Raw genomic sequence first — 111219 nt, 5'->3', positions numbered from 1 at the left:
GGGGCAACGCAATGCCGGGCCGGTCACCGGCCTGCCTTTGCCGCGCTTCGTCAGTCTGAAGGCGAGCGAGGTGAACGCGCGCGTCGGCCCCGGCGGCGATTATCAGATCGCGTGGGTGTTTCGCCGCGCGGGATTGCCGGTCGAGGTGATCGGCGAGTTCGAGAATTGGCGGCAAGTGCGCGATTCGGAAGGCGGCACGGGCTGGGTCAATGCGGCGCTGACGAGCGCGCGGCGCACGGCGGTTGTCGCGCCGTGGGTGAAGGATCGCATGCTGTTTCGGCTGACTTCGTCGCGCGGCGGCGGCACACTCGTCGCGCAGATCGAGCCGGGCGCAATCGTCGATATCGCGCAATGCGATGGCGAGGATTGCGAGGTCTATGCGAGCAGGCAGAAGGGATATTTGCCGCAGAAGAGCCTTTGGGGTGTATATCCTGGCGAGAAGGTGAAGTAGCGGCGCCTGCGCGCGGGCAATGATGAGGTGCGTCCTGACGTCGGCGCACCGTTTGAGGGGAAGGTAATGGTCTACGAAATTTGCGAAATTCTGGTGAAAGAGGGCGAAGAAGCGGCGTTCGAGGCGGCGGTGAGGGAAGCCGCGCCGTTCTTCCAGCGCTCGAAGGGCTGCCTTGGCCTTGAGCTTCAGCGCACGATCGAAGCCCCGTCGAAATATCGCCTCGTCATCCGGTGGGAGACGCTCGACGACCACATCGTGCATTTCCGCAGCTCGGAGAATTTTCAGGAGTGGCGCAAACTCGCGGGGCCGTTCTTCGCCCAGCCGCCCCATGTCGAGCATACGAATGTGGCGCTGACCGCGTTCTGACGAACGGCCACCTTGAGCCTGTCGCGGCCCGCTCGCTGTTGGCCGCGACAGAACGTGTTTTTCCCGGGAATGGTCGAAAACGAGCGCGTCAAAAATTGTCTTCCGTGTGGAAAGTTCGCGTCTTCCATCGTTGCATCGCGCGAAGTGTGATGCTATGAACCCCGAACCGAGCGGTGATCCGGGCTTCCGTTGCAAAAGCGACGGTATGTTGTGTGAGGAACGGCGCGGTAATTCTCCCGGAGGGGTGCCCGAGTGGCTAAAGGGGACGGACTGTAAATCCGTTGGCTAAGCCTACGTTGGTTCGAATCCAACCCCCTCCACCATCTCACGCTCACGGCAATTCCTACAAAATCCTCGGTGGTCCAGGCGGCGGGCGCCTATAAGGGTTTCTGTCTCGGTGTAACGCTCAGTTTCGGGCGATCGTTGATGGGCTGGCCCCGGCAAGGCGGCCTCGCAGCCGCATTCGGCCAGGGCGATCGTCCCGGAGCGTCTGAAGCACGACAGCGCACTCGCTTGGATCGAGGATCGGGGATTTCGTGATTTCCAGAAACCCGAAAAGAAATCTCGAAGCGGAGCGGGGTTTTGGGACGACGCTTTTTCTTCACGCCGACCCGCTACATTTCGCTCGAAAGCGCTCTAAAGTGACTGGAAATCGATAACCGAGCGGCGATGCGTTCCTTTACGCCCGACGCTCCCGGCGAAGGATAGATCGTGGCTGAAACGTCCCCTCCTGCTGCTTCCGCACCCGAGTTCGATGAGCGCCGCACCGGCGTCACGGCCGAGACAGCCGAAACCGCTTCGGCAATCGAAACGATCAAGGCTTCACTCGACACGGCGGCCCAAGCCCCTGAACCTGTCATCCTCACCGAGGTGACCGGTCATATCGGGACCATCACGCTCAACAACACAGCCAAGCGCAACGCGCTGAGTTCAGCGCTGCTCGATGCGATCACCTCCGCGCTCGACAGCTTCAAGGCGCAGGCGGTGCGGGTGGTGATCGTGCGCGGGCACAGAGGGATCAAGGTCTGGTCCGCCGGCCATGATATCAAGGAGTTGCGGCGCGGGCATCAGGATCCGCTCGGCTATGCCGATCCGCTGGAGCAGGCGCTGCGCGCGATACGCTCGTATCCGGGCGCCGTCATCGCCATGGTGCAGGGTTCGGTCTGGGGCGGCGCGTTCGACCTCGTCCTGTCCTGCGACATGATCGTCGCGGACGAAACGTCCACCTTCGCCATCACGCCGGTCAATCTCGGCCTGCCCTACAACACCACCGGCCTGTTGCACTGCCTCAACCGGCTCCCGGTGAATTTCATCAAGGAAATGTTCTTCACCGCCAGCCCGGTAAAGGCGGAAGCCGCCGCGCGCTGGGGCATCATCAACCACCTTGTGCCGTCAGCGGAGATCGAAGCCTTCACGCTGGAACTGTCGGAGCACATTGCCACGAAGGCGCCGCTCGCCATCGCCGTGGTGAAAGAACAGCTTCGGGTGCTGACCGACTTCCAGCCGGTGGCGGCGCAGGTTTTCGAGCGCATCCAGAACATGCGACGCGAGGTTTACGAGAGCGCCGACTACGAGGAGGGCATCGATGCCTTCCTCGAAAAACGAAAGCCGAATTTCCAGGGCAGGTGATCGGGGCGGCAATCGCCCTATGCCTTCGGCAGAGCCTCGATGATCACGAAAGCCTGCGCAAGCGGGTAGTCGTCGGTGATGGTCAGGTGAATGCGCGCCTCGTGGCCGTCGGGCAGCAGCGCCGCAAGCCGCCTGCCCGCCCCGCCCGTGAGCCGCATTGTGGGGGCGCCGGTCGGAAGGTTCGTTACGCCCATGTCGCGCCAGAAGACGCCTTCCGACAGGCCCGTGCCAAGCGCCTTCGCGCACGCCTCTTTCGCCGCGAAACGTTTGGCGTAGGACGCCGCCCGCGCTGCCCGTGCATCGGATTTCGCGCGCTCCGTCTCCGTGAAGACGCGATCGAGAAAGCGCTCGCCATAGCGCGCGATGGTCTTTTCGACGCGGCGGATGTCGGTGAGGTCGCTGCCGATGCCGATGATCATGGCGAGCGCGTCGCTATTGCTGCTGCTGTTGCTGCTGGGCCAGAGCGCGCCCGCCGGGCCGCTTGTCGACGCCCGTCGCGATGGCGGCCCGCATGCGGCGGATCGCTTCCGGGAGGCCGATGAACACCGCTTCGCCGATGATCACGTGGCCGATGTTCAGTTCGCGGATCTCGGGGAAGGCGGCGAGATGTGTCGCGGTCTCAAAGTCAAGGCCATGCCCCGCATGGACTTCGAGGCCGACGGAGGCTGCAAGCGTGGCGGCCCTGGCCAGCCGGTCGAGTTCGGCACGCGCGGTCGCCTCTTCGCGCGCGATCCAGGCCTCGCAATACTGGCCGGTGTGCAGTTCGACCACCGGCGCACCCAGGCGGGCGGCGGCCTCGATCTGGCGCGGCTCCGGATCGATGAAAAGCGACACGCGGATGCCGCCTTGGACGAGGCGTTCCACGACCGGGAGCAGGTGCTCTTCGCCGCCCGCGACGTCGAGACCGCCTTCGGTCGTCAACTCCTGACGCCGCTCGGGAACGATGCAGCATGCATGCGGCTTCGTCTTGAGCGCGATGCCGGTCATCTCCTCGGTTGCGGCCATCTCAAGGTTAAGCGGCGCGGCGATTTCGGCCTTGATGCGGCGGATATCCTCGTCGCGGATATGACGCCGATCCTCGCGCAGATGCGCCGTGATGCCATCCGCGCCCGCCGTCACGGCAAGACGCGCCGCTTCGATGGGATCGGGACGCGCGCCGCCACGGGCGTTCCTGAGTGTCGCGACATGATCGATGTTGAGGCCGAGGCGAACGGGAGAGCTTACGGACATGATCTCACTTACCGAAGGGAAGCAGCCGTCTTTGCCGGAGCGGAGCGCTGCGCGCTCTTCTGCAATTCGAGCAGACGGCGGATGAACACGTAGACGGCCGCCGAAACGGCGCCGCCGAGGAGCAGCGCGCCGAGCGCCATCGGCTTCAGCACCGGCCAGAGCCCTTGAACGGCTGTGGCGATACCGTCAGGCGAGCCGTTTGTCAGGCTTTCGCCGAGCGCCTGCGCGCCGGTCTGAAAGTGGCTGAGGTCGGCGTTCGCCGGGTTGCCGAGGAAGACGCTGCCGAGCGTGAAGGTCGAAACCCAGATCAGCGGATAGGTGATCGGATTGCCGGCGAACGTGCCCACTTGCGAGGCGAAGATATTACCGCGCAGCACGATTGCCAGGAGCGCCGCCAGCAGCATCTGGAAGCCGAAGAACGGCGTGAAGATCGCGAACACGCCCGCCGCGCAGCCGAGCGCGATGCTGTGCGGCGTCGATTTGATGCGGGCGAGGCGATAGAACATGTATCGCATGGAACGGTCGAAGCTACGCGTCGGCCAGAGCGCGTTGCGCACCCGTCTGCCGATCGAAAGCGGTTCCTTGCGTTTGAAAAGCATCAATCCCAGCCTGGAAAGCCAAACGCCTTCGCGAATGCCAACCTCTTCCGCCTCTGGCAGAATCGGTATCGCCGGTTAAACCTTCAAGCCCCGGCTGCCCGGCTTTACAGCAGCTATACCTTTGACTGAGGCAGGGATTTGATCGGGCGGGAAGATGGGAATGTCAAGCCGAATGAGCGGGACGAAGGGCACCGGAAGCTTCGCGCGTCCGCCCGAGCGGTCGACGAGCGACGCGGCCGCGACGACCGTGCCCCCCGCCGCTTCCGCAGCTTCGATGCATTCGCGAGAGGACAGCCCGGTCGTGACGACATCCTCCACCATGATGCAGCGCTGCCCCTTCTCGATGCGGAAGCCGCGCCTGAGGGCAAACGCTCCTTCCACACGCTCGAAGAAGATCGCGGGCAGGCCGAGCTGGCGGCCCATCTCGTAGCCGACGACGACGCCCCCCATCGCCGGCGACACGACAAGATCGATGCCATCGGCGAGGCCCGCAGCGCGGATTTTCTCGGCGAGCGCCGCGCAGAGCCGCTCGGCGCGCTTCGCGTCCATCAGCACGCGCGCGCATTGGAGATAGGCGGTTGAGTGGTTGCCCGACGACAGGATGAAGTGGCCTTCGAGCAGCGCGCCAGCGTCGCGGAATTCTGTGAGCACGGCATCGTCTGTGAGCATGGAGAAATCTTTCGAGAGGTCTGAAAGGAGATGTCGGGTCAGTCGATCACGCGGCTCGCAGAGCTGACCACAGGCAGGTTTTTGACGCCGTTGACGATATCCGTCAGGTGCTTGAGGTCAAGAACCTCGATGTCGATGAGCATCTCCGTATAGTCTCGCGCGCGGGTGACCATTTGCAGCTTGTCGATATTGGCGCGCGCCGCGCCGATCACGCTCGCGATGCGGGCGAGGCTTCCCGGCTCGTTGAGGGCCGTCACCTGCATGCGGGCGGGGTAAAGCTCTGTCGTGCCTTCCCGGATGTCCCATGTGACGTCGATCCAGCGGTCGAGCTGGTCCTCGAAGGCGCGCAGCTTCGCCGAGTGGATGGGGTAGATCGTGATGCCCTTGCCGGGATCGAGAATGCCGACGATACGCTCGCCCGGCACTGCGCCGCCCTCCGCCAGCTTCACGATGGGCGAACCGTCCGCGTTTTGCAGCGGGACACCCTTGCTTCGCAACTCCCGGTCCGAGCCGGTGAGAAGCCCGGCCCAGCGAAACTTGAAACCGGCCACGCGGCCGAGATTAAACCAACCCGCCTCGTCGCGCGTGATCGTGCGGCGCTTCGGGGGCACATCGCTGCGAAAATTCGGGTCGAGTGCGCCGAGCACCTCGTCCGCCGCGATCTCGCCCTGACCGATGGCCGTCAGCAGATCTTCCGCCGTCTTCAACGCAAAGCGCGGCAGGATGGGCGACAATTCGGTGTCCGGCGCCTTGTCGGCACGCTCCAGCGCGGCTTTCATGATGTCGCGGCCGAGGGCGAGATACTGCTTTCGCACGGCCTCCCGCGTGGCGCGGCGGATGGCGGAGCGCGCCTTGCCGGTCATGACGGCATTTTCCCATGCGGCGGGCGGTGTCTGCGCCTCCGAAAGGATGATCTCCACCTCGTCGCCGTTCTTCAACTCGGTCAAAAGCGGCATATGCCGGCCGTTGATCTTCACGCCGACGCAATGATTGCCGATATGCGTGTGAACCGCATAGGCGAAGTCGATGCCATTTGCCCCGCGGGGCAAGGCGATGAGGCGGCCCTTCGGTGTGAAGCAGAATACCTGATCGAGGAAGAGTTCGAGCTTCGTATGCTCCAGGAATTCTTCCGGGTTGTCGCCTTCGAGGAGGTTGTCGACGAGCTTGCGGAGCCACTGATAGGCCATGCTCTCGCTTGGCTGCGGGCCTTGCGCAGCCTGCTCGTCGCCGTGCAGCTTCGCCAGCGCGGCGAGCTTGTAGCCCGAATGCGCGGCAACGCCATATTCCGCGATCTGATGCATCTCGGCGGTGCGGATTTGCAGTTCCACGCGCTGGTGACGCGGCCCGACGATGGTGGTGTGGATCGATTTGTAATCGTTATGCTTCGGCGTCGAGATGTAATCCTTGAAGCGGCCCGGCACGACGCGCCAGGTGCGATGCACGACGCCGAGCGCCGTATAACAATCCTGCACCTCCGGCACGATGACGCGGAAGCCGTACACATCGGACAGTTGCTCAAGCCCGATCTGCTTGTTCTGCATCTTGAGCCAGATCGAATAAGGCTTCTTCTCGCGGCTGGTAACGTCCGCCTTGATGGCCTGCGCTTCGAGCTTGGTCCTGAGTTCGCTCGCGATTTCCTCGGTCAGCCCGCGATTTTGCTCGCGCAGCACGTTGAGGCGGGACATCAGCGTTTCGTAAGCCGCCGGATGCAGCCAGCGGAAGGACAGTTCCTCCAGCTCGTCGCGGATTTCCTGGATGCCCATGCGGCCGGCGAGCGGCGCATAGATATCCATCGTCTCCTGGGCGATGAGGCGGCGCTTCTCGGGCTTCATGTGCTCGAGCGTGCGCATGTTGTGCAGCCGGTCCGCGAGCTTGACGAGCAGCACGCGCACGTCGCTCGAAATGGCGATCAGGAGCTTGCGGAAATTTTCGGCCTGCTGCGTCTTCTTGGAGACGAGGTTCAGCTTTTCGATCTTGGTGAGACCGTCCACGAGCGCGGCGATGTTCGGACCGAAAAGCTTCTCGATCTCGTCCTTTGTGGCCTGCGTGTCTTCAATCGTGTCGTGAAGAAGGGCGGTCGCAATCGTCTCGTCGTCGAGCTTGAGCCCGGTCAGGATAGCGGCAACCGCCAGAGGATGGGAAAAATACGGATCGCCCGAAGCGCGCTTCTGCTGGCCGTGCGCCTGCATGGCATAGACATAGGCGCGATTAAGGAGAGCCTCATTCGCCTTGGGATTGTAGCTCAGCACCTTTTCCACGAGATCGTACTGCCGCATGATTGCGGGCGGTTGCGATCTCGTTCGAGTTTCAAGCTGCACGGCCTCGACTGTCTGTTGTTCTTTATTTACGCCACGAGAATAAGTGAAATTCCGAACTTAACCAAGCGTGACGCAGCGCCGTGAACAGCGAATTTACCCCTTCGAGCGCCCGCCGCTCGCGGCCTCGGCCGGAATGCTGCGCGCGAGCCCCTGGAGAAGCTCTTCCTCGGTGATGCGGTCGATCTGCTGATCGGCGAACTGATCGTCCGGGCCGAGCACGTTGACCTGCCGCGAACTCGGCAGCGACGGCGCAGCCTCGGCTTCCGGCTCGTCGACCTCGACATGGGATTGCAGCGAGTGGATCAGGTCTTCCTTGAGATCTTCCGGCGAAACGGTCTGATCGGCGATTTCGCGAAGCGCCACCACCGGATTCTTGTCGTTGTCGCGATCGATCGTGATAGGCGCGCCGGCCGACACCGCCCTTGCCCTGTGCGCAGCGAGAAGCACAAGTTCGAAGCGATTCGATACCTTATCAACGCAATCTTCTACGGTGACGCGTGCCATGAACACCTCAAATGTTGGAAGGTCGCTAAAATAGGACCGCCGCCCAGCATTTGCAAGCTCAAGTTGGCACGAGTGGCTTGCCGGAAGCTTTCCCTTGCCCCGGCCGGAACACGCGCATACCCGCATGCCTTTTCCTGACAAGAGAGATGAAGCGCCACTCAATGCGGAAGACATGTCATGACTGTCAGCATAACTCACGTCTACGATACCTACGAAAGCGCCGGTTGCGCCATAAAAGAGCTTGAGGCGGCCGATTTTCACCGCGATGAAATCAGCATCATCGGCACCAATCCGAAGGCTGATGAGGCTTTCCACGCAATAGAGGAGAACGAGGAGGGAGATGCCGCCGCCACAGGTGCAACGCTTGGTGGCGTTGCAGGCGCAGGGGCAGGCATGCTCGCTTCACTGGGCCTTGTGGCCATACCGGGCATCGGCCCGCTCGTTGCGGCGGGCGTCCTGGCAACGACGCTGGCAGGCGCGGCGACGGGCGCGGTAGCGGGCGGTCTTCTCGGCGGGCTGGTCGCCTACGGCATTTCGGAAGACGAAGCCGAAGTTTACGCCGAATCGCTGAAACGCGGCGGCACGCTTGTCTCACTCCGCGTCCATGAGGACAAGGCCGACGAAGCGGAACGCATCATGCGGCGCCATCACCCGGTCGACATTAAAGCGCGCGCCGACGAGTACCGGAATGACGGCGATCGCGATAGGGCCGCCGCCTTTCCTCAAAAGGAGAGCGGCACGGGCAGACAACAGCCGCGCGCGATGTAATCCGAGGGGGATGCGCTTCCTGCATCCCCTTGTCATTCACAGGGGTGTCAATGCCCGCGCGACAACTCCTCGCGAATGATCGCCGTCACACAGGTTGCCACGATGCCCGGGAGATCCGAGCGAAGCGCGACGATCTCGCTTCTCAGCGCCGACACTTCTTTCCGGATGTCGCCGAGTTCCGCCTTGACCTCGAGGAGCGCGTTTTCATTATCCGTCACCTTGCGCAGGATGTGGCGGGACACGGCTTTTTCGCCCTTCGCGTCTTCTTCGAGAAGCGTCAGGCGCCGGTTCAGCGTCGCAATATCGGACTCGTCGATCATCGTGCCTCGCGCTTCTGTTCGCGCCATCATACGAAGTGGAAAACTGTTTCGCAATTCGAGACCGCCCGTTAACCTTTTTTGGACCGCGCACATCTTGTCTCTCGGACGCGGTTCTTCTAAGCCTTTTCCCATGAGCGCTGAATCGCTTCCGCATGCGGATCACAAAGACGTCGAAGAACTTGCGCGGGGCGTTCGCTCCGGCAATCGCGTGTCCGTCGCGCGCGCCATCACCCTGATCGAGAGCCGAAAACCCGCGCACCGCGTGAAGGCGCGGCTTTTGCTGACGACACTGAACGATGCGGCAGGGCGCGCGCTCCGCGTGGGCATAACCGGCGTGCCCGGCGCGGGCAAGTCGACCATGATCGACGCGCTGGGAACGCTGCTTGTGCGGAAGGGGCACCGCGTGGCCGTGCTCGCGGTCGATCCGTCCTCGACGCGGTCGGGCGGCGCGATCCTCGGCGACAAGACCCGCATGGCATCGCTCGCCGCAGAAGAGAACGCATTCATTCGCCCCTCCCCATCCTCGGGAACGCTCGGCGGCGTGGCGCGTACAACGCGCGAAACGATCCTTCTTTGCGAGGCGGCAGGCTTCGACGTGATCCTTGTCGAGACGGTCGGCGTCGGGCAGTCGGAGGTCACCGTCGCCGGCATGGTTGATTTCTTCCTTCTGCTGATGATCGCGGGCGGCGGCGACGAATTGCAGGGCATCAAGAAAGGCGTGATGGAGCTCGCCGACATGATCGCGATTACCAAGGCCGATAGCGGTAACGAGTACGCCGCGCGCCGCGCCGCCGGAGATTATCGCGCCGCCCTCCACATCCTCACCCCCGCAAGCGCAACGTGGAAACCGCCCGTCATTACGATCTCCTCGCGCGATGGCATCGGCCTCGACGATTTGTGGACGAATGTGCTCACCCATCGCGCAACCCTCGAAGCGACGGGGGAATTCACGTCCAAGCGCCGCGATCAGGACGTGCGCTGGATGCACGCGATGATCGAGGAGCAGATCCGGCAGGCATTTCTTGCGAACGAAGCGGCTACCGCGAAAATCGCCGCGCTCGAAAGCGAGGTACGCAGCGGCGTCAAACCGCCGTCCGTCGCCGCCGACGAGGTTACCGCCCTGATTTTCGGGCGCGGTTGAGCCAATGAAACGCGCGTATCCCATCCGCGTGCTCGTGACCGGCTTCGGCCCTTTTCCCGGCGTGCCGCATAACGCGTCGGAAACGCTCGTGCGCCTCCTTGCGACGCAAGCCCCATTCCGCGCAAACGGGATCGAGGTTTCAACCGCGGTTCTTCCCGTGACCTGGGAGAGCGCTCATAAGGCCGCAAGCAGCGCCGTCGCCGCTTTCGCGCCCGATGCTGTGCTTCATTTTGGCGTTTCGAGGCGCGCCACGGCCTTCGAGATCGAGTCCCGCGCAGTGAACATGTGCGGCCAGCGACCGGATGCCCATGGCCGGATCGCGCCGCCGATGCCGCTCGTGCGGGCGGGCAAGCCACTCCTCGCGCCGACGCTCGCTCCGCTTCACCTCATACGCGCCTTGCGCCGGGCGAACGTTCCAGCGGAACTGTCGCGAAACGCCGGCCGTTATCTTTGCAACGCACTTTACTACCGAAGCCTTGCGCGCGAGGGCGATGGCGGGCCGCTGGCCGCGTTCATTCATATGCCGGTTCTGGGTGATCCTTCGCTGCGCTCCCGCATAACGATGACGCAAGCCGTGGATGCCGCCCGAATTCTCGTTCAGGCCGCCGCCGAAGCCGTGCTAAGCGCGAAGAGGCAAACGGCACGCCAAGGCAGGAGACGATACCGCGATGGATCGCAGACATTTCATAGGCTTGGGCGGAGCGGCGGCCCTGTTCGGTGCGAGCGCGGCTGAAGCGGCTGTCGCCGTCGCGGAGCGGTCCGGCAGGGCGCTCTCCGATTTCGGCGTCATCGCGAACGGTGAAGCGGATCAGACGTCCGCGCTGCAAAAGGCCATCGACGCCCTTGCCGAAGCGGGGCAGCCGATCCTCGTGCCGGCGGGACGTTATCGTGTGTCGGGCGTCCAGCTCCCGGCCAGGGCAACGCTCATCGGAACGTCGGGCCTAAGCGTGATCGTCGCACCACCCGGCCGCCCGGCATTCGAGTGCGTCGGCAAAGAGAGCGTGACCCTGCGCGGTCTGTCCTTCATCAATCAGGGCCTCGTCGCGCGCGAATGCCGCAATCTGACCGTGGCAGAGTGCGAAGTTCTTTCGAGCGACGGCGACGGCCTCTATTGCGGGGGCTCGGGCCTGCTCGTCACCGGCAATCGCGCGTCCTCCTGTGCGAAAGCCGCCATCTGGGTCGAAGGTGACGGCCTCGTCACGAACAACCTTGTCAGCGGTCGCGGGCGCTTCGGCCTTCGCATCGGCAACGCGTGGCGGCTCGGCACGGTGAGCGTGATCGCCAACTCCATCGACGGGACTTCGGTCGGCATCGGCGTTTCAAGCGCCGAGCAGGGCTACGCCATGATCACAATGAACCTGATCGCCGGTGCAAGGGAAGGCGGCATACGCGCGCTCGATGGGGAGACGATGATCGGCAAGGATCTGACGCGCGGCGGCTCTGAAGCCTTTCGCAACCTCGCCATCGCCGCGAATGTGTCGATGTGACCGTTGACGTCCGGCGCGCCGCGCCGTCAGCGACGCCGATCGAGGCAGGCTGATCCGGGCCGCAAAATTCGCGGGCGATCCCTAAAGAATGCAGATGCCGCGCATCGTGGGGCTGACGCAAAATTCAACCTGCAAACGAGGAAAGCGAGCGGCATCTTTTCCCGATATAATACTTGCCGGGGAATGTATACACTGCGCCGCTTGTTTGACACTTTCCGTACCTTCAAAGAATAATTTGGCGAAACCGCAAACCGGCCGAGCCATACGATGTTTTTCTCAAGACCGAGCCAGCCCGATTTTGTCGGCGAACCGGTGAGTGCGCCCCGACGAAGCACGGAGGGTGCGCCTTTTCTGACGCTCGATGGCGTAACGCTTCAATACAAGACGCGCGACCGCATCGTGACCGCCACCTATCGCGTGGATTTCAACGTCTTCAAATCGGACCGTTACATCCTGCTCGGCCCTTCGGGTTGCGGAAAATCGACGCTGCTGAAGGCAGTGGGCGGTTTCATCCGGCCTACCGAAGGCGAAATTCTTCTCAACGGTCAGAAGATCCGGAAACCGGGCCCCGACCGGATGATGGTGTTTCAGGAGTTCGATCAGCTCGCGCCGTGGAAAACGGTCCGCGAGAACATCCTTTTTCCGTTGCGCGCCACGGGCAAGTTCTCCCGCGCCGAAGCCGAAGACCGCGCCGCGTACTACATCGAGAAGGTCAAGCTCGACAAGTTTGCAAATGCCTATCCGCATACGCTCTCGGGCGGTATGAAACAGCGCGTGGCCATCGCGCGGGGAATGGCGATGGAGCCGGACATTCTGCTGATGGACGAGCCGTTTGCGGCCCTCGACGCCCTGACCCGCGACCGGATGCAGGACGAGTTGCTGCGGCTCTGGAACGACACGCGGGTCACACTCCTGTTTGTCACGCACTCCATCAGCGAGGCCGTCAAGCTCGGCAACCGCATTCTGCTCCTGTCCGCGCTGCCGGGACAGGTCAAGGCGGAGATCGGCTCGCGTGGCGACGGCGTTTCCGACGCGGGGCTCGAAACGATGATCCACGATATTCTCTTCTCGGACGGTGACGGCGCGGCCGCACACGCACCCGCGCATGTCTGAGCCCGTGACCGGCGCCGTGGAGCGCCCCGACGTCTTCTTCGAGACAAAGGCGACGTCCGCCATCGGCCCGACCGAAAAGCGAATTTCGTTTGCCGCGCGGCTGTGGATGAGCGGCGTCTTCCGGAAGAGCGTCATCCTCGTTCTGCTCGCCACGGCATGGGAGCTGTACGCGCGCCAGCTCAACAACGACCTGCTTTTCCCGACCTTTTTCCAGACCGTTACGGCCTTCGCCGACTGCATCGAGGACGGCACGTTGCCCGCGCGCGTCTGGTCATCGCTCAAGGTGCTGCTGACGGGCTACAGCCTCGGCATTCTGATCGCCGCGGCCATCACCGTTCTCGCTCTCGTTACGCGCGTCGGCGACGACCTGCTCGAAACGCTCACCGCGATGTTCAATCCGCTGCCCGCCATCGCGCTCTTGCCGCTGGCGCTGATCTGGTTCGGGTTGGGCACGCAGAGCATCGTTTTCGTTCTCGTCCATTCGGTACTCTGGCCTGTCGCGCTGAATGCGAATTCGGGCTTCAAGTCCGTATCGCCGACGCTGCGCATGGTCGGACGGAACTACGGCCTCGGCCTGTTCGCGACAGTGCGCCAGATCCTCATTCCTGCGGCGCTGCCAAGCCTCATCACGGGCCTCAAGGTGGGCTGGGCCTTCGCATGGCGCACGCTGATCGCGGCGGAACTCGTGTTCGGCGTCAGTTCGGGAAGCGGCGGTCTCGGCTGGTTCATCTTCGAGAACAAGAACCAGCTCGAAATCGCGAACGTCTTCGCCGGGCTTTTCACGGTGATCCTGATCGGGCTTGCGGTGGAAGGGCTGATCTTCCGCACGCTTGAGGAAAGGACCGTGCGGCGTTGGGGCATGCAGTCTTGAATCCGTGTCGGTCGCGACGCGAGCCGCCGCTTGTTCGGCGCAGCGCTTGCCTTGTGGGACGGCGTGAAAATTTGCGCGAGCCGTCGCTCGCGATAGAGGGGAAAAGATCATGAAGAACCTGTTCCGAAGTTTGGCGGCTGCCGTCGCCGGGTTCCTGTTTCTAGCAACGGCGACGCCACAGGCGAACGCCGAAACCGGCACCGTCCGCATCGCGAAGCAGTTCGGCATTTCCTATCTGCCGCTGGTGCTTCTCGAAGAGCAGAAACTTATCGAAAAGCACGCGAAGGAACTCGGCCTCGATGTGTCGGTCGAGTGGCTGCGCTTCACCGGCGGCTCGGGCATGAACGAGGCGATCCTGTCCGGCAACCTCGATTTCGCATCGGGCGGAGTGGGGCCTCTCCTGACGATCTGGGGCAAGACGCAGAACAATTTCAAGGTGAAGGGCGTCACGTCCTTCAACGCGATGCCGATCATTCTCAACACCAACAACCCGAACGTTAAGACCATCAAGGACTTCACGGAAAAGGACAAGATCGCGCTGCCCGCCGTGAAATCCTCGATTCAGGCGGTGACGTTGCAGATTGCCGCCGAGAAGGCGTTCGGCAAGGGTCAGGCGAACAAGCTCGACTCGATCACGATCTCGCTCGGCCACCCGGACGGTCAGGCGGCGCTTCTGAGCGGAAAATCGGAGGTTACGGGGCACTTCACCGCCGCACCGTTCGCCTATGACGAGCTTGCCGATCCACGCGTCCACAAGGTGCTCGACAGCTACGAAGTGCTCGGCGGCCCGCACACCTACAATTCGGTCTGGGCGACGTCGAAGTTCCACGACGAAAACCCCAAGGTGATCAAGGCGTTTCTCGCCGCGCTTGAGGAGGCCATTTCGTTCATCAAGGCCGAGCCTCTGAAGGCCGCCGAGATCTGGGTCAAGGCCGAAAAATCGAAGCTGACGCCGGAGCAGGCGGCAGAGCTGATTACGAAGCCCGAAAACGAATGGACGCTGACGCCCAAGAAGATCGTCGATTATGCGGACTTCATGTATTCGACGGGCGCGATCTCGGCGAAGCCCGCCAGCTGGAAGGACGTCTTCTTCGACGACATCCATCACCTGCCCGGGAGCTGAGACCGCTGCGCGCTCGGATAGAGCGAGGCGAGGCAGACTGACGGTAACCGAAAATTGCGACTGTCGTGCGCCCCGCCGGCGCATAAGCTTGGCGGGGCGTCTTCATTGCATCGGCGATATCGTATACAAGCGTGAGAAATGACTAAGGAAAATCAGATATGAGCGAACCCGCGAAACGGGATGGGGGCAGCATTCCGCATGTCCTCGCCCACAATCCGGCGGATAACGTGGCCGTTGCGGTGATCGAGGGGCTGAGCGCAGGCACGACCGCGTTCGGCGTGATCACCGAGACCGACGCGCCCTTTCAGGTGCTGGTGAAACAGGACATCCCGATCGGCCACAAGGTCGCGCTCAGGGATCTGAAAGCGGGCGAAACGGCCATCAAATACGGTCAGGACGTGGGCCGCATCGTGAAGGACGTCGCCAAGGGCGAACACGTCCACATCCACAATCTCAAGACCAAGCGCTGGTAAGGACGCCACGATGAGCATAGTGCAAGGCAAGCAAAGCCCGTTCGTCGGCGGCGCCCCGGATCAGTTCTTCACACCGGCGCTTTCCGGGAAACGGGCCTCGCAGGACTACGCGAAGGCCACCTTCACGGGCTGGCGGCGCGAAAACGGCCGCGTCGGCGTTCGTAATCACGTCGTCATCCTGCCGCTCGACGACCTTTCCAATGCGGCTTCCGAAGCCGTTGCGGCGCAGGTCAAGGGCACGCTGGCGCTGCCCCACGCCTATGGCCGCCTCCAGTTCGGCGAAGACCTCGAACTCTTCTTCCGCACGCTGATCGGCACAGGCTCCAATCCGAACGTCGCCGCCGTCGTCGTGATCGGCATCGAGGACCAGTGGACGAACCGCGTCGTCGAAGGCATCGCGAAAACGGGCAAGCCCGTCGTCGGCTTCGGCATCGAGGGCCACGGCGACATAGCGACCGTCGCGAAGGCGAGCTACGCGGCGAAGAAGTTCGTGCAGTGGGCGACCGAGCTGCCGCGCGAGGAAGCCCCGATTTCCGAGCTTTGGGTTTCGACGAAGTGCGGCGAGTCCGACACGACGACGGGCCTTTCCTCCTGCCCCGCAGTGGGCAACATGTATGACAAGCTGATCCCGCTCGGCATCTATGGCGTCTTCGGCGAAACGACCGAAATCACCGGCGCGGAGCATCTGGCCCGCGAGCGCGCCGCGACGCCCGAGATCGGCGAGAAGTGGTATGCCATGTGGAAGGCGTATCAGGAAGACGTGATCGAAGCGCACAAGACGAACGACCTTTCCGACAGCCAGCCCACCAAGGGCAACATCGCGGGCGGCCTCACGACCATCGAAGAGAAGGCGCTCGGCAACCTCGAAAAGATCGGCCACAATTCCAAGTTCCTCGACGCGCTTGAGCCCGCCGAGGCTCCCGCGAAAGGCCCCGGCCTCTACTTCATGGACTCATCCTCGGCAGCGGCCGAGTGCGTGACGCTGATGGCGGCTGCGGGCTACGTGGTCCACACCTTTCCGACGGGTCAGGGCAACGTCATCGGCAACCCGATCCTGCCGGTCATCAAGATCAGCGGCAATCCGCGCACGATCCGCACCATGGGCGAGCATATCGACGTGGACGTGTCGGGCGTTCTGCGGCGCGAGATCACCATCAGTCAGGCGGGCGACTCGCTCATCGACATGATCGTGCGCACGGCGAACGGGCGGCTCACGGCGGCGGAAGCACTCGGCCACCGCGAGTTCGTCATCACCAAGCTTTATCGCAGCGCCTGACGCGCGATAGGCCGAACCTCGGCCGGGCGCACGCATGCGAAAGCAGCGAGCGCGCCCGGAGGATCGGGAGAACCCATGAAAGTTGTGGTGACGGAGTTCATGGACGAGGACATGCTGCGCGCCGGGTTGCCCGGCGTGGAGGTCGTCTACGATCCCGAACTGGTCGACAAGCGCGACGCGCTCTTCGCCGAGGTTGCCGACGCGGACGCGCTCATCGTGCGCAACCGCACACAGGTGAAGGGCGCGCTCCTCGATGCGGCGGCGCGGCTCAAATGTATTGGCCGTCTCGGTGTCGGCCTCGACAACATCGACACCGCCGCATGCAAGGCGCGCGGCATCGCCGTTTATCCGGCAAGCGGCGCGAACGACATTTCCGTGGCGGAATATGTGATCGCGGCGGCGCTGCTGCTCATGCGCGGCGCGTTCGGAGCGAGCGCGGAACTGGCGAAAGGCGGCTGGCCGCGTCAGGCGCTGATGAACGGCGGCGAGGTTTACGGCAAGCGTCTCGGCCTTGTCGGCTTCGGCGCGATTGCGCGGCACGTGGCGCGACGTGCGGCGGCTCTCGGCATGACTGTCGCGGCTCACGATCCTTTCGTCGCCAATGACGATGCGGCATGGACGCAGGATTTCGGCCGCGTGGAGCCGCTGGGCCTCGACGCGCTGCTCGCCGCGTCGGACATCCTATCGCTTCACGTGCCGCTGACGGATGCCACGCGCGGCCTCATCGACGAGCGCGCGCTTGGCCGCATGAAGCCCGGCGCGATCCTCATCAACACGGCGCGCGGCGGCGTGGCGGACGAGCGCGCGCTGGCCCGCGCCCTTCGCGAAGGACGGCTTGGCGGCGCGGCGCTCGACGTGTTCGACGCGGAGCCGTTTCCGCAAGGCTACGCAGAGCGCTTCGAGGGCTTGCCAAACCTTGTTCTAACGCCGCATATCGCGGGGCTTACGGCGGAGGCAAACCGGCGCGTGTCGGAATTGACCGTCGCCAATGTCCGCCGCCATCTTGCCGAAGCCTGACGCATTCGGAGCCGATAATGCCGATCTTGACCATCGACGAGGCGGAAGAGCTGACCGCCCAGGCCCTGCAACGCTCGGGCGCGAATGCATCCAATGCCGCCAGCACCGCGCGCGCGCTCGTTGCCGCGGAGGCGGATGGCCTCAAGGGGCACGGGCTGGTGCGCGTGCCGACCTACGCGGCGCAGTTGAAGTCGGGAAAAGTGAAGGGCGACGCGGTGCCTTCCGCAACGCTCACGCGCCCTGCGGCGCTTCTCATCGACGCCGGTTACGGCTTCGCCTATCCCGCGCTGGAATTCGCCGTCGAGCGGCTCGTGCCGCTCGCCCGCACGCACGGCATCGCGCTGGCAGGCGTTACGCATTCGCATCATTGCGGCGCGGCGGGGCTTCCCGTCGAAGCCCTCGCCCGAAACGGTATCGTCTCGCTGCTGTTTGCCAACGCCCCCGCCGCGATGGCGCCCTGGGGCGGGCGAACCCCGCTTTTCGGCACAAACCCGCTCGCCTTTGGCTGTCCGCTGCCGGCCGGCGATCCCATCGTCGTCGACATGTCGCTGTCGAAGGTGGCGCGCGGCAACATCATCGCGGCCAAGCGCAAGGGCGAGGCGATCCCGCCGGACTGGGCCATGGATGCCGAAGGCCGCCCGACGACAGACCCGGCAGCCGCGCTGGCTGGCACCATGGCCCCGCTCGGCGACGCAAAGGGCGTGGCGCTCGCGCTCATGGTGGAGCTTCTGGCCGCTGGGTTGACCGGTTCGCGCTTCGCTTCGGAAGCGACGTCCTTCCTCGATGACATCGGCGAACCGCCTGCGACCGGCCAACTCCTGATCGCCATCGACCCGCTCGTCTTCTCCGACAACGCCCTTGAGCGTTTCGCAGTGCTCGCTCGCATGATCGAAGCGCAGGAAGGCGCGCGCCTGCCGGGAGCGCGGCGATATCGGATCCGCGCGGCCTCGCGCCGGGATGGGCTCGACGTCGCAGAACCGCTCGTTGCGGAAATCGCAGCGCTTGGGGCATAGGTCCGGCGCCGCATCCGGACCGTTCATGACCGTCAGCAGCGGCAGAGGGGCTGACGTCGACATTACAGACCTCACATCAGGCAGATCCGGCTCTCCAGATCCCCAGGCGCAAGCGTCGCCTTTGCAGCGCGATTTTTATTGTGCCGTGATCGATGGCGCATGCGTCCGCATTCTCACCGCTGACGTCTTCCATTTCCGAGGAACGCGGTGCCCCGCCAACGCGGCAGCAGGCTCGGTGTGCGGCGAGCCGTGCGGTTTGTGCGCCGATAATGCAGGCATCGGCACCATTCGTAGGTCGACTTTTCTATTATTCGCGCGATAAACCAAGAAATGTTAAATCGAAACTCATGAAAAATTGACGACGCCGATAAACTTGAGCACTCCTTCAACGAAAATCGGAATAGCACGCAAAACAACGCTCAGCTCGAATTCGCAATACAGCCATAATTTCGCCTTCTGATGCTTTGGCTCTCTCTCTAAGATGGTGATTTAATGGTTGCGTGGCTTATTAAATCAAATTCGTGGCCGATGTCTCTACGGCTCATGATTACGGGAGCGATCATCACATCGGCAGCGTTGATACAGTTGCCCGTGGCTGTCGAAGTGCCTGGCGAACCCTTCCTCCTATGCTACATCGCATCTGCCTGCTGCGCGTTAGCTTTCGGCCGCGTCAACGGCTTCCTTGCCATCGCTATCAGCTCGGCCTTGTCTTTTCTTTTCTTCGAGCCTTATCGTTCTTTACGGATTCAGTACGCTGGCGATCTCATCGCAATCGAAGCGTACGCCGTTATCGGCGCGATCAGCGTTTCGGCGCTCGCAAGGATGGTGGCGTCGATCATCGCCGAGCAGGAGACTGCCTCCCTCGCAAAACAACACGAGGAGCACAGCCGACTGATGCTGAACGAGATGACCCATCGTGTTGCCAACAATTTTCAGGCTGCTGCGTCGCTCATCCGATTGAGAGCCTCTGACGTGCGAGACTCAGGAGCAAGAACCGCGCTCGATGAAACGGTGGAACAAATCCTTATTTTTGCGCGGCTTCACCGGCAGCTTTGCAACAACGTCGATGGTGCCATCACCCTTGATAGCACCCGCTTTTTAAGAGAAATCTTTGAGGCTATCAAAAATAGCCAGGGAATGAGAAGTGACATACGGCTCGAACAGCAGGTTCAAAACGTTGATCTCACGGTCGCGGAAGCCTTGCCGCTTGGCCTCATTGTGAATGAGCTTGTTACCAATTCGATGAAATATGCCTTTCCGAATTCGCGCCCCGGCTCGATCACCCTGACACTCACGGTCTCGGGATCAGATTGTCAGCTTTGCGTTTCTGACGACGGGGTCGGTTTGCGGAATGGAGATTTTGGTTCCGGAAGGGGATTGGTTTTGGTGCGAGAACTGACCAATCAACTCAGGGGCGAATTCGAAATTCGCTCGTCGAGTAAAGGGACCGAAGCGAAAATCAAATTCCAGGCAATTAGGCGGTCCAAGTTGCAGACACTGGCCGCGTGACCGGGATCCCGCCGTGGTCCGTGAACCGGATGTCGGCCCTCGACGCCGGCGGGCTTTGCCGCTTTGTCATGCGAAGTGCGAAATGAGCATGGGCTTGTCAAAGCGCGAAGCCGATTTGCTGCCCTGATGCTGTCGGACAGTCCAACTCAAGCGGGTCAATGCACAGCCGCCGAGGTCTCTGCGCCCGACGCCGCAAGCGCATCGCGCTTGATCCGCTGCACCATCGATGCGAGGCCGTTCGAGCGTTGCGGCGTCAGATGATCGTTCAGCCCGAGCGATTTGAAAACGGCCTTCTCGTCGGTCGAGAGAATTTCGCGAGCGGTCCGTCCCGAGAACAGCGCCAGCACCACCGCAATCAACCCCTTGACCAGATGCGCGTCGCTATCGCCCCGCAGTTCGATCACGGTGTCTGGACCGGAGCCTGTCGCCTTGCTGACAACCCACACCTGGCTCGCGCAGCCGCGCACTTTCGTGACGTCGTTGCGCTCGGCGTCTTCGAGCGGGGCAAGCGCGCGGCCAAGCTCGATCAGATAGCGGTAACGGTCCTCCCAATCGTCGAGGAAACCGAAATTCTCGACGAGTTCGTCGATGTTCGCTGAGCCGGTCATGAGTGTGTCCTGTCCGGGCGCGTAACGCCCAAAAATGCGATTGTGCTCCCTGATGCAAATATCTTGCCGCCGGCGCGATTTCGCAAGACGACCTCAATAGGGTTTGATGAGGCGTTCGAGGTAATCGAGTTCGAGGATCGGCCGCGACGGCTCCCCGAGACGCTTGCGCAGCTCGTCCATGATGGCTCGGGCGCGCTGGCCGCTCGACTCGTCGGGGATTTTCACGTCATCGCCCGTATTGTCGAGAGGGCCGTCCTGCTTGCGGCCCAGCGGATCGCGATTGGCCTGATTGCCTTTCCCCGTCCCCCCGGCGGAGCGCATCATCTGCTCCGCGAGCGCGCGCGTCCCCTGCCTCAGGCTTTCCACCGCGCGGCCTTCCTCTTCTCCGGCATCGCCGAACTGCTTCTGGCGGAGCGAATCGATGGCGTCGCCCATTGCGTCTTCAGCCTCGCGGAGCTTCTGCTGCACCGGGTCCTTTCCATCCGCATTCATGTCGGAAAGAAGCTCCTGCAACTGCTTCTGCAGGTCTTCCTGTCGCCGATCGAGTTCCGCCGAGGCGCGCCCCTGTTTCTGCCCGCGCGGTCCTTGTCCCTGCCGGGGCTCGGCGCTCTTGTCTTCGTCCGCGCTCTCGTCCTGCTTCTGCTGCTCGCGGAATGTGTCGTCGAGGAGCTGCTGCTGTTTCCGCAGAAGGTCGGTCATCTGGTCGAGCTTCTGAAGACTTTCAGCGTCCTCTTCCTGGTTCTGGCCGCTGCCCTGAGCGGTTTGCAGCGATTCGAGGATGTCGCGGAGCTGGTTCAGCATTTGCGCGGCGGCATCGGCGGACCCCGATTTCGCGAGGTTCTCGATCTTGTCGAGCATCTGCGCGAGGTCTTGCGGCGAGATCGTCTTTGCGTTGGAGGATGCGGCCGCGCGGTCGGCGTTCTTGTTCTGCTGCTGCCTGAGCGCCTGCAGGTAGCTGTTCAGCGCCTGACGAAGCTCGGCCATCAGCTTCTGGATTTCCTCGCGCGATGCGCCCCGTTCGATGGCGTCCTTCAGGCGCTCCTGCGCGGCGCGAAGCTCGCGCTCGGCGGCTGACAGGTTGCCGTCCTCGATGCGAATGGCGACATCCCAAAGTTGTTCGACCACATCCTCGATATCGGAGATGTCCGGCTCGTTCCTCAGACGCCAGAACGCCGAGCGCAGGCCGAGATAGACCGGTGCAGCCGCGCCTTCGTCCTGCGCGGCTGCGGCCAGCGCGTCGAGATTGTCCGCGACGCGCGCCGTGTCAGCCGGGTTCTGCACGAGCGAACGGCGCTGATCGATAGCGCCGCGCGCGAGCGTCTTCGTGAATTTGCGCTCGGGAAGGATCATGCCGCGCGGCGCGCTCAGCCCTTCATGACCTGCTTCATCCTTCGCGGCGAGCGTGATCACCACCGGCAGGCCCGCCCAGGGATGGGATGTGAGATCCTTGTAGGTCTTCGCCTCCGCGGCCTTCACGGGCGCGTGCGGAAGTGAGAGGGGGAACACGGGCGGCTTGCCGATCTGCGGAAGAGCTGGCGGCGGCGTCGCTTCGGCGGCCTCGTTATCCTTGCCGCCGGAGGACGGAATGATGACGCGTTCCACACGCGCTTCCGCGCTCGCGACGCCGTAATCGTCATCGACCTTGTATTTCAGCAGCATCACGGCGCGCGGCGATACCTCGATCGGCCCATGAAATGCGATCCTCGGCGGGCTGTCCGGCACGACGCTCAAGCGCCAGGATCGCTCCGAGCCGAGCGTCCAGCCGACGGACAGCGTTACATCGTCGTCGATGGTGCTCGTATATTCGGCATAGGTGTCGGTCGACTGCGCGGTCGGCAACACCGGTTGCCTGCCGCCGGACGACGCCAGCGCAACGCTATACCCCTTCGCGCCAGCCCCGTTGATCTTCAAGGTCAGCGTCGAGCCTTGCGGCACGGGCACAGCCTCGGTGGTGGGCACGCTCGCCGAAAGCACGAACGGCTCCTTGCGCGTATAGGCGGGAGGGGAAATCCAGGCGTCGATGCGAAGGCCGTCGCCCAGAAGCGGAAGATCGGGAACCGCGAAAGCCGCGCGGACACGGTTTGGCAAGTCGGCTTGTGTCGATGCGAGCGCGGCCACGAGCAGGAGCAGCAGAAGCGCGCGAAGGGCGAAGGGGTCGTAACGGTCGACGCGCGGCCGCGCTTCGCCGGTCTTGAGCTTCGCAAGCGAGCGGGCCGCACGCGCGCGGTGCGCTTCCCAAAGGGCGCGCATTTCCGGTGAGGCATCCTGCGAAAGCGTATCCTGAAAGGCCGTCAGCGGGCGATGATCGAGGGCCGAGGCGCGTTCGATGCGGTCGAGCGCATCCTGACGCGACGGAGGCCGCCAGAAAACGAGCGGCACCAGCGAAAAGACAAACCCCGCACCGAAGCCCCACAAGAGCCCGAGATGCGCGGCGGGCGGAAGCATCTGCCACACCTCGAACGCCGAGAGCAGCACGAAAACGCCAGCTACCGCGAGCGGCAGCCAGACGCGCGGCCACAGCTTTTCGACCAGCATCGCGCGGCGGGCGGCGCGCACCTTCCGCCTGATGAGGCGGTCCTCGTGAGACGGCGGCGTGACCTCGGCCTCGTTTGCGGACTTGCTACTCTGCGTCGTCATTCCAACACGTTACCACAGGAAAGAGAGCGACCGTAAGGCGAGTGCTCTGGCGCATGCATCCGGTCATTCTGGTGCGACCAGCGGGTGTTGATCAAATGCAAAATTCACCGCATCAGGCCAAGCGGACCATGAGGCGGCGGTCGGCGGCAGCCAGGGTTCAAACCGGTTGCCGAAGCTTGATCGCGGCGGCGAGCGTCCCTTCGTCGAGATAGTCCAGTTCGCCGCCCACGGGCACGCCCCGCGCGAGGCGCGTCACCCTCAACGGCAAACCTTCCAGTTCTGCCGCGATATAGTGTGCCGTCGACTGCCCTTCCACCGTGGCGTTGAGCGCGAGGATGATTTCCGTAACGCCGGGTTGCCTCGCGCGCTCCATCAGCTTCGCGAGAAAGAGGTCGTCCGGCCCGCGCCCGTCGAGGGGCGACAGCGTCCCGCCGAGCACGTGATAACGCGAGCGAACGATGCCCGCCCGTTCCAGCGCCCAGAGATCGCCCACCTCCTCCACGACGCAGATGGTGGTGGCGTCGCGGCCCGCGTCCGCGCAGATGGCGCAGGGCTGCTGCGTATCTATGTTGCCGCATTCCTTGCAGATCGCGATCTTGTCGGCGGCGATGCCGAGCGCGCGGGCGAGCGGCAGGAGAAGCTGCTCGCGCTTCTTGATGAGGTGCAACGCCGCGCGGCGCGCCGAGCGCGGACCGAGCCCCGGCAGCTTCGTGAGCAGCGCGATCAGCTCTTCGATTTCGGCGCCGGAGGACTTTTTTTGCGGTGGCAGCATGGGGATCAGATAACGAAGCGGCGCGCGATCCGCAACCGCGCCGCGTCTACTTCTCTGTGAGCTTCAGTTCGATGCGGCGGTTGCGGCGCAGGTCGGCCTCGGTATACCCGCTCGTAAGCGGCTGATATTCCCCGAAGCCCGCCGCGACGAGCCGGTTCGGCGGCACGCCCTTCGACACGAGATATTTCACGACCGAGATGGCGCGCTGCGAGGAAAGCTCCCAGTTCGAGCGGAACGCCGCCGTCGCGATGGGGCGCGCGTCGGTGTGGCCGTCGATCCTGAGAACCCAGCTGATATCGCGCGGGATCTTGGTTTCGAGGTCTTTCAGAGCGGTGGCGAGCTTGTCGAGTTCGGCGTAGCCCAGCGGCGACAGGTCGGCAGACCCGCTATCGAAGAAGATTTCGGACTGGAACACGAAGCGGTCGCCCACGACCTGGATATCGTCCCGGTCGCCGAGCGACTTCTTCAGCTCGCCGAAGAAGGTCGAACGATATTGCGAAAGCTCCTGCACACGCTTGGCCAGCGCCACGTTGAGCCGCTGGCCGAGATCGGCGATCTGCGCCTGAGCCTGCTTGTCGCGCTTGTCGGAATCCCCGAGCGAATTTTCAAGCGCGGCGAGCTGTTTCCTCAGCGCGAGGATCTGCTGGTTCAGAAGTTCCACCTGCGCGAGCGCCTGCGCGGTGATACTTTTCTGCTCGTCGAGCTGCGTCGTGATCGCCGCGACACGGGCGTCGCCGCTTTTGGCCGAATCGACGGAAAGGAGGCTCGTCAGCCTCTTGTTTTCGGCGCTGGTCGCGGCAAGCGTTTCGCGAAGCCCGCTCGATTCCTCCATCGCAGTCTTCTTCTGCGAGCGTTCGAGCGAGAGAAGGTCGGCCATCTGCGCGATCTGACGCTGAAGCTTGGCGAGCGCCGTGTCCTTGCCGCTCGCGTCCTGCGCCGCGAAATATTGCGCGACCATGAACAGGACCATGAGAAAGGTCACGACCAGAAGCAGGGTCGACAACGCATCGACAAAGCCGGGCCAGTAGTCGACGGCGTGCGGGCGGCGGCGCTTGGAAAGGGCCATCGGCTGATCCTCCGGCTGCTACCGGTCCACGGGGTCGCGGCGGGCGCGCGCGGCGATCTCGCGAAGCGCACCCGCGAGGCGGTTCTGTTCCTTCAGCACGGCGGCAAGCTCGCCCTGATTATGCGATTGCTCATCCACCCATTCGCGCAGCACCTTCTGCTCAGCGCGCATCTGCTGAACGAGCTTGTCGATACCTTCCGAAAGCTTGGCAAGATGCTCGCTGTTCGCGCCACCTCCGCGAATGAAACCGTGCTCGATCTTTTCAGCGAGGTCGGAAATGCTGCGCTGCATGTCGAGGAGCGCAAACCGCAGCTGCGCCTGCGAGCCGGGCGCGTCGGCCGGGCCTTCGGAACGAAGTTCGGTGATGGTCGAGAGCCACTCTTCAAGTTCGTTGTAGAAGCGCGCCTGCGCCTGTCCGGCCTGAAGATCGAGGAAGCCGAGGATCAGCGAGCCGGCGAGGCCGAACAGCGAGGCTGAAAACGCCGTGCCCATGCCGCGCAACGGCGCTTCGAGGCCGGTTTTCAGTTCCTGAAAGACTTCCGCCGTTTCCTTGCCTTCGGTATTCAGCGCGGAAATGGTCTGCCCGACCGATCCCGTGGTTTCGAGCAGGCCCCAGAACGTGCCGAGAAGGCCGAGGAAAATGAGGAGGCCGACGAGATAGCGCGTGGTTTCGCGGCTTTCGTCGAGCCGGGAGGCGATGGAGTCGAGGATCGAGCGCATCGCGACGGGCGAGATCGTTCCCTGCCCCTGCCGTCGCTGCAACAGCGTCGCCATCGGCGCGAGCATGGCGGGCGAGCGATCCGTCGCCACGGGATCGGAGAGCCGGAAATTATTGACCCAGCGCACTTCGGGAAAGAGGCGGAAGACCTGCTGGAATGTGTAGAGGATGCCGAAGATCAGCACGCCCACGATCAACGTGTTCAACGGGCGGTTGTGGTCGAAATTCTCGATGATCTGCTTATGAATTATGAACCCGATCAGCCCGGCGAGGATCAGGAAGAGAAGCATGCGGCCGACGAACCGTCCGGGGCCGGATAACGTCTTGTAGTAGGGCGATTTACTCATGATCAGCGTGTCCCGCGGTCGCGTCGATCCGTGCAAAACTCAAGCTTTGGAGAGGCCTATACACCATTTGCAGAAATCGCGGAATACAACTTCACCCTGAAAAAGGCAACCTTGCTAAGCTTTAATGGCGATGCGTTTCAAAAGTGCTGCATGGATCGACTCGTTGCCGCAGACGACGGTGCCGCTTTTCAGCATGTTGCGGCCGCCATCGGCGTCCGAGACGAACCCGCCCGCCTCGCGCACGATCACGATGCCCGCCGCCATGTCCCAGGGCTGGATGTTGCGCTCCCAGTAGCCGTCGAACCGCCCTTGCGCCACCCATGCGAGATCGACCGACGCCGCGCCCGTGCGGCGTATCCCGGCGGCATCCACCATGACATTGTAAATCTCGTGCAGATTCTGCTCCTGCCCCGGCTTGCCGCGATGGGCGATCCCCGTGGCGATTACCGCCGCATCGAGGTTGTCGCGCGCGGCCACGCGCAGACGGCGCGAGTCGTTATAGAATGCGCCCTTGCCCTTCTCGGCGGTGTAGAGATCGCCCGTCGCCGGGTTGTAGATCAGGCCCGCCACGAGTTCGCCCTCGCGTTCGAGCGCGACGGAAATCGAGAACAGCGGGATGCCGTGGAGGAAATTGGTCGTGCCGTCGAGAGGATCGATGATCCAGGTGTGAGACTTGTCCGGGCCCTCGACGAGGCCGCGCTCTTCCATGAGGAAGCAGTAGCCGTGGCGGGCTTTCGACAATTCTTCGTAGAGGATCGTTTCGGCGCGGTGGTCGGCGGCGGAGACGAAATTCGCCGGACCTTTCACGCTGACCTGAAGATGTTCGACCTCTCCGAAATCGCGCGCGAGGCTACGTCCCGCTTTCCGGGCGGCATTGATCATGATCGTCATCAGCGCTGATGCGGGCATGGCGGGCACTCCACGAGGTCGGCGGCGGACTTGCCACCCGAAAATTCTGAAACCTGTGCGTTCGCGGAAGCATGGCACTTCCGCGTTGCGTGTTCGCGACAATGCCGGAGCCCGGCCCGAGGCCGCCCCGGCATTGTCCTTGATCTGCCCGAAGGCGCTTGTCGGCTTAGTCTACTCCGCCCGGCGGATATAGGCGATCTCGTTCGTATCGACGACCACCTTTTCGCCCGACGCGATGAAGGGCGGGACCATGATGCGCACGCCGTTTTCAAGCACTGCGGGCTTGTAGGAGGAGGCCGCCGTCTGGCCCTTCACAACGGGGTCGGCTTCCACGATGGTCAGCGTCACCTGATCGGGCAGTTCGATGCCGATGGCGCGGCCTTCGTGCATTTCCACGATGACCTTCATGCCGTCCTGAAGGAACGCCGAGCGCTCGCCCACGAAATCCTTCGCCAGCTCGATCTGCTCATAGGATTCTGTATCCATGAAAACGAGCATGTCTTCCTGAACATACAGGAACTGGAAGTCCTTCTGTTCGAGGCGAACCTTTTCCACCGTCTCTGACGAGCGGAAGCGCTCGTTGAGCTTTGAACCGTTGATGAGGTTCTTGAGCTCGACCTGATTGTAGGCCGGACCCTTGCCGGGTTTCACAGCCTGGGTCTTCACCGCAACCCAAAGGCTGTTGTTGTGCTCGATGACGTTGCCGGGACGGATTTCGTTGCCGTTGATTTTCATGGAAGCGCTCGCGCGTGAGAATTCGTTGCGCAACGTGTGGCGGATGCGCCGGGGTTGTGTCAAGGGCAAGAGGACGAAACACCGCAGACGGCGGTCGTTGCGCCGTCGGGCAGCCGGGCCGCAAGGCTCGCCTGCGTGAATAGTTTCGGCACGCGCGCGCGGGTTTCCTGCAGGGATCGCTGCCATCCATCGGACGATCAGGCAGCCTGATGCGCATGGCGCGTTCAACGGCTCGGTGGCGGCCAACCCCTACTTACGCTTTTTTCTGACGCCGCCGGCCAGCGGAACGCTCGCGCTGCGCTGGACCGAGGACACGGGAACCACCGCCGAGAAAAGCGTCGCGATTCTCGTTTCGTAGCGGCGATCCGGCGGGCATCTATCCTTCCGGCGCATCCGCTTCCCGGCTCGCCGCCGCCTTCGTGAAATACTCGGGCGAGCGCATCTCGATAAGACGCGACGCCGTGCGCTCGAAAAGCTCCGAGCCGTCGCCCGCCTTGTAGAGATCGTCGGGCTGCGCATCCGCGGAAGCGACGAAGCCCGTGCGCGCGTCGTAGAGCGAGTCGATGAACGTGATGAAACGGCGCGCGGCGTTGCGGTCGGCAGGGGTCAGAACCGGGATTCCATCCACGAAGATCGTATGATAGTGGCGGACGAGCGCCAGATAGTCGGCGGCGGCAGTCGGCTGTTCGAACAGCTCCGCGAAGGTGAACCGCGCCGCGCCGAGGCATGCGCGGGGCACGTGAAGTTCGCGGCCAAGCACAGGGATGACTTCCGGCGCGCAGGGTTCGCCGAAGGTGAGCTTCTTCCAAAGCTCATCCATCGCGGCCTTGGCGGAGGCATCGGCGGGCGAGAAATAGAGCGCACCGTGGGTGAGGTGCTGCAGGCGGTAATCCTGCGCGGACTCGAGTTGCAGCACTTCCAGCGTGTTTTCGATCAGATGGATGAACGGCACGAACTGGTCGCGGTTGCGCCCGTTCTTGTAAAGCTGCGTCGGGTGCGCATTCGAGGTGAAGACGACAACCGTTCCGGCATCGAACAGCGTGGCGAACAGGCGACTTACGATGGTGGCGTCGGCGATGTCGGTCACGAACAGCTCGTCGAGGCACAGAAGCCGCGCCTCCGCCGCGATCGACTTCGCCACGGACACGATAGGGTCGTCTTTCGCCTCGCGTCGCGCCACGGTCAGCGCGGCGTGGACATCGGCCATAAATTCATGGAAATGCGCCCGGCGCTTCTTCTCGACCGGCGCCTCTTGAAAGAACAGATCCATGAGCATCGTCTTGCCGCGACCGACCGCGCCGTAGACGTAGAGGCCTTTCGGCACCTCGCCCCGCTTGCGCGTGAAGAAGGAGAAGAAGTCCGTCTTCGCTGGCGCAACATAAAGCGCGAGCCGGTTTGTTAGGATTTGCAGTTTTTCGACGGCGAGCGCCTGCGCGGGGTCAGGCGAGATCTTGCCGTCGGCCAGAAGGCGACGGTAACGTTCCAGGAGACCGGCTGTCATTATTGGCTAACGGACTTTCTTGAGCGCGAGTTCGATGGACGACAGGGTAGGGCTGGGCGAAACCAGTTCGATATCGAAATCTTCGCGCTGCCTCGACCTGATCTTGGTTGCTCCGCTTCGGAGCGCGGCGGAATATTCGCGGTCGAGCGCCGGATCGCGATCCCTGATCGTGATCGTGAAATCGGGCACTTTCACCTTGCGTTTCGACGTGTTGTAAATGGCTCCGCTGACGAGAAGGGTAGGCTTGCCGTCCGTAATCGTCCATTTGTAAGTGACGGTATCGAACGTGAGCGGCTGCACCGTGACGGGCATCCCCAAGGCGCTGTAGAGCGGCGCAAGGCCCGGCGCCGAGTAGGCGACGATATCGCGAAAAGCCAGCAAGCCGACCACAAGCCCGGCAGCCACGGTCAAAAAGAGGCCCCACCCCGCCGCAACGGCAAGGCTGCCGACGCCGCGGCGTGGCACGCCTGACGACTCCTGCGTCGCCTCGATTTCGCGAGCAAGGCGGGGATCGAAACCGGCCTCTTCGGCATCATCGGCCAGAGGCGAGGAATCCTCGGCCGGAACGACCGGCGCGCGTACCTGCGGGCGCTTCCAGATGGCCGCGAGATCGCCCTGAAGATCGTCTTCGATACGCCCTTCCTGACGTGGTCCCGCCGCGGCGCGGAGATGGCTTTCCAACTCGTCGGCAAGTTCCTTGTCTTCGGAAGCATCCGAATATTGCGACTGCATCGCTTTTCGCAGCGCGGCGTCGGGATCGCCCGGCGTCGCGGCTTGCTCCAGGCTCGGGTGCCAACGCGGGTCGACGGCGGAATCGGAGCGACCGGCATCCGTCGAAGCGCCGATATTCTCCTCTGCGTTTTCGTCTTCGGGAGCGCGCCACAGCGTGCGATCATACTTGCCGTCTCGCTGCTCACCGGAAGCGTGGCTTGCGGGCGCGTCCTCATCGTGACGGCTTTCAGCCTCGCCCCGAAAAAGCGCGCGCGCTCCGGCCGGGGGGATGTCGCGCCCCGTCTCACTGACAGGCGCGGTCATGGGCGAGGCGAAGCTATGGCCAGGAAGGGACGGGCGACCGTCACCGAGGCTCGAAAACACCCCACGAACCGCTTCGCGCGCCTCTTCCAGCGTGCGTAGATCGGGGCCAGCATCAGGAGCGGCTGCCTCCGCGCCTTGCTGCTGACGAGGAAACGGGATCGTTTCGGCGATCTGGGGCGAAGCTGCGGCCTCTTCGCCCGCTGCGGAGGCTTCGGTTTCCTTTTGCTTGCGGCGACGGCGGAAGCTGCCGAACCAGCTCACCTTTCCGTCTTCGCGCGGGGCGGACTGTTCGCTGCTGGCCTCGCCACCGGCAAACGGCTCCGCAACGGGCTCTTCAATGGAAAGCTCCCGTGCAATCTGCTCGTCTTTCGGCGAGGCTGCGGCGCCGACATTCGTCTCCGCTCCGGCGGCAGGGGCGGTTTCGGCGTGAAAATCGGCGTCCTCGCGGCGCCATTCTTCGCTGAACGAGGCGAAACGCGATCCGGGCGCATTCTCGTCGGCATGCACAGGCTCATCAGCGACATGACTCGCCGCGGATGCGACGTCAAGGGCATCCGTCCCCGCGTCGTCGCTCTCGGCCTTCGGAGTTGCGTCGGCACCCCATTGCCGCCGGAGTTCCGCGGCAAGGTCGCGCTTCTTACGTTCAACCTCGGACACGGCGGACTCTTCCTCGAAGGCGTGCTGCCGCGTTGCGGCTTCGATCTCCTGCGGCTGACTGTCCTGAGGCTCCTCAGCAACGTCGGGCAGTGCACGCCAGACCGTGCCGCATTTGGCACAACGGACGGAGCGGCCTTCCGGCGGCAGCGTGGCCTTGATTTCATAGCGCGTCGTGCATGCCGGGCATTCGATGATCATCGGATCAACTCTGTTCTTCGTTTTCCGCTACCGCCGTCTCGGCTTTGTCGAAATCCATTGCTAGATCGCCTCGGGCTTATCATAAATCGCCTCGGGAGCGAACAGCAGGGTTGAGGTTGTGAATACCGGTCATGCTCTTATTCGATTCGAGAATGTCGGTCTCCGTTACGGGGCTGGCCAGGAAGTCCTGCGCGACGTAAATTTTCACCTGCATCCCGGCTCGTTTCACTTCCTCACCGGAGCGTCCGGCGCGGGAAAGACGACGCTTCTGCGCATGCTGTTCATGTCGCTCAGGCCAACGCGCGGCCTCGTCTATCTTTTCGGACGAAATATCGCCAAGAATACGACGAGTCAGCGCGCGGATCTCAGGCGGCGCATCGGCATCGTCTTTCAGGACTTCCGCCTGCTGGACCATCTGACCACGTGGGAGAATGTGGCGCTCCCGCTTCGCGTGATGGGCCGCAAGCAGAGCGACTATCAGGACGATGTGACAGAGCTTTTGCGCTGGGTGGGCCTCGGCGACCGCATGCATGCCTTTCCGGCGGTTTTATCGGGCGGTGAGAAGCAGCGCGCGGCCATCGCGCGGGCGGTGATCGCGAAGCCTGAACTTCTCCTCGCCGACGAGCCGACCGGCAACGTCGACCCTCAGATGGCGCGCCGCCTGCTTCGCCTGTTCATCGAGTTGAACCGGCTCGGCACGTCGATCATCATCGCGACCCACGATTATCAGCTCATGTCGCAGTTCCCGGCGGCGCGCATGCAGCTTGAGAACGGCCGGTTGGAAATGCACGAGTAGCGATGTGGCCATGAGTACGTCGAATCATGAGTACCGTTGAACCCGCGTCCGCGCTTCCGGTGCCGTACAAGGCCCGCAAGCAGGCTCAGCCCAAATATGCCCGGCCGAACGCCCCCATCGTGCCGCCGGGATCGGTCACGGGGCGCTCGCTCGCGCTGGTGATCGCGATCATGGGCTTCCTCGCCTCGATCACGGCTTGCGGCGTCTACGTGGTCTTCAATGCCGCCAATGTGTGGACGAACCGCATCTCGGCCGAAATCACCGTTCAGATCCAGCCGCGCGCCGACACTTCGGGAGACGCCCGAACCGCCGAAATCGTCCAGTTCCTGAAGGACCAGAACGGCATCGCTCGCGTCACGCCGTTCTCCCAGGAACAGTCCTTGAAGCTCGTCGAGCCATGGATCGGCCGTTCCGAGGTGCTGAAGAGCTTCGCGATCCCGAAGCTCATCGCGGTGCAGATCGACACGTCGAGCCCGCCGGACATAGCCACGCTGAAGACTGTGCTCGAATCGAAGTTTCCGGGAGCGCTTCTCGACGACCATGGGCTTTGGCGCAATGAGATACGCCGCCTGACGAGGCTCCTCGAAATCGGCGGCATCGGCATGCTGTTCCTGATGGCGATGGCGACAGCGGCGGTGATCGTGGCGGCCGCGACGAGCGCCCTCGCTTCCAACCGCGAGATCGTGTCCGTGCTGAACCTTGTGGGCGCGGAAGAGAAATTTATCGCCCGTCAATTCGAGACACATTTCCTCAAGGTTGGCGTGAAGGCGGGGATATTCGGTGCGGGCCTCGCGGGCCTCCTGTTCCTTTGCCTGCCTTACATCACAGAAGGGATCAGCACGTCCGCGACATCGGCAGCCGAGATTCGCCGCCTCGTCGGCGCGGGCACGCTCGACATCGGCGGATACGCGGTGCTGGTGGTCGTGGTTGTGGCTGTCGCGCTCATCTGCAAGCTCACCTCGCGCTATGGTGTGCGCAGAATCCTCAACCATCAGAACAGTTAGGGTTAATGGCAGAGGACCAAGGTCCGAAAAATATAGGCAATTCCGTGGGTCGGCGTTATATTGGCCGAGCAATGAGCACCGACGGCGACAAGACTTGCCCGCGTAATCTGCTCGCTCCCAGAGCGATCCTCCGGCGCGCGGTGCGCATAACCGCTCTTTTTTCCTTCGCGATCATGTGCGGCTTTTTCATCTTCGCCTATTCGGTCAGCATCATGCCGTCGGCGAGGCTTAAGGACGCCGACGCCATCGTCGCGCTCACGGGTGACGAGGAGCGCATCGCCGCCGCCGTGCGCCTTCTGTCCGAGGGCAAGGCACGCCGACTGCTTATTTCGGGCGTACACAAGACGACACGCGCGCCTCAGATCATGAGCCTTACCACGTCTCGCGGGTCGCGAAGCTGGTCGCTGTTTTCCTGCTGCGTCGACATCGACAATGCCCACAACACCGAAGCCAACGCGGCCGAGACCACGAACTGGGTGCGAAAACGCGGATACCGGTCAATTATCGTCGTCACATCCACCTACCACATGCCGCGCGCGTTGATTGAACTTCATCAGGCGATGCGGGACGTCGAGCTTGTCCCTTACCCGGTCAGGGCGCCGCGCCTCGACGAACGCTGGTGGCGCGATTCGCGCACTGCGTGGGTTCTCTGGAAGGAGTACATGAAGTATATCACGGCGATGGCGCGCTACGGCGCGAACTCCATCTCCAACGCCTCCGCCAGGAACGAACACGAGCCACAGTTGATCAATGCGCGCGCCAGCTAAAGCCCTCCTCTTCTTTCGATCCGCGCTCTTCGTTCCAATCCTCTACCTCACCTGGGCGGTCTTCCTGATCCTTGGAAGCTGGCTGCTTCTGCCGGTCGTGCCCCGCCGGTGGGCGATGGCGGCGCTGAAACTCCACGGCGATGTGACACAGGGTCTGCTCCGGGTGATCTGCGGCACGAAAATGGAGGTTCGCGGACGAGAGAAGCTTCTTCCGGGGCCGTGTATCGTAGCAGCCAAGCATCAGGCCACATGGGACACCTTCGCGCCGCTTTCGCTCATGCGCGATCCGGCGCTCGTAATGAAGGCGGAACTGCTGTCGATCCCGCTTTATGGGCGCTTCTGCCGGAAATTCGAACTCATACCGATCCAGCGAGAGCTTGGCCCGGCTGCGTTGCGCCAGATGGTGCGCGAAGCGCGGAGCCGAGCCGCCGAGGGCCGCGAGATCGTGATTTTTCCCGAGGGCACGCGCGCCGAGCCGGGCGCCGCTCCAGACTACAAGCCCGGCATCATCTTTCTTTATCAGGATCTGAAAGTGCCCGTGTGCCCTATGGCGCTCAACTCCGGCATGTTCTGGCCGCGCCATTCCTTCCTGCGCTATCCCGGCACGATCGTGGTGGAATTTCTCGATCCGATCCCGCCGGGGCTGCCGAAGCAGGAGTTCATGCAGCGGCTTGAGACCGAGATCGAAACGGCGTCGGAGCGTTTGCGTCTCGAAGCGCGCCGCGAGCTTGAGGCGCTTGGCCTTGAGCCCGCGATTGACGCCCCGCCGCTCGCCGTCAAGGAAAGCCGCACCGTGCGCGAGTGATCGCTGCCGGCTGACAGTGGAGCATTTTCCTTCGCGACCATCATCGAGCGGGCATTCATGGCGCCATCCGCCCGATCCGCAAAACGGCTTCTCCCAAATCTCATGCGTCGCAAAAATTCGTTAAAAGCATAGCGATTTCAATGGTTTTGACCTAAAGTGGCGCATTGGGAAAACTCACCAGCGCGGCTTGTACTTACCATGACCGAGGGACTGAAACAGGCGACGCTCGCTCTTCGCGGCGGCATCACCGCACGGGAGCCCGGCGTTTCCGTCACACCGGACATCGTGCCCGGATCGAGCTTCTACGCCGACGCGGAAGGCGTCGGCTTTTCCGCGAACGAATTGAACGGCTCTCCGCCGCCCTTTTACACCCGCTGGGGCAACCCCACGCTGACGCTCCTCGAAGACCGCCTCACCGCCCTTGAAGGCGGATCGGGCTCCATCGTTTTCGGCAGCGGCATGGCGGCGATTTCGGCGCTCTTCCTCTCGCGCCTGAAGGCAGGCGACCATCTCCTGCTGTCGAACGTGTGCTATGCGGGCGCCGCCGAACTCGTGCAGGACATCCTGCCCGGCTACGGCATCGAGGTGACGCGTGTGGACACCTCGAAGACCGAGGCCGTCGCCGCCGCGATCCGGCCCGGAAAGACGCGGCTCGTGCATATCGAGACGCCCGCAAACCCGATCCTGCGCGTAAGCGACATCGCCGCCGTCGCGGAGATCGCACACGAGGCGGGCGCGGAATTTTCCGTCGACTCGACCATCGCAACGCCCGTCGCCACGCAGCCGCTGTCGCTCGGCGCCGATTACGTCGTGCACTCGCTCACGAAATATCTTGTCGGGCACGGCGACGCGCTCGGCGGCTCGATCACCGTTCGCGACGCGGAAAAGGCCACCGCCTTGCGCGCCGGTCCGCTGATCCATTTCGGCGCGGTGCTTTCGCCTTTCGCGGCGTGGCTGATCCTGCGCGGCATCGAAACCCTGCCTGCGCGCATGCGCATCCACGAGGAGAACGCGCGCGCCGTCGCCCGCTATCTCGAAGGTCACCCCGCCGTTGCAGGCGTGCTCTGGCCCGGTCTCGAAAGCCATCCGCAGGCGGAAATCGCGCGCAAGCAGATGAAGAACTTCTCGGGGCTTCTCTCGTTCACGGTGAAGGGCGACGGCAAGGCGCTCGCCTCGCGGTTCGCGCGCGAGCTTCAGGTGATTTCCTACGCCGTGTCGCTCGGGAAGACGGTGAGCCTCCTGTTCTACATCCCGACCGACGACCTGTTGCGCTCCGCCTTCCGGTTGGAAGGGCAGGCCGAAGCCGATTATCGCGCTGCGGCGGGGGAGGGTGTGTTCCGCCTGTCGGTCGGGTTGGAAGACGCGGACGATCTGATTGCCGACCTCGCTCGCGTGCTCGGCTGACGGCAGAGTGAGCCGCTCGCGAAGGTCGTGCGGCTAACCTTCAAACGCAAGTGTGACCGGCACGTGGTCGGACGGGCCCGGCCAGCCGCGCGCCTCCTTCAGCACGCTGACGCCGCGCGTCCGCCCGGCCATCGCGGCACTGCCCCAGATGTGATCGAGCCGCCGCCCGCGATCCGCTGCCGCCCAGTCCCGCGCGCGATAGCTCCACCAGCTGTAGACCTTCTGCTCGGGCGGGATGACGCGGCGGACGAGATCGACCCAACGGCCATCCTCGCGGACCTTCTCCAGCGCCTCCACCTCGACGGGCGTGTGGCTCACCACCTTCAGAAGCTGCTTGTGCGACCAGACGTCGGTTTCGAGCGGCGCGACGTTGAAGTCGCCGACGAGCACGGCATTCGCATCGTCCGCCCAGCCGCGCTCCCACTTCGCCAGCGCTGCCAGATAGGCGAGCTTCTGCCTGAATTTCGGGTTCAGCTCCGGGTCCGGGATGTCGCCGCCAGCGGGCACGTATATGTTATGCACCGCGAGCGTGCCGCCGCCCGGCAGCGCGACCTTGACGCCGAGATGGCGCGCTTCTTCCGTGCCGCAGAAACTCTGACGCGGCAGCGGTTCGAGCGGCAGCTTCGACAGCGTCGCCACGCCATGATAGCCCGCCTGCCCGCAGATCGCGATGTGCTGGAAGCCAAGCTCGCGGAAGCCGTCGGCCGGGAAAAGCTCGTCGCGGCATTTGATTTCCTGAAGGCAGAGGATATCGGGCCGCGTCTCGCGCACGAAGCGGGCGACGAGATCGAAGCGGAGGCGGACGGAATTGATATTCCAGGTGCTGATGCGGAGTGTCATGGGCACAAAAAAAAGCGCCCAACTCCGGCGAAGGTTGGGCGCTTTTGCGTTTTCACGCATGCGTCGGGAGGGAAGCCGACGCTGAGAGATTAATGCCTTCGGCTAGACGGGGGGGCACTACCGATGGTGACTGGCATCAATCTCTCTATGAAAGGTAAGATAGCACGCCCCCCACCGATTGCAAATGAAAAATCGGCAATTCGCACCTTGACAGTGACGAATCTGTCGCAGCGCTAGCTTGTCAATTCGAGGACTTGAAGCCAATCGTCTGGGAAAACTGGAAAATATCGGGCGCGGGCTCTTTGTTTTCCTCGAGATTGGCGACCTCGATCTTGGTGTTCAAGCCCTGCGCATCGGTGATGATCCATTCCTTCAGCATCATGTCCGGCTTCGAGAACATGAGACGGATGCGGCCCGAGCCATCGCCTTTCTTGTCCTCGACGGTGAGAACGATTGTGTCCGGGCCCTGTTCGACACCGAGAATATTGGCGTCGTTGATGAGATCGACGTGCTCCGAGAGCAGGAGGCGGAAGGGCGTTATCTCCAGAGGATAGCGGTCCGAGGTGTTGAGGTCGTGATCCTCGATCGCCAGATACTTGCCGTCGGCGATGATCTTGAGCTTGCTCGGCGCGCCATAGTCGAACCGCACCTTGCCGCCGCGCGCGAGGTAGAACTTGCCACGCTTCTGCTTGGTGTCGGGATCTGTCTGCACGAACACGCCCTGCAGAAATGTCAGCTTGTTGAAATAATCGTTAATCTTGGCGACGACTTCGAGGTCGCTTTCCTGGATGGGCGCCGCAGCCGTTTCGGGGATCGCCTGCGGCTGCTGCTGCGCGAGGTCGAGGTCAGTCTGCCAGCCCGGTGCCGCTGTGGATGCCGTTCCGCCGATGGGGCTTGTCGGCTTGGCAGCGGGAGCCGGGGCTTCGGTCGGAACCGGGAGCGGCTGCTTTGGCGCTGGAGCAACCGGAGCGGGCGTGGCGGAAGGAGCGGGATACGTTTTGTGGACTTCCGTCTGACCGCCCTGCGCGAAAACCGCGGTCACGGTGCCGGTCGCCAGCAGCGCGCCAAGCGCGACCCGCGCCCCTGATCCCCTTAAGCTCGAAAAGACGCGCTTGCTCATGCTCCGGTGGCCCCTATGAAAACCTTGGAATTTTGCGGTTATGAATTTGCAAGAAAGCGTCAAATTCGCGGCGAGAGGGCGCGGCCGACCCAGAATCGTCGCCGAGAAAGCCACGCCAGTGCAAAAGTGAAGCGCGGCGCCACTCTCCCCGCCGTCAGGGCGAGCACGATCTCTGCTAACTCGCCCTGTGGCGCTCCTCGATCAGGATTTCCCGTCGCCCGGTGCGGCCCGGAGCGCCGACGATGCCTTCCTGCTCCATGCGCTCGATGAGCGACGCCGCACGATTGTAGCCGATGCCGAGGCGGCGCTGGAGATAGCTTGTCGTTGGCTTCCGGTCCTTCAGCACGATGTCGACGGCGGATGCATAAAGATCGCCGCTGTCTCCGCCGCCGCCACCCTTGCGCGGCGCCTCGTCTTCGGCGTCCGGGTCTTCGAGGATATCGTCGCGGTAGTTCGGGAAGCCCTGCGCCTTGAGATGCGCCGCGACGTGCTCGACTTCCTCGTCCGACACGAACGGCCCGTGCGCGCGGATGATGCGGCCGCCCGCCGCCATGTAGAGCATGTCGCCCGCGCCGAGAAGCTGTTCCGCTCCCTGCTCGCCGATGATGGTGCGGCTGTCGATCTTCGACGTCACCTGGAAGCTGATGCGGCTCGGGAAGTTCGCCTTGATCGTGCCCGTCACCACGTCGACGCTCGGGCGCTGCGTCGCCATGATGAGATGGATACCCGCCGCGCGCGCCATCTGCGACAGGCGCTGCACGGCGAATTCGATGTCCTTGCCCGCCACCATCATCAGGTCGGCCATCTCGTCGATGACCACCACGATGTAGGTCATCGGCACCGGATCGAAGATTTCCTCCTCCTCGATCGGCTCGTCGGTATCGGGATCGAACCCAGTCTGAATGACGCGCTTCAACGGCTGCCCGCGAAGCTGCGCCGCCGCGACCTTGGAATTGTAGCTCGTAATGTTGCGCACGCCGAGCTTCGACATCTTCTCGTAGCGCGTGTTCATCTCCTTGACGGTCCACTTCAACGCGGCCACCGCCTTTTTCGGGTCGGTGACGACGGGCGCGAGCAGGTGCGGGATGCCGTCGTACACGGACAACTCCAGCATCTTCGGGTCGATCATGATGAAGTTGCACTGGCTCGGCGGCAGGCGATAGAGCAGCGACAGGATCATCGTGTTGATGCCGACCGACTTGCCGGACCCCGTCGTGCCCGCGATGAGAAGGTGCGGCATGCGGGCGAGATCCACCACGATCGGCTCGCCGCCGATGGACTTGCCGAGCGCGAGCGGCAGCGCGGCCTGCCCGTCCTGAAACGCGTTCGATTCGAGGATGCCGCGAAGAGAAACCATTTCGCGCTTCGGGTTGGGCAGCTCGATGCCGATGGCGTCGCGGCCGGGCACGACGGCGACGCGCGCCGAGACGGCGCTCATTGACCGCGCGATATCGTCCGCGAGGCCCACCACCCGCGAGGACTTCGTGCCGCGCGCGGGCTCAAGCTCGAACAGCGTGATGACCGGGCCCGGATAGATGCCCGACATCTTCCCCTTCACGCCGAAGTCTCCCAGCACGCCCATCAGCGCGGATGCGCGTTGCATCAGCACGGGATCGTGCGCGCCGGGCCGCTCCGAGGCCACGGGCGGAGGCGCCAGCAGCGAGAGCGGCGGCAGTGCGGAGGTGAAGTGTTCGAGCACGTCGTCATCAGTGCGAAGAGCCGGCTCGTCGTTGGCGGGCTTCACGTAAATGAGCGGCTTCTGGCGCTTGACGGCAGCGGCGGCTGCCGCGCTCGTCTCGATGATCTTGTGCGCGCCGTTCATCGCCGTTTCCATGGCCTTGCCCGTCAGGCGCCGGATCGGCGAAACGGGCTCGCCGTCATCATCGTCGGGCTTTTTGCTGGCCGCCGGGGCGTCTGCGGAGGCATTCGGGTCGCGGCGGGCGCCGAAAAACGGCTCGATGCGCACATCCTCGAAGAGGCCGTCCGACTCGGCTTCGACACGGCGGGTGTCGGAAGCGCCAAGCGAAGGCGTGGGGCGGCTGCCCCAGTCCGAAAAGGGCGAAGGCTCCACGGCCTTCGGCGCGGCCCCCCTTGGCGCTTTCGCGGGCGCGGGCGATGAGGCCGGAGCGGAAGGCGTCTCCTCGCGAACACGGGCGAGCCAGTAGTCGCCGGGATGCGCGAAGGCCGCGAGCGCGCCGCTGCCCTGTTGGGAGACACGCTTCGCCCAGTTCGCCGCCTTGTCGAAAAGCGGTTCTTCCGCCTTCGGCTTGCCTTTGGCCTTGCCCTTGCCCCGCGCAGGAGCTTCGCCGCCCATCTGGAACGCCGCGGGGAGGACCTTGGAATTCAGCCCGCACGCGCGAAGCAGGCACCAGCCGCCAGCGGGGAGAAGGATCAGACCGAGCAGCGGCCACAGGAGCCAGGGCGCTATCGCCGACGTCGCCTTAGCCGCAAGCGCGGCGGCGAAGTCGCCCGCGATGCCGCCAAGGCCGGTATCCAGCACCCAGCTCTTCGGCGTCGGAAACATGGCGAAGAACGCGGGCACGAGCAAGGCCGCCCCCGCCCAGTAGGCGAGGCGCAGACGCGGCCGCGAGGGGACATTGCCGCCCGAAATGCGAAAGCCGAACACCGAAACCGGGAACACGAGAAAGGGGGATGCCAGTCCGAAAGCCTGCATCATCGCGTCCGCCACGCTCGCGCCGCGATGGCCGAGCCAGTTATGCGGCTGCGATGTGGTGGCGTAGCTCGGGCTCGGGTCGCCGTAAGACCAGCTTATCAGCGCGAGCCAGATCGCGGCCGCGATTGCGACGAGAGAGAAGCCCAGCACGCGCCAAGGCAGACGCCGCAACTCGGCCGCAAGCGCTTTCGGCAAAAACCTTTGCGTCGACTCCATGCGCGCACGCCACCCCACGAAAATACCGCAGACTTACCGGACCCACGGCCGAACGCGCGGCCATATCACCCGTGGCCAATGTCACACGCGGCCATGTCACAACAGCATCGACGCGAGGCGGTCCACCGCGTCGCGCGTCACGTCGAGCGGGTCCACCAGCGCGAGCCGAACGTAATCGTCCCCCGGATTGAAACCGCGCTCGTCCGGTTGCGCCAGAAAGGCCCCAGGCAGCACTTTGACACCGCATCCTTTCCAAATCGTTTTCGCGGCCTCGACACCTCCGCCTAAATGCGAGAGATCGAGCCAAAGAAACATGCCGCCTCCCGGCTCGTAATAATTCGGAAGATCGCCGAGCCTTTCGCTCGCGGCGGCGAACTTCGCCTGATAGAGCGCGCGGCTTTCGGCGGCATGCGCGTCGTCAGACCAGAGCGCCACGGAGGCTTGCTGAATGGGGATCGGCACCTGCGGCGATGCGACGTTTCGATATTGCAGATAGTCCTTCAGAAAGCCCGCGTCGCCCGCGATGAATCCCGAGCGAAGCCCCGGCGCATTCGAGCGTTTCGACAGGGAATTGAAGACGAGCACCCGGTTAACATCGCCCGTTCGCGCGGCCAACTGCAGCGCGCTTGGCGGCGGTTCGTTCTGGTAAATCTCCGAATAACATTCGTCAGAAAAAACATAGAAATCGTGGCGGCGGGCAAGAGCGATCAGCCGCTCGAAATAGGCGGGGCTGGCGACGACACCCTGTGGATTTGCGGGCGAGGCAATGTAGAAGGCCGCCGTGCGGTCGAGAAGCGCGGGATCGAGCGCGTCGAGGTCCGGCAGAAAGCCGCCGGCAGCCGTTGCAGGAAGCATCACCGCATGACAGCCCGCCGTGAGCGCGCCCGCGTAGTAAGCCTGATAGAACGGGTTCGGCATGAGAACGGCCGCGCCGCGCACGTTCTTCTTCGCTGCCGCCAGTGTCATGGCCGAAACGAGACCCTCGCGCGTGCCGCACAGGGGCAGGACGTGCCTTTCGGGATCGACGACGCCCGGCCCGAGCGCATAGCGGCGCTTGAGCCATGCCGCTATGGCCTGACGCAGCTCCGGGATGCCGTTGATCGGCGGATATTTTGAGAAGCTCCGCCAATGTTCGGCTATGACATCCGCCGCGAACGAAGGCACCCCGTGGCGAGGTTCGCCGATGGTCATGTCGATGGGAGAGCCGCCGGGCTTCAGTCCTTCGATGAGGTCGCGAAGGCGCGGGAACGGCGACTGGATCGTGGAGAGCGAGGTTTCGGACACGGGCGCACCGGGTTGCTTCAGCAGAGGGCGCGGAGTCTAGCACTGTGTGCCCGAAGGCAAAACCCTTGAGAAACCGGCATCGCAAGACCTTCGCGCACGGTCCCGGCGTTCAGGCCAATCGGCCTACTTGAGGCCGACATGAGAAAAGCCCGGGAGATGGGATCCCGGGCTTACCCCTGCCTCCGCGCCATCCATCGGAGGGAGCGTTCAGCGCAGAGAGAGCGCCATCAAGTGACGTCGATGCCGTTTCGCGTGAGGCGCATCGGTAAAGGAGAGGAAGCCTTTCGTTGTCCGAAGAAAACGAAAGGCCCGGCAGGAGGCAGCGGAAGGGCTGCCTGGAACTGGAAGTCGGGGACGGCGTCTTGCCGTCCGCCGTTTTTACAGGTTGTAAGCGCGTTCGCCGTGTTCGGAAATGTCGAGACCTTCGCGCTCCTTCTCTGCCGAGGCGCGCAGGCCGACGACGAGCGAGATAAGGAGGAACACGATCGTGCTGCCGACGACGCACCAGGCGCCCGTGACCGCGATGTTCTTGAGCTGGATCAGAACCTGCGCGGCGACGTCATATTCGCCGATCGGGCAAGTCGCAGTCAGAACGCCGTTCACGATTTCGCACTTGGTGTAGTCCGTCACGCCCGTGCCGCCATAGACCGGCGCGGCGACGATGCCCGTGCCGATGGCGCCGATGATGCCGCCGACGGCATGGACGCCGAAGACGTCGAGCGTATCGTCATAGCGGAGAGCGCTCTTCACAGCGGTGCAGAAGAAGAAGCAAACCGCGCCCGCGACGAGGCCGAGCACCAGCGCGCCGTTGGTTCCGGCAAAACCGGCCGCAGGCGTGACCGCGACGAGACCGGCAACGACGCCGGAAGCAAGACCAAGGAGGCTTGGCTTACCCTTGAAAAGCCACTCCACCACGAGCCAGGAAATGCCCGCAGCGGCTGTCGCCACAAAGGTGTTGGCCATCGCGAGAACGGCGGTGCCGCTCGCTTCTAGCGCGGAGCCCGCGTTGAAGCCGAACCAGCCGACCCACAGCAGCGCAGCGCCGACCATCGTCAGCGTGAGCGAGTGCGGCGGCATGGGCTCCTTGCCGTAACCGAGACGACGGCCGACGAGCAGCGCGCCGATCAGGCCGGCGAGGCCCGCGTTGATGTGAACGACGGTGCCGCCCGCGAAGTCGAGGGCGCCCATCTGGAAACCGAAGCCCGAGGCTGCAATGGCAGCTTCATTGTTAAGGGCGAGTTCGGCCGGTCCAGGGTTGGCCCAGACCATGTGCGCGATCGGGAAATAGACGATCGTCGGCCAGAGGATAGCGAAAAGGACGACCGCAGAGAACTTCATGCGTTCGGCAAAACCGCCCACGGCCAGCGCGGTGGTGATCGCCGCGAAGGTCATCTGGAAGCTCACGAAGACCAGTTCGTGAATGCCAACGCCCGGGGTGAAGGTCGCAGCCACGGTCGATGAATCGATGCCGGACAAGAACAGCCGCGAGAAATTACCGATGAACGGAGCAAGCGCGCCTTCCGCGCTGCCGAATGCCAGGCTGTAGCCGTAGATGAACCAGATCACGCAGACGATACACTGGATCGCGAAGACCTGCGTCAGAATGGAAAGCATGTTCTTCGTGCGGACCATGCCGCCATAGAAGAGCGCAACGCCGGGAACCGTCATCAGGAGGACGAGCAGCGATGACGTCATCATCCATGCGTCGTCGGCCTTGGCAACAACGAGTTCGGGAGCCTTCGCGGCCGTTGCGGCGACAGCGGTCGCGGCTTCGGCGGCAGCTTCCGGCGCCGCAGCCGCAGCGTCCGTTGCCGCGGTCGCGGCTTCCTGGGCGAGCGATGGATCGATGAGAGCCATCGCTCCCAGGGCCGTTGCCCCTAGAAGAGCTAGATTACGCCAGACAGGTGTCATTGATTTTCCCTTCTTACTAAAGAGCATCAGCGTCGGATTCGCCCGTGCGGATGCGCACCGTATGTTCGATCGTAGACACGAAGATCTTGCCGTCTCCGATCTGCCCCGTTTTTGCCGCCGAAGAAACAGCTTCGATGACTTTATCAACCTGCTCGTCGGCCACCACGACTTCGATCTTGATCTTCGGAACGAAGTTCACCTCGTATTCCGCGCCGCGATAGATTTCGGTGTGCCCTTTCTGACGGCCGTAGCCTTTGACTTCGCTGACCGTAAGCCCTTCGATGCCGAGACCGTCGAGGGCCTGACGGACTTCTTCCAGCTTGAATGGCTTGATGATCGCCACCACCAGTTTCATATCTGAATCCTCCAACATCCTGCCTCGAACACGCTCATTTTTTACGTTGCCCGCGCGAAGGAAAGGGGATCGCGAAGACACGGCTGTCGCAGCGACTTCAAAAGCTGTGCCAAAGGAGGGCGTTCGTCCATGCGACACGGCGCACCGCGAATCGACCTTAAACTTACCGCTTTGCGGAGAATGGCTCTAAAAATGAGCGCTCATTTCTAAAGCACTCGCAATATTTCGCTCAATAATTGGGCAATATGCCGTGTTTGTAACCACAGCCGGTTGGCGTTCCATCCTCGCCAGACCGCGTGCGTTCTGGCATCGATTTGATGAAGACGAGCTGATCGACGACACGGATTTACTGTGGCGCGGCTTCCGTCCGCTTTGCGGTTGGACGGCGTAGACGAAAATGGCGGCGCGTTTCGCCACATCGAGGTGATGGCGGGATAGGCTCAAGGATGAAGAGCGCTGGCTATCGAACAGAAAGCAGGTCGTTCAGGGATGGCGAATGCCGGTCGTCGCGACTGTTTGCGAGGCGAATGACGCGCGCTGCGCGTTCCCGCGCCAGATCGTGTGTGCCTTCGAGAAATCGAACTTTAAGGAACTCGGAAGGCTTCGCATTGTAAAGACGCACATAAAGCACTGCGCCGCAAAAGGGCACAATGCTTTATGTTTCGGATGGATGCCGCGTCGTATCGAGTCCGATTTGACGCGGACTGACCTAGTGGAGCGAATTTGACATTTGAGTCCCGGTGGCTGCGAGCTCTCGCTCAAATGTCAAATTCAAAAGCTCCACGAGAATCATGATGTTGCTAGTGGTCCTTTCCATTCCGACATTTGCTCGCAAGCATGCTGCATACGGATGCAAATGCCGGAATCGAACCACTAGATTTTCTTGTTCAGTTCCGTCTGGATGTCGATCGTCACTTCGTCGGAAACGAAGGGCGCAGCCTGCGAAACGCCAAATTCCGTACGCTTGATCGTTGTATTCGCGCCGATGCCGAGCGTCGGCTTCTTCGACATCGGGTGCGAACCCTCGAAATTGAGGGTGACATCGAGCACCACAGGCTTCGTCACGCCTTTGATCGTCAGGTCGCCGGTAACTTTCCCGCTTTTCTCGCCGGTCCGTTCAAACTTTGTGCTCTTGAAGGTTGCCTCGGGGAAAGCCTTCGTATCGAACAGCTTGTCGCCCTTCATGTGGTCGTTGAACACCGGTACGAGCGTCTCGATACTGTCGGTCTTGAAGGTGATTTCGACCTTGCTGTTCTCCGGCTTGGCCGCGTCGTAAAGCACTTCGCCCTCGTAGGTCTTGAACTGGGCACACTGGCGGCTGATGCCGAGATGGTTCCAGCAGAAGCGAACCGTCGTATGACCGGGATCAAACGAATAGGCGACAGGCTCAGCGGATGCGATGGTGGTTGCCGCGAAAAATGCGGGAATAGAAGCAATAAGAATCCTGCGCAACGACATGCCGATCTCCGTCCTGTTTAACCGTATGAGGCCCACAACAAGCGGGCTTCGGGGCCAAGAGATGGCAACTTATTGACGAGTCCGTGATTTAGTATTTCAATTTTTTCATGTTTTGTGGTCGACCAAGAACAGCATTCCCTCGAAATGGCCTGCCGCGCCACACGTCGCGCTCACCGGCTGTCTTGGATCAGGAAATAGCCTTGTGATCGGTCGCGGCGGCGAGTTGTTCAGGTGAAGCGTTCGAATTCATCAGTTCGCGCATCTTGCACGCGTCCACGTCCCAGAATTCCGCCGCCGTGATTTCAACCGAGAGCAGCGCAATGCGGGGATCCTCGGGGCCTTCGGGGAACCATCGCTGGGCCTGCCCCGTCCAAAGCTCGCGAATTCTGGCCTCGTCCCTGAGCGTATGCGCGACGCCAGACACCGAGACGAAAACCTGGTTCGCGGGATCGCTGTAAGTGACAACCACCTGGTGGTCCTTGCGGATTTCCTCGATCTTCGGCGAGTCGCGAGCCGTGAAAAACCACAGACAGCCATCCTCCGCACGCTGCGTTGCCATGGGCCTCGCCCGCAGATGGCCGCTTTCGTCGGCTGTGGTGAGCATGCCGACCTCAATGGCGTCTATCATTGCGACGAGCTTTGCGAACCCCTGCTGATGCGTATCCACTTGGATCTCCTTCCGCTTTCAACCGCGAGATGGAAACGCTCATCCGCGCCCCGCTTGCTCGCGCCTTTTGGAATTCAACAAGATGACTGTGCGCCCGTTCCGGCTCGCCACGCTCGATGTGCCGTGGCCTAAGCTGTGCATCGCTGCGTCTACGGCCTATGCGGCATGCCTGGCGAAAGATAAAAGTTTCATAAAATACATGTCGCGTTTTTCGTGTGAGTGGCCAGATCGATGGATGACAAGGCGTTTCATAATCTCTGGGAGCGAGTGCTCCTTTCCACGCTGTACGCGCTTGGCATCTTGGGGCTTGTCGGCTTTTCGGTGTGGCTGGCGTGGAGTTCGTTGACCGGCAAAAAGAGCCCGCCCCCCGAAACGGTGCAATCCTATGCGGCCACGTCCGGCGGTGCGCCCCTAGATCGCGATGCCGTCAAGGAAAACTTCCGCCGCCTCCTCTTCTCGGGCACGAAGCCGTGCGCGGTCAGAGAGAAAAAAGTCTCCGACATTTCGGGATGCAGCGTGTTCGGCATCAGGCTCGGCGATAGTTTTGAAGCCGTGAAGCGCACGATCGACGGATCGGGCTTCTTCAAGGAGCCGGCTACGCTCCATGAAACCTGCCGTAACGGACGAAAACAATGCCAGCAGCGGCTTCATCTGAACAACGGCAGCTTTACCCTCAGCGTCGAATTCGAACCGCAGGATGTGAACCCCGAAGACTATATGACGGCGTCCAAGATAACAGCGATCCTGTCGCCCAAAGACAACCCCTATGCCACCGCGCAGAGCCTCAGGCCGGCCTTTTTGACTTTATTCGGTAAGCCCGACAGGTCTTCGCACGGTACCGACTACTGGGGTGAAGCCTCCTCGGAGACGATCCAGCTCTACGCTTACCGCGAGGATCTCTGGATCATTTTCCAGAATCCCGGAAAGAGCGGATAAGCGTCGGGCAGCGGCACCCGGAAGAATGCGCGCGCCTTTGGGAGTGCGTTCAAGCGATGGAGAGGAACCGCTTTGAGGCCCGCGCGCCTTCGCGCCCTGCTCAGCCTCGCAGACGGTCGAGCGCGATGTCCAGCAAGGCGGGGTCGCCAACAGCAATGCACCGCCCGGCTGCCTGCGGTTCGCCGCCGTCCCAGGTTTTCACCGCACCGCCCGCCTTCTCGACAATGGGGATCAGCGCAACGATATCGAACGGCTTCAGGCACGCTTCCGCCACGATGTCGATCTGGCCGAGGGCCAGCATGCCGTAGGCGTAGCAGTCTCCGCCGAAGCGGCGCATGCGCACGGAATCGGCAAGCCGATCGAATTGCGTGGCATCCTCGCCCTCGAACATGTCCGGCGTCGTTGCCGTCAGCAACGCGTCGCCGAGATTCGCGCACGTCCTCGTCTTGCAGCGCCTGAGTCCATTCGGTCCGCGATACCAGGCGGCATGCTCATCGCTCCAGAAACGCTCGCCGATGAAAGGCTGATCCATGACGCCGAGGATGGGCTTGCCCTTGTAGAGAACGCCGATCAGCGTGCCCCAGATCGGCAGACCGATGATATAGGAGCGCGTGCCGTCGATGGGATCGAGGCTCCAGACATAATCCGCGCCTTCGTTCACGGGAGCGAACTCTTCCCCGGCGATGCCATGATCCGGGAAATCGCGCAGCAGAATGGCGCGCATCGCCTCTTCCGCGCCCTTGTCGGCGACAGTCACGGGATCGAAGGACGCGCCGCCCTTATGATCGGCATTTGTTCCCTTGCGGAAGTGCGACAAAGTGACACTACTCGCGGCATTGGCGAGCTTGTGCGCTGTTTCAAGCAGCGAATCAAAGGCAATCGGCACGTCGGACACTCCCCGTTTTGTCGACATACTGCGTGAAATCGTATGCAGCTTGGCAGATATTTCGCACAGGCTTATTTGGCGGACTGTTTGTTGCGGAAACGAGCAACGCGGTGCACATCACAACTGTCTCTTGTATTTTGTGCGCTGCAATGCGATATTACTGCGGTGCGATATGCGTTCATTACGCGTGTCGCTGCCCTCCTTGGGCGTTTCCTCCCTAGACTTGGGGCCGTTCAATCATTTTGGATGGCCTCTTTTTTTGTCGGCCCGAGGCCGGGTTCGCAAACCCGATGGGGCATCCAAGTCGAGGGCTTACGCCTGCACACCATCCGTCACTCAGCGGCGACCTTATAGCCTCCGCTCCAGCGCGGCAACTCCTGCACCAGCGCGGACACGAGGTGCGACATGTCGCGCTGCAGGCCCTCGAAGGCGGGCGTCTTCTCGAAGGTTTCCTCATTCATGTAGATGCTGCGGTCGACCTCGATCTGGAGCGCGTGAACGCCCTGTTGCGGCTTGCCGAAATGCTCGGTGATGTAGCCGCCGGCATACGGCTTGTTGAGGCCGACGCGATAGCCGAGTCCCTTCAGAAGCGCCATGACGAGGCGCGTGATTTCCGGCGCGCAGGATGCACCGAAGCGATCCCCGAGCACGAAATCCGGCCAGCCGCCGCGCTCCGCCTGCTGCGACGGCATCGAATGGCAGTCGAAGAGAAAGGCAGCGCCGAAGCGCGCCCGCGACGCCTGCAACAAATCGCCGAGCGCTGCGTGATAGGGCTTGTAGAGGTTTTCGATGCGCACGAGGGCCGTGTCGAGCGCAAGCGGGCCGGGATAAATCTCCTCCTTCTCGTTCACGATACGGGCGATGGTGCCGAGCCCGCCGATGGCGCGCAGAGACTGGCTGTTGACGAAATCGGGCAGCCGTCCGCTGAAAAGCAACGGATCGAGTTCATAAGGCTCCCGGTTTATGTCCACGTAGGCGCGCGGAAAGTGGGCATGCATCAGCACGGCGCCATGCGCTGGCACGGCGTTCAGCAGCTGTTCGACATACGCATCCTCGGACTTGCGAAGCGCCTGCGCGGAAAGCCTCGACGCAGCGAGGAAGACCGAGGGATAAACCCGTCCACTGTGAGGCGAATTGAAGACGATCGGCGCGCGCTGGCTTTGCGCACCGAGGATTGTAAAAGGCGGATCGAGTTCCGCCGCGATACACAGGGCTTCGTCTTGCGGCATGAAACCGTTTGCGAGTGCCAGGGCCGGATCGGATTGCTTCGACAACTGTCTCAAAAACGCGGCACGAACGCAATTGCGATCTGTCCATCCAGATGCAACTTCCGGGGGAGCCGCGCCTTTGCCGCGCGAGATGAGGAGAAACGCCGAAAATGACCGCTTCATCGCGTTCCGCTCCGGCCCTCGTTCTTTTCCGGCGCGACTTGCGCCTTGCCGATCATCCTGCCCTCTCGGCTGCGGCCGCTACGGGTGCGCCGGTCATCCCTGTCTACATTCTGGATAATGAGACGCCGGGCCGCTGGCGCCCTGGCGGTGCGAGCCGCTGGTGGCTTCATCAGTCGCTCAGGTCCCTCGCGTCGGATCTTGAAGCGCGCGGTTCGCGGTTGGTGCTAGGGCGCGGGGATACCGAGCGCGCGCTGCTCGACCTGATCGAGGAAACCGGCGCGCACTCCGTTTTTTTCACGCGTGGCTACGAGCCTTTTCAGCGTGCGCTGGAAGGGCGATTGAAATCCTCGCTCGAAGCGCGCGGGGTTGCGTTTCGGCGTTTCGGCGGGCAGATCCTTGTCGAGCCGGAAAGCCTCGCGAATCTCTCGGGCGAGCCGTTTCGCTTGTTCACCCCATTCTTCCGCGCGCTGTCGCAGCGCGGCGCACCTTCAACGCCGCTGCCCCCGCCGGATGCACTCGCCGCGCCAGACCGCTGGCCTCGCTCCGATGTTCTGGAAAGCTGGTCCCTTGAACCGACGAAACCAGACTGGGCAGGCGGCCTGCGCGCCGCGTGGGCGCCCGGCGAAAAGGCGGCGCGGGATCGGCTCGCCCTCTTCATAGAGACCGGGCTGCCGTCCTACCCTCCGCGGCGCGACCAACCCGGCACAGATGGTACATCGCGCCTGTCGCCCCATCTGGCGTTCGGCGAGATCGGGCCGCGCCAAATATGGCACGCAGTGAAAGCGGCGGCGGAAGCGACGGGCGATGAAGCGGCAGCCGAGGCTTATCTGCGCGAAGTCGGCTGGCGGGAGTTTTCGTATCACCTGCTGTTCCACTTCCCGCATCTGCCCGACGAGCCGTTCCGCGCCGAGTTTGCCGCCTTCCCATGGCGTGACGACATTGATGCGCTTGAGGCGTGGCGGCGCGGGCGGACGGGATTTCCCATCGTGGACGCCGGAATGCGCCAACTCTGGCAGACCGGGTGGATGCACAACCGCGTGCGGATGGTCGTCGCCTCATTCCTCATCAAGCATCTGCTGCTTCCATGGCAGACCGGCGAGGACTGGTTCTGGGATACGCTCGTCGACGCGGATCTCGCGAACAACGCCGCAAGCTGGCAGTGGGTGGCGGGGTCCGGCGCGGACGCCGCGCCCTATTTCCGCATCTTCAATCCCGTGCTTCAGGGCGAGAAATTCGACGCGCACGGCGAATACGTGCGCGCCTTCGTGCCCGAACTCGCCAGGCTTCCCGCCTCGCTTATCCATAAACCATGGACGGCGAGCGCGACAGCGCTGCGTGATGCCGGCGTCACGCTCGGCGAAACCTGGCCGCACCCCATCGTCGAGCACACGGCGGCGCGGGCAAGAGCGCTTGCCGCCTTCGCGTTCGTGAAGAAATAGCGAAACGTCGGGGCTCGCAAATACGGAACATTGCCCGCTTCTCTTCCGTTTGCTGAATGACGTTCAGCTGGAAGGAGCACTGAAAATGCGGAATTTTCTTATCGGCGCACTTGTCGTCGCGCTTGCCGCACTCGCAGCTTTCTACATCTACGACAAGAATACGATCAGCGTCGAAAAGCCGACCATCCCTGACGTTCGCGTCAACTAGCGCCGACTGAGCGCAAGTCTGCGTGAACCAGCGCCGGAAATTCCGGCTCGGGCCTTTTTCTCTGCGCCTGTGCGTCCCCATATCGAGCGCGACAGAAAGAGGTGCCCATGTTTTCGTTCAGCAAGAAGACCAGGATGCCGGACGCCGCGACCGCACTTCCCGGCCGCGACGCGCCGATTCCAACCACCGATACCAATATCGTGAGCGGCGCCGCGCTGAAGCCGCCCTATCCCGAAGGCAGCGAAATCGCGATCTTCGGGCTGGGATGCTTCTGGGGCGCGGAACGCCGCTTCTGGCAGATTCCGGGCGTCATCGTGACCGCCGTCGGTTACTCGGGCGGCTTCACGCCGAACCCGACCTATGAGGAGGTTTGCTCCGGCGGCACCGGCCACACCGAGGCGGTGCTCGTCGTGTTCGACCCGAAGAAGGTCAGCTATGGCGAGCTGCTGAAAGCTTTCTGGGAGGCTCATGATCCCACGCAAGGCATGAGGCAGGGCAACGATGTCGGCACACAATACCGCTCGGCGATTTACACTACGAACGAGAAGCAGGCACGCGAAGCGCTCGCGTCGAAGGACGCTTATCAAAAGGCGCTTTCCGCAAAAGGCCATAGTGCTATCACGACCGAAATCGCACCCGCGGGCGAGTTTTATTTCGCGGAGGGCTATCATCAGCAATATCTCGCGAAAAACCCCGGCGGTTATTGCGGCCTCGGCGGAACCGGCGTCTCCTGCCCGGTCGGCTTCGGTGAAAACGCGCCCGCCTGAAACGTCGCCGCCGGATGGCATGCTGCCTTGTGGATGCTCGATGACGGACTTATAAACCGCCCCGACCTATTATATATCCCCCCGTCCGAGATGCGGAGCCGCTCAGGTCGATCAAATCCGATCTGTGAATCGGCATCTGAACTTCGAGCAGGGTCCGTTTTACCGATCTGATTTCGATTAAATCGGATCGGGCGGGCTCCAGGCGGGGCATTCCTTTATCGGCCGTCGGCGCGACGCCTCAGCGCCCTCGATCCACGCGAGCAGACACATGTCCTTGTGGACTTACCTTTTCATCGCGCTCGGCGGAGCCATCGGAAGCGTGGCGCGCGCCGCCGTCTCCGACGCCATGGTGCGCCTCACAGGACCGTTTTTTCCGTGGGGCACGATCCTCATCAACATCACCGGCTCTTTCATCATAGGACTTTTTGCGGCGCTCTCGGTATCGGGCAGCCGATACGGTTTGCACGGCGACGCCCGCGCCTTCGTGATGATCGGCATCTGCGGCGGCTACACCACCTTTTCCTCGTTCAGCCTGCAAACCTTCGACCTGCTGAGCGATGGCAAGCCGTGGGCAGCCCTCGCGAATGTCGGCATCTCGGTGCTCATGTGCCTCGCGGCTGTAGCGCTCGGCTATGCCCTAGCTGCGGCGGTGGCGGCCGACACGCGGCCCTGATCGCTTACGCGCTTGTGATTTCCCTGTGCTCTTGGCGGCCGGTCTACCGATACGCATGTGACGGCCAGGCAGCTTAGCGAAGGAAATCAGATGGCCATGGTTGTTATCAGGTCCGAAGACAGGGGCCGCACTCAGATCGATTGGCTCGACAGTCGCCACACCTTCTCGTTCGGCGAGTATTACGACCCGAAGCGCATGGGTTTCGGGCCCCTCCGGGTCATCAATGAGGATCGCGTCGCGCCTGGGGGCGGCTTCCCCACCCACGCCCATCGCGACATGGAAATCGTCTCCTACGTGATCGAGGGAGGGCTTCAGCACAAGGACAGCATGGGAAACGGGTCGGTCATCCGCCCGGGCGATGTGCAGCACATGTCGGCGGGCACAGGCGTTCGTCACAGCGAGTTCAATGCATCGGATACGGAGCCCGTGCATTTCCTGCAAATCTGGGTCTTGCCTGAACGCGATGGTGCCACACCGGGCTACAACCAGAAGACCTTTTCCGCACCCGAGAAGTCCGGGCGGCTTCGGCTTGTTGTGTCGGGAGACGGTCGCGACGGTTCCATCGCGATCAACCGCGATGTGGATATCTACGCGACGATTCTCGAACCGGGCGAACCCGTCGAGCATCGGGTCGCAGATGGACGCGCGCGGTGGGTTCAAGTCGTTCGAGGTTCGGTGACGGCAAATGGCGAGCGCCTCGAAGCGGGCGATGGCGCTGGCACCATTTCGGAAGAGGATATCTCCATCGAAGCTGTGGAAAAGGCGGAGGTGCTTCTCTTCGACATGAGAGTGTCCGTTTAGCAAGGTAAACCTTGCGTGGAACTGGGTGGAAAATGACCGCGCAGGACATCTTTACGCAAGGCGCGATCCGTTGACAAACCTGTGACGTGACAACGGCACGCCTTGACTTAAAGTTGCAATAATTGTTGCGTACACCATTGTTGGTCGTTTGGGCAGTCACCTTGGCGTAAGGTTGAGTTGGAGTCGGTAGTGATGAAACAGGACATGGACGAGTTGTTCCGTTCCTTGCTCGATGGGGTCGGCACTACGGTCGACACGAAAAACGGTGCTGTCGAGCAGTCGCGTCAACTGGTTACGGCGTTCAGCCGTATCGAGGATCACCACGTCAGGCAGGAGCTTCTGCTGCTTATCGAGCTGGTGTCCCGGATGCCGAAGGTATTGACCACGCGTCAGGATCGCTTTTCGCACACGGGGCTCGCCAACCTGCATTAGGTCGTCCTGCGGTTAGATCAGACTCGATTTGACGCCGGGAACTGATAGGCCAATCACGACTCAGTGCGTGCCGCATCTTGGTTACTGCACGACGCCATAGTGTAAGCCGGGCGCTCGCTTACGGCTTCCGCGGAAACTCTGCGCAAAAATACAGTCGCGTGCCCTCACACTGAGGCCACGCGCCCTGATCCAACATAAAGGCCGGAAATTGCCGGTCATTTCCCGGCGAGCACGTCCTTGACGACGGCACTTGCCTTCGTCATGTCGAGTTGGCCCGCGTAATTCGCCTTCAGCGCAGCCATGACCTTGCCCATGTCCTTGACGCTCGTCGCGCCGATCGAGCCCACCAGTTCTTTCACCGCGGCCTTCAGCTCATCCTCGCCCATCTGCTTCGGCAGAAAGTCCGAAATGATCGCGATCTCGGCCTCTTCCTTCGCGGCCAGGTCGGGCCGGTCGCCCTTCTTGTAAAGCTCGACGGACTCGCGGCGCGACTTGATCAGGCTTTGCAGCAGATTCAGCACCTCGTCCTCTCCGATGTGCTCATCGCCGCGACCGCGCGCCACGTCGATGTCCTTCTGCTTGATCGCAGCGTTCACCATGCGCAGCGTCGTCGTTTTCACCTCGTCTTTCGACCGCATGGCGTCTTTCAGAGTCTCGGAGATTTTTTGGCGAATCATGGCCGCATTCCTTTCCTTGATGAGAAGATTTAGCGCTTCGAGTGGCGCTCGACAACGCATGCCAGTGGCCTCTTCGTATTCCGACACGACACCGATCGGGCTGATCTTGCGGTGGAAACCGCATGCATGCGGTTGGCTTCCCTGTGAGAATCGTTTCGAGTAAGGCTGACTGAGGGTAAGGATTGCACCATGCGCGGAACTCCACGAAACAAAGTCCGCGCCGCCGTAGCGCTCGCGCTAACAACGTTCATCCTACCCTGCGCGGCGCAAACGGGGAGCGGAATCGACCCATGCGCGCGGATGGAAGTGCTCCCCGGCTCCAAGCTTTTCGCCGAAAACTGCACCTATTGTCACGGCCCGGACGGCAAGGGCGGCGGCATCCTCGCAAAGGAACTGAAGCTGACGCCGCCGGACCTGACGACGCTGGCGGAGCGTTCAAACGGCTCGTTTCCGACGGAATACGTTTTCAAACTTCTGAAAGGCGAAAGCGGCAAGTCGCATGGCGGCATGCCGAACTGGACCTCGATCTTTTCCGACGAGTGCGGGCCGGCTTCGGCAAGCCGCGCGGTGACGGAACTTGGCATGTACGTCAAAGGCATTCAGGCGAAGTAGCAGCTGAAGGGGTTCATGCTGCCGCGGCGCGTTAAGCCATGCGAAGATCACCTCGCGTCGGCACCGGATCTTGACGCAGACAAGCTGCTCGACAAAATCAATCTACAGCGTTGGCTTCGTCCGGCCTGACGCCGCGCATGGCGTCAGGCCGGGAAGGCGGCAATTTTCGCCTTCGCAGACTCGCGGTGGTCATCCATGCTTGCGGCCTCGGCAAGCTTTTCGATGTTCGGAACGAAAATGTCGCGGGTCGAACGAAGCTCGATCAGTCCTTCCTGCTTCAATTGGCTGACCTTGCGGCTCACCGTTTCGAGCGTAAGGCCAAGGTAATCCGCCAGCTCGGAGCGCGTGATCGGAAGCTCGAACTCGGCGCTGTTTTCCTGAACATGCTGGCTTCCGGCATTGCGGGTCCGCCGCGCCGTGATGAGAAGAAGGCTCGCCACGCGCTCGTAAGAGGATTTGCGCCCGAGCATGAGCGTCCACTCGCGCGTGACGTCCAGTTCCCGCACCGTGAACTCGAACAGCCAGCGCTGCATGTCCGGATATTCGAGCAGCAGGCGGTTGAACGCCTGCCGCGGGAATGTGCAGATGTCGACATCGGTCGCGGCGGCTGCGGAAAACTTGTGCGTCTCCGCGAAGGTATGGCCCAGAAATTCAGGCGCGTAGACGAGGCCGATCACGTGGCGCTCGCCTTCCGAGGTCGTCTTGATAAGCTTCACAACACCCGAATTGACGGCCGCGAAGGAGATGGCTTCGTCACCGTCTCGAAAGATGTATTGGTTCGCCGGAATGACCCGGCGACGGGCGATCGAACTCAGCCGTTCGAGTTGCTCCATCGACAGAGCCTGACAGATCCCACGGTGCCGGATGAAGCACGCTTCGCAGCGGCTGGCGTTAAAGTGGGAGCGTTCCGCCACGGGGTTGGACATGCTTTTCAAAGCGAGATGCCTTCCTTCACGTTACCGTTATCGTAGCGTGAGAACCCGTGTCTGTCCAATGCATGGCGATCACATCGCCTAGGCATGTTTGAAGCGTGGCGGCCGCTTCTCCACGAAAGCCGCCATGCCCTCCTTCTGGTCCTCCGTCGCGAACAGCGCATGGAAGGCGTGGCGCTCGAACCGCACGCCCTCGGAAAGGGTCGTCTCAAAAGCGCGATTGACCGCTTCCTTGGCCAGCATGACCGAGGGAAGCGAGAAGTTCGCGATCTTCTCGGCGGCTTTCAGCGCCTCCGCGACGAGATCGGCGGCGGGAACGATGCGCGCCACGAGCCCTGCGCGCTCGGCCTCGGCCGCGTCCATGAGCCGCCCCGTGAGGATGAGGTCCATCGCCTTCGCCTTGCCGACCGCGCGTGTAAGACGCTGCGTGCCGCCTGCTCCGGGGATTACGCCGAGGGTGATTTCCGGCTGCCCGAATTTCGCCGTGTCGGATGCGATGATGAAGTCGGCCATCATGGCGAGTTCGCACCCACCGCCGAGCGCAAAACCCGATACGGCCGCGATCACCGGCTTGCGAACGCGGGTGATGCGTTCCCAGGGCGCAATGAAATCGTGCAGGATGACGTCGCCGAAGGTCTTGTCCTTCATCTCCTTGATGTCCGCGCCCGCCGCGAACGCTTTCTCCGAGCCCGTGAGAACGATGGCCCCGATGTCGGCGTCCGCCTCGAAGGCGTCGAGCACCTGATTGAGTTCCGCGATGAGTTGGGCGTTGAGCGCGTTCAGCGCCTTGGGCCGGTTGAGCGTTACGAGGCCGACCCTGCCCTTTTTCTCGAACAGCACTGTTTCAAGAGAGGCGGTTTCGGAAGACGCGATATTGGAAGTCATCCGGTGTTTCCTTTCAGATTTTTGCCTGACAGCGCGGGCAGAAAAAGGTCGAGCGTCCCTGTTGGGCTTTTCTTACGATGTCCGAGCCGCAGCCATTATGACACGGCTCGCCGCCGCGCCCATAGACGTCGAACTTCTCCTGAAAATGGCCGCCGTCGCCGTCGGCGTGGCGGTAATCGCGGATCGAGGAACCACCCGCCAGGAGCGCGTCTTTGAGTACGGCCTTGATCGCCGTGCAGAGCCGAGCGGCGGCCGCCTTGCCTCGCCTGCCGACGCCGAGCGCCCCCGCCTCGGCATCGGGCGGCAGCCCCGCCCGAAACAGCGCCTCGCAAACATAGATGTTGCCAAGCCCCGCGATGATGCGCTGGTCGAGGAGGAAGGCCTTCAGCGCCTGTGCCTTCCCCGCCGCGCGCGCAGCGAGATAGTCCGGCGTCAGCGCATCGGACAGCGGCTCGATCCCGAGTCCGCGGAAGAGGGGATGCGCCGCCATCTCGCCCGCGTCGAACAGTGTCATGTAACCGAAGCGGCGCGGGTCGTTGTAACGGATCACTTCGCCGTTGCTCATCGCGAAAACGACGTGGTCGTGGCGCGCATCGGCTGGATGCCCGTAGTAAAACGAGCCGGGCGTAACCCCTGCGCCGTCGGAATGGCGCTCGATGGTGAAGCGACCCGTCATGCCGAGATGCATCGCGAGGCAGAGGCAGCTGTCGGTTTCCGCCACGATGTACTTCGCCCGACGGGCGAGACGCGCTACGCGCTGCCCGCGCAGGCGCTCGGCGAAATGCGGTACGAAGGGAAAGCGAAGGTCGGCGCGGTTGAGCGTCACGGCGGAGAACGCAGCGCCCTCCATCGCAGGGGCGAGGCCGCGCCGGACGATCTCGACTTCGGGCAATTCGGGCATGGGCTTAGCGTTCCGTCGCGAAATAGATAAGCGCCGCTATCGGAAATGCAAAGCCTGTGGCGGCGCAAAGCGGCCAGCCCCCGCTCGCGAAAGCCCACGCCCCGGCAGCCGAACCGATCGCGCCGCCCGCAAAGAAGATCGCCATGTAAAGCCCGTTCAGGCGGCTGCGATAGGCTGCCGCCAGCGAGAAGATCGCGCGCTGTCCGAGGACAAGGTTGGCCGAAACGCCGAAGTCGAGCAGGATGCCCGCAGCGACGAGAAGGCCGAGCGCGAGCGCCGAGCCCGGTTCCGCCGCGAAAGTCATCGGGAAGGCGAGCGCGGCGCATGCCATCGCCGCCGCTGTCGCCATCCGCGTCCGTCCCCGATCGGCGAGCCGGCCGGCGAGCGGAGCGGCCACGGCTCCGGCAACGCCCGCGAAGGCGAAAAGCGCAATTCCGCCTTGCGACAGCCCATAGAGCGGTCCGGCTAGAAGCAGCGGCGTCGCCGTCCAGAACAGGCTGAAGGCCGCGAACATCAGCGCGTGGTAGAAGGCGCGCCGCCTTAGAACGGGGGTCTCCGCGAAGAGCCGCGCGAGCGAAAGCAGCAGACCCCCATACGAAAGCCCCGACGCAGGCCGCCGCTCCGGCAACCAAACGTGCAGCGCGACCGCGAGAGCAGTCATCGCGACCGCCGACGCGATGAAGATCACATGCCACGATGAGAGTTCGGTAACGAAGCTCGACACGGGCCGCGCCAACATGATGCCCAAAAGCAGCCCGCTCATGACATTGCCGACCGTCTGCCCGCGCGTCGCATCCGGCGAGAGCTGTGCAGCGAGCGGCACGATGATCTGTGCGACGACGGAAAAGAGCCCCACGAGAAAGGCGGCCGCGAGGAACGGTCCCGGTGCGCCCGCTGCGGCGATGCCGAGAATCGCAAGCACGTCGAGCGCAATCACGCTCACGATCAGGCGGCGGTTTTCGATGAGATCGCCCAGCGGCACGATCAACAACAATCCCAGCCCATAGCCAACCTGCGTCATGGTCACGATGAGGCCGGTTGCCGTGGCGGGCAGGCCTAGTTCAGCGCCAATCGGCCCGGCGAGGGGTTGCGCATAGTAAATGTTGGCGACGAGGATGCCGCAGGCGAGCGCGAACAGCCGAACCATCCAGGGAGGCGCGGCGGCTTCGGAAACTGAGGCGGGGGCTACGCTGGCGGTCACGGGTGCGACATTATCGCGTCGGCGCGCCGACCGCCAACCAAATACGCGTTCGGAAGCAAGCGGCGCCCCAGAAGCGCGGGGATGCCGCGATTGCCGGAACACGAGGCTGTCTTTGCGCATTCGGCTGGGCGCCAGCGTCGGACGCGGCACGATGCCCTTCGATTTGCAGTGCCGATCAGCTTGTGTGAAGCCGTGCGATACCGATCAGATGCAGGTGATCTAGCCGCGGGCGGGCGAGACATCAGGGCGGCGATGCGCGCCCCGCCGCCTCGCATGGTGGATATGACTGACCCGCATCAATCCAAAGATCACGAACAGCGTTGTGAGATAGACGGCGACCTGAAGCCACGACGGACGATCATCATAGCCGACGAGGGTTTGCATCATCACGCCGAAAAGCGTGTTCGTCGACAGGAAGCCCGACGTATTCCAGGCTGTGTCCACCCAGATGGATACGATGTCGGCGTCCTGAAGAATCCTGACGCATTGCGAGGCCATGCCCGCCGCAAGCAGCGCAATCAAGACGCTCGTCACGGAGAAAAGGTAGCGCGGCGGAATACGGACGAGCCCCGCATAGGTCAAGCCGGTGAGCGCGATCCCTCCGCCGAGTCCCAGCATGCCGCCAGCGAGCATCATGGAGCCGCTCTCGCGCGACGCGATCGCATTGCCATAGAGGAACAGAACCACTTCCGCGCCTTCGCGCAGCACCGCGACCGCAACCACGATGGCCAGCGCCGTCAGCGACTTCGTACCCTCCGCCACGGCGGCGCCAGCGGCCGATAGCTCGGCGGCCATCTGTTTGCCGTGGCTCGCCATCCAGACGTTATGCCAGGTCAGCATCAACACCGCGAGCGCGAGCACGCCCGCGTTGAAAACCTTCTGCCCTTCGCCGTCGAGCGCCTCCGACAGGCTGCCCGCGAAGATCGCAAGCAAAGCCGCGCCGATAAGCCCAGCGGCGATGCCGCCCGCCACGAACCAGCCGCGCGACGGCACGCCCTTTGTCGCCGCCAGCACGATCCCGACGATCAGCCCGGCCTCGATGACTTCCCGAAAAACGATGATGGCGGCGGCAAGCATGCAAGGCTCCTGAACCGAACGCGTATGACCCTGCCGATCGCGCCCGATTTACAAGACACGATGTGCATATCTCAAGCGAACCGGCGCAAAAATTGAAAAGGCGCGTAGTGCCATCGTGTAAAGCGCGACAGACGAAGGCGCAATATTTATCTCTTAAAATTAGAGTTGTTCTAATCAGGATATAGAATGCCGAGGAATGCTTGCAATCCTCTCAGGAAATCGGGAAATCGAACCTGATCGACACCAAGCGGCGGCGGGATGCACCGGATTCACTTGCGACACCCGCCGTGGCGGATCGCCGCTCTGGCCCTTCGGGCTGGCACTCGCCCGCAAGCTTCCTAAATTAGAACGTTCGCTTTCCAACCCCGGTGATATAGTTGTCGGGCGGCTGCGATGCGGACAGGCGAGCCGTTATCCCTGCTCGGGAGGATCAAGGTCTATGTTCATCGAACTTCACGACACCAATGGCAATCTTACGCTGATCTGCGTGGAGGATATCCAGCGCGTGCGCAAGGGCGCCCACGGCGGCTCCGACATCTTTATGAACGAGTTGGATGGCTGGGTGCAAGTGGGCGAAAGCGTCGCTGCTGTTCGCGACCTGATCATCAAGGCCGGCGACATCGTGACGGCAGCGGCGAAGGTCGACAGCGGAAAACCGATCCGGCTCCAGCCGCTCGATAATCCCCGCGAAAAGGAATAATCGACGTACGGGCGAGCCGAAGCCGCTCCCTCCTGCCACTTGGTCGAGAGGGCGGCATGGCGTCGCCCTCTGTCAATGACCCGTCAGCCGCCAGCCGTCAGCCGCGCCCGCCTCCACGACGTTTCGCAACGCGGCCCAGCCCTTCGTCGCCCGCCTTGAGCAACGCCACGAGCCTGCGCTTCTGCGCTTCGCTCAGCGACTGGTAAAGCGGCTCGGCCGCGTCCGCGAGCTTCTTCAGCGATCCGCCGCGTTCCTCAAGCTGTTCGGCGCGCTCCTTGATCGCCTGAATGGCGTCTTCAGGCTTTTGCCGATCGCGCTTCGCCAGCCTCTGATCCATGCGCTTTTGCATGATGTCGCGCAAAGCCTGCTCGACCGGCGGCCAATTCTTCTCCTGATCGGGCGAGAGCTTGAGCCCCGCCTTCAGGCCCGCGATGCGCGCATCGGCGAAAGCTTTCATGTCGTCCCGACCGAAGCGGAACTTCTTCTGCTCCGTCTGGCGCTGCTGCGGTTGTGCCTGAGTGCCTTGCGCGCCGTTATCCTCGACATCGGCCCGTTGCGCGTAGACGCACGACGGTCCCAGAAGCGCGAGCGCCATCACGCCCGCGACAATCGACTTGTTCATGGGTACTTCCTCCACTAGCGAAAACTCTGTTTTTGATAAGGTGGCGGTGGAGACTGTCGTCAAGTTAGTTCCTGATCGGAGCAATAACAGTACATTAAAACGCGCATATAGCTGCGTCATGCGGCGTCTCATATTCAGAATACGAATTTTCCGAAATGCTAAGATACAATCAAGTTTCTCGGCTTGCCGTAATTTCGCCAATGCGATTGCCGATCAATCAAGATGCATTCGTCGGGTTATCGCACAATTAATGCTGTAAAAACATATTTTGGCGAAAACTTTACAAGTTTACCATAGAGTCACATCGTCATTCCTTAAACAATTCCTTTACCTTAGCCTCATCTTGAACTAGGCGGCAGCGAACCATTCGCTGACGCGTCCATTGCTTCAATATACGGGAAGTTCATGCCGAATAAGCCTGCCAAAGACCCAGCTTCGACCAAGATATCGCGTCGCTTGCCCCTGTCGCTGGTCAGCCGCAATCTTGTCGGCGCCTCCGCGGTTGCCCTCTGCGTGATCGCAGGTGCCGGGGCCAACCAGTTACAGGCTGCTCCCGCCGTCGCGCAGCAACGCGAGACGACGACCCAACTGCCCAGCTTCACGGCGCTTGCGGAACATGTTTTGCCGTCCGTCGTGTCGGTGCGGGTGAAGGCCGATCCGCGTCTCGTCGCGTCGCAGGACGGCGGCGCGGGGGACGAGCGCTCGCCCGACGGCAACAAGGAAAATCCCTTCAGCGGCACACCGCTAGAGCGTTTCTTCGCCGGGCCGAAAGGCCTCATGCCTCCAGATCCCAAGGGCAAGGACAAGAAGGGCGGATCGCCCGGCGCGCCCGTCCTCGGACAGGGATCCGGCTTCTTCATCTCGCAGGACGGATACATCGTCACCAACAACCACGTCGTGGAAGGTGCGATGAAAGTCGAGGTGCTTACGACCGACGGGCGAGCGCTGCCTGCCCGGATCATCGGCACCGATGCGGGGACCGACCTCGCGCTTCTGAAGGTGGACGGGCGCAATTTCCCGGCGGTCACATTCAGCAAGGGTGAGGTCAAGGTCGGCGAATGGGTGATCGCGCTCGGCAACCCCTTCGGCCTCGACGGCACGGTCACGGCGGGCATCGTATCGGCGCGCGGCCGCGACATCGGCATGGGCGCCTACGACAACTTCATCCAGATCGATGCTTCGGTGAACCAGGGCAATTCCGGCGGCCCGACCTTCAATCAGTCTGGCGAGGTTATTGGCGTCAACACCGCCATCTTTTCGCCGTCAGGCGGTTCGGTCGGCATCGCTTTCGCCGTCCCCGCCAAGACGGTGGAAACCATCGTCGCCCAGTTGAAGGAGAAAGGCCGCGTGACGCGCGGCTGGCTCGGCGTCGAGGTGCAGCCCGTAACGCCGGAACTCGCCGACAGCCTGGGCCTTCGCGACGCTCAAGGGGCGCTCGTGACCTCGCTCATGCAGGGTAGCCCGGCCGACAAGGGCGGCCTGCTGCGCGGCGATGTCGTGCTCAAGATCAACGAAGGCGACGTGAAGGATAGCCGCGACCTCGCGCGCCGGATCGCGGCCATCCCGCCGCAGACCGCTGTCCGCCTCGCGATCTTCCGCAACGGCAGGCGCGAAGCCCTCGCCGTGAAGCTGACGGAACTCAAGGACGAATCCAAGCTGCCGGGTGGCAAGAGCGGCCCTGCGCTGCAGTCGGAAATCGGCGGTCTCGGCATCGCGGTCGCGCCCATGGTGAGCGGCCCGGGCGGCGCGCCCGGCCTTGCCATCGTGGAGATCCGCCCGGATGGCAGGGCAGCCGATATCGGCCTCGTGCAGGGCGACGTGATCCTCGCCACGAACGGCTCGGATCTGTTCACGCCGGACGCGCTGGAGGCGGCGCTCCGCAATGCCCGAGCCATCGGCAAGCGCCACGCGCTGACGCTCGTCCAGCGCGGTGCGACGCAGGTCTTCGTTGCGCTGCCGACCGGCGCGAGCTGACGGGAAAAAGTTGAGGGGCGGGTCGGGGGCGGCTTCGCCCCCGATTTGCGTTTATGCTTGCGCGCATCCGCTGTTGGAGAAGCGGCTCGAGTCTCGTACGATCACGGCTTGCGCCGCTTCGCGCGGCAACCTAAATCTGAGCCGTTATCGCCGTTCGAGGAAGTGGGAAGCTGTTTCCCGTCGAAATCGCGATACTGGAGGAAGTATTAAGCGCTTCATCGAACCGTTTCAGACGGAGCGCTCTGACCAACGGACCCGCGCCATGCCGAAGATCACCCCGACCGAAGCTCTCGTCTATGTCATGATCACGATGTCGGCAGCGGACCGGCAGATATCCGACCGGGAGCTGGATCGCATCGCGCAGATCGTGAAGCATCTGCCCGTCTTTCTCGGCTTCGATGAGAACACGCTCGCGAAAACCGCTGAGCGCTGCGGCGACATGCTGAGCGAGGACGAGGGTCTCGAACATCTGCTCGAACTCGTTCGCGATGCCCTGCCGAAGAAGCTTCACGAGACGGCCTATGCGCTGGCGGTGGAGGTTGCGGCGGCGGACCTCAAGGTGCCGGACGAGGAAATCCGCCTGCTCGAACTCATCCGCGATGCGCTGCACCTCGACAAGCTCGTGTGCGTGGCCATCGAGCGCGCCGCCCGCGCGCGCCATCAGACGCTTTAAGTCGCTCTTTTACCTCAAGCCATAGAATTAAATATATGGATAAAAATGGCAAGAATGTTCGCGATGATCTCCGCAGAAGGCTTGATGAAATCAAACGCATCTCGGATGAAGTGCACGGCACACTAAACGCCATCTCTGTTATATCGAGGATGGAAGATGCCTTGGAGGATATATCTCGGCTTGAAGAATTATCAACAAAGTACAAACCTCACGAGTGGGCGAGATCTCCGTTTAGCATCATCTCATATTACTCCGTAATATATGTAACTTGTCTGGAATGGCATGCAAGGTCGCGCTTAGCAGACCTTTTTGAATATCAGCCCAGCAGCCTTGCGGATGACGATCTAAAGAAAGGCTTGGGAACGGAGAAAATCGTTGGACTTATCACTAACAAGGCGGCGATACCACATTTTGTCGCCTTCTCTCGAAACATATCGAACGCAGGAAGTTACCTCGAAACATTTGCTCGTATATTTTCTGCGTTATCGATTCCAAATGACCCGAGAAAAATTATTGCCAATATAAGGCCAAGAAAGCTGGCGGATTTGACTTTCTCTGAGGCAACGGCTTCTGGCGTAGATTATTTGACTGGGATTTATGATTTCCGCAACGAACTAGTGCACCAGATCGACATTTCGCAGATTGGTCCTACAGCGCTCAGATACGACTGGGATTGTACGAATGCTAGAGCTTATGGGGAGTTTGTTCTAAGCGCGATCAAAGCTATAGAGGCTGAAATTACCGCATCCTCTCCACCGGATTTTCCCAATCGACTGGATGATGATGGATATCCAATTAACGTAGAGGATTTAATTGATGAAAAAATATGTGAATTGGAGGCGGAAATTGCTTCTCGGATGGAAGGCTTCAGGACGGTGCTTGATGTCTCGAAAAAGGCGTTTGCCGCTGAAATTGAGTTAATTGAAACTGCTGAGGAGTTGAATATAATTCGCTGGTTCGATTACAGAACGCCGTGCAGGAGGGCTCTCAAGCGAGGCCGTCTGCAATACCTTGAGGCGTTGCGGTCCAACCTGGATTACTAATTCCTTTCAGCTGCTGATCACAACCTGCTTTGCAAAGAGCCTGCGCGCCGTCTATATAACGCGGACCGATTTCCCTGGAAGGCGCGCGTGCGGATGGCTCTCTCGCACATATCATTCAAGAAGATGAACGGCCTCGGCAACGACTTCGCCGTGCTCGACGCGCGCGGGGACGGCTTCCGGCTGACAGTCGACGAGGCGAGCGCCATCGCCAATCGCGAGACGGGCGTCGGATGCGATCAGGTGATCGTGCTGGAGCGGTCGGCCCGCGCCGATGTCTTCATGCGCATCCTCAACGCGGACGGTTCCGAGGTGGGCGCGTGCGGCAATGCAAGCCGCTGCGTTGGCGCGTTGGTGGGCGCGGAACTCGAAAGCGAACACGTCACTATCGAAACGGCGGTGGGCATACTCGACGCTCGCGTCGAGGGCGATGGCCTCGTGACGGTGGACATGGGCACGCCGCATTTCGGCTGGCGCGACATTCCGCTCGCGAAGGAGGAGCCGGACACGCGCGCCATTTCGCTCGCGATCACGCTTCCCGACGGCCGCGTGCTGGAAGGGCCGAGCGTCGCCAATGTCGGCAATCCCCATGCCATCTTCTGGGTAAGCGACGTCAACGCCTACGACCTTTCCCTGTTCGGGCGCGCCCTCGAATACGATCCCATCTTCCCGGAGCGCGCGAATATCTCACTCGCCGAGGTGCTCGACGATCGCACGGTGAAGCTGCGCGTCTGGGAGCGCGGCGCCGGCATCACGCAAGCCTGCGGCACCGCCGCCTGCGCCACCGCCGTTTCAGCCGCGCGCACGGGCCGGACTGGCCGCACCGTCGAAATCCGCCTGCCGGGCGGCGTCATCGGCATCGAATGGCGCACGGCCGATGATCACATCCTCATGACGGGCCCCGTCGCACACGAGTTTGAAGGCACGCTGACGCTTCTTTCCGGCGGCGCGGTAAAGGTGGCGCGCGCGTCATGACCGTCGACGTCATCACCTTCGGCTGCCGCCTCAACACTTACGAAAGCGAAGTGGCGAAGAAGCACGCTCAGGACGCGGGCGTGACCGACGCCGTGATCGTCAACACCTGCGCGGTGACGGGCGAGGCGGTCAGGCAGGCGCGGCAGGCGATCCGCAAGCTTCGCCGCGAGCGGCCCGGCGCGAAGATCATCGTCACGGGATGCGCCGCGCAGATCGAGCCGGAAACTTTCGCCGACATGGACGAAGCCGATCACGTCATCGGTAACGGCGAGAAGACGAGCGCCGCGACGTTCCTGAGCCTCGCGGCGGGCGACCTTGCTCGCGTGCGCGTGAACGACATCGCGAGCGTCCGCGAGACCGCGCCGCATATGATCTCGGGTTTCGGCAGCCGCGCCCGCGCCTATGTCGAGGTGCAGAACGGCTGCGACCACCGCTGCACCTTCTGCGTGATCCCTTTCGGGCGCGGACCGTCGCGCTCCGTCGCTGCGGGCGAAGTTGTCCGACAGATCCGCGCGCTCGTCGAGGAGGGATACCGCGAGGTGGTTCTGACCGGCGTGGACCTCACCTCCTACGGTGCGGATCTGCCGGGCGAAATGAAGCTCGGCCGCCTCGTGCGCACCGTGCTGCGCCTCGTGCCGGAATTGCCTCGCCTGCGCATCTCCTCCATCGACACCATGGAAGCGGACGAAGCGCTCATCGACGCCTTTGCGGAGGAAGAGCGGCTGATGCCGCATCTGCATCTGTCGCTGCAATCGGGTGATAACCTTATCCTGAAGCGCATGAGGCGCCGCCACGCCCGCGAGGACGTGATCAGTTTTTGCCGCGAGATGCGCGAGATCCGCCCGGACATGGTGTTCGGCGCCGACTTCATCGCGGGGTTTCCGACCGAAGACGAAACCATGTTTGCGAACACCATGCGGCTTGCCGACGAATGCGGCCTCTCCTTCATGCACGTGTTTCCCTATTCGCCGCGCCCGAAGACGCCTGCTGCACGCATGCCGCAACTCGACCGCGCGCTTGTGAAGGAACGCGCCGCGCGGCTTCGCGAGAAGGCAGGCGAGCGCCTCGGCGCGCACCTCGAAGGCGAGCGCGGCAAGGTGTTCGAAGTGCTTATGGAGCGCGAGCGCGTCGGCCGGACACCCGGCTTTACGGAAATTGAAATTGCAGGCGGCGCGGAACGCGGCGGCATCGTGCGCGCACGCGCCACCGGCCACGACAAGCGCCACCTCATCGGGGAGTGCCTGGCATGAGCGAAGAGAAGCGCGGCCTGTTCGGGTCGGTCCGCATGTTCGGCATCGGCAAGAAGGACCAGCAGAAGCCGGAGGCTCCGCAGCCGGAGGCGGAGGAAAGCACAAGTGCGACGAACTCCGACACCGTCGCACTTGCTGAAGCGCCGGCCGCTGCGGAAAGCTGGAAAGACTTCGAGATCGTGGACGAGCCGCGGACCGATGCGGCCGTCGACGTTCTAGAGGCTCCCGCAGAGCCATCTCCCGCGCCGGTTCAGCCGGTGCCAGCCGCCGCACCCGCAGCCGAAGAAAAGCCGCGCGCCGGCTGGTTCCAGCGCCTCAAGCAGGGGCTGACGAAGACCTCGTCGAAGCTCACGGAAGGCATTAGCGGCGTCTTCACCAAGCGCAAGCTCGACGACGATACGCTCGAAGAGCTTGAAGACCTGTTGATTCAGGCCGACCTCGGGCTCGACGTTTCAGCCCGCGTGATCGCTGCGCTGAAGAAGGCGCGTTACAACAGCGATATCTCGCCGGACGAAGTGCGCGCGATACTCGCCGCCGAGGTGGAGAAGGTGCTGGGCCCCGTTGCGCAGCCGCTCGAAATCGACACGTCGAAGAAGCCCTATGTCATCCTCATGGTCGGCGTGAACGGCACCGGCAAGACGACGACCATCGGCAAATATGCGAAGCAATACACCGAGCAGGGGCTGAAGGTCATGCTCGCGGCGGGCGACACGTTCCGCGCGGCGGCCATCGAACAGCTCAAGGTGTGGGGCGAACGCACGGGCGCGCCCGTGGTGTCCGGCGCGCAAGGAGCCGACGCCGCGGGCCTTGCGTTCGACGCGCTGACCCGCGCGAAGAAGGAGGGCGCCGACCTTCTCATCATCGACACGGCGGGCCGCCTTCAGAACAAGGCTGGCCTCATGGCCGAGCTTGAAAAGGTCATCCGCGTGATCCGCAAGGTGGACCCGGAGGCCCCGCATTCGGTTCTGCTGACACTCGACGCGACAACGGGCCAGAACGCCCTTTCGCAGGTCGAGATTTTCGGCAAGACCGCCGGCGTCACGGGCCTGATCATGACGAAGCTCGACGGCACCGCGCGCGGCGGTATCCTCGTTGCCATCGCGGCGAAACACCGGCTGCCGGTGCATGCCATCGGCGTCGGCGAGGGCGCAAGCGATTTGCAAGCTTTCTCTGCGCAGGATTTTGCACGCGCGATCGCGGGCGTGAGTTGAAGTCGGAGGGTTCGGTAGTGGCAGGTTTGGAAGCGATGAAGTCCGAGGCGATCAAGACGAAGACCGATGCGGCGAATCCGGTCGACAAGAACTCCATCTTGAAACTGCTGCTTGATGTCGGGCCGCTCGCGATCTTCTTCATCATGAACGGTCGGGCGGGGATTTTCTACGCCACGGGCGCTTTCATGGTCGCGACCGTGATCTCGCTCGTCGCAAGCCGCCTGCTGTTCAAGCGGATCCCGGTCATCGCGCTGGTCACGGGCGTGTTCGTCATGGTCTTCGGTGCTCTCACCATCTGGCTGCATGACGACACTTTCATCAAGATCAAGCCGACCATCGTGAACTGCCTGTTCGTCGTCATCCTCGCCACTGGGCTTTACTTCCGCCGCCCGCTCCTGAAACTCGCTCTCGGCGAGGTTTTCAAGATGGAGGAAGAGGGCTGGCGTATTCTTACCGTGCGGTGGATGGGATTCTTCGCCCTCCTTGCGGTGCTGAACGAGATCATGTGGCGCAACTTCTCGACCGACACGTGGGTCACCTTCAAGTCGTTCGGCATCATGCCGCTGACCTTCGCGTTCATGCTGTCCCAGGTGACGCTCATCATGCGCTATCAGATTCCCGATGCGGAGCCGGAGGCTTCCGACGCCAAAAATTAGGGACGTCGGAAAAAATTCTTTCCGTGCGCTGCATGGAACCTCCGGTTGCCGTATCCATTTCTCGTGTTAGGCTTAGAGCTTAACCCGAGTGCCGGATGACAATGCTGGACACAAAATCAGGAACGGGGCAAACGGGCAGACGTCGGAAGAAGACCTCCGCAAGCCGCGCCCCCGCCATAGACTCATCGATCATTCATCTCCTCCACCGCGCGAGCCAGAGGGCTTCCGAAATCTTTGCGCAGGAGACGCGCGATTTCGATCTGACCGCCCGACAATACGCGGTCGTTACAACCGTGGCGAGGCATGAAGGCCTGAGCCAGACCGATCTTGTTCGCCTGACCGGCATCGACCGCTCGACTCTTGCCGATGTGGTGCAGCGACTTCTGAAGCGCGGGATCATCGAGCGTGAGCGCACCATGCGAGACGGGCGTACCTATGCCGTAAGTCTGTCGGCCGAGGGGCGGGAGCTGCTCGACTCGATCAAGCCGATCGCGCGCCGCGCGGACCGGCTCGTCATGGGATGTCTCGGCGAGGAAGACGGCAAGCTCGTTGCGCAAATCCTGTCCCGCCTGCTGCGTAAAGGTGACGAAGACTCCGATGACGTTTTTATGAAACCAGCGCGTTAGGTTGCACGTGAACGATCTCGCCAACCGAAAAAGTTGGATGTAGAGTATTGGGATGGGCGCGAACTTCATCAGTTTCAGGCCGGCTTCGCCGAAAGACGCCAACGCTGTGGCTGCCATTCACGACGCGGCCTGGCGCTCGACCTATCAAGGCATCATTCCGCATCTCCACCTCGAACGTCAGATTGCGCGGCGTGGCCCGCTCTGGTGGCAACAGCAGATCCAACGCGGCGCGAACGTGACGCTCCTTACGTTCGATGGCGTGCCGCAAGGTTACGCCACATGGGGTTCGGCGCGCGGCACCTGGCCTTGGGAGGCAGGCGAGATCTTCGAGCTTTACGTAACCCCCTCCTTTCAAGGCATCGGCCTCGGAACGCGCCTTTTCGCCACCGTGAAGGACGCGCTCAAGCAGCAGGGTTTGAAGCGCCTCGTCGTGTGGGCGCTGAAGGACAACGAGACGGCCTGTGCCTTCTACGGCGGGCTCGGTGGCTCCATCGTGGCGGCCACCCCCGAGCGCTACGGCGATGTTTCGCTGACGCGCGTGGCGTTCGCATGGGGTGTGAACGTGAAATCGTCGAAGGCGTAGATCAGCCCTGCGCTGACATCGTCATCGGATTGACTGCATTTTTACGAAATGACGCTGGCGATTCGGCCCCGTGCTTGTCGGCATGGCGTTCAGTGCCTCAGGCAATCGGCGATACTGTGCGCGTTGGCGCGCATCAGCTCGAAATATTGGTCCGGCCCCGCTTCGATCCTGACGCCGATTTCGTCGAGAACGCCGCGCTGTGCGTTTGTGCCCTCCACGAGCATGTCGATCAGCCTCGGCGAAAACTGGGGTTCGGCGAAAATGCATACCGCGCCTTTTTCGCGGATGGCGTCGCGCAGGGCGGCAACACTGCCCGCGCCGGGAGAGCGTTCCGGGCTCGGCGTCACCGTGCCCAGGCTGTTCAGGTCGTAGCGACGTTCGAGATATTGCGTCACATCGTGAAAGACCACGAACGGCCGCGTCGAAAGACCGGCGAGCGTCTTTCGCAATTCGCCATCAAGCGCGACAAGCCTGGCTTCAAGCGCGTCGGCGTTGGCGCGATAGCGAGCCGCGTTTTCCGGATCGATAGAGGAGAGCTGGCGCGCAATCTCTCTTGCCAACGCTACGGCATTCGAGGGATCGAGCCAGAAATGCACGTCGGCCTCATCGGGCGAGGCTGCGGTTGAGGATGCGCCATGCGAAGCTCTTGCGGCGAGAAGGTTCAGCCCGGCGGCTCTGTCGAGATCGACAACGCGCGCCTTTGCGGAAAGCGACGTCAGCGCCTTGTCCAGAAACACCTCGAGATGCGGTGAGACGCGGATGACGAGATCGGCGCCGTCAAGAGCGCGCGCATCGGAAGGCTTCAAGGCGTAGGAATGGGGAGAGGCCGCGCCGCCGAGAAGCAGTTTCGGTTCAGCCACGCCGGCCATGACCGCGGCGGTGAGCGAGTGGATCGGCTTGATGGTCGCCACCACGGCGGGAGCCGAAAGCGATGGCGTCGCCACAGCGAGCGCGGCGACAAGGAAGATGCAACGCTTCCAGCGCCTAGCCAAGGGGAAAGACCGCCACTGCGCCAACCCGAGGAAACCCGGCAAGCGGCTCATCATGATATTCATCCGCTTCCGGAAAACATTACGTGATGATATATCGTTACATTGCCGTGGAGCGCAACAGGGAAATGAGAGCCTTCGCGATGAAGGCCCCGAAATCCCCCGCTGCAACTACTCGGCGGCCACGGCCATGGGCTGCCGCTCTTTTTCCACCGTCTGACCAAGGGCATCCGCGAGAAAATCCGCGAACAGTTTGACGGCGGGGCGCATCAGTTGCACCCCCGGAGCGATGCAGGCGATTTCCGCTTTCGGTACATCGTCGCGGATGGGCTTCACAACGACCTTGCCGCCATCGTATGAGGTGCTGGACGAGGGCGTTGCGACGTGCACGGAATAGCCGTGCCCGCGCGCCACAAGGCCGCGCATGACCTCGAAAGTGACGATACGCTGCTGCACGACAGGCGAAACGCCCGCAGCTTCGAAAACCTGTGCGATATAGCCGCTGATAAGTTGATCGCCGAAGAAGATCATCGGATCGTCCTTCAGGTCATGCAGGCTTACATCCGGCGCTTTCGCAAGCCGATGGTCGGCCGGAAGAGAGACGACGAACGGCAGCTTCATCAGCACCGTCGAGTCGAGGGTCTGAGGAACGGCATGGTTGAAGGTGAACGCCAGTTCCACGCGCCCGTTGACGACATCCGCAAGCAGCCGCTCCTGATCGCCTTCGGCCAGCCGAAGCTGGATCAGGGGGTACCGCTTCGAGAAGTCGGTCATGATCGCCGGCATGTAACATGCGGCCAGCGTCGGGAAGCAGCCGACAGTCACCTCGCCGCGCTCGGTATCGCCAAGCGATTCCGCCGACTTCGAGAATTCGTCGGCGTGCTTCAGAAGCAGGCGAGCTTCCGCGATGAGCTTTTGCCCTGCGGGCGTCAGCGTGACGCCCTTCGCATGATGGCGCACGAATATGGCGATGCCGAGCATTTGCTCCAGCTCCGCGATGGCGGCGGATACGGATGGCTGGGACACCTGAAGTTTGCGTGCAGCTTCAGTGACATTCCCGCTATCGGCGGCGGCGGTGACATACCGCAAGAGTCTCAGTGAAATATTCATACAAAGGGATTAACCCGAACCACGCCTTATAGGCCACAAAAGAAAATTTAATATTCCGTGACTTTTTGCACACGACAGCCAGACCCCCGTCGGTCGGCGGGAGTCTGGCGCACCGTGGAATTCGTTTTACTTCCCGCGAAGGCTATCCTTCAAGCCGCCGTAAGTGTTCTGGACCTTACCTTCAGCTTTGTCGGCCTTGCCCTCTGTTTCCGTTTTCGTATCTCCGGTTATTTTTCCAGCCGCTTCCTTGATCGAACCTTTGACCTGCTTGGCGCTTCCTTCCACACGATCCTTGTCCACTTCGATACTCCTCTTGTCGTCTGTATAAAGGAGAAACCCCTGAACAGGAAAAGAGTTCGATGGACGAACGCGACGGGCATGAGCGAAATTGAAGATCCCTCATCGAGCAGATCGGAACTCACTCATGCGCACGCTCTCCCCGGAAAACAGCCTGCTTCTCGCCATCGACTTTCAACCGCGCCTGATGGCAGTCATCGAGGATGCCTCCGCCGTTGTCGCTCATGCGAAGAGGCTTCGGGCCGCGGCGTCCCTGCTCGGCGTACCGACCCTCTTTACCGAGCAGTATGCAAAAGGCCTTGGCGCCACGGTGGAAGACCTGGCGCCGATGGAAGATGCGTTCCAGAAGATGACATTCGATGCTTGCGGGAGCACCGGATTTCTCGACCGCCTGGGCGCGGGCAAAGACCTCGTCGTGACGGGCTGCGAGGCACATATCTGCGTGTTGCAGACGGTGCTTAGCCTTCTCGAAGGCGGACGCCGCGTTTTCGTGGTTCGCGATGCCATCGGATCGCGCCGCGCGGAAAGCAAGGAGACCGCTATCCGGCGGATGGAGCGACACGGCGCGGAGATCGTGACGGCGGAGATGGTCGTCTTCGAATGGCTTCGTACGGCGGAACATCCCCGCTTCCGCGAGGCGGCGGCGTTGATCAAATGACCGGCGTATGAAGAGCCGCCGCTGCCTTGGCGAGCGCTGAGATCGACGGCCAGTCCCCTTCCGCGATCCGCGCCCGATTCACCATCCAGGAGCCGCCCACGCAAATCACGTTCGGCAGCTTGAGGTAACGCGGCGCATTGTCGTGCGTGATGCCACCGGTCGGACAGAACTTGAGCTGGGGCAGAGGCGAGGCGAGGCTTGCCAGCAGTGCAGGGCCGCCCGATGCTTCCGCCGGGAAGAACTTCGCGAAGCGATAGCCCCGTTCGATGAGTGCCATCGCCTCCGACGCCGTCCCGATGCCCGGAAGAAGCGGCACGCCTTCGGAATCGGCGGCGTCGAGCAGGCGCGGCGTCGCGCCCGGCGACACGGCGAAGCGCGCGCCTGATTCCCGCGCCGCCTTCAAAAGCGCCCCGTCGAGCACGGTGCCCGCTCCGACGACCGCCTCGGGCACCTCGTTGGCAATGGCGCGGATCGCATCGAGCGCAGCGCCTGTGCGAAGCGTGATTTCGATCACCGGGAGGCCGCCCGCAAGCAGCGCGCGCGCCAGCGGAACCCCGTCCTCGGCCTTGTCGATAACGACCACCGGGATCACGGCAGCGCGGCTTAGTATGGACTCGAGACCAGCCTGTGCAGATGCAGTCATGCGGCGCTCCTGAAAAAGATCGTGGCTCCCGTGTCGGCTTCGCCCACAGCCGCACGGAACGGCGCAAACAACTCGCGGCCGACGCCCTCATGCGACGCGGAAAGATCTGCGGTTGCCGGTTCGCGCGCCGCCCATTCCTTCTCGTCGACCAGCGCCGCCAGCGTGCCGGACACGGCATCGATCCGGATTATATCACCGTCGCGAATTCGCGCGATGGGGCCACCCGCCACAGCCTCGGGTGTCACGTGGATCGCCGACGGCACCTTGCCGGATGCGCCCGACATGCGCCCGTCGGTGACAAGCGCCACGCGCTGGCCGCGATCCTGAAGCACACCGAGCGGCGGCAAGAGCTTGTGCAACTCGGGCATGCCGTTCGCCTTAGGCCCCTGGAAACGCACCACGGCGACGAAATCGCCAGTCAGCGCGCCGGCCTTGAAGGCCTCCTGCAACGCCTCTTGCGAATGAAAGATGCGGGCCGGACCCTCGATCGTGAGGCGCTCGGGCGCCAGAGCCGAGGTTTTCATCACCGCGCGTCCGAGATTGCCGTCGAGCACGCGGATACCGCCTTCGACGCTGAAGGGCTGATCGACGCTCCGCAGGATCCTCTCATCGCCGGTTTTCTTCGCCGCGTCGCGCCAGACGAGATGACCCTCTTCGTCGAGCCCCGGCTCGATGGCATAGGCGTCGAGCGTTGTGCCCCATACGGTCTTGATGTCGCCGTGGAGCAGGCCCGCCGCCAGAAGCTCGCGGATGACGAAGGGCACGCCCCCAGCCGCCGCGAACTGGTTTACGTCCGCGCTGCCGCTCGGATAGACATGCGCGACCAGCGGCACGACATTCGAGAGCACGTCGAAATCGTCCCAGGTCAGCGTGATGCCCATCGCCGCCGACATGGCGAGAAGATGCAGCGTGTGGTTCGTCGAGCCGCCCGTGGCGAGCACGCCCGCGATGGCGTTCACGAAGGAGCGCTCGTCCACCATCGCCCCGAACGGCGTGTATTCATTGCCGAGCGCCGTCATGGCGAGCGCGCGGCGCACGCCCTCGCGTGTCAGCTCGTCCCGCAGCGGCGTGTTGGCGTTCACGAAGGATGCGCCGGGCAGGTGCACGCCCATCATTTCCATGACCATCTGGTTCGTGTTTGCCGTGCCGTAGAAGGTGCAGGTGCCGGGCGCGTGGTAGGATGCCGCCTCCGCCGCGAGAAGCTCGTCCCGGCTCACCTTGCCTTCCGCGTAGAGCTGCCGGATGCGCGACTTCTCCGGGTTCGGCAGGCCGGACGTCATCGGGCCGCTGGGGATAAACACGACAGGCAGATGCCCGAACGACGCCGCGCCGATGAACAGGCCCGGCACGATCTTGTCGCAGATACCGAGCATGACGGCGGCGTCGAAAGTCTGGTGCGAAAGCGCGACCGCCGTCGACAGCGCAATGACCTCGCGAGAGAACAGGCCGATCTCCATACCCTCGAAGCCTTGCGTGATGCCGTCGCACATGGCGGGTGTGCCGCCCGCGACCTGCGCCGTCGCGCCCGCCTCGCGCGCCGCCTCGCGGATCAGCGGCGGAAAGCGCTCATAGGGCTGATGCGCCGACAGCATGTCGTTATAAGCCGTCACGATGCCGAGGTTCGGCGTGCGTCCCGCGCGCAGTCGCTCCTTGTCGATGGGGCCGCATGCGGCGAACCCGTGCGCCTGGTTCGCGCAGCCGAGATGCGTGCGCTCGGGCTTCCGCTCGGCGGCTTTCGCGATCCGGTCGAGATAGCGCGCGCGCCTGTCATGGCTGCGCTTGACAATGCGTTCGGTGACTTCGCCGACGGTGGAATTGATGGACACGACAATCTCCTTTCGGCTTCAGCGCCTCATGGATCTGTTTCGGGCGAGTGCGTTCAAGTTGAAGCGGTTCTCCGACAAGGCGCACTCTGAAACGAGAGAGAAAGGATCCGCCTTCGATCCATCAAAGGCGGAAACGCTACGGACACCAGAACACGTCGACCGGCCGGAGCGACGCCCGCAGCACGCCGCGGACGGGCATGTCTTCGACCGGGCCGGCGGCACGCGCCGTGTCCAGAACCCGCAATTTGGCTATGCCCTCTATGTGGAGCGCGATCAGCGAGGCGTCCAGAATGACCGGCAATGTCAGGGTAATGCGCGGCTCTCCGGCGGCGTCAGCGGACGTGGCGGCGAGACGCGCGCCGGGCTGCGGCGCGAGCGCGGCGTCGAGGCCCGCGGCGTGCGGGAAAAACGATGCCGTGTGTCCGTCGCCCCCCATGCCAAGCACGCAAACCGCCAGCGGCCATGGCAACGGCTCCAGAAGCGCCTCGGCTTTTTCCAGCCCCGCTTCCGGGGTCGGCGCCTCGTTCACGAGCGGCACGAAATGCACAGCCGCGGCCTCGTTTTGCAGAAGATGTGCGCGCACGAGCCGCGCATTCGAGCGATCCGAACTTTCGGGCACCCAGCGCTCATCGACGAGCGTGACCCACACGCGATCCCATGGCAGCACCTTGCGCGACAACGCGTCGAGAAAGGCGGCTGGCGTGCGCCCGCCCGACACGGCAATCGACGCGCGGTCGAATTCGCCGATGCGGGCCTCTAACGCGTCCGCCACCCGTTGCGCCAGTGCTTCCGCGAGCGCGCCGCCGTCTGTGAAATCATGCCGCTCGATGATCGCGCTCACGAATCCTCCTCATACCAGGTGCGGCCGTCGCGTTCGATCAGCGCAATCGAAGCCGATGGGCCCCACGAACCCGCCGTGTAGGGCTTCACGGGCTCCTTGCTCGCGTCCCAAGCTTCGAGGATCGGATCGATCCAGCGCCATGCGGCTTCCACCTCGTCGCGGCGCATGAACAGCGTCTGGTTGCCCCGCACCACGTCGAGCAAAAGGCGTTCATAGGCGTCCGGGTTCCGCTGGCCGAAAGCCTCGCGGAAGGTCATGTCGAGCGGCACGTTGCGAAGCCGCATCCCCCCAGGTCCGCGATCCTTGATCATGAGCCAAAGCTTGATGCCTTCGTCCGGCTGAAGGCGGATGACGAGCCGGTTCGGCACCACCGGCCCCGCGTCGCGGCTGAAGATCGAATGCGGAATGGGGCGAAACGTGACGACGATCTCCGATACCCGCGCGGGGAGCCGCTTGCCCGTGCGCAGGTAGAACGGTGTGCCTGCCCAGCGCCAGTTGTCGATTTCGAGCTTCAGGGCGACGAAGGTTTCCGCCTGGCTCGTCGCCGCGCCCGGCCCGAGCTCCTGCTGATAGCCCGGTACGGCATGCCCGTCCGCCGCCCCCGCGCGATATTGGCCGCGCACGGTAACGTGCAATGCTTCCCGGCCCCCTATGGGCTTCAGCGCGCGCAGCACTTTCAGCTTCTCGTCGCGGACAGCGTCTGCCCAGATGCAGGTCGGCGGCTCCATCGCCACGAGGCATAGCATCTGCAGCATATGGTTCTGCACCATGTCCCGCAGCGCGCCCGCCTGGTCGTAATATTTCGCGCGGCTTCCGAGCCCCAGCGTCTCGGCGACGGTGATCTGCACATGATCGATATGCGCGGCGTTCCAGAGCGGCTCGAACAGCACGTTCGCGAAGCGCAGCGCCATGAGGTTCTGCACCGTCTCCTTCCCGAGGTAATGGTCGATGCGGTAGATGCGATCTTCCGGGAAGTCCTGCCCGACCGCTTCGTTGATGGCGCGTGAGGAGTCGAGATCGTGCCCTAACGGTTTTTCGAGCACGAGCCGCGTCTTGTCGGTGATGAGGCCGTGGCTCTTGATGCGATGGCAGATCGGGCCGAAGAGGTTCGAGGCGGTGGCGAGGTAGAACACGCGAATGCAGTCGCGGCGCTCTTCGAGCACGTCCGCGAGTTCGTCCCAGCCGTCGTCGCTCATGCCGTCGGCGCGCACATAGACGACGCGCGAGAGGAAGCGGCCGAGCGTCTCGCCGTCGATATCCCCTTCCGGCAGCGAGGCGCGGATCGCGTCTTCCACATCGGCGCGATAGCTCTCCGTCGTCTCGTCGCGCCGAGCCACCCCGATAATGCGCGCGGTTTCGGGGAGCTGGTTGTCGAAGTCGCGGTGATAGAGCGCCGGGAAAAGCTTGCGCCGGGCGAGATCGCCCGTGCCGCCGAAGACGACATAATCGAAGGGGTCGACAACAATGATGCGGGCCATCTTCCGTCCTCGTTGCGCATGCCGCGAATTGCGTTCTGTCGCGGCGCTCACTGTGCGGGCGTTCGGTTTCAAAAGCATTCTAAGCTTCTGTGAACGATCGACTTGTTCGCATGCTTTTTCGCCGAAGCCTTTCGATGCAAGACGCCATGACGGAAGGCGATCGTCCGACGCGAGAACACGTCGGCCGGGCTTCTGTTGCATCGCAAAACGGAAGCGCCCGGACGATCCACGAGTGGAGCGCCGCCTTTGATGCGTCGGTTAACGGACGAGCTTCGGGAACAGGGCGGCAACCTCGGCATAGGTGTCGCGCAGCCGCTCTTCGAGGCGCGCGACATCCGGCTCACCGGTGACATGCAGCAACGCCTCGATGAGGTCGCATGGCGCAGCGGCCGGGTCGAAAGCGCCTTCCGTACACAGGCGGAGGATCTGGGAGACGTCGTTGAAAAGCTCGGCGGCATGGATCAGCCTGCTGCCGTCTTCCGGGTCGAGCACGCCCGCCGCGACAAGCTTCTTCAGCGCGGCCTCGGTGTTCTGGTCGAGGATCTCCGGCAGGCGGTCCGCATGCGCCACCTGAAGGAACTGCGCGATGAACTCCACATCGATCAGGCCGCCGTTGAACGTCTTGATCTGCCAGAGGTCGCGCGTGCCCTTTTCCTTCTCGATGAGCGCGCGCATTTCGAGGACATCGCCCGCGGTCTTTGCCCGGTCGCGCGGCAGCGTCAGCACCTCGCGGATCGCGCCGCAAAGCCGCTCGCGAAGCTCAGGCGGGCCCGCGATGGGCCGCGCGCGGGTGAGCGCGAGGTGCTCCCACGTCCAGGCCTCGTTCTTCTGGTATGACAGGAAGCCATCGAGCCGGACGGCGACCGGGCCCGCCTTGCCGGACGGCCGCAGCCGCATGTCGACGGCGTAAAGCTCGCCCTCGGGCGTCGGCGCGGAGAGCGCGGCGATGAGGCGTTGTGTCAGGCGCGCGTAATGCTGGGGCGCGGCCTGCGCCTTGTCCTGCGGAACATCGTAAACCACGATGAGATCGACATCCGATGAGGCCGTCGTCTCGCGCCCGCCGAGCTTGCCCATCGCGAGAACCGCAGGCGCGGGCATGTCTGCGCCGTAGCGCTCCTGAACCGCGTCGAGAAGCGCCTCGATGACCGATTCAGCAATCAGTGAATAGGTTGCGCCGGCCTCGCGCGGATCGATACGGCCTGAAAGAAGTTCGACGCCCGCGAGGAACATGCGCTCCTGCCCGACGACCCGCGCGCGGTCGAGGCGGTCGTCGTAAGTTTCGGCGGCGAGGATGTCCCGGCGGATGTGGTCGCGCACTTCGTCCGGTGTCGGCGCCTCGCCGAAGCCGTCCGGGTCGAGCAGCGCCTCCATGATGCGGCGGCGGCGCGAGAGGATGCGGGCGAGCCGCGGCGCGGACCCCATGATCTGCGCGAGAAGCTGAAGGAAGGTCGGGTTCGCGCGCAGCATCGAGAAGAGCTGAAGCGCGGTCGGCACCTCGGCGAGAAACTTGTCGAAGGTGGAGAGTGCGAGGTCCGGGTCGCCCGTCTTGCCGAAGGCTTCGAGGAGCGCGGGTGTAAACTCGGTCAGGATCTCCCGCGCGCGGGCGCTGCGCATGGCGGCATAGCGGCCATAATGCCAGCCCTTCACCATGGCGATGACGCCGGATGGGTTTCTGAAGCCCATCGCGCCAAGCGTGGTGAGCGTGGCGGGATCTTCGACATCGCCCGCGAAGACGAGATTTCCACCGCCGACTTGCGGCGCGGTCAGTTGGGGCGTTTTCTCGAAGAGCGCCGCGTAATGCTCCTGCACCATCATCATGGTGGAGCGCATGTCCCGCTCGAAACGCGCCTCGTCCGCATAACCCGCGAAGCGCGCGAAGCGTTCGAGTTCGGCGAGGGAGGACGGAAGCGAATGCGTCTGCTGGTCCGCCACCATTTGCAGGCGGTGCTCCATGCGGCGCAGCGTGCGGTAGGCGTCGGAAAGGTCGTCGCGAACCTGCGGCGTGATCCACTCGTAATCCGTCAGAAGTTTCAGGCCGGTGATCGTGCGGCGCGTGCGCAGCGGCGGCTGGCGGCCACCCGCGATGAGTTGCTGCGATTGCACGAAGAACTCGATCTCGCGGATGCCGCCCCGCCCGAGTTTCAGGTTGTGCCCGGCGACCGCAATCTTCTCGTGCCCCTTCGCGGCGTGGATCTGCCGCTTCATGGCGTGAATGTCGGAAATCGCGTTGTAGTCGAGATATTTGCGCCAGACGTAAGGCGCGAGCGACTTCAGGAACGCATCGCCCGCCGCGATGTCGCCCGCCACGGGGCGCGCCTTGATCATGGCGGCGCGTTCCCAGTTCTGGCCCTGGCTTTCGTAATAGCGAAACGCGGCGTCGGTGGAGATGGCGGCCTGAGTCGAACCCGGATCGGGCCGCAGGCGCAGGTCGGTGCGGAACACGTAGCCGTCCGCCGTGCGCTCCTGCAGGATGGTGACGAGGTCGCGGACGAGCCGCACGAAGAAGGGCTGCGCCTCGAAGCCGTCGCCGAGCGGCGCGGTTTCGCGGTCATAAAAGATGATGAGGTCGATGTCGCTCGAATAGTTCAGCTCGTGCGCGCCGTATTTGCCCATGCCGAGAATGATGAAGCCGCTGCCCTCCTCGGGGCGCGTATGATCCGGCGGGAAGAACTTGCGCGCTTCCATGGCGCGGGCGAGCAGGAAGCGCACCGCATGGCCGACAAGCGCGTCGGCTGCATCCGTCAGGCGGCGCGTGACTTCGTCCACGCTCCAAACCTCGCCGAGATCGGCGAGCGCGACGAGAAAGGCAAGGTCTGCCTTCGCGATGCGAAGCGCGGTCATCAGCTCGCGCTGGCTGGTTGTCGTCGCTGCTTCGTCCGCGACGCGGGCCAGCACGGCGTCGAAGCGCGCTTCGGGCGCGGTTTCCAGCGTTTCGAAAAGCCGGTCCGGGTTGCGTTCGGCGAGACCGAAAAGGAATTCCGACCCCGCAAACACGCCGGACAGGAACGCGAGCGTCTTGTCGTCGAAGGCGGCCTCGGGCCGAACGGCCTTGAGCGCGGCCATCGCGCGATCCACCCTTTGCCGCCCGGTGCCCTCCGCGTTGTCGAGCGGGGTTGGCGTGAGGCGGTTTCGAAGCGCTGCGGGATCAGGCTGCATGCGTCACCATTTCGGCTTCTTCGCCGGGCGCTTTTTGCGGCGCCGCGACAAGGTTTTTCTTCAGCCGCAGCCGCACGCGAAGCCCCGGCCCGTTGTCTTCGAGCGAAACGGACCCTTCATGCAGGCGCGCGACCGCCGCGACGAGCGACAGGCCGAGCCCGCTGCCGGGAATCGACCGGCTCGGCTGAAGACGCACAAAGCGCTGGAGCACGCGTTCGCGGTCCGCCTCGGGTATGCCCGGCCCATTGTCTGAAACAAGGATGTCGATGAAATCGCCCCGGTCCTCAAGGCCGAGTTCCACAGCGGGATGTTTTGCCCCACCCTCGGGGGCGGGTTGGATGGCGTATTTCATCGCGTTGTCGAGCAGGTTCGCTACCGCCTGCACGATGAGGTGCTTCTCGCCCGCGATCATGACGGCGTCGGAGGCGCAGGTGGTGACGAGCGAAAGCCCCTGTTCTTCCGCCGCGGGCTCATAAAGCTCGGCGACGTCGTTCAGGAGCGCGCAGACATTCAGCGGCCCGAAGCTCTCCGACCGCGAGCCCGCTTCGAGCCGCGCGATGCTGAGCAGCGCGTCGAAGGTCTGGATCAGGGTGTCGGCCTCCTCGATGACGCTGCCCAGCGCTTCGGTGAGTTTCTCGGGCGACGGGCTCGACTGGAGCGCGCGTTCCGCCCGCGTGCGCAAGCGATGAAGCGGCGTCTTCAGGTCGTGCGCGATGTTGTCGGATACGTTCTTCAGCCCGATCATGAGATCCTGGATGCGGTCGAGCATCGCGTTCAGATTTTCCGAGAGGCGATCGAACTCGTCGGCGTGCCCTCTCACGGGAACGCGCTGCGCGAGATTGCCCTGCATGATCGCGCGGGCGGTGCTCGACGCTTCGTCCACGCGGCGCAGCATGCGGCGGCTCACGATCACGGCCCCCGCCGCGCCGATGGCGATGATCAGCGCATAACCGAGCAGAAACGCGGTGCGCAGCAGGCGCTTCAGCGTCTCCTGGTTTTCGATGTCGCGCGCGACGATGAGATGGAGGTCGTTCGGCAGACGCGTCACGACGCCGAACGCCTGCCGCTGCCGCGCATCGCTGCCGCGCTTGCGATAGGCGAATTGGGCAGCGCCTTGCGTCGCCCACAGGTCAGCCGCCACGGCTTCGAGATTGCCCGCGAGCCAGCGGCCATTGGCGTCGGTGAGAAGATAGAGGCCGTTGTTGGACGCGGCGGAACGCTCCGCGATGGCTGGGCCGAGCGCGGCCGGTCCGCCTTCGTTGTAGCGCGCGGCGAGGAAGTCGAAATCGGTCTGGACCGCTGCTTCCGCCTCGTGGGCGAGAAATCCCTGCATCGCCACGTTCACATAGATGAAGACGGCGGCGACGGCGACGCAGAACAGCGAGACATAGATCGCGAACAGCCGGAACGGCGTCGCGAGAACGAGGCGGGGAATCAGTTTTACGAAATTAGCGACGCTCATCGCGGATCATGTAACCCGCGCCGCGTACGGTTTCCAGAAGCGGCTTGCCTTGGCCCTTGTCGATCTTGCTGCGCAGCCGGGAAATATGCACGTCGATGACGTTCGTCTGGGGGTCGAAATGATAATCCCACACGTTTTCGAGCAGCATGGTGCGCGTCACCACTTGCCCGGCATGCTTCATGAGATATTCGAGCAGCCGATATTCGCGCGGCTGGAGCACGATGGTTTCGCCGCCGCGCGATACCTTGTGAGACAAGCGGTCGAGCACGAGGTCGCCGACAGTGTAGGTCGTCACTGCGCGTTCGGTGGGACCGCGCCGCGCCAGCGCCTCGACGCGCGCGACGAGTTCCACGAGGCTGTAGGGTTTCGGCAGGTAGTCGTCGCCGCCCGCGCGAAGACCCTTCACACGGTCGTCCACGGCGCCGAGTGCCGAGAGGATCAGCACCGGCGTGCTGTCGCCGCGCTCGCGAAGCCGCTCGACGAGCGTCAGACCGTCGAGCTTCGGCAGCATGCGGTCCACGATCAGAACGCCGAATTTGGATGATGTAGCACTGTCAAAACCGGTCTCGCCGTCGCCCGCGATCTCGGTCTGAAATCCGGCCTCACCGAGCGCCTTGGCCAGAAAATCGGCCGCAGTGCGATCATCCTCAACGATCAGAACCCGCATGGTTCACCTTGCTTGTGTCCGCCGCTCAAGAGGAAGGCCGATGACGATGTCGTCGGCCTTCACCGATCATCATGGGAAATGCCGCCCCAAGGCGGCAATTCCTGGCCAGCCTAGTGGTCCGATTCCGACATTTGCATCCGTTTGCGGCACGCTGCGAGCAAATGTCAAAGGACCACTAGCAACATCACGATCGAGTGGAGCTTTTGAATTTGACATTTGAGCGAAAGCTCGCAGCCACCGGGACTCAAATGTCAAATTCGCTCCACTAGCGCTTGCCCTTGTTCTTGTCGGAGCCCGTCGACTCCTTGGCTTCGCTTTCCTTGTCTTCGTCGGACTTGTCGATGGGAAGGCCGATGAAGCGCTGCTGGTCGCGGCTCCTCACTTGAAGCAGAACGTTTTTCTTGTTCTTCTGGCGCGCGTCGCGGATGCCGTCCACGACGTCGTCTGGCGAGGAGACCGTCTTGCCGTTCACTTCGACGATCACGTCGCCGCGGCGCAGACCCTGATCGGCGGCCTTGGAGTTTGGATCGACGTTCACGATCGCAACGCCTTCCTTGGTCTTGGCGCCGGGGAACTCGGGCGCGGGGATGAGCGTCAGGCCGAGGTCGTCCAGCTCCTTGCCCGAAGCGCTGCTGTCGCTGTCGTCGTTTCCGCCCTGAAGAGAGGCAAGCTTGTCGTTAGCGGGGAACTCGCCGAGCTTGACCGTGACTTCGCGTTCTTCGCCGTTGCGGAAAACGCGAAGCTTTGCATCGGCGCCGGGCGGAAGGGCGGCGATGGTGCGGGCGAGTTCGCGCGAGTTGCTGACGGACCGACCGTTAACCTGCTGAATCACGTCGCGGGCCTTGAGTTCGGATTTCGCGGCGGGGCCATCCGCGATGATCTTCGCGACGAGCGCACCCTTCGCGGTCTTCAGCCCCTGGCTCTCGGCAATATTCTCGTCGAGATTCTGGATCTGAACGCCGAGCCAGCCGCTCGACACTTTGCCCTTGTCGCGAAGCTTGTCGACGACGTCCTTGGCGGTGGAAGCAGGGATGGCGAACGCGATGCCGACGCTGCCGCCCGACGGCGAATAGATCGCGGTGTTCACGCCGACGACACGGCCCTTGAGGTCCACAGCGGGGCCGCCGGAATTGCCGCGGTTTACCGCCGCGTCGATCTGGAGGAAGTCATAAGGACCGGAGCCGATGTCGCGGCCATTCGCCGAGACGATACCCGCCGTCACCGTGCCGCCGAGGCCGAACGGATTGCCGACCGCCAGCACCCAGTCGCCGACGCGCGGCGGGGTGTCTTCAAATTCGAGCCAGTTGTCGAACTTCTTCTTGGAGTCGATTTTCAAGAGCGCGATATCGGTGCGCGCATCCGAGCCGACGACCTTCGCCTTGTACTTCTCTTCGTTCTCGAAGGTGATCTCGATCTCGTCAACCTTGTCGGCAACGTGATGGTTCGTCACCACATAGCCGTCCGGTGAGATGAGGAACCCGGAACCTTGCGCACGGGAGGGGCGGCGCTCAGGCTGGTTATGCTTGAACTGGTCGAAGAACTCGCGCAGCGGGTGGTCCGGCGGAAGGTCGGGCAAATCTCTTTGCGAGGTTTCGCCGGCGGCGCCGCGGGATTTTACATTCACGCTCACCACGGCCGGGCGGACCTTGTCCGCGAGATCCGCGAATGTGGGAGGCGAACCGGGCAGCGGCCCCTGCTTTGCTTCCTGCGCAAATGCGGCCCCGCCGTGGAAGGGCACGGCGGGCATCGCCGTCAGCAGGCCCGCGCCGAGAAGCCCCGCGCCGAGAAAGGCGCCCGCTGACTTCACGCGTCCGTAGGCCCGCTTGCCTATCCGCGCATCTTCTAGTTGTCCTGTAGCCATCGGTCAGCTGTCCCCTGAAACATTTACGTCGTCTCATTGATATAAGAAGGCGAATATTACAAACCACTTGCCGCCAAATTAAAAGATGTTAAGGCACCCCAGCCGCCCCGCAGAAGTTGCGAAACCGATCCGCAAACCGTCCCGCATCGATATGAAAAACGGATCGACAAGACAGCGCACGATTCTGTTCGTCCCCGCTTAAGCCGGCCTGAAGCCATTATCCCTATAAATGGTCGAGAGTTTTTCGCGCTTCCGGCGTGTGACGTCGGGGGCAGCGGCGGGGAAGGGTTTGCGTCATGGCGTGGTGGAATGCGGCCGACGAGGCGATGATGCTCAGGTGCATCGAGCTTTCGCGGGAAGCGACCCGGGACGGTGACTATCCGTTCGGCGCGCTCGTTGCCCTCGATGGCGAAATCGTCGCCGAAGCGGGGAACCGCGCGATGCGCGATGCCGACTTCTCCCGTCATGCCGAAATCATCGCAATTGCCGCCGCATTGAAGGCCGTTGGCCGTGGGGGACTTGCCCGGTCGACGCTCTATTCCACCGTCGAACCGTGCGCGATGTGCTCCTTCTGCATTCGCGAAGCCTGGGTCGGGCGCGTCGCCTATGCGCTCGCCTCGCCCGCGATGGGCGGCGTCTCCAAATGGACGATCCTTTACGACGAGGAACTGGGCCGGCAATTGCCGATCTTCGGGCCCGCGCCCGAAGTCGTCAGCGGCCTCCTCGCGGAAGAAGCCCTGGCGGCCTGGCGCGAATGGAACCCCGTTGCCACGGAACTCGCCCGTCTTCGCGGCGCGCTGGCTGACGAAACCGCGCAACGGGACGAGCCGCGACGTCTTCCGGCGCGAGCCCCCTCGATGGCGCAGCGCGTCGTCCTGCCGTTCCTTCGTCTCGCCGCATGGCGCGACAAGCACGCACAGATTTCAGACCGCTAACGCTAACCGCAGGGGGTGTTCGTCATGGATCAGGTATTGGGACAGGCTTCGCATAATCCGGTCGCCGGCGGTAGCGCGGCGCCCTCGGCGCTCGACAGGCGCGGGCGTCCGCAGTCGGCGTTTCGCAAGGCCCTGCGCAGCACGCTGCACTATCTGTCCTATCATTTCGTGCTGAAACACGATGATACGCAGCGCGCGAAAGCAGCCGGCTTCATGCTGGAGGTGCCGCCGACCGTCTTCCATCCGCGCTATTTCATTTCGAGCGAGACCTTCGCGCATTTTATCGACGGCCTCGATCTCAGGGGCAAGGTGGTTGCCGATATCGGCACCGGCTCGGGCATTCTCGCGCTCGCGGCGGCACGCGCGGGCGCGGATTTCGTGCTCGCGCTCGACATCAACCCGGCCGCCGCCGACGCCGCCGTCCAGAACGCGGAGGCGAACGGTTACGGCCCGAACGTGAAAGGTCTGTGTTGCAATCTTATGGATGCGATTCCGGCGCGCCCGATCTTCGACGTCATTTTCTCAAGCCCCCCGAAGCATGCGGGCAAGACGCGCGATCTCGCCGATGCCGGTTGGCATTCGGGGCCGGATAATCTCAACCTGCGCGGCCTTTTCCGTCAGGCGCGTGCGCGGCTGAAACCGGACGGCCGGATGTATCTCATGATCTCGTCCGATTCCGATCTCGATTTCTTCGATCGCGAAATCGCTGAAGCGGGCTTCAAGGCAAGGCTGGCGCTGGAAAAGTCGATCTATATCGAGTCTTTTCTGCTGTACGAACTCACGCCGCAGGAGGCGGCGACGAACGCGGTTTCACCGGACGAGCTGCAAGCCGATACGGTTCACGCCGACGAGGTTCAGACCGAAAAGGCGGAGTTCGAAGAGACCCAACCGGCCGATGCGGCTCCCCCATCGTCCGCCGCGTTTTCGAGCGAACTGAATACCTGCTCGCCCGAAGCAAGCCCGTCAAATCAGTAGACTGCCGCGTTTAAACGAAAAGCAGGCGGGCGCCCTGATCGGCACGCCCGCCCCGCTGATACCTAGAAGCCGAAGCCGATGCTCAGGCCGGGGCGTCCCCAGCCGTAGCCCCCGTAACCGTAGTACGGCGCACCCCACCCGCCGTAATAGCCGCTGCGGTAGTAGCGCGGATATCCGTAATACCCGTAGCGATAGTATCTGTGGCGCGGGTAGTAGCCGTAGCGATAGGGCCGATAGCGCGGATAATAGCCATACGCGAACGGCGCGAAGAACGGCCCGCGAGGGCCGCCCCAGTGCCTGTGCCCCCATCTCCGGTGGCCGTAATAGCCGCGGTGGCCGCGCCAGTGCACCTTTTCGACACCAGACTGAGCCGCGGCCTGCGTCAGAACGGCGGCAGAAGACGATATGGGCGCCGCCGATGCCGACTGCACAGGCAGAGCAAGTGTTGCGGCGACGAGAGCCGCTCCAGCGATGGTTTTGATTGTCATGTCGTGAACACCTCACTCATTCGGCGCGGTCGCTGTTACGCCGCGCTCTTGTGAGGTGGACACGCCCGATGTCATGCGGTTCCCCGCAAAATTGTCTCAAAGTTTATCTGGCGCGCTGGATCCGAGGCAAACCTATTGGCCAGCTTCCGATGCCGCCTTGTCCAGGATGGACGCCATGTATTTCGAGGGCGTTTGGCCGAGCGATGCTGCCTTCTCGCGCAGCGCCTCATAGACGGTCGGCGAGATGTCCACCTGCGCCAGGATCGACGAATCGCCACCCGATGAGATCTGGGCGGCGAGTCTCTCGCGCAACACCGCCTCGAACTTCCAGATGCGGGCTGACTTCTCCTGCGTGCTGAGGGTCTTCGCATCCGCGATGACCGGGCAGTAAGCCGCCATCGCCGCGTTGAGAAGGCTCGAATAGTCGATGCCGGGCCGCTGGGACTTGAGGCTTACGATCAGGCTCGTGATCTCGTTCGCCAGGTCGGCGGAATTCCCGTCCGTGAAGACCTTCGCCTGCACTGGGGAAATCCGCACCTCGCCCTTGCCGATCTCCGGGCATTCGAACCCGGTCGCCGTCGCCGTCGCCGCTCCGATGCCGCATGCGAAAACCAGCATCGCGCAACAAGCAAGCGACGCGCGCCTGGACGGGAAACCTGACATGACACCCCTCACTCGCGTTTCTGGGACTTCATGGTCAGAATAGCGGATGCGCCCGACCGCGCTGTGCGCTTTCGGGTTGTGTGCTGAAGACCGCGTTAAGCCGCAGGATGCGATCCTTCAGGCGGCCCAAGCGGCTTGACAGAGGGCGTCGCCGGAGGGCACGCACTTGCAGGAAAGAAAGCGGGAGGTTTCCACCCATGACGAATGATTTGAAGGCCGTCATCGACGCCGCGTTCGAGGATCGCCAGTCCATCCGGTTCGGGCAGAAAGGTGAAATTGCCGAGGCGGTCGAAGCGGCGCTTTCGCTTATCGACGAGGGCAAGGCACGCGTGGCCGAGAAGGTTGGCGGCGAATGGGTCGTGAACCAGTGGCTGAAGAAGGCGGTGCTTCTCTCGTTCCGCCTGAACGACAACACACTTCTTGGCGACGGCGAAGCGCCGGGGCCGTGGTGGGACAAGGTTCCGTCGAAGTTTGCGGGCTGGGACGAGGCGCGCTTTCGCGCCGCCGGCTTCCGTGCGCTTCCGGGGTCGATCGTGCGCCGCTCCGCCTTCATCGAGAAGAACGTGGTGCTGATGCCGTCCTTCGTGAATGTCGGCGCCCATGTCGGTGAAGGCACGATGGTCGACACCTGGGCGACCGTCGGCTCTTGCGCGCAGATCGGCAAACACGTGCACCTTTCGGGCGGCGCGGGTATCGGCGGCGTGCTGGAACCGCTTCAGGCCGGCCCCGTCATCATCGAGGACAATTGCTTCATCGGCGCCCGCGCGGAGGTGGCCGAGGGCGTCATCGTGGGCGAAGGCTCGGTCCTGTCGATGGGCGTTTATCTCGGGCAGTCGACGAAAATCGTGGATCGCGCGACGGGCGAGGTTTTCTATGGCCGCGTGCCGCCTTATTCGGTGGTCGTGTCGGGAGCGATGCCGGGCAAGGCGCTGCCTTCAGGCGAGCCGGGTCCGTCGCTTTACTGCGCGGTGATCGTGAAGCGCGTCGATGAGAAGACGCGCTCGAAGACGTCGATCAACGATCTCCTGCGCGAATAGAGTGTCGCGCGTTGAACGATTCCGATTGAACGCGGCTGGTCGCAGGCGTCTGTAAATGCCGTGTTGGCGTTAAATCACGGGTGATCGAGCCGTCTGCGCTTCCTTGCGAGACGCAAAAGGCCGCAACAACAGACCGGGCTTCCGGCTCTGCGATGAAATGCGGGAAACTCAAGGCGCCGGGAGCGCGATGGAGAATCCGATGGGTTGGGGCGAAGTGTTGTTCGGCTTTCACGGCCGCATCAACCGGCTGACATACTGGGGCGGAAGTCTCGCGGTAACGGGCGCCGGTCTCGCCTTCGCCGCGCTCCTTTCGTGGCTCGCAACCGGCGATCCGCTCGCGCCCGCGGTCTGGCAGCGCCCCGCCGACCAGTCGGGCTTGTGGGAACCGGTCTGGCTCAGCTATTTCGCCCTCATAGCCTGGCCCATGAGCGCGCTGTCCGTGAAGCGCCTTCACGACCGCAACTTGCCGCGCTGGCTTTGGTATTCTTATTTCGGCTTCTCCATAGCCATGGCGCTTGTGCCGATGACGGATACGCTCGACACGGGAACGCCTGCCTCGTCCGGCTTCCTTGCCGCCGTGCTGACCGGCTTTTCCATCTTCATGTTCGTGCAACTGAGCGTGCTGCGCGGCACGCCCGGCCCGAACGCGCACGGTCCCGATACGCTTCCGCCCGGCTATCATGGTGGCGATCACGACATCTGGAGCATCCTGTTCGGCCTGGAGGGCCGCCTAAGCCGCGCGCATTGGTGGCGGGCGACGACGCTCGTCAGCACGGTCGTGCTGACGGTGCTGACAGCGTCGTTTCTCTTCCTCGGAGACTACCTCAACCGGCACCCGGAACTCGTCCAGAACATGAACAACCGGGAATGGCTCAACAGCGCCGAGGCGAAACCAGTGGCCGCCGAAATCGCGCGGTGGATGTTCATACCGGGACTCGTCTTCTGCGTTGCTTTGTGGAACCTGCTGGCGCTCGGCGTGAAGCGCCTGCATGACAGGGGGCTTTCCGGCTGGATGATCCTGCTCGTCGTTGCGCCGTTCCTTGCCCTCGGCCTTGCGCCGGGGCTCGCGGCGCAGGCGGCCATCGGCGAGGGCGCGGTCAACTTCATCGGGCTGCTCTTTCTTGCTTCCCTGATCTGGGGATTTCTTCAGTTCGGGATTCTGCAGGGCGAAACGGGGCCGAACCGATACGGCCCCGATCCGCTCGCTGGAAAGCCGTGAAAGCGCCGGTCGCCGCCTCATAGCCGCCCACGAAAAGCCCGAAAAGGCGGCTTTCGTTGCAGGAGAAGGTTCGGCCCGGAAGGTCGGATCACAGATCATTTCCTGTAAAACGAATAGTCAGTTTCAGCGGCGGGAAGGCACCCCATGCCCCGTTTCGTGACCCTTGATGAAACCGAAGTCATCAAGTCCGCCTATCAGCTCAAGAACCGCGTGGCCGAGCGTTTTCCCGATCGTGGCCTCACCCGTGAGGCCACGCGCCTTGCCGAATACGCCCACGCTATCGCTCAGGAAGCGCGTTTGCTCGCGAAGCGCAACGTCGCGGCGGATTTCGTCATCGGCGCGTTGACGATGGTCGGCTTCGCGGTCACGGTCTTCATCCTCGCCCGCATCCCATGGATCGAAATCCAGTTCGCAAAACAGCAGGAATTCTTTCAGGCGATGCAGGGCGTCAGCGCGGCGATTCATGTTGCCGTCTCGGTCGCCCTCGTGATCTTCTTCGTGACGAACCGCGCCACGCGCATGAAGCGCAAGAAGGCGCTCCGCGGCCTTCACAGCCTGCGCGCCTTCGCCCACGTCGTCGACAGCCACCAGATGAACAAGGATCCGGCGGCCATGGCGGCGAACCTGCCGCCGACGCGATCCTCGCCCGACCGCGACCTCAGCCCGCGCGAGTTGCTCCGCTATCTCGAATATTGCTCGGAAATGCTGTCTCTCATCAGCAAGTTCGCGGCACTTTACGCGCAAAGCATCCGCGATCCCGTCATTTTCGATGCGGTGAACGATATCGAGCAATTGACAGCGTCCCTCAGCAACAAGATCTGGCAGAAGATCATGATCCTGCACGGTTCGCTGGCAAGAGAGCCGAATTTGCAGGAGATCCGCCTGCCGGAAACAGCCTTCGCGCCTCAGGCGTCCGGCGTCGCAAGCGGGCCGCACGGCGGGCAGGTGCGGGAAACGATCCCCTGACCGGTTCAGTGTGTTGAGACTTCACGACAAAAAGCGCGCAGCCCAAGGAAAGCAAGAACAAGCATGACAAGCGCCACCGACTACGCCCAAACCCTCATTCGCTGCGCAAGCGTCACACCGGAAGACGCCGGCGCACTCGCCTTTCTCGAACGCGAACTTGGCGCGGCAGGCTTCGCTTGCGAGCGGCTGCGATTCAGCGAACCCGGAACGCCGGATGTCGAAAACCTCTATGCCCGCATCGGCGACGGCACACCGCATATCTGCTTCGCGGGTCACATCGATGTCGTGCCGCCGGGCGACGAGGCCGCTTGGCGGCTTCCGCCTTTCGCAGGCGAGATCGTGGACGGCGTGCTCTACGGACGCGGCGCCGTCGACATGAAGGGAGCGGTCGCGGCCTCGCTGGCGGCGGCGCTCGACTATTTGCGCGAAAAGCCGGACCTCACCGGCTCCATCAGTTTCCTTATCACCGCCGACGAGGAAGGGCCGGCCATCAACGGGACGCGGAAGGTGGTGGAACGCCTCATCGCGCGCGGCGAGCGCCCCGATGCCTGCGTGCTCGGCGAATGCACCTCCGAAGATGCCGTGGCCGATACGATCAAGATCGGGCGGCGCGGCTCTCTCGGCGCGGAACTCGTGGTGCGCGGCGTACAGGGACACGTCGCCTATCCGCACAAGGCGCGTAACCCCTTGACCGCGCTCATCGGAGTGCTGACTCTGCTCAAGGCGCGCCCCCTCGACGAAGGCAGCGAGCATTTCCAGCCGTCGAATCTCGAAATCACCACCATCGACACCGGGAACAAGGCGACGAACGTCATTCCGGCACAGACGTCGGCGCGCTTCAACATCCGCTTCAACGATCTCCACACCGCGTCATCGCTCAGGGTATGGCTCGAAGAGCAGGTGGCCGCAGCTCTGCGCTATGCCGACGTGACACATACGCTGAGTTTCGATCCGGCTTCCGACAGCTTCCTTACGAGTCCGGGCGGGTTCGTGAAGATGCTGGGCGCGGCGGTTCATGCCGAGACGGGGCGCGAGCCGGTGCTTTCCACGGGCGGCGGCACGTCGGACGCGCGCTTCATCAAGGATCTGTGCCCGGTCGCCGAACTCGGCCTCCTGAACGCCACCGCGCACAAGGTGGACGAGCAAGCGGCCACGGCGGACATCGAGACGCTCGCGCGCATCTACAAGCGCTTCCTTCACCTTGCCATCGGATGACGGCGGGCCGGACGGGGGATCACCGCCCGGCGAACATCCCGCGCAAGACATAAATGACGACGGCGGCGATCCAGATGGCCGCCGCGACCGCGCCCGCTATCATGGTGAGAAGCGCGATGAAGAAGAAGCCCATGCCGACCGTATAGAGCACCGGCCCGGCGTCGAAACCGCCGATGAGGCAGGGATGCGCTCCGCTTTCGTCGAGGCGGCAGCCCGCGAAATGCGCCACGCTCGCGGCGAAAATCACCGGGATCATCGGCAGCACGGACAACACGAGGATCGCGATGGCCGCGCGGCGGAAGCGCCTGCGCCGCGCCGATTGCGGCATTGTCCTGTGTTCGATTTCGCCTTGCATCCGTCGCCGCCCCGTTCTGCCTGCCGCCCGTAGCTCGAAACCGCTTAGAGCGCGCCCGGAAAAACGTGAAGCGATTTTTCCGGCAGGACGCACGGCAGAAAAAGAACGAGAGCACGTTTTTTGATTCCATCAAGGCGGAGACGGCCAGCATCATCGTGCCGTTCGGAGGGGAATCGCGCCTGCAAGCCTTGATTATCTGCGCCGCGTCCATCCTACCTGACGCAGGCTGATCTAGCCGTCAGTTCCGGCTTCGGCCACGCCGAAGCAGCAGCACCACGCCATGGACGACAAGTGCGGCGAACCAGAATGCGAACGCCATGGCTCCGATCTGGATGGTTGCGATCGCGAGCCAGCCCATCATGGCCATGGTGTAGAGCGTCGAGCCCCAATCCTCGCCCGCGATGATGCACGGATGAATGTTGCCCTCGTTGAGCGCGCAGCCCGCGTTTGTCGCGATGGCGGAGGCGATGGCGGCAAGGATTATCGGCGAAGCCGTGAAAAGCACGATGGCCGCGAAGGCGAGCGCGTATGCGAAGACGAAGCGACGGTCGCCGCGCCGTGCGCCTGCGCCGTCACCGCCGCTCACTCTCAACTCCGTGTGGCGTTTTCCGAACGGGGGTGGACATTTTCATTTTGCAGCCCGAAGAGCTTCCGCTTCACCGCGAAATAGCGATGATTGCAATTTTCCCCTTCGTACTCGACGAAAATAAGGTCGCGACGGGAAGCGATAAAATCCTCCGCCGCTTGCCTGTGCATTTCGATATGCCCGGGGAAAATACGAGCGACGATCCGTTGCCATACCGGCATCAAACACCTCGTTCAGGATACCGAGGCATTTTATTGAGTTAAACCCAAGGTTGCAACGCGCCGCCCTATTCTCCCCATAACCAAAGCGAGGCCTGTGGAAAGCTCGAAGGGTAACGATGGCGAGCGGCCAAGGGTCTGAGCCGACGGGCCATGAGCCCCTCGCATGTCGGCCGCAGCGCGGTCACGCGGCCTTTGCTTCAAAGAAATCGCGGCGTGCGCTGCTTGTAGTCGGCATAGACATCGCCGTAAGCGCGCTCAAGCCAGGGCTCTTCCGTATAAGGCAGGATCACGTAAACCAGGATCGCCAGCCCGCACAGCACAGCGGATTGCGCCGACCCGTTGGCCAGGCCCGTGCCCAGGAAGCCGAGGATCGACGCCACATATTGCGGGTTGCGGCTGTAGCGATAGAGACCGCCCGTCACCAGCCCCTCGTCAGCGCCGTAGGTGTTTTCGATGCCGAGGTCGAAATAGCCGTAGATCGTGAAGCCGAAGCCGATCACCACGCACACCATGCCCGCGATGAAGCGCCACGTATCGGGCCCGCTCTCCGGCCAGCTGGCCGTGAGAATCGAGAAAAGCAGCGTCAGCCCGAGGCCGCCCCGGAACAGCGGCCAGAACGTATAGTGCTGCCAGCTCCGTTCCGCCGGCGTCGGCCAAAGCTTGAAGCTTCTCGAAACGATGGTCAGCAGCAGGAGCGAGTTCAGCGTGACGAGCGAGGCCGCGGCCACGTCGAAGATGTACATGAGATAGCTTGGCATGTCGAAAGCCGCTACAGCAGGAATGTATCAACCGCGTGACAAGATCATCGCGACGATTTGCACCAAGTCTGAAGATCGGGTCAAGGCCTCAAGATGCCGCCTCGTCCCGCCGACTGCAAGTTGGCCGGATGCCGGTGCGCGCGAGAAGGGGTGTCAAACCTGCGGGCCGGAGCGATGCGATTGTGAATGGATACAAGCGCTAGTGGTCCGATTCCGACATTTGCATCCGTTTGCAGCACGCTTGCGAGCAAATGTCGGAATCGAAAGGACCACTAGCAACATCATGATTCTCGTGGAGCTTTTGAATTTGACATTTGAGCGAGAGCTCGCAGCCACCGGGACTCAAATGTCAAATTCACTCCACTAGCTATCACCCGCCGCGTAAGCGTTCGTCGCGCTCACGATCTCATGCACGATTCCGGGCTCGCTCGCCGCATGCCCCGAATCCGGCACGATGCGCAACTGCGCCTTCGGCCACGCTCTGGCCAGATCCCACGCATTCTTCAAGGGCGTCACCACGTCGTAACGGCCATGAATGATGGTGCCAGGCAGATGCGCGATCCGTCCCGCATCTTCGAGAAGCTGGTTGTCGCTGCGGAAGAAGCCCCGGTTCATGAAATAGTGGCACTCGATACGCGCGAAGGCGAGCGCGTAGAACTCGCTGCCGAACTGGTTCACACGCGCCGGGTCGGCGAACAGCGAAAGCGTCGTCCCTTCCCATATGCTCCATGCGCACGCCGCCGCCAGACGCTCGGCTGCATCCGCGGAGGTCAGACGCCGATGATAGGCGGCGATCATGTCGCCGCGCTCGGCGGGCGGGATCGGCGCCTGATACGCCTCGAACGCGTCCGGAAACAGCCAGCTCGTACCCTCCTGATAGAACCAGTCGAGTTCGGCGCGACGCAAAAGGAAGATGCCGCGAAGCACAAGCTCGCTCACGCGTTCAGGATGCGTCTCCGCATAAGCGAGCGAAAGCGTCGAACCCCATGAGCCGCCGCAAAGCTGCCAGCGGTCGATGCCGAGATGCTCGCGCAGCCGCTCCATGTCGGCGACGAGATCCCATGTGGTATTTTCATCGAGGCTCGCATGCGGTGTCGAGCGACCGCAGCCACGCTGGTCGAACAGCACGATGCGATATTTCGAAGGATCGTGATAGCGGCGCATGGTGGCGTTACAACCGCCGCCGGGTCCGCCATGCACCCAGACGGCGGGTTTCCCCGCCGGGTTGCCGCACTCCTCGAAGTAGATGTCGTGTCGGTCCGAAACCTTCAGCCAGCCCGTGCGATAGGGCGAAATGTCAGGAAATAGCGGCAGCCGCCCAACGGTCGAGCCGGGCGTGTGCGGCAGCAGTTTGGACGCATCGGGGAACTCGGCTTGGCGCATGCGATCCTCGGATCAGACAGGAGGAAAACGCTCCCGGTTCCATCCTAGAACGTTATCGCTCCGGGAGAAATCAAAAGCGCGCGTCTCACACAATCCGCCCGAAGACGCAGCGTGTCAGAGCGACGGCTTCGTGCGCGACGACAGCCGCACCATGCGCGATTGCAGCGTTTCGCCCGCCGGAACGCGAAGGTCTTCCGCCGCCTCCTGCGCCTGAGCGTCGGAAGCCCCGAGAAGCAGGCTCGCGATCACCGCCGAGATGAAACTCACCGGCACGCCAATGACCGCGGCGTTCAGCGGGTCGATACCGAACAGCGGCGCACCCGAGGCGCTCAGATACAGCGCGGTGACGCCGAAGCCCGCCAGCATTCCGGCGAGAGCGCCTTGCGCCGATAGCCTCCGCCACCATACCGAAAGCACGAGCACCGCGAAAAACGTCCCTGCCGCGAGCGAGAGCGAAACCATCGCCCAACGGAGCGGGTCGACGTGGCCTTTCGCGAGGAAGAAGATGAAGAGTCCGAAGACGATCATCGAGAGCCGCGCCACGAGGAGACGGCGAGCGGGCGACGCGCTGCGTTTCAGAATTCCATGGTAGATGTCGTCGCTCACGGTGTTGGCGAGTGCCACGAGATGCCCCGCAGCGCAGGCCGAGACCGCAGCCAGAAGCGCGGCCGCCGCGAGCCCGAAGAAAACGCGCGGCAATTGGCCTGCCATCGGCAGGATGAGCGCAAGGCTATCCGGCTGAAACGTGACGCGTTGCGAGCCGCCAAGCTGTTCGAACTGGTTGCCGGGCAGCGAGATGAAGCCGAGCTGCTGCAAGGCTCTCGCCCAGGTGGGGAGGTCCGAAACGGGCACGCCGATCAGAGCCTCGACCGCCATCGCTTTTGTGAAGAAGGCATAGGCCGGGATCGTGAGCACCACGAACGCGCCGACCATCGTCACCCATCCGAACATCCTGCGGCTGGCGAGAATTGTGGGCGTGGTTGAAAGCCTTGGGAGAAAGCTGGGGTGCGCCGCGACGCCAACCGCGAGGCAAAAGATCAAGAGGACGAAATCGACCGGCGAAAGGGCGCTGAACATGCGCTCGGCGGGACGCGTCACCGGCTGGGCAGTCTGACCGGGCAGGACATCGCTCAAGGCTTTCGGCCGCGTCGTCGTTATGAAGCCCTTCGACGCCTCGCGCTCCTTGATGTCTTCAAGCTGGCCGCCATAGGTGAGTTGCGGAAGAGGCAGGTTCGTCCTTATCACCGATACGATGATGAGCGGGGCGAGCAGGCCGAGCACCACCACGAATTGGGCACATTGCGTCCACGTCGCGGCGCGCATGCCGCCCAGCACGACGGCGAGGACGATACTCGCCACGACGAGCAGCGTGAAAAGAGACGCGGGAGAAAGATCGATGCCGAGCGCCTGGGGGGACGGCAGAAGGTAGCCGACGAGCTTCCCGCCAAGCGCAATTTCCGCCACGATGGCGATAAGGCAAGGCGCAATCATCAGAACCGATGCGGCGAGCCGGATGGTTTTTCGCCCGAAGCAGAGATGAAGAAACCCCGGCACCGTGTATGCTCCGGCCTTCCTCAGATGCGGCACGAACAGCACCGCCATGAGCACGAGCCCCGCGAAGAGCCCGACGGGAATGGCGATGGCATCAATCCCGATGAAAAAAAACGCGGCGATGCTGCCCGCGAGCAGGCTGCCGCCAAACACCATGGCGTTGAGCGCGAGCGCGTTGTAGAGCGGGGGAACACGCTCGCCTGCGACGAAAAAGTCGTCGATGGCGATGGTGCGTGTCATGAAGCCGATGGCGATGTAGAACAGCGCCGGCGCGACGATGATGGCGTGGTCGATAGTCAGCGTCGACAGGCCGAGCTGTTCGAGCACCACAAGCATCAGGGCGAGACAGGTATATGCGCTCGCAAAGATCGCGAAACTGGAGCCGAGCTTCGGGTTGACGGCGGGCGTGCTGTAATTGAGCGTCATGTCAGAACTGGATGGTCATGTTATGGACGCGGTCCGCGCGCTGCTGTCCGCCGAAAAAGCCGTATATCAGAATCGCCAGCAAAATGACCGCCCCATGCGCGAGGAGGAAATAGCCGAGCGGAAACCGGAGAAAACGATACGCGTTGAGGTCGGGGATGAAAAACGGAAAGACGATCATGATCACTGCGAGTGTCACCGTCATCCCAAGGCTGAGCCGCGAGATACTTCGCCAATAAGCTTGCTTAACGTCGTCATCGGACATAGTTTTGCAGTCTCATTACATCTTTAGTTCAACCCCGGGAATCGGTCCTTGTCATCCTATCTGAAACCGAGAGCCGAGCAAGGCATGCACGCCAAGCGCGACTCGCGTCAAAGAAAGAAGGCGGGCGGCGCGACAGGCCCGATTGTGGCGACCAAGCGATGAGCGCTTATCATGTCATCATTGCGGACGATCATCCGCTTTTCCGCGATGCTCTCAAGCAGACGCTAGGCTCGTCTCTGGACGGCGTCAGCATCACCGAAGTGGATTCGGTCGAAAAGCTGCTCGATGCGCTTTCGGCCAATCCGGGCGCGGATCTCGTCTTGCTCGACCTGCGAATGCCGGGCGAGAAGGGCGCGGCTTCGCTGTCGGGTCTGACCGGCCTCATGTATCTTCGGAGCCAGCATCCGCAGATTCCCGTGGTCATCGTATCGGCGACGGACAATGCGAGCATGATCCGCCGCTGTGCGAATCTCGGCGCGTCGGGCTTCATATCGAAGTCCCTTCCTGTCGACCGCATCCGGCATGCGGTGAAGACCATTCTCGACGGCGGCATCTGGTTCACCGATGAAATGCAGGGGGAAAGCAGCCCGGATGAACTCGGCGAGATGGCCGCGCGCCTCGCGACGCTCACGCCGCAGCAGGTTCGCGTGCTTTCGATGCTGGGCAAGGGGCTTCTGAACAAGCAGATCGCTTACGAGCTTTCCGTCTCGGAAGCGACCGTGAAGGCGCACGTCTCCGCAATCCTGCAAAAGCTTGGCGTCGACAGCCGCACCCAAGCCGTGATCGCCGTCAACCGGATCGCGGCCGTTGACGAGGCTGACGGAAATGAGGGGGCATAGGCCCGTTCCCGGGATACGCACAGCCAGCGCTTGACTTTTCGAGCGTCGTCCTACGGAGGACGGCGCCTGTCTTTCGCGCCGAGCATTCGGGACGCGTGCAGCGCGTCTGTGCGCGGCGTTTTTTCGACAAGGCGCGCGAACAAAAAGATAGACCGCGCTTTTGATTCAATCAAAAGCGGATAGCTCTACCGGCGCGGGGCCTGCGATACAAAGCGGACGTATCAAGGTTCGGCGCGGCAGTTCGCACGTCGGTTTGTCAGTTGCCCGCATCAGCGAGACGGCATTCGCTGCGAGCGGAAAGGCCGCTCATGGACCGCGAACGGGTTTTCGCGATCCTTCAACTCCGCCTCGATCTCGTCCAGACTCCACGGCGTGAAATCATGCGCGTCTGCCGCTACGTCGAGGCTGAACCCGAGCGGCGCGTGGTTCAGCCGACCATGCACATGGCCGAAAAGGTGCCAGCTTCCTGTCCAGGAACCATCCCACTCACGCATCGGATAATGGCACATCACGATGCGATGGCCGCCCGCCTCGATCTCCCTAATGAGGCTCACGCTCGCGAAAAGCCCGGCGTGATGCTTCAGCGTCTCCGCGTCGTGGTTGCCCTGCACGAGGTGGATCGCGCCGTTGAGGCGCCTGAGATAGGTGTCCGCGCCCAGGAAATTGCGGAAGCAGAAATCGCCGAGGTGAAAGACGGTGTCATCGGGCCCGACGCGCTGGTTCCAGCGGGCGACCATCGCTTCGTCCATTTCGTCGACGCTTGCGAAAGGGCGATTACAGGTTTGAATGATGTTCTTGTGACCGAAATGCGTGTCCGAAGTGAAATATAACGACATCGCCAAGCCTCGCCGGGAGCGCCGGAAACCGATCCGATTTGCATCGCATCCGACTGACAGACCGCAATCCGAGTAAGCTTGCCCCCTGTCGGATGGTGCTCAAAAAGCCAGGCAACTCCGTCTGAACATTTAAGGAAGGCTTGACGAATTGCAAATGACAGCCCGCTCACTTGAAGCGAATTACGTCGTTCATCGCCTTTTCCGAACCCGCAGAGCGGCAGAAAATTTCGCGCGACGCCGATACGGCGAGGCGTGAGCGCAGACCCTTCGATCGTCACGTCCGGCGGACGATATCTTCTTCAGCCTCTTCAACCGAATAGCCGAGTTGGTCGAGCGCGTCTTCGAGATAATCCGGCAAAAGCGGCAGCCCGAACAGATAGTCGACCGGGTTGCTTCCGTGCTCGGCCTTGGCCGTCGCGATGGCGTCGTCGAGTTCGCCCGGCGCATACGTACCGCGACCGATCCAGGCCAGGGCAATCAGGCTTGCCTGTTCGTCCTCGTTCAGGCTGTCAAGAAATGCGCGGAGTTCCTGCCGCGTTGCGTCGTCGGGAAGATCTTCGAGGATCGAATCGCTCGTCGCGTCGTCGCTGTCCGCGTCGTCGTCCCATGCGGCGGTCTTCACGTCGAGTTCACGAGCGCGAAGGATGACATGCGCAACCTTATCGGTGGTAACTTCCAGCATTGCCTTGGCTCTGTTCTTTTGCGGCGCTCTCAAGATAGGCCGCGATTTTTCCGAAGATATCCCTGAACATTTCCGCCGTTAAGCGGCCGGTGTTCGTATTATACCGTGAACAATGGTAACTACCGAAAAGTTTACGCCCGCCGTAAAGATCGAGCGCGGAACCATGAGCGAATTTGTACTGCGAGGGTTTGATGTCCAGTGCGCGCAACGTCCCGTCGAAGGCGATGCGGCCGAGCGCAAGGATCGCACGCAGGTTTGGCATTTCCCGAATTGTCGCTGCAAGGAAGCCCCGGCAGGCCGCCGCTTCCGCCGGCGTAGGCTTGTTCTCGGGCGGCACGCATCGAACGGTGTTCGTGATGCGGCAGGCGCGCAACGACAGTCCATCGTCGGCTCGCTCATCGTAAGTGCCCGACGCGAAGCCGAAGTCCAGCAGCGTCTCATAAAGCAACACTCCGGCATAGTCGCCGGTGAAAGGACGACCGGTGCGGTTTGCGCCTCGCAGACCGGGCGCGAGACCGACGATCAGGAGTGTAGCATCGGGGGAGCCGAAGGACGGAACCGGCGCGTTGAACCAATCGGGATGACCGGCCTTGTTGACGCGGCGAAATTCTGCGAGCCTCGGGCAAAAGAGGCAATCGGGCTCCGGTTCGCTCGCCATAATGTAGCGCGGCGCCAGCGGCGGCTCAGGGGCACGGCGACATAAGTCAGCCCCTGTGCCTATCGCTAATCCGCATCCACCTGAGTATCGCGCAGCGCGGCGGCGGCGAGGCGCTCATGATGCCGTTGCTCGTGGATATGCGCCTGATATTCGCGGCCGTTTTCGCCGCGCTGGGTGCGGCAGATGTCCTTCTGAAGGTCCGCGAGATCGATGAACTGGTCCGCCTGCCGGCGAAGCTCGTCCGCGACCATGGGCGGCTGGGTCGTCAATGTCGAGACGACGCTCACGCGCTTGCCCTTGTGCTGGAGCGCTTCCACAAGCGTGCGGAAATCGCCGTCGCCCGAAAAAAGGATGATGTGGTCGAGATGCTCGGCCAGCTCCATGGCGTCGACGGCGAGTTCGATGTCCATGTTGCCCTTGATCTTCCGGCGCCCGGAGGCATCGGTAAATTCCTTCGTGGGCTTCGTGACCATCGAATAGCCGTTATAATCGAGCCAATCGATCAAAGGCCGAATGGAGGAATATTCCTGTTCTTCTGCCAGAGCGGTATAATAAAGCGCTCGCAGCAAAACGCCCTTGTTGCGGAAAAGATTTAAAAGTCGTTTATAATCTATATCGAAGCCCAAAGCTTTAGCCGTGGCATAAAGGTTCGCCCCGTCTATGAAGAGAGCAATTCGCTCGGTCGAGTAGAAATTCATCCGGTTACCTTGGCTGCGAACGTCTTGTTGCATTCTAAGTAGTTTCTAAGGGCTATCATTCCCCAATCAGGCGAAAGAAACATTGATGGCTCAATATATGAGTGCAAATCAAGGCATTTTGTTTCAAAGCAGCATCATAATCGCACTCGGGTCCAATCTGTCCGGGCCTTGGGGATCGCCCCAGGAGACTCTCCAGCGTGCGGTCCGGGAACTTGCTTCACGCGGCATAAAAATAGAGAGAACGTCGAAACTCTATCGGACGAAGGCGCACGGCGAGATCAATCAGCCCGACTTTCTAAACGCGGTTGCGTCCGTCGACTCATCACTGCCTGCGGATGCACTGTTACGAGTTTTGAAGCGGATTGAGGCGCAAGCGGGGCGAATTCTCACCATCAAGCATCATCACGCCGATCACCGATGGGCACCACGGCCTCTCGATCTTGACATCGTAAGCTATAAGGGCCTTGTCCGCAACTGGCTGATGGGGCACCCCGCAAAAGACGCGAAGCTCATCCTGCCGCATCCTCGGGCGCATGAACGGGCATTCGTTCTTCGCCCCCTCGCCGAAGCGGTGCCGCGCTGGCACCATCCGGTGCTGGGGCTTACGCCTGCGGCGTTGCTCGCGCGCCCGACCGTCCGCGCCACGGGTGCGATCCTTGACCTCGACGAGCCAATAAATGAAGAGTGGGCGCTACGACAAGGACATAACATCGCCTCGAACTGAAGCATAAACGGTTCCGGCTTCTGTTTTGTCGGCAATTGGAGTGCGATCAATAAATCTGCTTCATTTGCTCACCGCGAATGAAGGGCGATGCCCGCGACGCGCGGCTCTCGCTTGGGTCATCCCGCCCGTGTAACGATCATTGGAAAAAAAGATGTCTTCCGCCATGGCGCTCGACTATTTCGGACGCAGCTTACTCGCGAGGTTGCTCGTCGTCATTCTTCCCGCGCTGGCCGCGGCGGGCGGGGCATTGGCGGACGATGGCCCTCGAAAGACGAGAGCGCCGGTCGTGACAGTCTCCGAGGCGCGCTCGATATCTTTTGTGGATAACCTTCTTGTGACGGGTTCTCTTGTCGCTCGGGAGGAGGTGCTGGTCGGCCCGGAGATCGATGGGCTGCGACTCACGGAGCTTCTCGCGGAAGAAGGCGACACCGTCGCCGAGGGGCAGGTTCTCGCCCGCCTGTCGCGCGACATAATCGAAGCGCAGATCGCGCAGAACGCCGCTTCGCTCGCGAAAACGCAAGCTGCCATCGAGCAGGTAAAAAACCAGATCGTGGAAAGCGAGGCCACGCTGAGGCAGGCCGAGGACTCATTCAGCCGGGTCAAGCCGCTGCGCGAGTCTGGCACCGTCAGTCAAGCCACCTTCGACGAACGCGACGCAGCCTTCCGTACCGCGCGCGCGCGGCTCGCGGCTCAGCGCGAGGGGCTCAAGCTCGCCGATGCCGAGCAGCTTCTGATCAAGGCACAGCGCCGCGAACTCGACGTGAAGCTGGCTCGAACCGACATTCGCTCGCCCGCCGCCGGCATCGTGAGCCGCCGCACCGCGCGCGTCGGCGCCGTGTCGTCTGCGACGGGCGACCCGCTTTTCCGCGTGATCAGGGACGGCGAGGTGGAACTCGACGCGGAAGTGCCCGAGTTTCATATGGCGAAGCTGAGGGCCGGTCAGCGCGCGCGGGTCGAGATCGAGGGGCTGGGCGCGCGTGAAGGTCAGTTGCGGCTTGTCTCACAGGAAGTAAACCCGACCACCCGCCTGGGCCGCGTTCGAATCTCGCTGGGCAACGCAGCGGACCTGCGCATCGGCACCTTTGCGCAGGCGCTCATCAGCGCGGGCAAGCGCGACGCGGTCGGCGTCCCGGCGACTGCGGTCCTTTACAAGAACGACAGCGCGACGTTGCTCGTCGTCGCCGACGACAAGGTGCGCGAGCGCGCCGTGAAGCCCGGCCTTCTTTCGGGTGACAGCATCGAAATCCGCGAAGGGCTTGCCGAAGGCGAGGTGGTCGTCATGCGCGCGGCCTCGCTGTTGCGCGATGGCGACGCGATCGCTCCCCATTTCGTCGAAACGCAAACGGCCGCCACCGCGTCCTCGCCAGGGATCGCGAAATGAGCACGAACGTTTCCGCCTGGGCGATCCGCAGGCCAATTCCCTCGCTCGTCCTGTTCCTCGTTCTGATGACGCTTGGGCTTATCTCATTTTTCAGCCTTGGCGTTACGCGCTTTCCGAACATCGATATTCCGATCGTCACCGTCACCATAACGCAATCGGGGGCGGCGCCGGTCGAACTTGAGTCGCAGGTGACGAAGCGCGTCGAGGACACCGTCGCGAGCGTCACGGGCGTGAAGCACGTGACGTCATCGATTACGGACGGTTCCTCCGTCACGACCATCGAATTCCAGCTCGGCACCGATACCGACCGCGCCGTCAACGACGTGAAGGACGCCGTGTCGAAGGTGCGCCAGGACTTGCCGCGCACCATCAACGAACCGATCACCCAGCGGCTCGACATCGAGGGGCTGCCCATCGTCACCTATGCCGCGTCGGCGCCGTCGATGACGCTCGAAGAGCTGTCGTGGTTCATCGACGACACGGCTGCGCGGAGGCTGCAAGGCGTGCGCGGCGTCGCGCAGGTGTCTCGCGTAGGCGGCGTCAAGCGGGAGATCCGCGTTTCGCTCGACCCTGACCGGCTGATCGCGCTCGGTATCTCGGCGGGCGAGGTGAATGCGCAGCTTCACGCGACGAATACCGATCTCGCGGGCGGGCGCGGCTGGCTCGGGGGAGCAGAGCAATCCATCCGGGCGCTGGCAAGCGCCACCACCGTAGAGCGCCTCGCGGCCACTTCGGTCACGCTGCCAGGCGGCCGCAAGGTTCGCCTCGATCAGCTCGGCACTGTGAGCGACGCCACCGAGGAGCGCCGCACCTTCGCGTCGCTGAACGGTCGGGACGTGGTCGCCTTCACCATCGTGCGGGCAAAGGGGGAAAGCGACATCGTGGTCGCGGCTCGCGTAGCGGAGGCGCTCGACAAGCTCGCCGCCGCGCACCCGGAGGTGACGTTCGAGAAGATCGACTCCACGATCGAATTCACGCTCGGCAATTACGAATCCGCGATGCATACGCTGCTCGAAGGTGCGGCGCTCGCGGTGCTCGTCGTCTTTCTTTTTCTGCGCGACTTGCGCGCCACCATCATCGCCGCCATCGCGCTGCCGCTCTCGGTCTTTCCCACGTTCTGGGCGATGGAGATGCTGGGGTTCTCGCTCAACATGGTGTCGCTGCTCGCGATCACGCTCGTGACGGGCATCCTGGTCGACGACGCCATCGTCGAGATCGAGAACATCGTGCGGCACATCCGCATGGGTAAATCGCCCTATCGCGCGGCGCTCGAAGCGGCCGACGAGATCGGCCTCGCTGTGATCGCGATCACGCTCACCATTGTCGCCGTGTTCGCGCCGGTAAGCTTCATGGGCGGCATCGCGGGGCAGTATTTCAGCCAGTTCGGGCTGACCGTCGCCGCGGCCGTCCTGTTCTCGCTGCTCGTCGCGCGCCTCCTGACACCGATGATCGCGGCCTACTTCCTTCGGCCGAAGGCCCATGTGGAGCCGCGCGACGGTTTTGTCATGCGCGCTTATACGCGCGTCATCGGCTGGACGGTCCGCCATTACTACCGCACGCTGATGCTGGGCTTCGTGGTCTTCGCCGCCTCGATCGCGAGCGTGTCGCTGCTGCCTTCCGGCTTTCTTCCGGCGGAAGACTCAAGCCGCTCGATCTTCGCGATCGAACTGCCGCCAGGCTCGCGTCTGGGCGATACGGAGATCATCACGAGCAAGGCTGAAGCCATCATAAAGCGCAGACCGGAAGTGGTGTCCGTGTTTATCGACGGTGGCCGCATTCTCGGCGCGACCGGCGGCTCGGCGGAGGTGCGAAAGGCGACGATCACGGTCCAATACACACCGCGTTCCGAACGCTCCATCACCCAGCGCGAACTTGAGCAGCTTATCAGCGCCGAGTTGAAGGAAATCCCCGACGTGCGCTCATGGGTGATGGCGGAAAACGGCCAGCGCAGTTTCACCATCGAAGTGACCGGCACCGACAACGACAAGGTGAGCGACACCGCCGCGAGGCTCACGAGCGAGATGCACTCCGTGCCGTGGCTCGCGAACGCCGTGAACGGCGCGGCCCTCGACCGCCCCGAAATCCTCATCATCCCCCGCCCCGTGATCGCCGCAGAACTGGGCGTTTCGACGGAGGCTCTTTCCGAAGTCGTCCGCATTGCCACGCTCGGCGACGTGGACCAGAACCTCGCCAAGTTCAACGCGCCGAACCGGCAGGTGCCGATCCGCGTGCAGCTCGACGAACAGGCGCGCACGAACCTTCAGCTTTTGCAGAACCTGAAGGTGAAGACTGCGCATGGCGACACCGTGCCACTCATCACGGTGGCGGAAGTGAAGCTCGGCAAGGGGCCGTCGTCCATCGAGCGGTATGACCGGCTGCGGCGCGTCACTATCGGCGCGGACCTTGTCGGCACCGACGCGCTGGGGCAGGCTCTCGCCGCCGTATATCAGCTACCCGCCGCAAAGGCTTTGCCTTCCGGCGTGATCCTGCGCGAATCGGGTGACGTCGAAGTGATGACCGAGACGTTTTCGAGCTTCGGCTACGCCATGGGTGCGGGCGTGATGATGGTTTTCAGCGTGCTTGTGATCCTGTTCGGCAGCTTCCTCCAGCCGGTCGCGATCCTGCTTTCGCTGCCGCTCTGCATCGGTGGCGCGATCTTTGCGCTACTGCTCACGGATCGCCCGATCAGCCTGCCCGTCTTTATCGGCTTCCTCATGCTGATGGGCATCGTCACGAAAAACGCGATCATGCTCGTTGATTTCGCCATCGTGGAACTACGGCGCGGCGTGCCTCGCGGCGTTGCGATCATCGACGCCGGGCGAAAGCGTGCGCGGCCCATCGTGATGACGACCATCGCGATGGCGGGCGGCATGTTCCCGAGCGCTCTGGCGTTCGGCGCGGGCGGCGAGTTCCGTTCGCCGATGGCGATTGCCGTGATCGGCGGCCTTCTCGTCTCGACGCTGTTGTCGCTCCTGTTCGTTCCCGCCTTCTTCATGGTGATGGACGACGCGAGCCGGCTTTTCCTCCGGCTTTTCGGATGGCTCGCCGGTCCGCGCGACGAGCCCGGCGACGCGGAACCGCACCGGCAGCCAGCCGCCGCCCCGGCGCTTGCGGCGGGCAAACCGCTGGTTCCGAGCGAATGAGCCGCGCACTGCCGAGTATTGCAGCAGCCGCGTTTTAATACGAACCAGATTCAATTTTTCGGCATTTCGAGCAGAAGGCGCAGGTTTGTCCTTTTCCTGTCATGAAGGCAGGGCACGGTTTTCGCGCCGAGGGAGGATTTAGAGGAAAAGACACATCATGAAGACGCTTGCTTATGCCGCTTTCGGCTTCGCGCTTTTTGGCGCCGCCTCTGCCCTGTCTTCCGCTGTGGGCGCTGCCGAAGCTCCGAAGATTCCCGCCGCCGCGTTGGAAAACACCATGGTGCAAACTGTCCAGTACGGTCGCTGCCGCGCCTGGCTTCGCGAATGTCGCGCCCGCTGGGGATTCGGCCCGCGTTTTCGTCGTTGCATGGCCGTTCACGGCTGCTGATTTTTCCCAGGGAGGAAGGCATTCTTGCCTTCCTTTTTCCAACCGCTTGTGTTTGCGTCATATTTAGGACATGACCTTCGCCTCGAAATCGCAAAAGTCGATGTGACATTTTTTGCAAGGGGCTTCGGGTGATCATTCCAGTCATTCTCGCGGGCGGCACGGGTTCGAGGCTCTGGCCGTTGTCGCGCTCCAGACATCCGAAGCAATTCCATGCTCTTGTCAGCTCAGAGCCGCTGCTGGTCGACGCCGCGCGCCGCGTGTCAGGCTCCGGCGGGTATCTGCCGCCTTTCGTGATCACCAACGAGGAGAACCGCTTCGGCGTCGTGGCCGCGTTCCGCAACGCGAAGCTTCCCTGCCAGGGCATCGTGCTTGAGCCGGAAGGCCGTTCAACCGCGCCTGCCGCCGCCGTCGCGGCCTTCCTCGCTCTCGAAAAGGCCGGCCCCGACGCTCTCATTCTCGTCATGCCGTCTGACCATCACATCGAGAATTCTCGCGCATTCCTTGATGCCGTTGAAAAAGGCCGAACCGCTGCGCGGGATGGCCGTCTCGTCACGTTCGGCATCAAGCCGACGAAGCCTGAAACAGGATATGGCTATGTGAAGACCGCCAGCCCGGCAGGCGAAGCCGGAGCCGTGCTGAAAGTCGACCGTTTCGTCGAAAAGCCGGATCGGGAAACGGCTCAGCGGTTCTGCGCGGAGAACCTCTATTTCTGGAACGCGGGCATTTTCCTGTTCGGCGCGCGGGCCTATCTCGACGAGCTGGCGCGTTTCGAACCCGCCATGGTCGAGGCGAGCCTCAACGCGGTGCGGAACGCCACGGCCGATCCCATGGACTTCCTTCGCCTCGCCGACAGTTTCCGCGATTGCCCCGCCGACTCCATTGACTACGCCGTCATGGAGAAGACGGAGAAGGCGGCCCTCGTTCCGCTCGACGCCGGGTGGAGCGATGTCGGCACCTGGGATGCCCTGTACGACGCGGCGGAGAAGGACGAGCACGATAACGCGACGCGGGGCGACGTGCTTTTGCGTAACGCAAGCCGCTGCTACGTGCGCGCAGAAAGCGGCCTTGTAGCCGTCTCGGGCGTGGAAGATATCGTCGTCGTGTCCACGAAGGATGCGACGCTTGTCGCCAAGCGCACCGAGAGCGGCTCCGTGAAGGAGGTGGTGCAGCAGCTTGCCGCCACACGCCGGAACGAGGCCGAGCAACACACCACGGTGCATCGGCCATGGGGCAGCTACGAAACGCTGCACCTTTCGGAGCGTTATCAGGTGAAACAGATCGTCGTCGAGCCGGGCGCTGCGCTTTCGCTCCAGCGGCACCATCACCGCGCCGAACACTGGATCGTGGTCAAGGGGACGGCGCGTGTCACCATCGATGACGAGACGAGGCTCCTTTCGGAAAACCAGTCGATCTACGTGCCGCTCGGCGCGACGCACCGGCTGGAAAATCCGGGGCTCATTCCGCTCACGCTGATCGAGGTGCAGTCCGGCCCCTATCTCGGCGAAGATGACATCGTGCGGCTGGAAGACGTTTACGCGCGGGTTTGAACGAGCGGCGATAATCGTTTCGCTCGTCTGCGGAGGAACAAGACAGCCCTTCTCAAGAGGCGGAGATGTTCGTTTCCTCGCGGCTGATGGTCATCGTGCCGTTCGAGGTCGGGACCACGAGATATTCCACGAGCCAGAGCGCGGGCCGCGACACCTTGCTGAAGCCGATCTGCCATCGCGCATTCTGCGCACCGATGCCGCCGCTCGCATCCGGCGTGCTGACGGTCGAATAGGCATCGCAATCGATGATTTCCGAGCGCGGATCAGCGCCGCCGGGCTTCGGACTCATGACAATGTCGAAGCGCGCCCGCCCGAGGATGATCGGGATAAGGCTTTTGCATGGCTCGACCGAAGGGGGAGACGGGTTAAGCGCGGCAAAGACCAGCGCCGACAGCGGATCGAACACGCCGCGCAGCCTTGGATTGACGCTTGCGGGCGTGCCGTCGGGACCGGCGAAATTCACGGAACTGGCTTCGCCGCCCGACGAAACGAACTGAAATCGCATCGGCGTCACATGCGAGCCGTTACGCAGCCCGGTCGCCTCGCCATTGATCTTGGTGTTCGACAAAACCGGGCCGACATCGGCCGATACCGTCACCTTGTAATTGGTCGGGCCGAGGGTCGCGCGCACGATCGCGTGGCCGACGCGGACGCCCTCCATATGAACCGTATAGCGCGACACGAGGAGTTGCGCATCGGCGGTACCCGTGCCGAGCGCGAGCGAAAGAACACAGAGCGCGAGTGCAACAAGCCCGCCGCCCATCCGCTTTCCGACAGCCGAGAACCTCACCGTCAACGTCATCCCACGGCATTCAATGCGAGTGTTCTTTCCTGTCCCGCGGAAGGAAAGCAAAGAATTCTTTGTTCGTCCGCTCGTCTCACGCGTCAATCGCTTTCGATATGAAACCTGAAGAGGCGAGATGCAAAACGAAAGGTCGCATATTGGTTGAATTCCGGCCAAAACAGACAGCCTTGCCGGCGCGACAGAAACTTTCCGCACGCTCTTCGGCAAAACCGCGTCGTGCCAGTGTGCCACGCGTGGATTGCCCTGACCTGTGGTTACAGATTTCGATGTTCGAAATGTGATCGCTCCCGCCTCACCTGGGTGCAGCGGCAATTTTCCGTCAAGATCGTCATGCCGGCCTGCGACAGATCGGACTGGATGCCGAGAGGCCGATTGACCACCAGGAGCCACGGCGTTGCGGGCCGAGCAAACTTCGGGAAAAGCCGATCTGCCTGAAGCGGCGAATTTCCGCCTTAAGCAACTCTCGAGCTTGTTCGCCCGGGCACTGAAGAACGATTTCGTCGACCAATCCGCCCGAGAAGGTGGCAAAACTTAGAAACGGCTCGGACGGCTGCGTCCTGCCCATCCGCACCGCGTCCGAGCGGCGCACACCGAGATAGAGCATGATCAACAATGGCAAGCCTCGGTTTCGAGCCGATCTGCCAATGCGCCTCGAAGGCGTCCACATCGGCGTCGGTCCAGGTGTAAAAGCACGAGAGCAGGGACTGGCTTTCAGTCTCCTTTGCGCAATTCAAGGGCTGGAAGAAGGGCGCCAAAATCCTGGCGCCGATACCGCGCCGCTTGGCGCCATTCTCTACGAGAGTTCGCTCGCAACAAGCTGAATAATCGAAGCCGCACTCCAGGCCGAGTTCCAGCATAGGTTAGAGCTATGTCGAGGCCGTCGAACGTCCGAAAGGATGAAGGCCCTTAACCGTCGCGTTAAACGGTGTGCGAAATGAGCAGGAGATTTTATCTAGGCGCAGGTGTGTCCCTGCGGAGACTATGCATCTCCCGCGTCTACT

At 62.8% G+C, this 111219-nt stretch carries 111 protein-coding genes and 1 tRNA gene (1 of these 112 only partly in view); 53 read left to right on the top strand and 59 right to left on the bottom strand.

All coding sequences use genetic code 11. The features are described from left to right. From QM659_RS02350 to scpB, 4 genes are all read left to right on the top strand, one after another. A protein-coding gene (locus tag QM659_RS02350) for an SH3 domain-containing protein (RefSeq protein ID WP_127079523.1) crosses the window boundary here: on the top strand, positions 1 to 451 show its 3' portion. 77 nt of this gene lie to the left of the window's left edge; 451 of the gene's 528 nt are visible here — the last part of the coding sequence; the start codon falls outside the window, past its left edge; it ends in the stop codon at positions 449 to 451. Between the two features lie 66 nt (positions 452 to 517). Beyond that, positions 518 to 817 (top strand): antibiotic biosynthesis monooxygenase family protein, encoded by a 300-nt coding sequence (locus QM659_RS02345; RefSeq protein WP_415187236.1) that lies wholly within the window; start codon positions 518 to 520, stop codon positions 815 to 817. A 238-nt stretch (positions 818 to 1055) separates the two neighbouring features. Further along, positions 1056 to 1140: transfer RNA gene (locus tag QM659_RS02340), tRNA-Tyr, on the top strand. A gap of 388 nt (positions 1141 to 1528) precedes the next feature. After that, entirely contained in the window at positions 1529 to 2446 is a 918-nt protein-coding gene (gene scpB, locus QM659_RS02335) for a methylmalonyl-CoA decarboxylase (protein ID WP_415187235.1), read from the top strand. 17 nt (positions 2447 to 2463) lie between these two features. Here scpB and acpS read toward each other — a convergent pair whose 3' ends face one another. From acpS to rpoZ, 6 genes are all read right to left on the bottom strand, one after another. Continuing rightward, positions 2464 to 2865 carry a holo-ACP synthase gene (acpS, locus tag QM659_RS02330; RefSeq protein WP_415187234.1) on the bottom strand — a complete coding sequence of 134 codons (402 nt, stop codon included), beginning with the start codon at positions 2863 to 2865 and terminating at the stop codon, positions 2464 to 2466. A 13-nt stretch (positions 2866 to 2878) separates the two neighbouring features. After that, positions 2879 to 3676 (bottom strand): pyridoxine 5'-phosphate synthase, encoded by a 798-nt coding sequence (locus tag QM659_RS02325; RefSeq protein ID WP_415187233.1) that lies wholly within the window; start codon positions 3674 to 3676, stop codon positions 2879 to 2881. An 8-nt stretch (positions 3677 to 3684) separates the two neighbouring features. Further along, positions 3685 to 4275, bottom strand: coding sequence for a DUF2062 domain-containing protein (locus QM659_RS02320; protein WP_303483776.1), 591 nt, complete (start codon positions 4273 to 4275; stop codon positions 3685 to 3687). Between the two features lie 75 nt (positions 4276 to 4350). Continuing rightward, entirely contained in the window at positions 4351 to 4944 is a 594-nt protein-coding gene (gene pyrE, locus QM659_RS02315; RefSeq protein WP_303483778.1) for an orotate phosphoribosyltransferase, read from the bottom strand. A gap of 38 nt (positions 4945 to 4982) precedes the next feature. Beyond that, the gene (locus QM659_RS02310) at positions 4983 to 7223 is read right to left on the bottom strand and encodes a RelA/SpoT family protein (protein ID WP_164730108.1); all 2241 of its coding nucleotides are present in this window, start codon (positions 7221 to 7223) and stop codon (positions 4983 to 4985) included. A gap of 132 nt (positions 7224 to 7355) precedes the next feature. Then, positions 7356 to 7766 (bottom strand): DNA-directed RNA polymerase subunit omega, encoded by a 411-nt coding sequence (rpoZ, locus tag QM659_RS02305; RefSeq protein ID WP_127079540.1) that lies wholly within the window; start codon positions 7764 to 7766, stop codon positions 7356 to 7358. A gap of 177 nt (positions 7767 to 7943) precedes the next feature. Here rpoZ and QM659_RS02300 point away from each other — a divergent pair, with 177 nt between their 5' ends. Then, positions 7944 to 8534, top strand: a complete 591-nt coding sequence (locus QM659_RS02300) for a hypothetical protein (protein WP_415187232.1) — start codon at positions 7944 to 7946, stop codon at positions 8532 to 8534. A 47-nt stretch (positions 8535 to 8581) separates the two neighbouring features. Here QM659_RS02300 and QM659_RS02295 read toward each other — a convergent pair whose 3' ends face one another. Then, the gene (locus QM659_RS02295; RefSeq protein ID WP_303483782.1) at positions 8582 to 8854 is read right to left on the bottom strand and encodes a hypothetical protein; all 273 of its coding nucleotides are present in this window, start codon (positions 8852 to 8854) and stop codon (positions 8582 to 8584) included. Between the two features lie 130 nt (positions 8855 to 8984). Here QM659_RS02295 and meaB point away from each other — a divergent pair, with 130 nt between their 5' ends. From meaB to QM659_RS02240, 11 genes are all read left to right on the top strand, one after another. Beyond that, complete coding sequence (gene meaB / locus QM659_RS02290; protein WP_415187231.1) at positions 8985 to 9995, top strand: methylmalonyl Co-A mutase-associated GTPase MeaB; 1011 nt, start codon at positions 8985 to 8987, stop codon at positions 9993 to 9995. Positions 9996 to 9999: 4 nt separating this feature from the next. Continuing rightward, a complete protein-coding gene (locus QM659_RS02285; RefSeq protein ID WP_415187230.1) occupies positions 10000 to 10728 on the top strand; it encodes a hypothetical protein in 729 nt (242 codons plus the stop codon). Beyond that, positions 10664 to 11482: a glycosyl hydrolase family 28-related protein gene (locus tag QM659_RS02280; RefSeq protein ID WP_415187229.1), complete on the top strand. Its 819-nt coding sequence runs from the start codon at positions 10664 to 10666 to the stop codon at positions 11480 to 11482. The genes QM659_RS02285 and QM659_RS02280 overlap by 65 nt, the downstream gene beginning before the upstream one ends. Positions 11483 to 11749: 267 nt before the next feature. After that, complete coding sequence (locus tag QM659_RS02275; protein WP_127079552.1) at positions 11750 to 12595, top strand: ABC transporter ATP-binding protein; 846 nt, start codon at positions 11750 to 11752, stop codon at positions 12593 to 12595. Further along, complete coding sequence (locus tag QM659_RS02270; protein WP_415187228.1) at positions 12588 to 13466, top strand: ABC transporter permease; 879 nt, start codon at positions 12588 to 12590, stop codon at positions 13464 to 13466. Before QM659_RS02275 ends, QM659_RS02270 begins: the two co-directional genes overlap by 8 nt. 109 nt (positions 13467 to 13575) lie before the next feature. Beyond that, on the top strand, positions 13576 to 14589 hold the full coding sequence (locus QM659_RS02265) for an ABC transporter substrate-binding protein (protein WP_415187227.1): 1014 nt from the start codon (positions 13576 to 13578) through the stop codon (positions 14587 to 14589). A gap of 158 nt (positions 14590 to 14747) precedes the next feature. Then, positions 14748 to 15062, top strand: coding sequence for a UxaA family hydrolase (locus QM659_RS02260; RefSeq protein WP_415187226.1), 315 nt, complete (start codon positions 14748 to 14750; stop codon positions 15060 to 15062). Between the two features lie 10 nt (positions 15063 to 15072). Continuing rightward, the gene (locus QM659_RS02255) at positions 15073 to 16338 is read left to right on the top strand and encodes a UxaA family hydrolase (RefSeq protein WP_415187225.1); all 1266 of its coding nucleotides are present in this window, start codon (positions 15073 to 15075) and stop codon (positions 16336 to 16338) included. 75 nt (positions 16339 to 16413) lie between these two features. Further along, on the top strand, positions 16414 to 17355 hold the full coding sequence (locus tag QM659_RS02250) for a hydroxyacid dehydrogenase (RefSeq protein ID WP_415187224.1): 942 nt from the start codon (positions 16414 to 16416) through the stop codon (positions 17353 to 17355). Positions 17356 to 17372: 17 nt separating this feature from the next. Next, positions 17373 to 18368, top strand: a complete 996-nt coding sequence (locus tag QM659_RS02245) for an Ldh family oxidoreductase (RefSeq protein ID WP_415187223.1) — start codon at positions 17373 to 17375, stop codon at positions 18366 to 18368. Between the two features lie 492 nt (positions 18369 to 18860). Beyond that, a complete protein-coding gene (locus tag QM659_RS02240; RefSeq protein ID WP_415187222.1) occupies positions 18861 to 19877 on the top strand; it encodes a histidine kinase dimerization/phosphoacceptor domain -containing protein in 1017 nt (338 codons plus the stop codon). 155 nt (positions 19878 to 20032) lie between these two features. Here QM659_RS02240 and QM659_RS02235 read toward each other — a convergent pair whose 3' ends face one another. The 7 genes from QM659_RS02235 to efp form a co-directional block, all read right to left on the bottom strand. Further along, on the bottom strand, positions 20033 to 20485 hold the full coding sequence (locus tag QM659_RS02235; protein ID WP_415187221.1) for a SufE family protein: 453 nt from the start codon (positions 20483 to 20485) through the stop codon (positions 20033 to 20035). Between the two features lie 93 nt (positions 20486 to 20578). Next, positions 20579 to 23122 (bottom strand): TIGR02302 family protein, encoded by a 2544-nt coding sequence (locus tag QM659_RS02230; RefSeq protein ID WP_415187220.1) that lies wholly within the window; start codon positions 23120 to 23122, stop codon positions 20579 to 20581. A 157-nt stretch (positions 23123 to 23279) separates the two neighbouring features. Then, positions 23280 to 23894 carry a recombination mediator RecR gene (gene recR, locus QM659_RS02225; RefSeq protein WP_415187219.1) on the bottom strand — a complete coding sequence of 205 codons (615 nt, stop codon included), beginning with the start codon at positions 23892 to 23894 and terminating at the stop codon, positions 23280 to 23282. 46 nt (positions 23895 to 23940) lie between these two features. After that, positions 23941 to 24960, bottom strand: coding sequence for a peptidoglycan -binding protein (locus tag QM659_RS02220; protein ID WP_303483798.1), 1020 nt, complete (start codon positions 24958 to 24960; stop codon positions 23941 to 23943). 18 nt (positions 24961 to 24978) lie between these two features. Beyond that, positions 24979 to 26025 (bottom strand): flagellar motor protein MotA, encoded by a 1047-nt coding sequence (locus QM659_RS02215; protein ID WP_127077220.1) that lies wholly within the window; start codon positions 26023 to 26025, stop codon positions 24979 to 24981. A gap of 114 nt (positions 26026 to 26139) precedes the next feature. Next, positions 26140 to 26934: an inositol monophosphatase family protein gene (locus QM659_RS02210; RefSeq protein ID WP_127077219.1), complete on the bottom strand. Its 795-nt coding sequence runs from the start codon at positions 26932 to 26934 to the stop codon at positions 26140 to 26142. A 171-nt stretch (positions 26935 to 27105) separates the two neighbouring features. Next, entirely contained in the window at positions 27106 to 27669 is a 564-nt protein-coding gene (gene efp / locus QM659_RS02205; RefSeq protein WP_127077218.1) for an elongation factor P, read from the bottom strand. A gap of 235 nt (positions 27670 to 27904) precedes the next feature. Here efp and QM659_RS02200 point away from each other — a divergent pair, with 235 nt between their 5' ends. Next, entirely contained in the window at positions 27905 to 28027 is a 123-nt protein-coding gene (locus tag QM659_RS02200) for a thiosulfate oxidation carrier complex protein SoxZ (protein WP_415187218.1), read from the top strand. Positions 28028 to 28045: 18 nt separating this feature from the next. On the opposite strand, the gene zapE is transcribed toward QM659_RS02200, so the two are convergent. Together zapE and QM659_RS02190 are read right to left on the bottom strand one after the other, a co-directional pair. Then, positions 28046 to 29170 (bottom strand): cell division protein ZapE, encoded by a 1125-nt coding sequence (gene zapE / locus QM659_RS02195; RefSeq protein WP_303483811.1) that lies wholly within the window; start codon positions 29168 to 29170, stop codon positions 28046 to 28048. Positions 29171 to 29176: 6 nt separating this feature from the next. Then, complete coding sequence (locus QM659_RS02190; protein WP_415187217.1) at positions 29177 to 31060, bottom strand: zinc-ribbon domain-containing protein; 1884 nt, start codon at positions 31058 to 31060, stop codon at positions 29177 to 29179. 118 nt (positions 31061 to 31178) lie between these two features. On the opposite strand from QM659_RS02190, the gene ftsE reads away from it, so the two are divergent. The 5 genes from ftsE (at position 31179) to QM659_RS02165 (ending at position 35836) form a co-directional block, all read left to right on the top strand. After that, positions 31179 to 31856: a cell division ATP-binding protein FtsE gene (gene ftsE, locus QM659_RS02185; RefSeq protein WP_037233931.1), complete on the top strand. Its 678-nt coding sequence runs from the start codon at positions 31179 to 31181 to the stop codon at positions 31854 to 31856. Positions 31857 to 31882: 26 nt separating this feature from the next. After that, positions 31883 to 32860 carry a cell division protein FtsX gene (locus QM659_RS02180; RefSeq protein ID WP_415187216.1) on the top strand — a complete coding sequence of 326 codons (978 nt, stop codon included), beginning with the start codon at positions 31883 to 31885 and terminating at the stop codon, positions 32858 to 32860. A 71-nt stretch (positions 32861 to 32931) separates the two neighbouring features. Further along, entirely contained in the window at positions 32932 to 33627 is a 696-nt protein-coding gene (locus QM659_RS02175; RefSeq protein ID WP_164729944.1) for a YdcF family protein, read from the top strand. Beyond that, a complete protein-coding gene (locus tag QM659_RS02170; RefSeq protein ID WP_415187215.1) occupies positions 33611 to 34432 on the top strand; it encodes a lysophospholipid acyltransferase family protein in 822 nt (273 codons plus the stop codon). The genes QM659_RS02175 and QM659_RS02170 overlap by 17 nt, the downstream gene beginning before the upstream one ends. A gap of 198 nt (positions 34433 to 34630) precedes the next feature. Beyond that, on the top strand, positions 34631 to 35836 hold the full coding sequence (locus QM659_RS02165) for a trans-sulfuration enzyme family protein (protein WP_415187214.1): 1206 nt from the start codon (positions 34631 to 34633) through the stop codon (positions 35834 to 35836). Between the two features lie 33 nt (positions 35837 to 35869). Here the strand turns inward: QM659_RS02165 and QM659_RS02160 are convergent, their stop codons facing one another. The 8 genes from QM659_RS02160 to QM659_RS02125 all read right to left on the bottom strand — a co-directional run bounded on the left by QM659_RS02160 (position 35870) and on the right by QM659_RS02125 (position 46361). Then, on the bottom strand, positions 35870 to 36676 hold the full coding sequence (locus QM659_RS02160) for an exodeoxyribonuclease III (protein ID WP_415187257.1): 807 nt from the start codon (positions 36674 to 36676) through the stop codon (positions 35870 to 35872). Between the two features lie 241 nt (positions 36677 to 36917). Continuing rightward, entirely contained in the window at positions 36918 to 37796 is an 879-nt protein-coding gene (locus tag QM659_RS02155) for a LolA family protein (RefSeq protein ID WP_415187213.1), read from the bottom strand. 175 nt (positions 37797 to 37971) lie between these two features. After that, positions 37972 to 40686 (bottom strand): DNA translocase FtsK 4TM domain-containing protein, encoded by a 2715-nt coding sequence (locus QM659_RS02150; RefSeq protein ID WP_415187212.1) that lies wholly within the window; start codon positions 40684 to 40686, stop codon positions 37972 to 37974. A gap of 96 nt (positions 40687 to 40782) precedes the next feature. Continuing rightward, on the bottom strand, positions 40783 to 41970 hold the full coding sequence (locus QM659_RS02145) for an aminotransferase class I/II-fold pyridoxal phosphate-dependent enzyme (protein ID WP_415187211.1): 1188 nt from the start codon (positions 41968 to 41970) through the stop codon (positions 40783 to 40785). A gap of 378 nt (positions 41971 to 42348) precedes the next feature. Continuing rightward, positions 42349 to 43881 carry an ammonium transporter gene (locus tag QM659_RS02140; RefSeq protein WP_415187210.1) on the bottom strand — a complete coding sequence of 511 codons (1533 nt, stop codon included), beginning with the start codon at positions 43879 to 43881 and terminating at the stop codon, positions 42349 to 42351. A 16-nt stretch (positions 43882 to 43897) separates the two neighbouring features. Further along, positions 43898 to 44236: a P-II family nitrogen regulator gene (locus tag QM659_RS02135; protein ID WP_127077247.1), complete on the bottom strand. Its 339-nt coding sequence runs from the start codon at positions 44234 to 44236 to the stop codon at positions 43898 to 43900. Positions 44237 to 45109: 873 nt separating this feature from the next. After that, the gene (locus tag QM659_RS02130) at positions 45110 to 45694 is read right to left on the bottom strand and encodes a YceI family protein (protein ID WP_303483828.1); all 585 of its coding nucleotides are present in this window, start codon (positions 45692 to 45694) and stop codon (positions 45110 to 45112) included. A gap of 187 nt (positions 45695 to 45881) precedes the next feature. Continuing rightward, positions 45882 to 46361: a pyridoxamine 5'-phosphate oxidase family protein gene (locus QM659_RS02125; protein WP_415187209.1), complete on the bottom strand. Its 480-nt coding sequence runs from the start codon at positions 46359 to 46361 to the stop codon at positions 45882 to 45884. Between the two features lie 231 nt (positions 46362 to 46592). On the opposite strand from QM659_RS02125, the gene QM659_RS02120 reads away from it, so the two are divergent. Beyond that, the gene (locus QM659_RS02120; protein ID WP_415187208.1) at positions 46593 to 47297 is read left to right on the top strand and encodes a hypothetical protein; all 705 of its coding nucleotides are present in this window, start codon (positions 46593 to 46595) and stop codon (positions 47295 to 47297) included. Between the two features lie 100 nt (positions 47298 to 47397). Here QM659_RS02120 and hisN read toward each other — a convergent pair whose 3' ends face one another. Together hisN and QM659_RS02110 are read right to left on the bottom strand one after the other, a co-directional pair. Beyond that, the gene (hisN, locus tag QM659_RS02115) at positions 47398 to 48183 is read right to left on the bottom strand and encodes a histidinol-phosphatase (RefSeq protein ID WP_415187207.1); all 786 of its coding nucleotides are present in this window, start codon (positions 48181 to 48183) and stop codon (positions 47398 to 47400) included. A gap of 332 nt (positions 48184 to 48515) precedes the next feature. Then, positions 48516 to 49412, bottom strand: coding sequence for an N-formylglutamate amidohydrolase (locus QM659_RS02110; RefSeq protein ID WP_415187206.1), 897 nt, complete (start codon positions 49410 to 49412; stop codon positions 48516 to 48518). A gap of 149 nt (positions 49413 to 49561) precedes the next feature. Between QM659_RS02110 and QM659_RS02105 the strand changes: the two genes are divergently transcribed. From QM659_RS02105 to QM659_RS02080, 6 genes are all read left to right on the top strand, one after another. Next, the gene (locus QM659_RS02105; protein WP_415187205.1) at positions 49562 to 51013 is read left to right on the top strand and encodes a cryptochrome/photolyase family protein; all 1452 of its coding nucleotides are present in this window, start codon (positions 49562 to 49564) and stop codon (positions 51011 to 51013) included. A gap of 85 nt (positions 51014 to 51098) precedes the next feature. After that, complete coding sequence (locus QM659_RS02100) at positions 51099 to 51221, top strand: hypothetical protein (RefSeq protein ID WP_281023878.1); 123 nt, start codon at positions 51099 to 51101, stop codon at positions 51219 to 51221. Between the two features lie 107 nt (positions 51222 to 51328). Then, a complete protein-coding gene (msrA, locus tag QM659_RS02095; protein ID WP_415187204.1) occupies positions 51329 to 51988 on the top strand; it encodes a peptide-methionine (S)-S-oxide reductase MsrA in 660 nt (219 codons plus the stop codon). Between the two features lie 268 nt (positions 51989 to 52256). Beyond that, complete coding sequence (crcB, locus tag QM659_RS02090) at positions 52257 to 52661, top strand: fluoride efflux transporter CrcB (protein ID WP_415187203.1); 405 nt, start codon at positions 52257 to 52259, stop codon at positions 52659 to 52661. A gap of 90 nt (positions 52662 to 52751) precedes the next feature. Then, positions 52752 to 53462, top strand: a complete 711-nt coding sequence (locus QM659_RS02085) for a pirin family protein (protein WP_415187202.1) — start codon at positions 52752 to 52754, stop codon at positions 53460 to 53462. Positions 53463 to 53654: 192 nt separating this feature from the next. Further along, a complete protein-coding gene (locus QM659_RS02080) occupies positions 53655 to 53894 on the top strand; it encodes a hypothetical protein (RefSeq protein WP_164729943.1) in 240 nt (79 codons plus the stop codon). Positions 53895 to 54109: 215 nt separating this feature from the next. Here the strand turns inward: QM659_RS02080 and QM659_RS02075 are convergent, their stop codons facing one another. Beyond that, positions 54110 to 54571 carry a GatB/YqeY domain-containing protein gene (locus QM659_RS02075; protein ID WP_415187201.1) on the bottom strand — a complete coding sequence of 154 codons (462 nt, stop codon included), beginning with the start codon at positions 54569 to 54571 and terminating at the stop codon, positions 54110 to 54112. Positions 54572 to 54871: 300 nt separating this feature from the next. Between QM659_RS02075 and QM659_RS02070 the strand changes: the two genes are divergently transcribed. Further along, positions 54872 to 55183 (top strand): c-type cytochrome, encoded by a 312-nt coding sequence (locus tag QM659_RS02070; protein WP_303483848.1) that lies wholly within the window; start codon positions 54872 to 54874, stop codon positions 55181 to 55183. A gap of 143 nt (positions 55184 to 55326) precedes the next feature. Here QM659_RS02070 and QM659_RS02065 read toward each other — a convergent pair whose 3' ends face one another. The 5 genes from QM659_RS02065 to QM659_RS02045 form a co-directional block, all read right to left on the bottom strand. Further along, a complete protein-coding gene (locus tag QM659_RS02065) occupies positions 55327 to 56016 on the bottom strand; it encodes a Crp/Fnr family transcriptional regulator (protein ID WP_415187200.1) in 690 nt (229 codons plus the stop codon). A gap of 180 nt (positions 56017 to 56196) precedes the next feature. Continuing rightward, complete coding sequence (locus tag QM659_RS02060) at positions 56197 to 57000, bottom strand: enoyl-CoA hydratase (RefSeq protein ID WP_415187199.1); 804 nt, start codon at positions 56998 to 57000, stop codon at positions 56197 to 56199. A gap of 13 nt (positions 57001 to 57013) precedes the next feature. Continuing rightward, positions 57014 to 57901, bottom strand: coding sequence for a bifunctional DNA-formamidopyrimidine glycosylase/DNA-(apurinic or apyrimidinic site) lyase (mutM, locus tag QM659_RS02055; RefSeq protein ID WP_415187198.1), 888 nt, complete (start codon positions 57899 to 57901; stop codon positions 57014 to 57016). 4 nt (positions 57902 to 57905) lie between these two features. After that, the gene (locus tag QM659_RS02050; RefSeq protein WP_415187256.1) at positions 57906 to 59048 is read right to left on the bottom strand and encodes an MFS transporter; all 1143 of its coding nucleotides are present in this window, start codon (positions 59046 to 59048) and stop codon (positions 57906 to 57908) included. A 273-nt stretch (positions 59049 to 59321) separates the two neighbouring features. Further along, the gene (locus tag QM659_RS02045) at positions 59322 to 60179 is read right to left on the bottom strand and encodes an FTR1 family iron permease (RefSeq protein ID WP_415187197.1); all 858 of its coding nucleotides are present in this window, start codon (positions 60177 to 60179) and stop codon (positions 59322 to 59324) included. 439 nt (positions 60180 to 60618) lie between these two features. Between QM659_RS02045 and QM659_RS02040 the strand changes: the two genes are divergently transcribed. Beyond that, positions 60619 to 60879, top strand: coding sequence for a hypothetical protein (locus QM659_RS02040; RefSeq protein WP_127077188.1), 261 nt, complete (start codon positions 60619 to 60621; stop codon positions 60877 to 60879). A 97-nt stretch (positions 60880 to 60976) separates the two neighbouring features. Here QM659_RS02040 and QM659_RS02035 read toward each other — a convergent pair whose 3' ends face one another. After that, positions 60977 to 61501: a Spy/CpxP family protein refolding chaperone gene (locus tag QM659_RS02035; RefSeq protein ID WP_164729941.1), complete on the bottom strand. Its 525-nt coding sequence runs from the start codon at positions 61499 to 61501 to the stop codon at positions 60977 to 60979. A gap of 456 nt (positions 61502 to 61957) precedes the next feature. Here QM659_RS02035 and QM659_RS02030 point away from each other — a divergent pair, with 456 nt between their 5' ends. The 9 genes from QM659_RS02030 to QM659_RS01990 all read left to right on the top strand — a co-directional run bounded on the left by QM659_RS02030 (position 61958) and on the right by QM659_RS01990 (position 70489). Further along, on the top strand, positions 61958 to 63475 hold the full coding sequence (locus tag QM659_RS02030; RefSeq protein ID WP_415187196.1) for a trypsin-like peptidase domain-containing protein: 1518 nt from the start codon (positions 61958 to 61960) through the stop codon (positions 63473 to 63475). 262 nt (positions 63476 to 63737) lie between these two features. Further along, on the top strand, positions 63738 to 64148 hold the full coding sequence (locus QM659_RS02025) for a tellurite resistance TerB family protein (protein ID WP_127077185.1): 411 nt from the start codon (positions 63738 to 63740) through the stop codon (positions 64146 to 64148). Positions 64149 to 64183: 35 nt separating this feature from the next. After that, positions 64184 to 65191 carry a hypothetical protein gene (locus QM659_RS02020; RefSeq protein ID WP_415187195.1) on the top strand — a complete coding sequence of 336 codons (1008 nt, stop codon included), beginning with the start codon at positions 64184 to 64186 and terminating at the stop codon, positions 65189 to 65191. A 93-nt stretch (positions 65192 to 65284) separates the two neighbouring features. After that, complete coding sequence (dapF, locus tag QM659_RS02015) at positions 65285 to 66163, top strand: diaminopimelate epimerase (protein WP_415187194.1); 879 nt, start codon at positions 65285 to 65287, stop codon at positions 66161 to 66163. Continuing rightward, complete coding sequence (gene mtaB / locus QM659_RS02010; RefSeq protein WP_415187193.1) at positions 66160 to 67413, top strand: tRNA (N(6)-L-threonylcarbamoyladenosine(37)-C(2))-methylthiotransferase MtaB; 1254 nt, start codon at positions 66160 to 66162, stop codon at positions 67411 to 67413. Before dapF ends, mtaB begins: the two co-directional genes overlap by 4 nt. Continuing rightward, the gene (ftsY, locus tag QM659_RS02005) at positions 67410 to 68624 is read left to right on the top strand and encodes a signal recognition particle-docking protein FtsY (RefSeq protein ID WP_415187192.1); all 1215 of its coding nucleotides are present in this window, start codon (positions 67410 to 67412) and stop codon (positions 68622 to 68624) included. The genes mtaB and ftsY overlap by 4 nt, the downstream gene beginning before the upstream one ends. Positions 68625 to 68659: 35 nt before the next feature. Continuing rightward, positions 68660 to 69280 carry a septation protein A gene (locus QM659_RS02000; protein ID WP_415187255.1) on the top strand — a complete coding sequence of 207 codons (621 nt, stop codon included), beginning with the start codon at positions 68660 to 68662 and terminating at the stop codon, positions 69278 to 69280. 101 nt (positions 69281 to 69381) lie between these two features. Further along, a complete protein-coding gene (locus QM659_RS01995; RefSeq protein ID WP_127077244.1) occupies positions 69382 to 69906 on the top strand; it encodes a MarR family transcriptional regulator in 525 nt (174 codons plus the stop codon). Between the two features lie 52 nt (positions 69907 to 69958). Beyond that, positions 69959 to 70489 (top strand): GNAT family N-acetyltransferase, encoded by a 531-nt coding sequence (locus QM659_RS01990; protein WP_127077181.1) that lies wholly within the window; start codon positions 69959 to 69961, stop codon positions 70487 to 70489. A gap of 89 nt (positions 70490 to 70578) precedes the next feature. Here QM659_RS01990 and QM659_RS01985 read toward each other — a convergent pair whose 3' ends face one another. From QM659_RS01985 to QM659_RS01975, 3 genes are all read right to left on the bottom strand, one after another. Continuing rightward, positions 70579 to 71535: a zinc ABC transporter substrate-binding protein gene (locus tag QM659_RS01985; RefSeq protein ID WP_415187191.1), complete on the bottom strand. Its 957-nt coding sequence runs from the start codon at positions 71533 to 71535 to the stop codon at positions 70579 to 70581. Positions 71536 to 71649: 114 nt separating this feature from the next. Beyond that, on the bottom strand, positions 71650 to 72588 hold the full coding sequence (locus QM659_RS01980) for a LysR family transcriptional regulator (RefSeq protein ID WP_415187190.1): 939 nt from the start codon (positions 72586 to 72588) through the stop codon (positions 71650 to 71652). Between the two features lie 126 nt (positions 72589 to 72714). Next, positions 72715 to 72888, bottom strand: a complete 174-nt coding sequence (locus tag QM659_RS01975; protein WP_415187189.1) for a CsbD family protein — start codon at positions 72886 to 72888, stop codon at positions 72715 to 72717. A gap of 124 nt (positions 72889 to 73012) precedes the next feature. Between QM659_RS01975 and QM659_RS01970 the strand changes: the two genes are divergently transcribed. Next, positions 73013 to 73543 (top strand): isochorismatase family protein, encoded by a 531-nt coding sequence (locus QM659_RS01970; RefSeq protein WP_415187188.1) that lies wholly within the window; start codon positions 73013 to 73015, stop codon positions 73541 to 73543. On the opposite strand, the gene eda is transcribed toward QM659_RS01970, so the two are convergent. The 8 genes from eda to QM659_RS01930 all read right to left on the bottom strand — a co-directional run bounded on the left by eda (position 73536) and on the right by QM659_RS01930 (position 85477). After that, positions 73536 to 74186 carry a bifunctional 4-hydroxy-2-oxoglutarate aldolase/2-dehydro-3-deoxy-phosphogluconate aldolase gene (gene eda, locus QM659_RS01965; protein ID WP_303483872.1) on the bottom strand — a complete coding sequence of 217 codons (651 nt, stop codon included), beginning with the start codon at positions 74184 to 74186 and terminating at the stop codon, positions 73536 to 73538. The two genes, QM659_RS01970 and eda, sit on opposite strands and share 8 nt — an antisense overlap. Next, positions 74183 to 76012: a phosphogluconate dehydratase gene (gene edd / locus QM659_RS01960; protein ID WP_415187187.1), complete on the bottom strand. Its 1830-nt coding sequence runs from the start codon at positions 76010 to 76012 to the stop codon at positions 74183 to 74185. Before edd ends, eda begins: the two co-directional genes overlap by 4 nt. 136 nt (positions 76013 to 76148) lie before the next feature. Further along, a complete protein-coding gene (pgl, locus tag QM659_RS01955; protein WP_415187186.1) occupies positions 76149 to 76853 on the bottom strand; it encodes a 6-phosphogluconolactonase in 705 nt (234 codons plus the stop codon). Then, complete coding sequence (zwf, locus tag QM659_RS01950; RefSeq protein ID WP_415187185.1) at positions 76850 to 78331, bottom strand: glucose-6-phosphate dehydrogenase; 1482 nt, start codon at positions 78329 to 78331, stop codon at positions 76850 to 76852. The genes pgl and zwf overlap by 4 nt, the downstream gene beginning before the upstream one ends. Positions 78332 to 78589: 258 nt before the next feature. Continuing rightward, the gene (locus QM659_RS01945) at positions 78590 to 81487 is read right to left on the bottom strand and encodes a bifunctional [glutamine synthetase] adenylyltransferase/[glutamine synthetase]-adenylyl-L-tyrosine phosphorylase (protein WP_415187184.1); all 2898 of its coding nucleotides are present in this window, start codon (positions 81485 to 81487) and stop codon (positions 78590 to 78592) included. Further along, positions 81477 to 82949 (bottom strand): ATP-binding protein, encoded by a 1473-nt coding sequence (locus QM659_RS01940; protein ID WP_415187183.1) that lies wholly within the window; start codon positions 82947 to 82949, stop codon positions 81477 to 81479. Before QM659_RS01940 ends, QM659_RS01945 begins: the two co-directional genes overlap by 11 nt. Further along, positions 82936 to 83616 carry a response regulator transcription factor gene (locus QM659_RS01935; protein ID WP_127077171.1) on the bottom strand — a complete coding sequence of 227 codons (681 nt, stop codon included), beginning with the start codon at positions 83614 to 83616 and terminating at the stop codon, positions 82936 to 82938. The genes QM659_RS01940 and QM659_RS01935 overlap by 14 nt, the downstream gene beginning before the upstream one ends. Before the next feature lie 265 nt (positions 83617 to 83881). Then, entirely contained in the window at positions 83882 to 85477 is a 1596-nt protein-coding gene (locus QM659_RS01930; RefSeq protein ID WP_415187182.1) for a Do family serine endopeptidase, read from the bottom strand. A gap of 296 nt (positions 85478 to 85773) precedes the next feature. On the opposite strand from QM659_RS01930, the gene QM659_RS01925 reads away from it, so the two are divergent. Both QM659_RS01925 and QM659_RS01920 read left to right on the top strand, forming a co-directional pair. After that, positions 85774 to 86412, top strand: a complete 639-nt coding sequence (locus QM659_RS01925) for a nucleoside deaminase (RefSeq protein WP_415187181.1) — start codon at positions 85774 to 85776, stop codon at positions 86410 to 86412. Positions 86413 to 86436: 24 nt separating this feature from the next. Continuing rightward, positions 86437 to 87387: a 50S ribosomal protein L11 methyltransferase gene (locus QM659_RS01920; protein WP_415187180.1), complete on the top strand. Its 951-nt coding sequence runs from the start codon at positions 86437 to 86439 to the stop codon at positions 87385 to 87387. A 62-nt stretch (positions 87388 to 87449) separates the two neighbouring features. Here the strand turns inward: QM659_RS01920 and QM659_RS01915 are convergent, their stop codons facing one another. After that, positions 87450 to 87875, bottom strand: coding sequence for a hypothetical protein (locus tag QM659_RS01915; RefSeq protein WP_415187179.1), 426 nt, complete (start codon positions 87873 to 87875; stop codon positions 87450 to 87452). Positions 87876 to 88007: 132 nt separating this feature from the next. After that, complete coding sequence (locus QM659_RS01910) at positions 88008 to 88493, bottom strand: hypothetical protein (RefSeq protein WP_415187178.1); 486 nt, start codon at positions 88491 to 88493, stop codon at positions 88008 to 88010. Positions 88494 to 88735: 242 nt separating this feature from the next. Between QM659_RS01910 and dapD the strand changes: the two genes are divergently transcribed. From dapD to dapE, 4 genes are all read left to right on the top strand, one after another. Then, the gene (dapD, locus tag QM659_RS01905; protein WP_415187177.1) at positions 88736 to 89575 is read left to right on the top strand and encodes a 2,3,4,5-tetrahydropyridine-2,6-dicarboxylate N-succinyltransferase; all 840 of its coding nucleotides are present in this window, start codon (positions 88736 to 88738) and stop codon (positions 89573 to 89575) included. A gap of 199 nt (positions 89576 to 89774) precedes the next feature. Beyond that, entirely contained in the window at positions 89775 to 90794 is a 1020-nt protein-coding gene (locus QM659_RS01900; protein ID WP_303483895.1) for a DUF805 domain-containing protein, read from the top strand. 144 nt (positions 90795 to 90938) lie between these two features. Then, positions 90939 to 91760: a hypothetical protein gene (locus QM659_RS01895; protein WP_415187176.1), complete on the top strand. Its 822-nt coding sequence runs from the start codon at positions 90939 to 90941 to the stop codon at positions 91758 to 91760. 63 nt (positions 91761 to 91823) lie between these two features. Further along, a complete protein-coding gene (dapE, locus tag QM659_RS01890; protein ID WP_415187175.1) occupies positions 91824 to 92975 on the top strand; it encodes a succinyl-diaminopimelate desuccinylase in 1152 nt (383 codons plus the stop codon). A 19-nt stretch (positions 92976 to 92994) separates the two neighbouring features. On the opposite strand, the gene QM659_RS01885 is transcribed toward dapE, so the two are convergent. The 7 genes from QM659_RS01885 to QM659_RS01855 all read right to left on the bottom strand — a co-directional run bounded on the left by QM659_RS01885 (position 92995) and on the right by QM659_RS01855 (position 98517). Then, on the bottom strand, positions 92995 to 93330 hold the full coding sequence (locus tag QM659_RS01885) for a hypothetical protein (RefSeq protein ID WP_415187174.1): 336 nt from the start codon (positions 93328 to 93330) through the stop codon (positions 92995 to 92997). A gap of 238 nt (positions 93331 to 93568) precedes the next feature. Continuing rightward, on the bottom strand, positions 93569 to 93916 hold the full coding sequence (locus QM659_RS01880) for a hypothetical protein (protein WP_415187173.1): 348 nt from the start codon (positions 93914 to 93916) through the stop codon (positions 93569 to 93571). 2 nt (positions 93917 to 93918) lie between these two features. Further along, positions 93919 to 94137, bottom strand: coding sequence for a hypothetical protein (locus tag QM659_RS01875; protein ID WP_127077159.1), 219 nt, complete (start codon positions 94135 to 94137; stop codon positions 93919 to 93921). 197 nt (positions 94138 to 94334) lie between these two features. Continuing rightward, positions 94335 to 94895, bottom strand: coding sequence for a methyltransferase family protein (locus QM659_RS01870; RefSeq protein ID WP_415187172.1), 561 nt, complete (start codon positions 94893 to 94895; stop codon positions 94335 to 94337). 363 nt (positions 94896 to 95258) lie between these two features. Further along, the gene (gene pip, locus QM659_RS01865) at positions 95259 to 96278 is read right to left on the bottom strand and encodes a prolyl aminopeptidase (RefSeq protein WP_415187171.1); all 1020 of its coding nucleotides are present in this window, start codon (positions 96276 to 96278) and stop codon (positions 95259 to 95261) included. Between the two features lie 114 nt (positions 96279 to 96392). After that, a complete protein-coding gene (locus QM659_RS01860) occupies positions 96393 to 98255 on the bottom strand; it encodes a sodium:solute symporter family transporter (protein WP_415187170.1) in 1863 nt (620 codons plus the stop codon). Position 98256: 1 nt separating this feature from the next. After that, positions 98257 to 98517 (bottom strand): DUF4212 domain-containing protein, encoded by a 261-nt coding sequence (locus QM659_RS01855; RefSeq protein ID WP_127077155.1) that lies wholly within the window; start codon positions 98515 to 98517, stop codon positions 98257 to 98259. 158 nt (positions 98518 to 98675) lie between these two features. On the opposite strand from QM659_RS01855, the gene QM659_RS01850 reads away from it, so the two are divergent. Further along, positions 98676 to 99356 carry a response regulator transcription factor gene (locus tag QM659_RS01850; protein WP_303483914.1) on the top strand — a complete coding sequence of 227 codons (681 nt, stop codon included), beginning with the start codon at positions 98676 to 98678 and terminating at the stop codon, positions 99354 to 99356. A gap of 269 nt (positions 99357 to 99625) precedes the next feature. Here the strand turns inward: QM659_RS01850 and QM659_RS01845 are convergent, their stop codons facing one another. The 4 genes from QM659_RS01845 to QM659_RS01830 form a co-directional block, all read right to left on the bottom strand. Beyond that, positions 99626 to 100192 (bottom strand): metallophosphoesterase family protein, encoded by a 567-nt coding sequence (locus QM659_RS01845; RefSeq protein WP_415187169.1) that lies wholly within the window; start codon positions 100190 to 100192, stop codon positions 99626 to 99628. 274 nt (positions 100193 to 100466) lie between these two features. Beyond that, on the bottom strand, positions 100467 to 100874 hold the full coding sequence (locus QM659_RS01840) for a DUF3775 domain-containing protein (RefSeq protein ID WP_415187168.1): 408 nt from the start codon (positions 100872 to 100874) through the stop codon (positions 100467 to 100469). Continuing rightward, on the bottom strand, positions 100852 to 101532 hold the full coding sequence (locus QM659_RS01835; protein ID WP_415187167.1) for a uracil-DNA glycosylase: 681 nt from the start codon (positions 101530 to 101532) through the stop codon (positions 100852 to 100854). The genes QM659_RS01840 and QM659_RS01835 overlap by 23 nt, the downstream gene beginning before the upstream one ends. Before the next feature lie 65 nt (positions 101533 to 101597). Then, complete coding sequence (locus QM659_RS01830; RefSeq protein WP_127077150.1) at positions 101598 to 102230, bottom strand: NYN domain-containing protein; 633 nt, start codon at positions 102228 to 102230, stop codon at positions 101598 to 101600. Positions 102231 to 102315: 85 nt separating this feature from the next. On the opposite strand from QM659_RS01830, the gene folK reads away from it, so the two are divergent. The 4 genes from folK (at position 102316) to QM659_RS01810 (ending at position 109413) form a co-directional block, all read left to right on the top strand. Beyond that, on the top strand, positions 102316 to 102954 hold the full coding sequence (gene folK, locus QM659_RS01825; RefSeq protein ID WP_415187166.1) for a 2-amino-4-hydroxy-6-hydroxymethyldihydropteridine diphosphokinase: 639 nt from the start codon (positions 102316 to 102318) through the stop codon (positions 102952 to 102954). Positions 102955 to 103105: 151 nt separating this feature from the next. Further along, the gene (locus QM659_RS01820) at positions 103106 to 104335 is read left to right on the top strand and encodes an efflux RND transporter periplasmic adaptor subunit (RefSeq protein ID WP_415187165.1); all 1230 of its coding nucleotides are present in this window, start codon (positions 103106 to 103108) and stop codon (positions 104333 to 104335) included. After that, positions 104332 to 107478 carry an efflux RND transporter permease subunit gene (locus QM659_RS01815; RefSeq protein WP_415187164.1) on the top strand — a complete coding sequence of 1049 codons (3147 nt, stop codon included), beginning with the start codon at positions 104332 to 104334 and terminating at the stop codon, positions 107476 to 107478. The genes QM659_RS01820 and QM659_RS01815 overlap by 4 nt, the downstream gene beginning before the upstream one ends. 516 nt (positions 107479 to 107994) lie before the next feature. Continuing rightward, positions 107995 to 109413 (top strand): mannose-1-phosphate guanylyltransferase/mannose-6-phosphate isomerase, encoded by a 1419-nt coding sequence (locus QM659_RS01810; RefSeq protein WP_415187163.1) that lies wholly within the window; start codon positions 107995 to 107997, stop codon positions 109411 to 109413. A gap of 52 nt (positions 109414 to 109465) precedes the next feature. On the opposite strand, the gene QM659_RS01805 is transcribed toward QM659_RS01810, so the two are convergent. Together QM659_RS01805 and QM659_RS01800 are read right to left on the bottom strand one after the other, a co-directional pair. After that, a complete protein-coding gene (locus QM659_RS01805) occupies positions 109466 to 110215 on the bottom strand; it encodes a DUF3108 domain-containing protein (protein WP_164729936.1) in 750 nt (249 codons plus the stop codon). A 331-nt stretch (positions 110216 to 110546) separates the two neighbouring features. Then, complete coding sequence (locus tag QM659_RS01800; RefSeq protein WP_415187162.1) at positions 110547 to 110828, bottom strand: hypothetical protein; 282 nt, start codon at positions 110826 to 110828, stop codon at positions 110547 to 110549. Between QM659_RS01800 and QM659_RS01795 the strand changes: the two genes are divergently transcribed. After that, positions 110821 to 111039 carry a hypothetical protein gene (locus QM659_RS01795; RefSeq protein ID WP_415187161.1) on the top strand — a complete coding sequence of 73 codons (219 nt, stop codon included), beginning with the start codon at positions 110821 to 110823 and terminating at the stop codon, positions 111037 to 111039. The two genes, QM659_RS01800 and QM659_RS01795, sit on opposite strands and share 8 nt — an antisense overlap. Positions 111040 to 111219 lie beyond the last annotated feature (180 nt).

This window comes from Rhodomicrobium sp., from assembly GCF_047605405.1.
GTDB lineage: Bacteria > Pseudomonadota > Alphaproteobacteria > Rhizobiales > Rhodomicrobiaceae > Rhodomicrobium > Rhodomicrobium lacus.
The sequence above is the reverse complement of the archived record's forward strand: the minus strand, read 5'-3'. Positions and strand labels throughout refer to the sequence as shown.

Bases quoted from the DNA above. Each gene is read 5' to 3' on its own strand.
- QM659_RS02345 (WP_415187236.1), top strand. From the start codon at position 518: ATGGTCTACGAAATTTGCGAAATTCTGGTGAAAGAGGGCGAAGAAGCG.
- QM659_RS02105 (WP_415187205.1), top strand. From the start codon at position 49,562: ATGACCGCTTCATCGCGTTCCGCTCCGGCCCTCGTTCTTTTCCGGCGC.
- QM659_RS02235 (WP_415187221.1), bottom strand. From the start codon at position 20,485: ATGACCGGCTCAGCGAACATCGACGAACTCGTCGAGAATTTCGGTTTC.
- QM659_RS02275 (WP_127079552.1), top strand. From the start codon at position 11,750: ATGTTTTTCTCAAGACCGAGCCAGCCCGATTTTGTCGGCGAACCGGTG.
- msrA (WP_415187204.1), top strand. From the start codon at position 51,329: ATGTTTTCGTTCAGCAAGAAGACCAGGATGCCGGACGCCGCGACCGCA.
- mtaB (WP_415187193.1), top strand. From the start codon at position 66,160: ATGACCGTCGACGTCATCACCTTCGGCTGCCGCCTCAACACTTACGAA.
- QM659_RS02175 (WP_164729944.1), top strand. From the start codon at position 32,932: ATGAGCACCGACGGCGACAAGACTTGCCCGCGTAATCTGCTCGCTCCC.
- QM659_RS02110 (WP_415187206.1), bottom strand. From the start codon at position 49,412: ATGCCGCAAGACGAAGCCCTGTGTATCGCGGCGGAACTCGATCCGCCT.
- QM659_RS01995 (WP_127077244.1), top strand. From the start codon at position 69,382: ATGCTGGACACAAAATCAGGAACGGGGCAAACGGGCAGACGTCGGAAG.
- pip (WP_415187171.1), bottom strand. From the start codon at position 96,278: ATGCGCCAAGCCGAGTTCCCCGATGCGTCCAAACTGCTGCCGCACACG.
- acpS (WP_415187234.1), bottom strand. From the start codon at position 2,865: ATGATCATCGGCATCGGCAGCGACCTCACCGACATCCGCCGCGTCGAA.
- QM659_RS02170 (WP_415187215.1), top strand. From the start codon at position 33,611: ATGCGCGCGCCAGCTAAAGCCCTCCTCTTCTTTCGATCCGCGCTCTTC.
- QM659_RS02150 (WP_415187212.1), bottom strand. From the start codon at position 40,686: ATGGAGTCGACGCAAAGGTTTTTGCCGAAAGCGCTTGCGGCCGAGTTG.
- dapE (WP_415187175.1), top strand. From the start codon at position 91,824: ATGACAAGCGCCACCGACTACGCCCAAACCCTCATTCGCTGCGCAAGC.
- QM659_RS02035 (WP_164729941.1), bottom strand. From the start codon at position 61,501: ATGAACAAGTCGATTGTCGCGGGCGTGATGGCGCTCGCGCTTCTGGGA.
- QM659_RS01980 (WP_415187190.1), bottom strand. From the start codon at position 72,588: ATGAATATTTCACTGAGACTCTTGCGGTATGTCACCGCCGCCGCCGAT.
- QM659_RS02270 (WP_415187228.1), top strand. From the start codon at position 12,588: ATGTCTGAGCCCGTGACCGGCGCCGTGGAGCGCCCCGACGTCTTCTTC.
- recR (WP_415187219.1), bottom strand. From the start codon at position 23,894: ATGCTGCCACCGCAAAAAAAGTCCTCCGGCGCCGAAATCGAAGAGCTG.
- QM659_RS02260 (WP_415187226.1), top strand. From the start codon at position 14,748: ATGAGCGAACCCGCGAAACGGGATGGGGGCAGCATTCCGCATGTCCTC.
- QM659_RS02100 (WP_281023878.1), top strand. From the start codon at position 51,099: ATGCGGAATTTTCTTATCGGCGCACTTGTCGTCGCGCTTGCCGCACTC.
- QM659_RS01920 (WP_415187180.1), top strand. From the start codon at position 86,437: ATGGATCAGGTATTGGGACAGGCTTCGCATAATCCGGTCGCCGGCGGT.
- QM659_RS01840 (WP_415187168.1), bottom strand. From the start codon at position 100,874: ATGCTGGAAGTTACCACCGATAAGGTTGCGCATGTCATCCTTCGCGCT.
- QM659_RS01830 (WP_127077150.1), bottom strand. From the start codon at position 102,230: ATGAATTTCTACTCGACCGAGCGAATTGCTCTCTTCATAGACGGGGCG.
- QM659_RS02230 (WP_415187220.1), bottom strand. From the start codon at position 23,122: ATGACGACGCAGAGTAGCAAGTCCGCAAACGAGGCCGAGGTCACGCCG.
- QM659_RS02245 (WP_415187223.1), top strand. From the start codon at position 17,373: ATGCCGATCTTGACCATCGACGAGGCGGAAGAGCTGACCGCCCAGGCC.
- QM659_RS01940 (WP_415187183.1), bottom strand. From the start codon at position 82,949: ATGAGCGTCGCTAATTTCGTAAAACTGATTCCCCGCCTCGTTCTCGCG.
- efp (WP_127077218.1), bottom strand. From the start codon at position 27,669: ATGAAAATCAACGGCAACGAAATCCGTCCCGGCAACGTCATCGAGCAC.
- QM659_RS02280 (WP_415187229.1), top strand. From the start codon at position 10,664: ATGGATCGCAGACATTTCATAGGCTTGGGCGGAGCGGCGGCCCTGTTC.
- QM659_RS02120 (WP_415187208.1), top strand. From the start codon at position 46,593: ATGGATGACAAGGCGTTTCATAATCTCTGGGAGCGAGTGCTCCTTTCC.
- QM659_RS01835 (WP_415187167.1), bottom strand. From the start codon at position 101,532: ATGGCGAGCGAACCGGAGCCCGATTGCCTCTTTTGCCCGAGGCTCGCA.
- QM659_RS02155 (WP_415187213.1), bottom strand. From the start codon at position 37,796: ATGAGCAAGCGCGTCTTTTCGAGCTTAAGGGGATCAGGGGCGCGGGTC.
- QM659_RS01875 (WP_127077159.1), bottom strand. From the start codon at position 94,137: ATGCCGGTATGGCAACGGATCGTCGCTCGTATTTTCCCCGGGCATATC.
- QM659_RS02180 (WP_415187216.1), top strand. From the start codon at position 31,883: ATGAGTACCGTTGAACCCGCGTCCGCGCTTCCGGTGCCGTACAAGGCC.
- QM659_RS01895 (WP_415187176.1), top strand. From the start codon at position 90,939: ATGCCCCGTTTCGTGACCCTTGATGAAACCGAAGTCATCAAGTCCGCC.
- meaB (WP_415187231.1), top strand. From the start codon at position 8,985: ATGAGCGCTGAATCGCTTCCGCATGCGGATCACAAAGACGTCGAAGAA.
- QM659_RS02075 (WP_415187201.1), bottom strand. From the start codon at position 54,571: ATGATTCGCCAAAAAATCTCCGAGACTCTGAAAGACGCCATGCGGTCG.
- QM659_RS02215 (WP_127077220.1), bottom strand. From the start codon at position 26,025: ATGAGTAAATCGCCCTACTACAAGACGTTATCCGGCCCCGGACGGTTC.
- QM659_RS02160 (WP_415187257.1), bottom strand. From the start codon at position 36,676: ATGACACTCCGCATCAGCACCTGGAATATCAATTCCGTCCGCCTCCGC.
- QM659_RS02135 (WP_127077247.1), bottom strand. From the start codon at position 44,236: ATGAAACTGGTGGTGGCGATCATCAAGCCATTCAAGCTGGAAGAAGTC.
- QM659_RS01935 (WP_127077171.1), bottom strand. From the start codon at position 83,616: ATGCGGGTTCTGATCGTTGAGGATGATCGCACTGCGGCCGATTTTCTG.
- QM659_RS02325 (WP_415187233.1), bottom strand. From the start codon at position 3,676: ATGTCCGTAAGCTCTCCCGTTCGCCTCGGCCTCAACATCGATCATGTC.
- QM659_RS02065 (WP_415187200.1), bottom strand. From the start codon at position 56,016: ATGGAGCAACTCGAACGGCTGAGTTCGATCGCCCGTCGCCGGGTCATT.
- QM659_RS02190 (WP_415187217.1), bottom strand. From the start codon at position 31,060: ATGATCATCGAATGCCCGGCATGCACGACGCGCTATGAAATCAAGGCC.
- QM659_RS02085 (WP_415187202.1), top strand. From the start codon at position 52,752: ATGGCCATGGTTGTTATCAGGTCCGAAGACAGGGGCCGCACTCAGATC.
- crcB (WP_415187203.1), top strand. From the start codon at position 52,257: ATGTCCTTGTGGACTTACCTTTTCATCGCGCTCGGCGGAGCCATCGGA.
- ftsY (WP_415187192.1), top strand. From the start codon at position 67,410: ATGAGCGAAGAGAAGCGCGGCCTGTTCGGGTCGGTCCGCATGTTCGGC.
- QM659_RS01860 (WP_415187170.1), bottom strand. From the start codon at position 98,255: ATGACGCTCAATTACAGCACGCCCGCCGTCAACCCGAAGCTCGGCTCC.
- QM659_RS02250 (WP_415187224.1), top strand. From the start codon at position 16,414: ATGAAAGTTGTGGTGACGGAGTTCATGGACGAGGACATGCTGCGCGCC.
- QM659_RS01795 (WP_415187161.1), top strand. From the start codon at position 110,821: ATGATCAACAATGGCAAGCCTCGGTTTCGAGCCGATCTGCCAATGCGC.
- QM659_RS02220 (WP_303483798.1), bottom strand. From the start codon at position 24,960: ATGGCCCTTTCCAAGCGCCGCCGCCCGCACGCCGTCGACTACTGGCCC.
- QM659_RS02165 (WP_415187214.1), top strand. From the start codon at position 34,631: ATGACCGAGGGACTGAAACAGGCGACGCTCGCTCTTCGCGGCGGCATC.
- QM659_RS02050 (WP_415187256.1), bottom strand. From the start codon at position 59,048: ATGGTTCGGCTGTTCGCGCTCGCCTGCGGCATCCTCGTCGCCAACATT.
- QM659_RS01820 (WP_415187165.1), top strand. From the start codon at position 103,106: ATGTCTTCCGCCATGGCGCTCGACTATTTCGGACGCAGCTTACTCGCG.
- QM659_RS02210 (WP_127077219.1), bottom strand. From the start codon at position 26,934: ATGCCCGCATCAGCGCTGATGACGATCATGATCAATGCCGCCCGGAAA.
- rpoZ (WP_127079540.1), bottom strand. From the start codon at position 7,766: ATGGCACGCGTCACCGTAGAAGATTGCGTTGATAAGGTATCGAATCGC.
- QM659_RS02000 (WP_415187255.1), top strand. From the start codon at position 68,660: ATGAAGTCCGAGGCGATCAAGACGAAGACCGATGCGGCGAATCCGGTC.
- QM659_RS02300 (WP_415187232.1), top strand. From the start codon at position 7,944: ATGACTGTCAGCATAACTCACGTCTACGATACCTACGAAAGCGCCGGT.
- QM659_RS02025 (WP_127077185.1), top strand. From the start codon at position 63,738: ATGCCGAAGATCACCCCGACCGAAGCTCTCGTCTATGTCATGATCACG.
- QM659_RS01970 (WP_415187188.1), top strand. From the start codon at position 73,013: ATGCGCACGCTCTCCCCGGAAAACAGCCTGCTTCTCGCCATCGACTTT.
- QM659_RS01815 (WP_415187164.1), top strand. From the start codon at position 104,332: ATGAGCACGAACGTTTCCGCCTGGGCGATCCGCAGGCCAATTCCCTCG.
- QM659_RS02255 (WP_415187225.1), top strand. From the start codon at position 15,073: ATGAGCATAGTGCAAGGCAAGCAAAGCCCGTTCGTCGGCGGCGCCCCG.
- dapF (WP_415187194.1), top strand. From the start codon at position 65,285: ATGGCTCTCTCGCACATATCATTCAAGAAGATGAACGGCCTCGGCAAC.
- QM659_RS02040 (WP_127077188.1), top strand. From the start codon at position 60,619: ATGTTCATCGAACTTCACGACACCAATGGCAATCTTACGCTGATCTGC.
- QM659_RS01910 (WP_415187178.1), bottom strand. From the start codon at position 88,493: ATGCTGGTTTTCGCATGCGGCATCGGAGCGGCGACGGCGACGGCGACC.
- QM659_RS01985 (WP_415187191.1), bottom strand. From the start codon at position 71,535: ATGATGAGCCGCTTGCCGGGTTTCCTCGGGTTGGCGCAGTGGCGGTCT.
- QM659_RS02140 (WP_415187210.1), bottom strand. From the start codon at position 43,881: ATGACACCTGTCTGGCGTAATCTAGCTCTTCTAGGGGCAACGGCCCTG.
- QM659_RS02045 (WP_415187197.1), bottom strand. From the start codon at position 60,179: ATGCTTGCCGCCGCCATCATCGTTTTTCGGGAAGTCATCGAGGCCGGG.
- zwf (WP_415187185.1), bottom strand. From the start codon at position 78,331: ATGGCCCGCATCATTGTTGTCGACCCCTTCGATTATGTCGTCTTCGGC.
- QM659_RS01885 (WP_415187174.1), bottom strand. From the start codon at position 93,330: ATGCAAGGCGAAATCGAACACAGGACAATGCCGCAATCGGCGCGGCGC.
- QM659_RS01900 (WP_303483895.1), top strand. From the start codon at position 89,775: ATGGGTTGGGGCGAAGTGTTGTTCGGCTTTCACGGCCGCATCAACCGG.
- QM659_RS02285 (WP_415187230.1), top strand. From the start codon at position 10,000: ATGAAACGCGCGTATCCCATCCGCGTGCTCGTGACCGGCTTCGGCCCT.
- QM659_RS01925 (WP_415187181.1), top strand. From the start codon at position 85,774: ATGGCGTGGTGGAATGCGGCCGACGAGGCGATGATGCTCAGGTGCATC.
- QM659_RS01930 (WP_415187182.1), bottom strand. From the start codon at position 85,477: ATGGCTACAGGACAACTAGAAGATGCGCGGATAGGCAAGCGGGCCTAC.
- QM659_RS02240 (WP_415187222.1), top strand. From the start codon at position 18,861: ATGGTTGCGTGGCTTATTAAATCAAATTCGTGGCCGATGTCTCTACGG.
- folK (WP_415187166.1), top strand. From the start codon at position 102,316: ATGGCTCAATATATGAGTGCAAATCAAGGCATTTTGTTTCAAAGCAGC.
- QM659_RS01870 (WP_415187172.1), bottom strand. From the start codon at position 94,895: ATGCCAAGCTATCTCATGTACATCTTCGACGTGGCCGCGGCCTCGCTC.
- QM659_RS01855 (WP_127077155.1), bottom strand. From the start codon at position 98,517: ATGTCCGATGACGACGTTAAGCAAGCTTATTGGCGAAGTATCTCGCGG.
- QM659_RS01915 (WP_415187179.1), bottom strand. From the start codon at position 87,875: ATGACAATCAAAACCATCGCTGGAGCGGCTCTCGTCGCCGCAACACTT.
- QM659_RS01850 (WP_303483914.1), top strand. From the start codon at position 98,676: ATGAGCGCTTATCATGTCATCATTGCGGACGATCATCCGCTTTTCCGC.
- eda (WP_303483872.1), bottom strand. From the start codon at position 74,186: ATGACTGCATCTGCACAGGCTGGTCTCGAGTCCATACTAAGCCGCGCT.
- QM659_RS02295 (WP_303483782.1), bottom strand. From the start codon at position 8,854: ATGATCGACGAGTCCGATATTGCGACGCTGAACCGGCGCCTGACGCTT.
- QM659_RS01845 (WP_415187169.1), bottom strand. From the start codon at position 100,192: ATGTCGTTATATTTCACTTCGGACACGCATTTCGGTCACAAGAACATC.
- pyrE (WP_303483778.1), bottom strand. From the start codon at position 4,944: ATGCTCACAGACGATGCCGTGCTCACAGAATTCCGCGACGCTGGCGCG.
- QM659_RS02320 (WP_303483776.1), bottom strand. From the start codon at position 4,275: ATGCTTTTCAAACGCAAGGAACCGCTTTCGATCGGCAGACGGGTGCGC.
- zapE (WP_303483811.1), bottom strand. From the start codon at position 29,170: ATGACAGCCGGTCTCCTGGAACGTTACCGTCGCCTTCTGGCCGACGGC.
- dapD (WP_415187177.1), top strand. From the start codon at position 88,736: ATGACGAATGATTTGAAGGCCGTCATCGACGCCGCGTTCGAGGATCGC.
- QM659_RS02265 (WP_415187227.1), top strand. From the start codon at position 13,576: ATGAAGAACCTGTTCCGAAGTTTGGCGGCTGCCGTCGCCGGGTTCCTG.
- QM659_RS01805 (WP_164729936.1), bottom strand. From the start codon at position 110,215: ATGACGTTGACGGTGAGGTTCTCGGCTGTCGGAAAGCGGATGGGCGGC.
- QM659_RS01945 (WP_415187184.1), bottom strand. From the start codon at position 81,487: ATGCAGCCTGATCCCGCAGCGCTTCGAAACCGCCTCACGCCAACCCCG.
- QM659_RS02130 (WP_303483828.1), bottom strand. From the start codon at position 45,694: ATGTCGTTGCGCAGGATTCTTATTGCTTCTATTCCCGCATTTTTCGCG.
- QM659_RS02020 (WP_415187195.1), top strand. From the start codon at position 64,184: ATGGATAAAAATGGCAAGAATGTTCGCGATGATCTCCGCAGAAGGCTT.
- QM659_RS02070 (WP_303483848.1), top strand. From the start codon at position 54,872: ATGGAAGTGCTCCCCGGCTCCAAGCTTTTCGCCGAAAACTGCACCTAT.
- QM659_RS01990 (WP_127077181.1), top strand. From the start codon at position 69,959: ATGGGCGCGAACTTCATCAGTTTCAGGCCGGCTTCGCCGAAAGACGCC.
- QM659_RS02080 (WP_164729943.1), top strand. From the start codon at position 53,655: ATGAAACAGGACATGGACGAGTTGTTCCGTTCCTTGCTCGATGGGGTC.
- QM659_RS02060 (WP_415187199.1), bottom strand. From the start codon at position 57,000: ATGACTTCCAATATCGCGTCTTCCGAAACCGCCTCTCTTGAAACAGTG.
- mutM (WP_415187198.1), bottom strand. From the start codon at position 57,901: ATGCCCGAATTGCCCGAAGTCGAGATCGTCCGGCGCGGCCTCGCCCCT.